Source organism: Paenibacillus sp. FSL M7-0420, from assembly GCF_038002345.1.
Lineage (GTDB): Bacteria > Bacillota > Bacilli > Paenibacillales > Paenibacillaceae > Paenibacillus_AQ.
The window spans coordinates 7,089,913-7,205,255 of record NZ_JBBOCJ010000001.1; the positions used below are offsets into that span (position 1 = coordinate 7,089,913).

Annotated in this window: 114 protein-coding genes and 2 pseudogenes (2 of these 116 only partly in view); 28 read left to right on the top strand and 88 right to left on the bottom strand. The window is 50.8% G+C overall.

Annotated elements, in window-relative coordinates:
* Both MKX51_RS30420 and MKX51_RS30425 read left to right on the top strand, forming a co-directional pair.
* On the top strand, positions 1–313 hold the end of the coding sequence (locus MKX51_RS30420) for a response regulator transcription factor (RefSeq protein ID WP_340994975.1). Its footprint begins 350 nt before the window's first position; the window shows 313 of its 663 coding nt (coding positions 351–663); the start codon falls outside the window, past its left edge; its stop codon occupies positions 311–313.
* A complete protein-coding gene (locus MKX51_RS30425) occupies positions 310–1,674 on the top strand; it encodes a HAMP domain-containing sensor histidine kinase (protein ID WP_340994976.1) in 1,365 nt (454 codons plus the stop codon). Before MKX51_RS30420 ends, MKX51_RS30425 begins: the two co-directional genes overlap by 4 nt.
* An 86-nt stretch (positions 1,675–1,760) precedes the next feature.
* Here the strand turns inward: MKX51_RS30425 and MKX51_RS30430 are convergent, their stop codons facing one another.
* From MKX51_RS30430 to MKX51_RS30445, 4 genes and pseudogenes are all read right to left on the bottom strand, one after another.
* Entirely contained in the window at positions 1,761–2,654 is an 894-nt protein-coding gene (locus MKX51_RS30430; protein WP_340994977.1) for an NUDIX domain-containing protein, read from the bottom strand.
* Positions 2,655–2,680: 26 nt separating this feature from the next.
* Positions 2,681–3,691, bottom strand: coding sequence for an AAA family ATPase (locus tag MKX51_RS30435; RefSeq protein ID WP_340994978.1), 1,011 nt, complete (start codon positions 3,689–3,691; stop codon positions 2,681–2,683).
* Positions 3,688–4,365: a nicotinamide riboside transporter PnuC gene (pnuC, locus tag MKX51_RS30440; RefSeq protein WP_340994979.1), complete on the bottom strand. Its 678-nt coding sequence runs from the start codon at positions 4,363–4,365 to the stop codon at positions 3,688–3,690. The genes MKX51_RS30435 and pnuC overlap by 4 nt, the downstream gene beginning before the upstream one ends.
* A gap of 228 nt (positions 4,366–4,593) precedes the next feature.
* Positions 4,594–4,908 (bottom strand): annotated as a pseudogene (locus MKX51_RS30445) (PD-(D/E)XK nuclease family transposase); the annotation flags it as partial.
* 195 nt (positions 4,909–5,103) lie between these two features.
* On the opposite strand from MKX51_RS30445, the gene MKX51_RS30450 reads away from it, so the two are divergent.
* From MKX51_RS30450 to MKX51_RS30460, 3 genes are all read left to right on the top strand, one after another.
* Positions 5,104–6,633: an ATP-binding protein gene (locus MKX51_RS30450; protein WP_340994981.1), complete on the top strand. Its 1,530-nt coding sequence runs from the start codon at positions 5,104–5,106 to the stop codon at positions 6,631–6,633.
* A gap of 269 nt (positions 6,634–6,902) precedes the next feature.
* Complete coding sequence (locus MKX51_RS30455; RefSeq protein ID WP_340994982.1) at positions 6,903–10,454, top strand: DUF3289 family protein; 3,552 nt, start codon at positions 6,903–6,905, stop codon at positions 10,452–10,454.
* 21 nt (positions 10,455–10,475) lie between these two features.
* The gene (locus MKX51_RS30460) at positions 10,476–10,979 is read left to right on the top strand and encodes a hypothetical protein (RefSeq protein ID WP_340994983.1); all 504 of its coding nucleotides are present in this window, start codon (positions 10,476–10,478) and stop codon (positions 10,977–10,979) included.
* 402 nt (positions 10,980–11,381) lie between these two features.
* Here the strand turns inward: MKX51_RS30460 and MKX51_RS30465 are convergent, their stop codons facing one another.
* Positions 11,382–13,493 (bottom strand): TerD family protein, encoded by a 2,112-nt coding sequence (locus MKX51_RS30465; protein ID WP_340994984.1) that lies wholly within the window; start codon positions 13,491–13,493, stop codon positions 11,382–11,384.
* Positions 13,494–14,012: 519 nt separating this feature from the next.
* Here MKX51_RS30465 and MKX51_RS30470 point away from each other — a divergent pair.
* Complete coding sequence (locus MKX51_RS30470) at positions 14,013–14,414, top strand: RidA family protein (protein ID WP_340994985.1); 402 nt, start codon at positions 14,013–14,015, stop codon at positions 14,412–14,414.
* Positions 14,415–14,684: 270 nt separating this feature from the next.
* On the opposite strand, the gene MKX51_RS30475 is transcribed toward MKX51_RS30470, so the two are convergent.
* The 12 genes from MKX51_RS30475 to MKX51_RS30530 all read right to left on the bottom strand — a co-directional run bounded on the left by MKX51_RS30475 (position 14,685) and on the right by MKX51_RS30530 (position 31,314).
* Positions 14,685–16,376, bottom strand: coding sequence for an ATP-binding protein (locus MKX51_RS30475; RefSeq protein WP_340946122.1), 1,692 nt, complete (start codon positions 16,374–16,376; stop codon positions 14,685–14,687).
* Positions 16,377–16,705: 329 nt separating this feature from the next.
* Positions 16,706–19,216 (bottom strand): hypothetical protein, encoded by a 2,511-nt coding sequence (locus MKX51_RS30480; protein ID WP_340994986.1) that lies wholly within the window; start codon positions 19,214–19,216, stop codon positions 16,706–16,708.
* A 24-nt stretch (positions 19,217–19,240) separates the two neighbouring features.
* Positions 19,241–20,329 (bottom strand): HAMP domain-containing sensor histidine kinase, encoded by a 1,089-nt coding sequence (locus MKX51_RS30485; protein WP_340994987.1) that lies wholly within the window; start codon positions 20,327–20,329, stop codon positions 19,241–19,243.
* Positions 20,322–21,020, bottom strand: a complete 699-nt coding sequence (locus tag MKX51_RS30490) for a response regulator transcription factor (RefSeq protein WP_340994988.1) — start codon at positions 21,018–21,020, stop codon at positions 20,322–20,324. The genes MKX51_RS30485 and MKX51_RS30490 overlap by 8 nt, the downstream gene beginning before the upstream one ends.
* Positions 21,021–21,044: 24 nt before the next feature.
* Positions 21,045–22,370 carry an ABC transporter substrate-binding protein gene (locus tag MKX51_RS30495; protein ID WP_340994989.1) on the bottom strand — a complete coding sequence of 442 codons (1,326 nt, stop codon included), beginning with the start codon at positions 22,368–22,370 and terminating at the stop codon, positions 21,045–21,047.
* A gap of 49 nt (positions 22,371–22,419) precedes the next feature.
* Positions 22,420–23,580 (bottom strand): efflux RND transporter periplasmic adaptor subunit, encoded by a 1,161-nt coding sequence (locus MKX51_RS30500; protein ID WP_340994990.1) that lies wholly within the window; start codon positions 23,578–23,580, stop codon positions 22,420–22,422.
* Positions 23,581–23,626: 46 nt separating this feature from the next.
* On the bottom strand, positions 23,627–24,457 hold the full coding sequence (locus tag MKX51_RS30505) for a carbohydrate ABC transporter permease (protein WP_340995760.1): 831 nt from the start codon (positions 24,455–24,457) through the stop codon (positions 23,627–23,629).
* Between the two features lie 58 nt (positions 24,458–24,515).
* Complete coding sequence (locus MKX51_RS30510; RefSeq protein WP_340994991.1) at positions 24,516–25,382, bottom strand: carbohydrate ABC transporter permease; 867 nt, start codon at positions 25,380–25,382, stop codon at positions 24,516–24,518.
* A gap of 183 nt (positions 25,383–25,565) precedes the next feature.
* Positions 25,566–26,516, bottom strand: coding sequence for a hypothetical protein (locus MKX51_RS30515; RefSeq protein WP_340994992.1), 951 nt, complete (start codon positions 26,514–26,516; stop codon positions 25,566–25,568).
* Complete coding sequence (locus tag MKX51_RS30520) at positions 26,513–27,070, bottom strand: RNA polymerase sigma factor (RefSeq protein ID WP_340994993.1); 558 nt, start codon at positions 27,068–27,070, stop codon at positions 26,513–26,515. The genes MKX51_RS30515 and MKX51_RS30520 overlap by 4 nt, the downstream gene beginning before the upstream one ends.
* Positions 27,071–27,221: 151 nt before the next feature.
* The gene (locus MKX51_RS30525; protein ID WP_340994994.1) at positions 27,222–30,764 is read right to left on the bottom strand and encodes a family 16 glycoside hydrolase; all 3,543 of its coding nucleotides are present in this window, start codon (positions 30,762–30,764) and stop codon (positions 27,222–27,224) included.
* A 175-nt stretch (positions 30,765–30,939) separates the two neighbouring features.
* Positions 30,940–31,314 carry a hypothetical protein gene (locus tag MKX51_RS30530; protein ID WP_340946105.1) on the bottom strand — a complete coding sequence of 125 codons (375 nt, stop codon included), beginning with the start codon at positions 31,312–31,314 and terminating at the stop codon, positions 30,940–30,942.
* A 335-nt stretch (positions 31,315–31,649) separates the two neighbouring features.
* Between MKX51_RS30530 and MKX51_RS30535 the strand changes: the two genes are divergently transcribed.
* A complete protein-coding gene (locus tag MKX51_RS30535; RefSeq protein ID WP_340946102.1) occupies positions 31,650–32,555 on the top strand; it encodes an alpha/beta hydrolase in 906 nt (301 codons plus the stop codon).
* Between the two features lie 91 nt (positions 32,556–32,646).
* Positions 32,647–33,408 carry a class I SAM-dependent methyltransferase gene (locus tag MKX51_RS30540; RefSeq protein ID WP_340994995.1) on the top strand — a complete coding sequence of 254 codons (762 nt, stop codon included), beginning with the start codon at positions 32,647–32,649 and terminating at the stop codon, positions 33,406–33,408.
* A gap of 344 nt (positions 33,409–33,752) precedes the next feature.
* Here the strand turns inward: MKX51_RS30540 and MKX51_RS30545 are convergent, their stop codons facing one another.
* The 11 genes from MKX51_RS30545 to MKX51_RS30595 form a co-directional block, all read right to left on the bottom strand.
* Positions 33,753–34,232 carry an NUDIX hydrolase gene (locus MKX51_RS30545; protein WP_340994996.1) on the bottom strand — a complete coding sequence of 160 codons (480 nt, stop codon included), beginning with the start codon at positions 34,230–34,232 and terminating at the stop codon, positions 33,753–33,755.
* Positions 34,233–34,263: 31 nt separating this feature from the next.
* Complete coding sequence (locus MKX51_RS30550; RefSeq protein WP_340946096.1) at positions 34,264–34,683, bottom strand: VOC family protein; 420 nt, start codon at positions 34,681–34,683, stop codon at positions 34,264–34,266.
* Positions 34,684–34,758: 75 nt separating this feature from the next.
* Positions 34,759–35,739: a sigma-70 family RNA polymerase sigma factor gene (locus MKX51_RS30555; protein WP_340994997.1), complete on the bottom strand. Its 981-nt coding sequence runs from the start codon at positions 35,737–35,739 to the stop codon at positions 34,759–34,761.
* Positions 35,736–36,824: an ankyrin repeat domain-containing protein gene (locus MKX51_RS30560; protein WP_340994998.1), complete on the bottom strand. Its 1,089-nt coding sequence runs from the start codon at positions 36,822–36,824 to the stop codon at positions 35,736–35,738. Before MKX51_RS30560 ends, MKX51_RS30555 begins: the two co-directional genes overlap by 4 nt.
* Before the next feature lie 19 nt (positions 36,825–36,843).
* The gene (locus MKX51_RS30565; protein WP_340994999.1) at positions 36,844–37,587 is read right to left on the bottom strand and encodes a hypothetical protein; all 744 of its coding nucleotides are present in this window, start codon (positions 37,585–37,587) and stop codon (positions 36,844–36,846) included.
* Between the two features lie 44 nt (positions 37,588–37,631).
* Positions 37,632–38,195: a DUF4303 domain-containing protein gene (locus tag MKX51_RS30570; RefSeq protein WP_340995000.1), complete on the bottom strand. Its 564-nt coding sequence runs from the start codon at positions 38,193–38,195 to the stop codon at positions 37,632–37,634.
* 2 nt (positions 38,196–38,197) lie between these two features.
* A complete protein-coding gene (locus tag MKX51_RS30575; RefSeq protein ID WP_340995001.1) occupies positions 38,198–38,656 on the bottom strand; it encodes an SMI1/KNR4 family protein in 459 nt (152 codons plus the stop codon).
* 32 nt (positions 38,657–38,688) lie between these two features.
* Entirely contained in the window at positions 38,689–39,225 is a 537-nt protein-coding gene (locus MKX51_RS30580) for a hypothetical protein (RefSeq protein ID WP_340995002.1), read from the bottom strand.
* Between the two features lie 35 nt (positions 39,226–39,260).
* Entirely contained in the window at positions 39,261–39,533 is a 273-nt protein-coding gene (locus tag MKX51_RS30585) for a hypothetical protein (protein ID WP_339252407.1), read from the bottom strand.
* A gap of 34 nt (positions 39,534–39,567) precedes the next feature.
* The gene (locus MKX51_RS30590) at positions 39,568–40,191 is read right to left on the bottom strand and encodes a hypothetical protein (RefSeq protein ID WP_340995003.1); all 624 of its coding nucleotides are present in this window, start codon (positions 40,189–40,191) and stop codon (positions 39,568–39,570) included.
* A 6-nt stretch (positions 40,192–40,197) separates the two neighbouring features.
* Entirely contained in the window at positions 40,198–40,776 is a 579-nt protein-coding gene (locus tag MKX51_RS30595) for a hypothetical protein (RefSeq protein ID WP_339252411.1), read from the bottom strand.
* A 103-nt stretch (positions 40,777–40,879) separates the two neighbouring features.
* On the opposite strand from MKX51_RS30595, the gene MKX51_RS30600 reads away from it, so the two are divergent.
* Positions 40,880–41,506 (top strand): pentapeptide repeat-containing protein, encoded by a 627-nt coding sequence (locus MKX51_RS30600; RefSeq protein WP_340995004.1) that lies wholly within the window; start codon positions 40,880–40,882, stop codon positions 41,504–41,506.
* 91 nt (positions 41,507–41,597) lie between these two features.
* On the opposite strand, the gene MKX51_RS30605 is transcribed toward MKX51_RS30600, so the two are convergent.
* The 3 genes from MKX51_RS30605 to MKX51_RS30615 all read right to left on the bottom strand — a co-directional run bounded on the left by MKX51_RS30605 (position 41,598) and on the right by MKX51_RS30615 (position 43,519).
* Entirely contained in the window at positions 41,598–42,587 is a 990-nt protein-coding gene (locus MKX51_RS30605; protein ID WP_340995005.1) for a nucleotidyl transferase AbiEii/AbiGii toxin family protein, read from the bottom strand.
* On the bottom strand, positions 42,584–43,246 hold the full coding sequence (locus tag MKX51_RS30610; protein ID WP_076080646.1) for a hypothetical protein: 663 nt from the start codon (positions 43,244–43,246) through the stop codon (positions 42,584–42,586). The genes MKX51_RS30605 and MKX51_RS30610 overlap by 4 nt, the downstream gene beginning before the upstream one ends.
* Positions 43,247–43,378: 132 nt before the next feature.
* A complete protein-coding gene (locus MKX51_RS30615) occupies positions 43,379–43,519 on the bottom strand; it encodes a hypothetical protein (RefSeq protein ID WP_340827700.1) in 141 nt (46 codons plus the stop codon).
* A gap of 69 nt (positions 43,520–43,588) precedes the next feature.
* Between MKX51_RS30615 and MKX51_RS30620 the strand changes: the two genes are divergently transcribed.
* Positions 43,589–44,248, top strand: coding sequence for a glycosyltransferase (locus MKX51_RS30620; RefSeq protein WP_340995006.1), 660 nt, complete (start codon positions 43,589–43,591; stop codon positions 44,246–44,248).
* 94 nt (positions 44,249–44,342) lie between these two features.
* On the opposite strand, the gene MKX51_RS30625 is transcribed toward MKX51_RS30620, so the two are convergent.
* From MKX51_RS30625 to MKX51_RS30645, 5 genes are all read right to left on the bottom strand, one after another.
* A complete protein-coding gene (locus MKX51_RS30625; protein ID WP_340995007.1) occupies positions 44,343–44,708 on the bottom strand; it encodes a GntR family transcriptional regulator in 366 nt (121 codons plus the stop codon).
* Positions 44,705–45,361 carry an ABC-2 transporter permease gene (locus MKX51_RS30630; protein ID WP_339252419.1) on the bottom strand — a complete coding sequence of 219 codons (657 nt, stop codon included), beginning with the start codon at positions 45,359–45,361 and terminating at the stop codon, positions 44,705–44,707. Before MKX51_RS30630 ends, MKX51_RS30625 begins: the two co-directional genes overlap by 4 nt.
* Positions 45,354–46,208, bottom strand: a complete 855-nt coding sequence (locus MKX51_RS30635; RefSeq protein WP_340995008.1) for an ABC transporter ATP-binding protein — start codon at positions 46,206–46,208, stop codon at positions 45,354–45,356. Before MKX51_RS30635 ends, MKX51_RS30630 begins: the two co-directional genes overlap by 8 nt.
* An 83-nt stretch (positions 46,209–46,291) precedes the next feature.
* Complete coding sequence (locus MKX51_RS30640; RefSeq protein ID WP_340995010.1) at positions 46,292–47,548, bottom strand: acyltransferase family protein; 1,257 nt, start codon at positions 47,546–47,548, stop codon at positions 46,292–46,294.
* A 150-nt stretch (positions 47,549–47,698) separates the two neighbouring features.
* Positions 47,699–48,175 (bottom strand): VOC family protein, encoded by a 477-nt coding sequence (locus tag MKX51_RS30645; protein ID WP_340995011.1) that lies wholly within the window; start codon positions 48,173–48,175, stop codon positions 47,699–47,701.
* A 99-nt stretch (positions 48,176–48,274) separates the two neighbouring features.
* Between MKX51_RS30645 and MKX51_RS30650 the strand changes: the two genes are divergently transcribed.
* Complete coding sequence (locus MKX51_RS30650; protein ID WP_340995012.1) at positions 48,275–49,186, top strand: helix-turn-helix transcriptional regulator; 912 nt, start codon at positions 48,275–48,277, stop codon at positions 49,184–49,186.
* A gap of 27 nt (positions 49,187–49,213) precedes the next feature.
* Here the strand turns inward: MKX51_RS30650 and MKX51_RS30655 are convergent, their stop codons facing one another.
* From MKX51_RS30655 to MKX51_RS30670, 4 genes are all read right to left on the bottom strand, one after another.
* On the bottom strand, positions 49,214–50,233 hold the full coding sequence (locus MKX51_RS30655) for an alpha/beta hydrolase family protein (RefSeq protein WP_340995013.1): 1,020 nt from the start codon (positions 50,231–50,233) through the stop codon (positions 49,214–49,216).
* Between the two features lie 4 nt (positions 50,234–50,237).
* On the bottom strand, positions 50,238–50,900 hold the full coding sequence (locus tag MKX51_RS30660) for a GNAT family N-acetyltransferase (protein ID WP_340995015.1): 663 nt from the start codon (positions 50,898–50,900) through the stop codon (positions 50,238–50,240).
* Entirely contained in the window at positions 50,897–51,682 is a 786-nt protein-coding gene (locus MKX51_RS30665; protein ID WP_340995016.1) for a MerR family transcriptional regulator, read from the bottom strand. The genes MKX51_RS30660 and MKX51_RS30665 overlap by 4 nt, the downstream gene beginning before the upstream one ends.
* A 64-nt stretch (positions 51,683–51,746) precedes the next feature.
* On the bottom strand, positions 51,747–52,637 hold the full coding sequence (locus MKX51_RS30670; RefSeq protein WP_340995017.1) for a LysR family transcriptional regulator: 891 nt from the start codon (positions 52,635–52,637) through the stop codon (positions 51,747–51,749).
* A gap of 151 nt (positions 52,638–52,788) precedes the next feature.
* On the opposite strand from MKX51_RS30670, the gene MKX51_RS30675 reads away from it, so the two are divergent.
* Positions 52,789–53,937, top strand: coding sequence for an MFS transporter (locus MKX51_RS30675; protein WP_340995018.1), 1,149 nt, complete (start codon positions 52,789–52,791; stop codon positions 53,935–53,937).
* A gap of 123 nt (positions 53,938–54,060) precedes the next feature.
* Here MKX51_RS30675 and MKX51_RS30680 read toward each other — a convergent pair whose 3' ends face one another.
* From MKX51_RS30680 to MKX51_RS30690, 3 genes are all read right to left on the bottom strand, one after another.
* Positions 54,061–55,584 (bottom strand): malate:quinone oxidoreductase, encoded by a 1,524-nt coding sequence (locus MKX51_RS30680; protein ID WP_340995019.1) that lies wholly within the window; start codon positions 55,582–55,584, stop codon positions 54,061–54,063.
* Between the two features lie 174 nt (positions 55,585–55,758).
* Positions 55,759–56,967, bottom strand: coding sequence for a hypothetical protein (locus MKX51_RS30685; RefSeq protein ID WP_340995020.1), 1,209 nt, complete (start codon positions 56,965–56,967; stop codon positions 55,759–55,761).
* Between the two features lie 588 nt (positions 56,968–57,555).
* Positions 57,556–58,104 carry a pyridoxamine 5'-phosphate oxidase family protein gene (locus tag MKX51_RS30690; protein WP_340995022.1) on the bottom strand — a complete coding sequence of 183 codons (549 nt, stop codon included), beginning with the start codon at positions 58,102–58,104 and terminating at the stop codon, positions 57,556–57,558.
* 149 nt (positions 58,105–58,253) lie between these two features.
* Between MKX51_RS30690 and pdxR the strand changes: the two genes are divergently transcribed.
* On the top strand, positions 58,254–59,687 hold the full coding sequence (gene pdxR / locus MKX51_RS30695) for a MocR-like pyridoxine biosynthesis transcription factor PdxR (RefSeq protein WP_340995024.1): 1,434 nt from the start codon (positions 58,254–58,256) through the stop codon (positions 59,685–59,687).
* Here the strand turns inward: pdxR and MKX51_RS30700 are convergent.
* The 9 genes from MKX51_RS30700 to MKX51_RS30740 all read right to left on the bottom strand — a co-directional run bounded on the left by MKX51_RS30700 (position 59,682) and on the right by MKX51_RS30740 (position 69,260).
* Positions 59,682–61,076: an MFS transporter gene (locus MKX51_RS30700; protein ID WP_340995025.1), complete on the bottom strand. Its 1,395-nt coding sequence runs from the start codon at positions 61,074–61,076 to the stop codon at positions 59,682–59,684. The genes pdxR and MKX51_RS30700 overlap by 6 nt on opposite strands.
* 76 nt (positions 61,077–61,152) lie before the next feature.
* The gene (locus MKX51_RS30705) at positions 61,153–61,743 is read right to left on the bottom strand and encodes a TetR/AcrR family transcriptional regulator (protein WP_340995026.1); all 591 of its coding nucleotides are present in this window, start codon (positions 61,741–61,743) and stop codon (positions 61,153–61,155) included.
* A gap of 137 nt (positions 61,744–61,880) precedes the next feature.
* Positions 61,881–62,150: a hypothetical protein gene (locus MKX51_RS30710; protein ID WP_340946047.1), complete on the bottom strand. Its 270-nt coding sequence runs from the start codon at positions 62,148–62,150 to the stop codon at positions 61,881–61,883.
* 76 nt (positions 62,151–62,226) lie between these two features.
* Positions 62,227–62,664 carry a collagen-like protein gene (locus tag MKX51_RS30715; protein WP_340995028.1) on the bottom strand — a complete coding sequence of 146 codons (438 nt, stop codon included), beginning with the start codon at positions 62,662–62,664 and terminating at the stop codon, positions 62,227–62,229.
* 143 nt (positions 62,665–62,807) lie between these two features.
* Entirely contained in the window at positions 62,808–63,785 is a 978-nt protein-coding gene (locus MKX51_RS30720) for a phosphotransferase (RefSeq protein WP_340995030.1), read from the bottom strand.
* Positions 63,775–64,674 (bottom strand): NAD-dependent epimerase/dehydratase family protein, encoded by a 900-nt coding sequence (locus tag MKX51_RS30725; RefSeq protein ID WP_340995031.1) that lies wholly within the window; start codon positions 64,672–64,674, stop codon positions 63,775–63,777. Before MKX51_RS30725 ends, MKX51_RS30720 begins: the two co-directional genes overlap by 11 nt.
* A gap of 203 nt (positions 64,675–64,877) precedes the next feature.
* Positions 64,878–66,200 carry an SMI1/KNR4 family protein gene (locus MKX51_RS30730; protein WP_340995032.1) on the bottom strand — a complete coding sequence of 441 codons (1,323 nt, stop codon included), beginning with the start codon at positions 66,198–66,200 and terminating at the stop codon, positions 64,878–64,880.
* Between the two features lie 160 nt (positions 66,201–66,360).
* Complete coding sequence (gene dhaK / locus MKX51_RS30735; protein ID WP_340995033.1) at positions 66,361–68,121, bottom strand: dihydroxyacetone kinase subunit DhaK; 1,761 nt, start codon at positions 68,119–68,121, stop codon at positions 66,361–66,363.
* Positions 68,118–69,260 (bottom strand): glycerol dehydrogenase, encoded by a 1,143-nt coding sequence (locus MKX51_RS30740; RefSeq protein ID WP_340995035.1) that lies wholly within the window; start codon positions 69,258–69,260, stop codon positions 68,118–68,120. The genes dhaK and MKX51_RS30740 overlap by 4 nt, the downstream gene beginning before the upstream one ends.
* A gap of 171 nt (positions 69,261–69,431) precedes the next feature.
* Between MKX51_RS30740 and MKX51_RS30745 the strand changes: the two genes are divergently transcribed.
* Positions 69,432–70,436 (top strand): PocR ligand-binding domain-containing protein, encoded by a 1,005-nt coding sequence (locus MKX51_RS30745; protein WP_340946036.1) that lies wholly within the window; start codon positions 69,432–69,434, stop codon positions 70,434–70,436.
* 35 nt (positions 70,437–70,471) lie between these two features.
* Positions 70,472–70,747 carry a hypothetical protein gene (locus tag MKX51_RS30750; RefSeq protein WP_209868982.1) on the top strand — a complete coding sequence of 92 codons (276 nt, stop codon included), beginning with the start codon at positions 70,472–70,474 and terminating at the stop codon, positions 70,745–70,747.
* 24 nt (positions 70,748–70,771) lie between these two features.
* Here MKX51_RS30750 and MKX51_RS30755 read toward each other — a convergent pair whose 3' ends face one another.
* The gene (locus MKX51_RS30755) at positions 70,772–71,938 is read right to left on the bottom strand and encodes a DUF7832 domain-containing protein (protein WP_340995037.1); all 1,167 of its coding nucleotides are present in this window, start codon (positions 71,936–71,938) and stop codon (positions 70,772–70,774) included.
* A 25-nt stretch (positions 71,939–71,963) separates the two neighbouring features.
* The gene (locus tag MKX51_RS30760) at positions 71,964–72,806 is read right to left on the bottom strand and encodes a hypothetical protein (RefSeq protein WP_340995038.1); all 843 of its coding nucleotides are present in this window, start codon (positions 72,804–72,806) and stop codon (positions 71,964–71,966) included.
* Positions 72,807–72,945: 139 nt separating this feature from the next.
* Here MKX51_RS30760 and MKX51_RS30765 point away from each other — a divergent pair, with 139 nt between their 5' ends.
* Positions 72,946–73,800 carry a LysR family transcriptional regulator gene (locus tag MKX51_RS30765; RefSeq protein ID WP_340995039.1) on the top strand — a complete coding sequence of 285 codons (855 nt, stop codon included), beginning with the start codon at positions 72,946–72,948 and terminating at the stop codon, positions 73,798–73,800.
* A 168-nt stretch (positions 73,801–73,968) separates the two neighbouring features.
* Here MKX51_RS30765 and MKX51_RS30770 read toward each other — a convergent pair whose 3' ends face one another.
* From MKX51_RS30770 to MKX51_RS30785, 4 genes are all read right to left on the bottom strand, one after another.
* Positions 73,969–74,217, bottom strand: coding sequence for a hypothetical protein (locus MKX51_RS30770; protein WP_340995041.1), 249 nt, complete (start codon positions 74,215–74,217; stop codon positions 73,969–73,971).
* A gap of 136 nt (positions 74,218–74,353) precedes the next feature.
* On the bottom strand, positions 74,354–74,860 hold the full coding sequence (locus MKX51_RS30775; RefSeq protein ID WP_340995043.1) for an SMI1/KNR4 family protein: 507 nt from the start codon (positions 74,858–74,860) through the stop codon (positions 74,354–74,356).
* A gap of 131 nt (positions 74,861–74,991) precedes the next feature.
* A complete protein-coding gene (locus tag MKX51_RS30780) occupies positions 74,992–75,960 on the bottom strand; it encodes a helix-turn-helix transcriptional regulator (protein WP_340995045.1) in 969 nt (322 codons plus the stop codon).
* A gap of 70 nt (positions 75,961–76,030) precedes the next feature.
* Positions 76,031–76,498, bottom strand: coding sequence for a hypothetical protein (locus MKX51_RS30785; RefSeq protein WP_340946015.1), 468 nt, complete (start codon positions 76,496–76,498; stop codon positions 76,031–76,033).
* A gap of 146 nt (positions 76,499–76,644) precedes the next feature.
* Between MKX51_RS30785 and MKX51_RS30790 the strand changes: the two genes are divergently transcribed.
* Positions 76,645–77,217: a DUF6199 family natural product biosynthesis protein gene (locus tag MKX51_RS30790; RefSeq protein ID WP_340995046.1), complete on the top strand. Its 573-nt coding sequence runs from the start codon at positions 76,645–76,647 to the stop codon at positions 77,215–77,217.
* Between the two features lie 481 nt (positions 77,218–77,698).
* Here MKX51_RS30790 and MKX51_RS30795 read toward each other — a convergent pair whose 3' ends face one another.
* Entirely contained in the window at positions 77,699–78,520 is an 822-nt protein-coding gene (locus tag MKX51_RS30795; protein WP_340995047.1) for a helix-turn-helix transcriptional regulator, read from the bottom strand.
* Positions 78,521–78,634: 114 nt separating this feature from the next.
* On the opposite strand from MKX51_RS30795, the gene MKX51_RS30800 reads away from it, so the two are divergent.
* Complete coding sequence (locus tag MKX51_RS30800; protein ID WP_340995048.1) at positions 78,635–79,477, top strand: NAD-dependent epimerase/dehydratase family protein; 843 nt, start codon at positions 78,635–78,637, stop codon at positions 79,475–79,477.
* Between the two features lie 21 nt (positions 79,478–79,498).
* On the opposite strand, the gene MKX51_RS30805 is transcribed toward MKX51_RS30800, so the two are convergent.
* From MKX51_RS30805 to MKX51_RS30845, 9 genes are all read right to left on the bottom strand, one after another.
* Positions 79,499–79,903, bottom strand: a complete 405-nt coding sequence (locus tag MKX51_RS30805; RefSeq protein ID WP_340995049.1) for a VOC family protein — start codon at positions 79,901–79,903, stop codon at positions 79,499–79,501.
* Positions 79,904–80,069: 166 nt separating this feature from the next.
* On the bottom strand, positions 80,070–81,065 hold the full coding sequence (locus MKX51_RS30810) for a zinc-binding dehydrogenase (protein ID WP_340995050.1): 996 nt from the start codon (positions 81,063–81,065) through the stop codon (positions 80,070–80,072).
* 125 nt (positions 81,066–81,190) lie between these two features.
* On the bottom strand, positions 81,191–81,826 hold the full coding sequence (locus tag MKX51_RS30815) for a hypothetical protein (RefSeq protein ID WP_340995051.1): 636 nt from the start codon (positions 81,824–81,826) through the stop codon (positions 81,191–81,193).
* A 70-nt stretch (positions 81,827–81,896) separates the two neighbouring features.
* Complete coding sequence (locus MKX51_RS30820; RefSeq protein WP_340995053.1) at positions 81,897–82,304, bottom strand: hypothetical protein; 408 nt, start codon at positions 82,302–82,304, stop codon at positions 81,897–81,899.
* Between the two features lie 139 nt (positions 82,305–82,443).
* A complete protein-coding gene (locus MKX51_RS30825) occupies positions 82,444–83,139 on the bottom strand; it encodes an ABC transporter ATP-binding protein (RefSeq protein ID WP_340995762.1) in 696 nt (231 codons plus the stop codon).
* Positions 83,140–83,144: 5 nt separating this feature from the next.
* Positions 83,145–84,266 (bottom strand): ABC transporter permease, encoded by a 1,122-nt coding sequence (locus tag MKX51_RS30830; protein WP_340995055.1) that lies wholly within the window; start codon positions 84,264–84,266, stop codon positions 83,145–83,147.
* 131 nt (positions 84,267–84,397) lie between these two features.
* Complete coding sequence (locus MKX51_RS30835; RefSeq protein WP_340995056.1) at positions 84,398–84,964, bottom strand: TetR/AcrR family transcriptional regulator; 567 nt, start codon at positions 84,962–84,964, stop codon at positions 84,398–84,400.
* Positions 84,965–85,015: 51 nt separating this feature from the next.
* Positions 85,016–85,627, bottom strand: coding sequence for a suppressor of fused domain protein (locus MKX51_RS30840; RefSeq protein WP_340995058.1), 612 nt, complete (start codon positions 85,625–85,627; stop codon positions 85,016–85,018).
* A 29-nt stretch (positions 85,628–85,656) separates the two neighbouring features.
* A complete protein-coding gene (locus MKX51_RS30845; RefSeq protein ID WP_340945991.1) occupies positions 85,657–86,244 on the bottom strand; it encodes a TetR/AcrR family transcriptional regulator in 588 nt (195 codons plus the stop codon).
* Between the two features lie 263 nt (positions 86,245–86,507).
* Between MKX51_RS30845 and MKX51_RS30850 the strand changes: the two genes are divergently transcribed.
* The 3 genes from MKX51_RS30850 (at position 86,508) to MKX51_RS30860 (ending at position 90,879) form a co-directional block, all read left to right on the top strand.
* Positions 86,508–87,662, top strand: coding sequence for an MFS transporter (locus MKX51_RS30850; protein ID WP_340995763.1), 1,155 nt, complete (start codon positions 86,508–86,510; stop codon positions 87,660–87,662).
* A 115-nt stretch (positions 87,663–87,777) separates the two neighbouring features.
* The gene (locus MKX51_RS30855; protein WP_340945986.1) at positions 87,778–89,061 is read left to right on the top strand and encodes an MFS transporter; all 1,284 of its coding nucleotides are present in this window, start codon (positions 87,778–87,780) and stop codon (positions 89,059–89,061) included.
* A gap of 102 nt (positions 89,062–89,163) precedes the next feature.
* Entirely contained in the window at positions 89,164–90,879 is a 1,716-nt protein-coding gene (locus tag MKX51_RS30860; RefSeq protein WP_340995060.1) for an ABC1 kinase family protein, read from the top strand.
* A 211-nt stretch (positions 90,880–91,090) separates the two neighbouring features.
* Here MKX51_RS30860 and MKX51_RS30865 read toward each other — a convergent pair whose 3' ends face one another.
* The 6 genes and pseudogenes from MKX51_RS30865 to MKX51_RS30890 form a co-directional block, all read right to left on the bottom strand.
* Positions 91,091–91,852, bottom strand: coding sequence for a DUF3600 domain-containing protein (locus tag MKX51_RS30865; protein ID WP_340995062.1), 762 nt, complete (start codon positions 91,850–91,852; stop codon positions 91,091–91,093).
* Positions 91,839–92,426 (bottom strand): sigma-70 family RNA polymerase sigma factor, encoded by a 588-nt coding sequence (locus MKX51_RS30870; protein WP_340995064.1) that lies wholly within the window; start codon positions 92,424–92,426, stop codon positions 91,839–91,841. The genes MKX51_RS30865 and MKX51_RS30870 overlap by 14 nt, the downstream gene beginning before the upstream one ends.
* A 152-nt stretch (positions 92,427–92,578) precedes the next feature.
* Positions 92,579–93,241, bottom strand: a complete 663-nt coding sequence (locus MKX51_RS30875; protein ID WP_340995065.1) for an aspartate/glutamate racemase family protein — start codon at positions 93,239–93,241, stop codon at positions 92,579–92,581.
* 189 nt (positions 93,242–93,430) lie between these two features.
* On the bottom strand, positions 93,431–94,930 hold the full coding sequence (locus MKX51_RS30880) for an aldehyde dehydrogenase family protein (RefSeq protein WP_340995766.1): 1,500 nt from the start codon (positions 94,928–94,930) through the stop codon (positions 93,431–93,433).
* Positions 94,910–95,992 (bottom strand): annotated as a pseudogene (locus tag MKX51_RS30885) (5-methyltetrahydropteroyltriglutamate--homocysteine S-methyltransferase); the annotation flags it as partial. The gene MKX51_RS30880 and the pseudogene MKX51_RS30885, both read right to left, overlap by 21 nt.
* A gap of 104 nt (positions 95,993–96,096) precedes the next feature.
* Entirely contained in the window at positions 96,097–97,311 is a 1,215-nt protein-coding gene (locus MKX51_RS30890) for a TerD family protein (protein ID WP_340995066.1), read from the bottom strand.
* 569 nt (positions 97,312–97,880) lie between these two features.
* Here MKX51_RS30890 and MKX51_RS30895 point away from each other — a divergent pair.
* Positions 97,881–98,162: an ArsR/SmtB family transcription factor gene (locus MKX51_RS30895; RefSeq protein WP_340995068.1), complete on the top strand. Its 282-nt coding sequence runs from the start codon at positions 97,881–97,883 to the stop codon at positions 98,160–98,162.
* A gap of 86 nt (positions 98,163–98,248) precedes the next feature.
* Positions 98,249–99,421: an MFS transporter gene (locus MKX51_RS30900; RefSeq protein WP_340995069.1), complete on the top strand. Its 1,173-nt coding sequence runs from the start codon at positions 98,249–98,251 to the stop codon at positions 99,419–99,421.
* 156 nt (positions 99,422–99,577) lie between these two features.
* On the opposite strand, the gene MKX51_RS30905 is transcribed toward MKX51_RS30900, so the two are convergent.
* The gene (locus tag MKX51_RS30905) at positions 99,578–99,829 is read right to left on the bottom strand and encodes an NUDIX hydrolase (RefSeq protein ID WP_340945970.1); all 252 of its coding nucleotides are present in this window, start codon (positions 99,827–99,829) and stop codon (positions 99,578–99,580) included.
* Positions 99,830–99,897: 68 nt separating this feature from the next.
* Complete coding sequence (locus MKX51_RS30910) at positions 99,898–100,257, bottom strand: MerR family DNA-binding transcriptional regulator (RefSeq protein ID WP_340995071.1); 360 nt, start codon at positions 100,255–100,257, stop codon at positions 99,898–99,900.
* Between the two features lie 132 nt (positions 100,258–100,389).
* On the opposite strand from MKX51_RS30910, the gene MKX51_RS30915 reads away from it, so the two are divergent.
* Complete coding sequence (locus tag MKX51_RS30915) at positions 100,390–101,028, top strand: nitroreductase family protein (protein WP_340995072.1); 639 nt, start codon at positions 100,390–100,392, stop codon at positions 101,026–101,028.
* Positions 101,029–101,044: 16 nt separating this feature from the next.
* Here the strand turns inward: MKX51_RS30915 and MKX51_RS30920 are convergent, their stop codons facing one another.
* Complete coding sequence (locus tag MKX51_RS30920) at positions 101,045–101,380, bottom strand: winged helix-turn-helix transcriptional regulator (protein ID WP_076085712.1); 336 nt, start codon at positions 101,378–101,380, stop codon at positions 101,045–101,047.
* A 105-nt stretch (positions 101,381–101,485) separates the two neighbouring features.
* Here MKX51_RS30920 and MKX51_RS30925 point away from each other — a divergent pair, with 105 nt between their 5' ends.
* The gene (locus MKX51_RS30925; RefSeq protein WP_340995073.1) at positions 101,486–101,869 is read left to right on the top strand and encodes a RidA family protein; all 384 of its coding nucleotides are present in this window, start codon (positions 101,486–101,488) and stop codon (positions 101,867–101,869) included.
* A gap of 47 nt (positions 101,870–101,916) precedes the next feature.
* Here the strand turns inward: MKX51_RS30925 and MKX51_RS30930 are convergent, their stop codons facing one another.
* The 3 genes from MKX51_RS30930 to MKX51_RS30940 all read right to left on the bottom strand — a co-directional run bounded on the left by MKX51_RS30930 (position 101,917) and on the right by MKX51_RS30940 (position 103,637).
* Positions 101,917–102,243 carry a hypothetical protein gene (locus MKX51_RS30930; protein ID WP_340995074.1) on the bottom strand — a complete coding sequence of 109 codons (327 nt, stop codon included), beginning with the start codon at positions 102,241–102,243 and terminating at the stop codon, positions 101,917–101,919.
* Between the two features lie 92 nt (positions 102,244–102,335).
* On the bottom strand, positions 102,336–102,776 hold the full coding sequence (locus tag MKX51_RS30935; RefSeq protein WP_340995076.1) for a hypothetical protein: 441 nt from the start codon (positions 102,774–102,776) through the stop codon (positions 102,336–102,338).
* A 63-nt stretch (positions 102,777–102,839) separates the two neighbouring features.
* Positions 102,840–103,637, bottom strand: a complete 798-nt coding sequence (locus MKX51_RS30940; RefSeq protein ID WP_340945929.1) for an APH(3') family aminoglycoside O-phosphotransferase — start codon at positions 103,635–103,637, stop codon at positions 102,840–102,842.
* Between the two features lie 130 nt (positions 103,638–103,767).
* On the opposite strand from MKX51_RS30940, the gene MKX51_RS30945 reads away from it, so the two are divergent.
* On the top strand, positions 103,768–104,616 hold the full coding sequence (locus MKX51_RS30945; RefSeq protein WP_340995078.1) for an AraC family transcriptional regulator: 849 nt from the start codon (positions 103,768–103,770) through the stop codon (positions 104,614–104,616).
* 92 nt (positions 104,617–104,708) lie between these two features.
* Here MKX51_RS30945 and MKX51_RS30950 read toward each other — a convergent pair whose 3' ends face one another.
* The 8 genes from MKX51_RS30950 to MKX51_RS30985 all read right to left on the bottom strand — a co-directional run bounded on the left by MKX51_RS30950 (position 104,709) and on the right by MKX51_RS30985 (position 113,879).
* The gene (locus MKX51_RS30950) at positions 104,709–107,300 is read right to left on the bottom strand and encodes an ABC transporter permease (RefSeq protein WP_340995080.1); all 2,592 of its coding nucleotides are present in this window, start codon (positions 107,298–107,300) and stop codon (positions 104,709–104,711) included.
* On the bottom strand, positions 107,297–107,980 hold the full coding sequence (locus MKX51_RS30955) for an ABC transporter ATP-binding protein (RefSeq protein WP_340945924.1): 684 nt from the start codon (positions 107,978–107,980) through the stop codon (positions 107,297–107,299). The genes MKX51_RS30950 and MKX51_RS30955 overlap by 4 nt, the downstream gene beginning before the upstream one ends.
* 24 nt (positions 107,981–108,004) lie before the next feature.
* Positions 108,005–108,943 carry a VanZ family protein gene (locus tag MKX51_RS30960; protein WP_340995082.1) on the bottom strand — a complete coding sequence of 313 codons (939 nt, stop codon included), beginning with the start codon at positions 108,941–108,943 and terminating at the stop codon, positions 108,005–108,007.
* Positions 108,944–109,044: 101 nt separating this feature from the next.
* Positions 109,045–110,046, bottom strand: a complete 1,002-nt coding sequence (locus MKX51_RS30965) for a sensor histidine kinase (protein WP_340995084.1) — start codon at positions 110,044–110,046, stop codon at positions 109,045–109,047.
* Positions 110,047–110,730, bottom strand: coding sequence for a response regulator transcription factor (locus MKX51_RS30970; protein ID WP_340995086.1), 684 nt, complete (start codon positions 110,728–110,730; stop codon positions 110,047–110,049). It abuts the gene before it with no gap.
* A gap of 14 nt (positions 110,731–110,744) precedes the next feature.
* Positions 110,745–112,988 carry a U32 family peptidase gene (locus MKX51_RS30975; protein WP_340995088.1) on the bottom strand — a complete coding sequence of 748 codons (2,244 nt, stop codon included), beginning with the start codon at positions 112,986–112,988 and terminating at the stop codon, positions 110,745–110,747.
* A 148-nt stretch (positions 112,989–113,136) separates the two neighbouring features.
* On the bottom strand, positions 113,137–113,409 hold the full coding sequence (locus MKX51_RS30980) for a dehydrogenase (protein ID WP_340995090.1): 273 nt from the start codon (positions 113,407–113,409) through the stop codon (positions 113,137–113,139).
* A 149-nt stretch (positions 113,410–113,558) separates the two neighbouring features.
* Positions 113,559–113,879, bottom strand: coding sequence for a winged helix-turn-helix transcriptional regulator (locus MKX51_RS30985; RefSeq protein WP_340945914.1), 321 nt, complete (start codon positions 113,877–113,879; stop codon positions 113,559–113,561).
* 140 nt (positions 113,880–114,019) lie between these two features.
* Between MKX51_RS30985 and MKX51_RS30990 the strand changes: the two genes are divergently transcribed.
* Together MKX51_RS30990 and MKX51_RS30995 are read left to right on the top strand one after the other, a co-directional pair.
* Complete coding sequence (locus MKX51_RS30990) at positions 114,020–114,385, top strand: DoxX family protein (RefSeq protein ID WP_340995092.1); 366 nt, start codon at positions 114,020–114,022, stop codon at positions 114,383–114,385.
* Positions 114,386–114,443: 58 nt separating this feature from the next.
* Positions 114,444–115,343 carry the 5' portion of a serine hydrolase domain-containing protein gene (locus MKX51_RS30995; protein WP_340995094.1) on the top strand. It continues 102 nt past the right edge of the window, so the window shows 900 of its 1,002 coding nt (coding positions 1–900); the start codon lies at positions 114,444–114,446; the stop codon falls past the right edge of the window.

A 115,343-nucleotide genomic window follows, 5' to 3' on the forward strand; every position in this document is an offset into this window, starting at 1 on the left:
GGAGAGCCGGGAGAAGCGCAACATGCTGTATATGGACCCTGTGCGCTTCAACCTCTCCGGTAAAGAGCTCTACGCCCGGGAGGACAAGGTGCCGCTGACCAAAAGTGAATATGAAATCTGCGAGTTTCTGGCCCGCCACCGCGGTCAGGTCTTCTCCAAGGAGAATATCTATGAAGGGGTCTTCGGATATGACGGGGAGAGTGACAGCAGCGCCATTACGGAGCATGTCAAGAACATCCGCGCCAAGCTGGGCCGGTACGGGCTTGAGGCCATCGAAACCATCTGGGGGATCGGATACAAGTGGAAGCTGTGAAACAACGTAAAGCCGTGCGCCTGCGCACTTTTTTCCTGCACTATCTGCTGCTGCTCAGCCTGGGCACCGTTCTGCTGCTGGGAGGATTGCTTGGCGTATTCGCGTTGGCGTTCTCGTGGGGTGCGGTGCTGCCAGCCAACTATGACGAAAAGGAAATTGCCCTGTTCAAGCAGCAGCTGGCTGCAGGTGCAGCGGACACGGCTACGCAGGTCCCGGAACGGCTGGAGTACACCGTATTCACCCTGGACGGGAAGCCGCTGGCCGGCAATCTGAATGCTAAAGAGGCACAGCAGGCCTGGAGAATTACCCGGCAGGGGGACTACAGAGGCTCCTACTTCTACACCACCGCCGAGCACGGACAGAAGCTGTGGATCTTCCGTTATGTCTTGACGCCGCAGTACGCTTCTCCATTGCTGCGCAGCTCGCTGCCGAACCCCCAGCTTCTGGCCCCCGTGCTCTTTGTGCTCGGGTTTCTGCTTCAGGCTGGCCTGCTCGCAGCCCGGTTCGGCCGAAAGCTCTCGGAGCGGATGGCCGGGCTGCAGGAAGCGACCGAGAACATCCGGCGCGAGAATCTGGAGTTCACCGTCCAGCCCAGCGGCATCCAGGAGATTGATGAGGTGCTGGGCTCCCTGGACCGGATGAAGGATGCCCTGCAGACTTCACTGGAGAAGCAGTGGGAGCTGGAGCGCTCCCGCAGGGAGCAGATCTCTGCGCTGGCCCATGACATCAAGACGCCGCTGACCATTATCCGGGGCAATGCCGAGCTGCTGCAGGAGATTGTAGAGACTGAGCCGCAGCGTGAATACAGCGGCTATATCCGCCGCAGCGCCGCAGACATCGAAGCCTTCGTGCAGGAGGTCATAGACTTGTCCAGCCTGCAGGCCGGCTCATCCCGCCAGCAGACTCGGGTCCCGGCTGCCGAGCTTATAGCCGAGCTGGAGCTGCAGATGATGGCCCTCGCAGCAGGCAGGGACCTGCAGACCTCTGTCCGGCAGGAGAAGCTGCCGGAATTCCTGTTCATTCACAAGGAGCTGCTGCTGCGGGGCATCATGAACCTGATCGCCAATGCGGCCGAACACACGCCGACCGGGGGAAGCATTGCCCTGCTCGTCCAGGGCGAAGCCGGGGCGGTTCAGTTCACGGTTACCGATACCGGCAGCGGCTTCTCAGCGGCCGACCTGCGGGAGGCCACTAACCAGTTCTACCGGGGTGATCCGAGCCGCAGCTCCGGGAATCATCACGGGATGGGGTTATATATTGCGAGGTCTGTAGCTGAGCAACACGGAGGCAGTCTGCGCCTTAGCAATGTCTCCCCATCCGGGGGCGGGAAGGTCACGATGCGCATTGCCGCGCCTGAGTAGCGGCACATCCAGTTCGTGGCTGAATTCCATTGTTCTTAATATTGCTCTTCCTGCGTTCATGGATGATTTCCTCCGATTTAATAGATTCAGACTTCTCCCCAGTTCCGCTGATACAAGCGGCGGGAGGGTGTGTGTTCCGTATGCTCTGTGTACAGGTTAGTTGCGGTTACAAGCGCAGCCACCTTGTCCAGGAAGAACGCCTTCAGCAGCTCCTGGCCGAGAATCACCTCGTAGACCTGCTGCAATTCCGCCAGGGTGAAGCGCGCAGGCATTAAGTGCAGTGCGATTCCTGTTCTTTCCGTCTCCTGACGCAGCTGTTCAATGGCATAGGCAATGATCTTAGCGTGATCAAAAGCAAGTCCGTCATTGGACAAGACGGCATACTGCACCGATCTGGCCGCCGGTGCCGCCGTCACCGTCTGTTCTACCACCGCAGTCAGCGCCTGGTTTGCGGCCTCCAGCCGCAGCTCATAGGTACGGGTGCGGATGCAGCCTTGCTCCAGCAGCTCTTTATGCTCCTGCCGGAGCTGGTAGCTTACCTTGAACCAGGCCGCAGCCTCGGCATCATCCCCTGCCTCTAATTGGCTGCGGCGGCTGTCGACCAGCGCCATATAACTGCTGCTGATCACCCAAGTTCGGGGGTCGCGCCCGGGATCGCTGAAGGTGCGAAGCTGCTCCAGATAGACGCCGCTAACCCCAGTCTCCTCATACAACTCCCGCGCAGCCGCCTGCTCCCCGCTCTCATGCGGCTCGATGAAGCCGCCCGGCAGCGCCCACTTGCCCAGGCAAGGATGCCCGCCTCTGCGGATGAGCAGCAAGCGCAGCTCCTTCGCCACAGCCACGGGTATATGGTCTGCCGCTGCATCCGTGGCGGTGAAGATCACCATATCCGTAGCCACTGAAGGCCGCACATAATCCCCAGGCCGGTACTGTTCCAGGAATTCCTGTTCCGTAAGTCCGTTACGATCTCTCAATTCCACACTCTCCGCCTCCTCTGCCCTCTGGTTCAATGCTCCAGCTCACCGAAATAATTCCCGTACGGCTTGAATTTTGCCAGTACACTGTCCACCTTGCTTATACGTTCCGTAAGCGTGCCCCTAAGGGTTATATAGGGAATCCGCCGCTCCTTCAGGTCTGCGATAATCTGCTTGTGGAACACCTGCCGCTTCTGATCCCCGCTGCGGTCCCACGTATCGTCATACGGAATATCATCGTCGCACAGGAAGAACAGGTCATAGCGCTGCGCGTTCTCCAGGGCCAGCCGGGTTAGCAGCTCAGGTGCCTTCCCATGGTAATCCAGCGCATACATATACGTGGTAATCGCATTCGTATCGACGAATAAATACCTATTGGCGTCAAGCAGTGCCTGCTCTTCCCGCTCCAGATGCCCCACCGCGATCTCGTCAAAAGCCTCCAGCCCAATCCGGCGGTCCACCTGATGCTCTGTCCAGTAATCCCGCCCGTATTCACTGGCGAAGGCCGTACCGTATCTCCGGGCAAGTGCTTCGGTGATCGTAGACTTGCCGGTAGACATCGCCCCTACAAATACGACCTTGGTAATTAGATCGCGGTAGACTAGCCCGCTGACATAACCCCGGTATTGGTACGGGTCCGAGCGGACCATCGTGGCCGATACCGGAACCTGCACCCTCGCCTCATCCACCCGACGGTCAATAGCACCCAGCGCCAGACTCATATGTTCTCCGTAGAATTCACTCGAATAAAAATGGGTCACCTGCTCGCCCTTCAGCAGCCCGAGAATATACTGCTCCTCCCGGATCTCATGCTCCCTGTCATCCGAGTATCCATCGGGGCCGTCCCAGGCCTCGATTACCCGGACGGCAGGATAGAGGCTGCGAATCCAGTTCGCCCGGATCTGCAGAGGTACCGGAGAGACCTTGGTCTCATAGATCACCACAATCAGTTCGTCAACCTCCCGCAGCGCCGTCTCGAACATGAACTGGTGCCCTTTATGCAGCGGGGCGAACTTCCCGAGTGTTAATCCAAGTGTCTTCACGATAGCGCCTCCTTAGCACCTTTGTTCCAATTGTAGTAGCCGTAGACCGCATTGATCAGATAGGCGCTCCACATGACAATCATCAGCAGCCCCTCCCCGCTGCCTTCCAGCGTCCGGATCACCCAGAGCAGCACGGTGAACATATTCAGCACAATATAGACCAGCCACTGCTCCTTGAAACGGCGCACCATCAGCATCGTTGCCACTACCGATAACACGGTAGTCAGGGCATCGATGTAAGGTGAATTCTGCGCAGGAATGAACGATAAGCCGAAGCCCAGCAGCAGCGCTCCCGCCACACAGACTGCACCGGTGAGCAGGATGCCCCTCGTTTCCATATGGCGCATGGACAGCCTGCCGCCGTGCATGTTTCTTTTCCACATATAGAAGCCTACAATATTCATCGGCACAAAAAATAGCAGATTCAGCATAACCTCGCCGAATAATCCGTTGATATAGGCCAAATAAGCATATCCGAACGTATTATACATCCCGAATCCATAGCTCGCCAGCTTCCCCTTCGCCGTCAGCACCACGCATAGTACCCCGGTGATGAAGACCGTGAACCCGAAGAGCGAATCCTTGGACATCACCGTAAAAGTAACAGCGATCAGCGTAAATATCACCAGCCAGGCGAGTTCAAACCCGCTCCAGTTGCCGGGTGCCTTCTTCATGCTCATCCCTCCGCCCAATCCGCTTCTCCCGGAAGCTGATTACTTATTAACTAATTGATAATTACATTTTGTTAATATCAAAATAACAGAAATTTGATTGGGATGCAAGCCCGAATCATTGCGGTACATGCCAAAAAAGGGCCATTCCCTAAGGAAGGCCCTAAAACCTGTTATTTTCATTAACACAGCAAATAATATCGCCTGCCGTTTTGACAGCCTATTTCAACTCTACTTTTTTAGAGCGATAATCTCAGCCTCAGGCAACCCGGAAGCCTTCGCTATAATAGCTGTATCTACTCCAAGCTTAAAAAGCTCCAGAACCATCTGATGTGACTTCCTTTTCTCACCGCGAGCTTCGCCCTCAGCAAGTGCTCCTTCAATCATGGAAGCTTCATCATGCAGAAACTTTTGTCTGTCTTCATACAATCGGCGGGCCTCGGCATCATGACTAAGAAATTCCAACGTGTCCATTACTTTTTTCAAGACAGGATCGTTCATCGTCAGCACCTCCCAATTGGATTTATCGACACCCTTCAAAAACACTTAAAGTAACTTGCTCAAGTGGATTTAAAAGCATGCTAATAATATAACGTAGGATCGAATTTCTCTGTGTTACCATATCAATAATTACGGTGAACCCTATAATAATAAACGGAAATTCTAAAAACAAAATTCATCTTGTTTTTCCATAATAATCAAATGTATACTATTGGAATAACATAATTTGTGAGGTGCTATGTGAGCGAGCTCTTTATTCCAATTGCTTATGAAGATGTAATTAACAATTTCCCCAGTAGTGAACTAGATCTTAAATTAATGGAGTTTGTAGAACCGAATGCAGATATGGAAATAGAAATTAATACATTATGCCTTGAAACAAGACACTCAGGTAAAATTGTTTTCATTCTAGGAAAACCAGGAACCGGAAAGTCAACATTTATTCATTCTCTAAAGTGGAGACCAAATATTTCTCTAAGAACTCTTGTTTCCATAGACGCTGCTACATTGAACAATAGTTTATCAGAATTACTTGATGAAGTGAAAAATATCTCAATAGAGGCAACAGAGAAAAAAGATAAAGGACCAACAGCAATAATAATAGATTATTTAGAAGATATGCAAGGATTTGACGATGGAAATATTAAGAGCTTTTTCCGAAACTTAAACGGAGTTTTAAGAAAAAGTCCGTTATTATTAATATGGCCAGTTACCGAAAAACAAGAAGTAGATGCGATGCTAAGTTATGCTGAAAGTGTTTCGGGTACATTATTTTTAAAAGGAAAAGAAGTTTTAGACTTTACGGGTCCTCATAGTGAAAAGTTTGTTGATATTGCTAAAAGAACATTATCTGTATTGAATGCAGGAAAGGAGTTAGATGATTTTAATCTCATTCATGAAGATCTTGTTGATACTTTTGAGGAAGTTTTAAAGCTTCCTCGAATTGATATCAACTTGAGGGAGTACTATAAGTTGTTAAAGGCGCATTGGCAACAGAAATCTGGATACTTAAATAACATAAATGCAAAGATACCAAAACCTACAGAAGTATGGTTCTTGTTTGCTTATAAAAATGCTGAGGATATTGTAGCCCAGTTTTCGAGAAAAACAACAAGAATTGAGGATGCTTGGAGTGTTATTACTGACCGGTTCTCGGAATATATAAGTAACAATAATCAGAGGAAGGTTGCATGGGATGCCCGGCGGCTACAGTTGGCGTTTTATGGTGCATTAAAAACTAGAGTAATGTACATGCCAACCAATACTTTAATATCTATTCTAGCATCATATTCAAGCAGTACTGAATTAAATAAAATGCTCGGAACAATGGATATCCCTGTTTCTTGGAGAAAGAAATCGACGACAAAATCATCGTTAAAAAGATCCCCAATGTTTCGCCAAATTTTAGGTGAAGTCTATCCATCGGGTAAGCGAAAGGGTGGGCCTACAGGAGCGGCTTTAGAAAAGGCAGAACCCATATTCGGGAAAACTGTGAATTGGATTAGCACAGTTGGAAGTGATAAGGCATTAAACCATAGCATAAGTTTAGCCTTAGAGGATGCCGGAATAAGAAATGTTGCTTCTGAGAAACCTCATCCCTGGATTCCAAACATAATTCCTGACATTTTTATCGATCTTCCTGATAAACAAATATGTATTGAGTTCCATTATACTAATAAAAATGAACCCTATGTTCTAGCTGACTATGTTTTAAGAAAGCTTGATATATATGTTGCACAATTGACAAGTTTAATAAGTTTGAAACTCTAAGTGAATGGAATCCATTGCGGATCTTACGAGCTTTTAACTCGATCTCAAACAAATCTGTTCTCACCTCAATAGAACTGTATGTATCCAGAGAGCTTGCCAGTTAACCCTATGAGACCCCCTTATCAAAGGCGGTCTCATTTGTCGTTCTTCTACTATCCTTCCATTTGTTGTTGCCTAAACCTCTTTATGCAAATATGATAGATTTATATACTCCAAGATCTTACATATTCTCCACCCTATTAGCGAACATATAAGGAGGAACGGCAGCAATGTTCAAGAAAAGGATCATGAAACGAAGCTTCATCTTATTTGCCATTCTGGTGTTGGTATTCTCTTCTCTTCAGCTCAGGCCCGCTCTAGCTCAGGAAGACACGGGCGGCAGGCAGGAAATAACGTACACTGGAGAGGGGTACGAGGTAATCTACACGATTTCCTCCAAGTGGGAAGGCGCCTTTAACGCAGATGTCACAATCAGGAATACGGGGTACCGGACGCTGGAGAACTGGAGTATTGGTTTTACATCCCCTTATGAGATTACGAATATCTGGAACGGACAGGTACAGGCCTACGAGAACGGGATGTATACCATCAAGAATGCGGGCAGCAACCAGGACATTCCGGTAGGCGGCAGTGTGAATTTTGGCTTCACGGCTTCATTTGAAGGAGAAGTGCTGCTGCCCGCAGCATTTGCGATACTGGGCGCGCAGCAGATCGTACCGGCCGGGCAATACGAAGCAAGCTTCAAGGTGACAAGTGATTGGAGCAGCGCTTTTAACGGCGAAATTGCCATTAAAAATATATCGCACTCCGCCATTGAGGATTGGACGCTGGAATTCGATTATGACGGGAAGCTGGACCGCTTCTGGACGGCTGACATCACCAGCCATACCGGAAATCATTACGTTATACATAATGCGGGCTACAATGCCAACATTCAGCCGGGTGAGACTCTTATCCTGGGCTTCTCCGGGAGTCCGGGGAATGTGGTAAGCGGGCCTGCAGGCTATCAGTTGACGCAGATCTCTTCAAGGCAGGAAGCTCCTGAACCGGAGGGGGTATCCGTACAGCTCGATACGTACAGCCTCCAGCTTCAGAACAGCCCGGATGGAGACTACTACTTCCTGACCTCGAAGATGGATAAGCTGACCGGAACGCTGAGCGGGACAGCAAGCGTTACGGCCCTCACTTATCAGATTGAAGACCGAAATAAAGCAGTCCTCCAGCAAGGGACGATCCCTGTAAGTGCGGCGTGGTCTGCGGAAGGAATCGGGCTTGGCATCGGATACAATCTGCTGAAGCTGCGCGCACAAGTTCAAGACGGGACTGAAGTGACCAAAGAATATATGATCGTGAACTTCGACGAGGGCAATCTGGATAACCTCGGGATCGACCGGGAGAAGGACAGCGATAAGGACGGCATCAGCGATTACTATGAGGAGCATTATGGGCTCTCCGCTACCAGCAAGGATACCGATGGTGACGGATTAAGCGACCGGGATGAGCTGCTCGTGTTGAAGCTGAATCCGCTTGAACCGGACAGTGATAAGAATGGGACCGCTGACGGTGATGAAGACTACGATAAGGATGGATTAACCAATCTGGAGGAGCTGCTGCTGGGCACCAGCCTCATCAGCGAGGACAGTGACGGCGACGGTCTTACGGACGGCGAAGAGGTTCATACGCACAAGACCGATCCCCTGAAGGCCGACACCGATGGCGACGGGCTCTCTGACGCCTGGGAACTCAAGATCGGTAGCGACCCGCTTGTGCCTGAGGCGAAGTTCGCAAGAACGGTGAAGGCAGAGGATGCCGGGGGCAAGGCCGTTCCAAGTGTGTTCGTTGAAGGGATCACTGCGGAGCAGGTAGACAGTTTGTCTGTCCAGCCGGTCCAAGACGGCATTCTTAATGATACAACCATTCCCGGATACATTGATCAAGGCTATAATTTCTCCATCGAGGGAAGCTTTGAGAAGGCAACGATCTCCTTTGAGTTCGATCAGAGCCTATGGAATCAGGCAGACTTTGCGCCGCGGATCTACTATTACAATGAAGAATCACAGCTGTTCGAGGAGCTGCCGGATCAGCAGGTGGACGGGAATGTGGTCTCGGCCGGGACGGCTCATTTCTCCAGATACATTCTCCTGAATAAGACGGTCTACGACCAGGTCTGGCAGTATAAGTTCCTGTATGATGAGGGGCAGGAGCATTATGCCGGGATGGATATCGCCTTCGTCATCGATTCCTCGGGCAGTATGTCAGATAATGACCGGAACAATGTGAGAATCAGCGTCACCCGGCAGTTTGTTGATCTGCTGACGGACAGTGACCGCGGGGCTGTGGTTGATTTTGACGACTATGCTACGGTATTATCCGGCTTCACTTCAGACAAGGCCGTGCTGAGTCAGGCTGCGGGACGGATTGATGCGTATGGCGGAACGACTCTGAGCAGCGGGATTGCCAGTGCGCTTAGTCTGTTCGCCGCCGGCGGCAGAGCGGATGTCCTGAAGTACATTATCATGCTCACGGACGGGGAAGGCTCTTATGACACCGCTCTGACTAAGCGGGCTGCGGATCAGGGCATCGTCATTTATACAGTGGGCCTGGGGAGCAGTATTTCGACCAGTGTGCTGACCAGCATGGCCCAGGGCACCGGCGGCAGCTATTATCATGCGAGCAATGCCAGCCAGTTGTATGGAATTTTCGATACGATTGCGGAGACTTCTGACCTGTACAAGGACACCGACAAGGATGGCATCAGTGATTATCATGAGAAGGAGATGCAGGCCGGAAGACTGCGTGTTGGTACTGGCGGTGCGGCTATCCGATTGAATTATCTGGATGCTGACAGCGATAACGACGGTCTTAAGGACGGGCAAGAGATCCGCATTGTCAAATCCGGCGACAAGGTCTACGCTTATTTGTACTCCAATCCCAACCTGGCCGATACGGACGGCGACGGCTTGAACGATGCGGTGGACAGCAGAAGACTGATTCCAGATGTGGAGCAGGCCTTAATCCTTCAATCGAATCACAGGGAAGGGATTCTGAAGACCGCTGCGCAGGGAACGTCCCCTGTCTCTGACGACCTGACATTCAATGACTACACGTATAGTGAATTAATCAAGCTGGGCCCGGTATTCTCGGTGGCCAGGATTACGCCCGAGTCCATGATCTGGGGCGAGATGGCCGTTCTGTTCGCTGTCGGTAAGATAGGTGCAACAGATGATATGAAGTTCGTTCTTGGCGATCTGATCTCAACCTTCAAATACAGCAAAACCATAACCGAGGGAACATCGGTAGCCCTTGGCGATACCTTCGATACCAGCAAATACATCAAGTATCATAACAGCCAGCTGGGCAACGCCGTTATTACTGACTCCAGCACCCAGAACTATGTAGAGCTCATCAAGAATTATGTTGTGCAGGAGCTGCGCAGTAATAACGGTGATCTGTCCAGGCTGAAATTTGACCCGAACAGCAGCCGGAATCTTGTGAATAATTATGTGAATCAATTTCCGACGAGCCCGTATCCGGTATTTACGGAGAAGAGCAATCTGGCGTTATCGCTCGCCATTCATGCCTTCCATGGTCAAAATATTACCATTAAGGACTTCAAGAACATCGGGGGGCAATTCAGCGGGAAGCTGGTATTCCATTTCTACGATCATTTCGGCCTGGATGCCGATGATGAGATCAATAATCCGGGATTTGTGGACTGGTTCACCCTGCAGCACTACGAACGGTTCAATGGCAAATATGTGCCGTTCATTACAACAATTGATTGCGAGCTGGAGTTCAGCGGCTCCGTAAAAACATTCTAAATAAGTAGGCAGGTGAAATGATTGAGCCGCAGGACACGAATCTTCATTGGCATGACCCTCATACTGTTGCTTGCAGCAGCAGGCTTCATCATCCGTTATGATCCCTCCGGGGCGAAATACGGACTATTCCATGAGCATAGCGGGCAGTTTGAGGCCGTGAAGTCGGAGACCCTGCTGCTGATGGACAGCCTGGATGAACGAAGTGATATCGGGAATACCTTCATCTACTCCAATAATGGTAATACCACCTCTCCGTTTCATGACAGTGTGAATACAGAAATGCAAGACAAGATCGGACAGATCGCTGCATGGTCCGGAGACAGCCTGGACTTCGTGCGCTACAGCAGGCAGGACGGGAAGCCGCTCCTCCGGTTCGTATTCGACTGGGAACGGGAGCATGGCCCCACCTATCATATCGTGTATTGCGCAAGTCAGAGCATGGTGGAGCAGGCCTATGCCGCAGAGCCGGTTAAGTATAAGCTGACTCCGCTGGCCGACGGCTGGTACGGAATCGAGATAGAATAGGTACCGTCCTAACAGGTGAAGGATGCTGGTGCTTTTCTCGTCGTCCGCTTGTAAGGAGCAGGATTGTTGCACTTTTTGCAGGATTCCTTTCAAAAAGATACTGGCTGGAGTACAATGTTGCATTATTTGCACAAATTTCGAAATTTAGAGCGAGTTAGCGCTGGATTTGTTGCATTTCGTGCAGGATTTCAGGCATATACCGCTTCTATGAGGTAGCATTGTTGCACTTTCTGCAGGATTTCTCTATAACTGTTACTTGCTGTGGAGCATGGGGTCCTTCTCTCAGCGCAGCAGTACCCATCGATATTCGGTTTTCGCATACATTAAAGAAGGGGTGTCCCACACCATGCAAATGGCTGAGACACCCCTTTCTTTTTTGAACAAACCGGTTGCCCGCTCTGCTCACACCACATATTCGGCCATAATCTGCTCAATGTGGAATGGAGTCACTCCCTGATCCACCGAGAATACGGTATCGGCCTGCTGCGGTGACGCGGCCAGTTCGCCGCGGGCCTTGGCGTGAAGCGTGAACAGTTCATACAGATCGGGCTTTCGGAGCGAGGTCATCGCCTTGCCGATGATTACCATCCCCTTCTGGTTCCCCTCCACGTTATTCACATGGAACGGATTTCTGGTCAGGGACAGGTCTGTCCAGATCACGGTCCGCTCCACCAGATCGAGTATCACAGGAATGGCGATTTGGGTATCCGCCGTGACATCAATCTTGTTCGACACTGTGGCTGACTCATAGATTTCACCAGACCCTGGCTTCTTCCGCATCATCCATCCCGTGAAGCACTCCGGCAGATTGCAGTACGGCTGTCCAGTGAAAGAATGGAGGGTAGCCACCACATACCTTCCGCCATACTCAACAATAGAAGGAATATGCAGATCAATGAACTCACTGGCCCCGTAGGGCGCCGTTACAATATCCCCGCTATGGGCTGCATGATATTGTGCCGAGCGCAGATTGGTATAAGAGATATGCTCTACGTACTTCCAGTTCTGATCATACATCACGGCGGACAGGTCAATATCTACGCGGCCTGTGGATGTACCGTCCACCTTCCCTTCCTTCCACCAGCAGAAGAAGCGGATCGTGTTCCCTTCGGCCATCGGAATCCGGCTTCCCCGTACCAGAGTATGCAGCGCTTTACTGGCCGATCTCTGGGAGAACGGCACAAGATAGTTCTTCAGGCGCTCATCCACATATACCTTTCCCAAGGAAGGCCGGACAGCAAACCGTGCCACCAGTGTCTGCTCGCAGAGATCCACAATATCCCGCCAGGCTTCTTCACTGATCTCTGGCAGGGTGTTAGGGATGGCCCAGGCTTTGGCGACATTTCCCTTGGGGAAAAACACCCTCAGCTCCGGCAGCTCTCGCTGGCGCTCAAAGTAGTTCTTCACCTGTAGCAGCACCGGGGTCGATACCTGATCGGCCACTTCGCCAAAGGCCATCACGACATACTCAGGCTCCCGGGTCATCCGCAGCAGCTTCGCCAATCTTCGTGCGAATTCACCCGGACGCTTCGCCAGCAGATCCAGCGCCGTCCACATCTGGTGATACTGAAGGGCCAGCTCCACACTTCCGTTAAAGGTCGTGAAGGCTTTTTTGTTGCGCAGGATATCAAAAGCTTCCTCACAGCGCTTATACCGCTGCTTGTATTCAGATGGATGCAGGATCTCGCCGAGACGAATCCAGCGCTCCCTGTACCTAAGCATATCCTCCGTGATCGGCTGACACCGCTCCAAGAGCCCCAGCAGCAGCCGGCGTTCACTACGCTTGAACTTGCGGAAACGGGTGGGCAAGGCCAGACTAACATCGCCCCCCGACCAGGCCACCGCCAGCCGCAGCACATCGGTTGCCGTCTTGAAGTAAGGGCTTATTCTCGCCACATCCGCCTTACCATGCTTAAGCAGCGACGCCGCCACATAACCGGCATTCTCCTTGAACGGGATCTCCTGCGGCAGGAGTTCATCCAGCTCTTCGTTGGCTGTATTCGCAATCACAGCATCGATATCCTTCTGATCCTCTGCCGAGATCGAGCCTCTGGCCTCCATCAGCTGGCGGATTAGGGTCCGGAACTCCGTGATGCTGCCCAGGTCAATGACCTTCAGCGTGACTTTCTCCTGAAGCGGTTCTCTCTGCACAGGCTCAGCACCCGGCACTTCCCAAGTGTAGTAATGGAACATCGCATTGAAATACAGCTCCGCTTCGTCCTCCTGCATGACCTGCTCCGGGAACCCCGGATACATCGGTGCATAATGCACATGCGCGCCAACCATCCGTCTTATATCTGCAATCAGCGGATAGTACAGCTGCTCGAAGGCCTCGCGGGGCAGCCTCTGGACCGCCCGGAACAAGGCAGGCGACAGGGTATACCCGAGCCCCTGCAGATTGCGGAGAGCTGCGGCCAAGTACCCCTTCGGGAGCTGTTTCGTGTCAGCAGCGTCAGGTGTGTGTTTCAGCATCATTTTGCCTGCTCTACGCAGGTAAATTCGGTTTATTTTCATAGTAAAAGTGTCCAGGATAGCCGTATCCCTACTCGGTTTCAGTCCATGGGTAGAAGGAAGGAATACAATAGCCTGGACGCCTCCTCTCTGGATAAGCATCCTTCAGGAGAGCTGCGGCTCTAATTCATCCAATTGAGTAGAAGGAAGAACCGCAATAGCCTGAATATCTCCCGGCGCACTTGCCGCCGTTTGATGAATCCATCATCGCATACGCTTCTGCAGGCCAACAGGGCGGAAGTATTACGACAGAGGGAAATTTTAACTTATTTTGCCGCCCCGCACCTTATCGCACCCTGTATTTTAGTTTTTGTTGAGGATATGTTATCATTCTTACGTAAGTTAAATTTTAAATGTCTAGGAGGGATACCTGATGAAAAAGAGATCTATTCAATATTTGTCTGCTGGAATCGGGTATTCGACTGCTGTTTTTTTCTAGAATTCATGTGGACGGGATAGGTCTGTCCAATATGAAGTAATACTATGAAAAAACAACCCATTTAAAAAGGAGACTTATAAGCAATGAGCCTAAATAACCATGTCATTCAAAGATATAATCCGGAAAATATAGCAAAACCGGTTGGAAGCTACAGCCATGTCACTAAGATCAGCAGAGACGCTGAAATGTATGTCTTTTCCGGTCAAATCGGGATCGATCAGAACAATAATATCCCTGCCGATTTCAACCAGCAAGTAACCCATACGATGAGCAATATTGTTGACATTCTGTCCTCTCAAGGACTAACTCCCGATCATGTCATCAAAATCAACATCTGGGCCACGGAGGAAATCGATTGGGATCATTTCTATTCCATCTGGAATAAGGTGTTCGGCCCCACGCCGCCCTCCATGACGGTTGCTTATATCCAGGGATTAGGTCTGCCTGAGTTGAAGATTGAATTGGATGTGTGGGCCGCTGGTTAGAGCGTAGAGTAAATTAATACACCCAAAACAAGCCCTAGAAGTATTCTAGAGGCTTGTTTTGGGTTTTATTTTTTACACATGAATTATGATAAGGTTCAGCATATCATTACAAAAGCAAAACTCATTTGTTATAAGAGAACAATTCCATTCATCCACTCCTTATCCAATTGTCCCTATTCAATCCTTACTTGTCCTAATTCTTTCCGTGAAAACCTGTGCATCCTTGGTTATCATATGTATCTATTGTCCTTATTCTGTCCTTATTTGTCCCTATTCCCGATCCAATACATACCTAGCGCCCATTCCATGACCTATAACTTTAACTCCATCTGTCGCAAGGTCTTTTATAACTCGCTGAACCTGTTTACTGGTTAGACCTGTCATCTGTCTAATCTCTCTGTTCGTTAGCTCTCGCTCCCGCAAGATTGATAGTAACCGAATCTTAATAGCTTCTTTATCCAAGCTCTGTTGTCGCTCATACGTCATGTTACCTTTCAGATGCTCATATGCCGTTCTGGTTAGAGTGTAGTAGCGTCCTCTCCCACGACCGACAGATTCAATTAGATTCATGTTGTGTGCAAGTCTACTAAGCAATTCCCTTGCTTGCTCCAGACTTCTTTGTGTGACTAGAGCAGCATTATGCGTATCAATATCTTCATGCCGCATCAAATACTGAATAATCAGAAGATGGTCGACATCAACAAGCTGATTACTTTCCGTCATTTTATTAATCAAGTTCATAAAACCAGTATTTAAAGGGGAAGCTGTGAATGTTAGTTCGATATGGTTTCCCACTTCCCTGTATATCGGTGGCTCCTTACCCTCAACTAATAGAGAGCGGTAAATCCGGGAGACACCCAGATTAGAACGGTTAACGAGTTTTAAGCGATCCAACAAGTCCATCAGATGATTATTTCTAGCTACTGGAGGATGATGGAGAATATTTAGAGGGGTTATTCCACCTATGAACTTGCCAGGATTAGTTATGATTAGCTTATCTCGATAATGTTTAAGCATCACTGCACCTATCATTCTAAAATCGCGATGACCGAACGCATTTAGCAACGCTTCACGTAGTGCAATTCGAGGGTAAGTGCTGAACTCCGGATGCACTAATCCAGATTCGATTGTCACCATTGGATTGTCCACAGCTATAAAACGTTCTAATTCGTGTAATGCAATAGGTATTGCTTGCGTTCCATCGTCACGATGGGAGTAGTCAGTATCACTCATCATCTTGCGGTAGGACCAACGATATTCAGGTACTAGACGAGCAATTGCATCAGGCCTTCCAACAAGGAGAATTGCGCCTTTTGTAAGGTGATTTCCTTTCAATGCTCCGATTGAGCTAAGTAAATCCTCATCATTTAAATCTTTTAGTCCATCAGGCGCTCTCTCAGCAGACATCATTTCTCGTATCCGTTCGACTGCAGATGGAGATATGTTATCCTTCCAGTCTTCGTAAACAATCTCTGCAGTTAAATCCACTTGACCTGTTGTCTCAACCAGTTGTCTTCTTAAAGTACCTGTGAATGGAATACAATCTTTTCCTTGTCTAATTGTTGCAGCGCCGTCTGTTAAGGTGTATGGGGGTATACCGGGATACACATGCATCAGAAGAATTCTCCCTGTACCTTCAAAGATTCGGATCTCTTCAAATACAGGCGTTATATGGGGTTCGCTTCTTTCGTATACACACTTCTGTAAAGTAAGCACATCCACCTCATACGGCACACCAATTAGGGCTTTACTCTTTCCTCTAACGCGATCAGCCACACCGAAGACGACTGTACCTCCACCTCCATTAGCCATACAAACTGCCATTTTCACCATAAGAGAGAGGTTATCATTTAAGCTGCGATTGCCCCATTCCTTAAAATCCAAATCCTGCCCTTCAAGATCGTCAGCGACTACAATGTCCAACTGATCCAGCAAAGATATGATTTCGATCCTAGACTTCATTATCGCGCTCTCCCTTCTTTGTTAAAATGCAAATCTCGTACTGTATAGTTTTGTCATTACTATTTACGTTTAACCCAAGCTCATGCAACTCCGTCTTCTCTATCCACTCACCTTATATTGCTTTATTATCCCATATGTCTTCCATTTCTGTCCTGAATAATTTCACTTTTTACTTAATTGCAGTATGCACTTTTCTATACTGTAGAAAACAAGCCGCTATCCTTCCTCTGGATACGGCCTGTTCCTTATCTGCCTACATAGGCAGCTCTCTTAAAGAGACCTGTCTAGTCTCCTCTTGTCATCCTTACGCTGTTCATTCCAACTTCATATCACTCCCCCTCCGCCTTCTTCGGCGCAGGCCGCTCATAAATCACAGCATAAGTCTCATTGCCCAGCAGAATACGTTTGCCCTGGAACTCGTCATAGATGTTCAACCGCACCGTGCCGCCGTTAAGGGCCTTGTATGCTTTGTTGTTCAGCGGGAAGGACAAGCTGCCCGTGGCTCCCGCACCAGCCGGTCCGTCTCCCAGAGGCAGAAGCTGCTCCGACGGCTGACCGAACGGATCGATCAGCTCGGCTACGAGCTTATGCTCATTCGCCTCAGCAACATACTGCTCACTGCGGGTTAACCGGTAGTTCATCTGTACCTCTATGGACTCCCGGTCTTCAGGCATAGTAGCGGTCACCTGGTTCACGGACAGGGAGTACGGGAACAGGTCCAGCTTCTGAAGGGACGGCTGCGGAGCAGGATTGGCCGGACTCAGCCCCAGGCCCACGGTCTGGATGTAAGCGGCCGGCACTGCGCCGGGTGTGGTCAGCTTGCCTTCGGCGATGCCTTCCCCGAGGAAAAGGGTTAGATCCGACGCATTGATCTCCGGAGGAAGCTTACTCCAGACGGTTACGAGACTCTTCTCTTTGGGGTTCAGGGCTGCGGCGGACTGCGAGATTACCGCCTCGAAATACTGCCGATCCGGGGTCCGGTAGTAGCCCACCAGCTGCGCCGGCTGGGTCTTACGTAGTTCCTCGTTGGTCATCACCAGCTCGGTATAGATCAGCTTGGAATCGGTGCCCGGATAGATCCGGCTCTGCCGCTCCAGAATCTCTGCCTTCTTCCCGGCCAGCTCCAGGCGGAAGGGTTGACCGGCCGCTACGGTTCTTAAGGTATTCTCCACCTGGCTGGTGAACAGCGTAAGGAAATTCGCCTGGGTCTCTTCCGAAGGATACTGGAGGATCACCTTCAGCTTCGTCAGCTGATAAGAATAGGGAAGGTTCCCCGTGATATACAGAACCGCTGTCTCCTGCGGGGCCAATTGGCTCTTGGAGCCTTCGATCACCATCTGCGCACTGCCGCTGATATCGAGATCCCCCGCCTTCAGAAGCGCTGTTAGCGCCGGAAGCTGCACATTCGTGGACCCTGAGTTGCGGAGGCTGATCTTGGTCACGACCTGATCGCGGTCCGACCACGGCAGGCGTTCCACCGATTCCAGCTTCACCACGAAGGTACCCAGACTGTTCTGCACGGGGTACTCAGTCGCCAGCAGATGATTCGGCTGTAAGGAGTAGGGAATCTGATAGTAAGCCGCCGGGAAGGCGATCCGGCCCTCTTCTGCCGGCTCGTTCATCTGTAGCTGGAGCACTCCCTGATTAAGCTTCAGGGGCAGCTCTGCGCTGAGCTCGACCACCCGCTCTTCCAGCGGCTTCAGACTGAGACCGGCCAGTGCCTTATTGCTGACCGGATAGCTGTACCCTTCGGCAGTCGTCAGGCTGAAGGGATAGGCCGGAATCGTCACCGCTTGGTTGCCTGTGTTGCGCACCCGGAATTTCAAGCTCCATTTTGCCAGGTTATCCTCCGAATATACCGCTGCGCTTGCGAGCTGTGTCTCAATTGTATGGTTAGCAACCTTAAGCTTCGCAACGGCATTAGCGGGTACGGTGAAGTTGGGCGACTGTGCAGCAGGCAGCTTATACTCAGCCACCGGCAGGTTCAGCTGCAGCTCGCTGTCTTCCTGGACGAATTGCAGGGACATATTATCCGTCTTCGTATAGGAGGGGATGTCCGCCAGATACTGCACGGTCCGTTGCTCCTTGGGCTGAATCTGGTAATCGGCAGGAGCGGCATTCAGTTCAAATCTGGAGCCTCCCGAGGATATCAGATATCCCTTCAGGCCCGTGTCCTTAAGCACCTTGGTGCCCGAATTGGCGAAGCTGATGCCTACCCTGGCATACACTTTTCCGTTAGCCTTAACGATCTGCAGGCTCTCGGCCTTACTGATCACCGGCATACCCGCCAGGACCAGCTTCTTGCTCTGCCCTCTGGCGGTGGCTACCGAATAGGAACCCGGAATCGTGAACATCCCCAGCTTCTTCTGGTAATTCGTCTGGCTGAAGTCCCAGCCGTACAGGGCGATGCGGACTCCGGTTATTTTGGCAGCCTTCCCCGCATTGACATAATACGTGACCGACTGGCTGCTATTAGCCGGAATAGACTTGATCGCAGCACTGCCCGTCACCGGCTTGCCTTGAATAACTGCGCCGCTTGAGGTAGTAACCTTGGAGAAATAATCAATCAGGCTCACGTTGCTGTTACTCCCGTTGACGTAATTCAGGGTGTACGTAATCATATTCCCGCTCTCCTGGGGCTGAAGGGCAGCGTCCAGCAGCTTCACGCTCACCCCGCTCTTCAATGAGACCGCCCCCAGTCCCTCCAGCGTGGACACGGCGGCTGTAGCCGCCTTTCCCGCTGAAGACCCGGCCGCCGCATAGGCTCCGAAGGCGATGGACTGGCTGAGAACCGCCAGGCTTAGCATGGCGACAGCATATTTTCTAGTGGAATAATTCATAATTCTCTCCTCCCTTAACTTCGCTTAAGCTTGCGGCAGCCGGACCTCGAACCTCGTCCGCAGCTCATTGCTCTCTACAGACAGGCTCCCGTCATGCTGCTCTACAATATTGCGTGCAATGAACAGTCCCAGGCCGGTCCCGCCCTCCTGATGTGTCCGTGCCCGGTCCCCCGAGTAATACATCTCGAAGATATGCGGCTGCTCCTCCGGCGGAATGGGATTTCCGTAATTGATGACCTCAACCGCTACTGAACCTGAATCAGGGCGGCTGTTAATATCCACATAACCGCCTTCCTGCCCGTAACGGGCGGCGTTAGTCAGCAGATTGCCTAATACGCGTACCAGCAGCTCCCCGTCCCCGTAGATTATTAGGCCAGGAGTCACATTCAGCCGGGAGGTCAGGCCATTGCGCTCGAATACCGGGTACATCTCCTCGTTCAATTGCCGCAGCAATTCGGTAATATCCAGATATGTCTTCACCACAGACAGTGTGTCATGGTTCATCCTGGTGATCTCGAACAGCCCGTCAATCAGCTTCTCCAGCCGCTGGGACTTGGTGAAGGCAATCGTCGCATAATGCCGGATCGTCTCCACTGGTAATTGCTCATCCCTCAGAATCAGATCCAAATATCCGAGAACGGACGTCAGCGGTGTACGCAGATCATGCGCCAGATTGACGACTAGCTGGTCCTTGCTGCTCTCGGCGAAATCACCTCTTTGTACCGCCTCCTGCAGCTTGGCCCCGGCCACATTCAGATCCTCTGCGATTGCGCTGAACTCATCCCTTGAGGCAATCCGCACCTGATTCTGGAAATCTCCGCCCGCCAGATGATGAATCCCCTTGGAAATCTCGTTAAGGTAGCGGATGTACGGCTTGGTGAACATGAAGAATAAGACCAGCATGATCGGAATGAACAGCATCAGAGACACATTGAAGTCTCCGATCCTGTAGATGAACCGGCGGATTTCCGCCTCCGGGTCCTCCCACTTCACCCCGGCGTAATAGAGCTGAAGCAGCTTGAAGATCCCGTAGGTGATCCCGGCGGAGAGCAGCATGCTTACGCCCAGTAACTGAACCAGTCTGGTTCTGAAGCCCCGGCGTCTCTTAGGCATTGAACGTGTACCCGACACCCCAGATGGTCTTGATGAACCGGTCCTTGTTCTGATCCTCTCCCAGCTTCCTGCGCAGGGTGCGGATATGTACCATCACTGTATTCCCGCTCTCATAGTACGCCTCGCCCCATACCTGCTGAAATATGCTCTCTGCACTGAACACCTGCTTCGAGTGGCTCGCCAGCAGATAGAGGATGTCGAATTCCTTCGGCGTAAGGTCAATCTCTTCTCCATACAGCGTAACGGTGTGCTGGTCAGGGGAGATGATCAGCCCGCCCAGCTCCAGAACCGAAGTCAGATGGGCACCCGGAGGCTGGCTGAACTGCAGGGAGCGCCGTAACTGGGAATTGACCCGGGCCAGCAGCTCCATCGGATTGAAGGGCTTGATCATATAATCGTCCGCGCCCATGACAAGGCCGGTAATCTTATCGAAGTCAGAAGTCTTGGCACTGAGGAAAATAATCGGCAGATTATGCTTCACCCGCACCTGGCGGGTGACCTCGTATCCGTCCAGCTTCGGCATCATAATATCCAGGATGGCCAGATCAATGGATTGGGACTGAATAGCCTGAACGGCCGCTTGGCCGTCGGATACCTGAAAGCAGTGATACCCTTCCTTCTCCAGGTGCAGGGCAATCAGGCCGGCAATCTCTTTCTCGTCCTCTGCGATCAGAATAGTAACTCGCTTCATACCGGGACCCTCCTAGGCCTGAATCTATTCGTTAAGGTACGTAGTCGCCTTGTTCTGAATCAGCTTGGCCACATCCTCTGCTGTCTTCTGTCCGCTGAAGAACGCGCCTGCTTCCTCGCCGATGATGCTCAGAATCTTCACATCCATCATAGCGAAGTTATCCGCTGTATCCATCATGTCTTGGAACACCTTGAATTGTCCCTCAGGAACACTTGCAAGCTTGCCGTCCGGGAGCTTATACGTCCCGCTCTTCACCTGCTGCTGAAGCTCACTGAACTGCTTGTCATTAAGCGATCGGAGCAGGGAGAAGCCTTCTCTGCTCTGCAGGGACTGAACTTCATCAGAGAGCAGGAACTCCATGAACGTCCAGGCTTGTTCGGCAACCGGCGATTTGGCCTGTATCGCAAACGTATAGCTCGGAATAATTCTCATGGCCCCGGAAGTTCCGCTATGCGGCTTATACAGCAGCTTCGGATTGGCAAAATTGGTATACGGAATGTTGATGAAATCCGCCGGGCCCTGTATAACGGCAGAATAGAACAATTGATTCTCGGTCTCCACCGGCTCGGTGGTCATCAATTTCTCTTGATACATCTCGTTAATCTCCCGCATCATAAATATGAAGGCAGGGGAATCAAACTTGGCCTTGCGTGCAGCTACGTCTACGAACTGGTTATAGCCGTCGACCACCATCTCCTGAAGCAGCATATCCGGCGGATTATTCGGAAGCGCGTAGCGGTGTGCGGCCCCCGCTTGTTGCTCCGACGCGATCAGCGATTTGGATACTTTTTTCCAATCCTGCCAAGTCCAGCTCTTATCAATGATTTCCGCTTGCTTAAGTACATCCCCGTCTCCAAAGAAAGCTCTCAGGCTGAACCCGGATGGAATGATATAGGTGCCCCCGTTCACCTTCAGCGCATCCAGCACATTCATTTGCAGGTCCTCCTGCTTCAGCGTCTTCGACTGCTTGAGGTAATCATTCATATCAAGGAATAGCTTCTTGCTCACGTAATCACTGGCGGGCAGACTGCCCGTTTCATAAATATCGGCTCCTTTGCCTGAGAGCAATGCCGTACCGGCGGTTTTCTGATACTTCTCATAATCCGGCCCCTCCATCTTCTCGCTGATCCCCTTATACGCCTGAATCTGCAAGTCGATATCCGGGTAAGCTTGTTCAAACTTCTGCTCAACCGCACGGTAGAACTCACTATCCTGCTGGACCGATAACGTAACAACCGTCTTCCCCCCGGTGCTTGGAGCCTCTGTATTGCTCCCTGAACTGCATGCTGACATCATCGTTGTAAAAGCAAGGCTCATCCCCAGAAAGCCCATTTTGTTAATCATTTTCATCTTTCGCTACCTCCAATAATTGTTCGTATAGTATGCCGTACTCCTACGGTTATTGCAGACGTACGCGGTTCCCGTCCTGCAAGGGCTCACTGCTCTCCAAAATAATCATCTCGTCCCCATACAGGTTATCCGTCTGAATCATGCTGTCCGGGCCGTTCGTGATACTGGAGCGGATCTGAACCTCGCGGGCGACAAACGTATTGCCTAATGCCCCCCTCTGCTCCTCGATGGTATAGACGAAGCTGCGCCCGCCCGTCTGATGGATGGCCTTAGTCGGTACCACCACACCCTCCTGAAGGGACGGCTTCTTCAGCTTAATCTGAACCTGCTCACCCCCCTGGAGCGAACCCTCATTCATTACAATGAAGACCGTCTTCTGCGCGATGTCCTCCGCCCCGCTGTTATCCTCACCGGCCGGACTTCCCGCACGCGCCTGAGCGCTCTTGATCTCTGCAATCTTTCCCGGCAATATCCGGGCCGATGGCCCCTCAGCAGAATGAACCTCCACCTCAAGCTTCTCCCCCAGGGTAATTCCAAGGCTGGATAATAGCCCAGCGTCCGCTGTGAAATCGAATTGGAACCCCTCGCGGCTGCTCGACAGCACCAGATCCGGCTCGCCCGATGACAGTATCCCCGGCAGGGCATTCAACTGGGTCACAATCCCGTCGAAGGGTGCCTTAAGCTGCTGCTCCGCCGTTAACCGCTCTCTCAATCCGGCAATTTTCCGCGCCTGGGTGACCTGATCGACCTTGCCCGCTTCAATCTCGCGCCGTGCCTTGCGAATCTGAAGCTCATCGCCTTCCGCATACGTCTGAATGAACTGATCCTGCAGCGTCTGCTGCGCGATCTTTTGCTTATCGAGCGCCGCGACTTCATCCTTCAGCTCCGCTTCGGCGACCTGGCTGTCATAGCGGATCAGCGTCTGCCCCTTCGTGACCCGTTCCCCCTCCTTCACAAGAACCTGCCTGACCTTCCAGCCGCTGGCATTCAGGAGCTTCGCTTCTCTCAAGGGCGTAAGCTTCCCGCTGCCCTCCAGCGTGAATTCCAGGCTCTTGGTCTGCGGCTTGACCGTGGTCACCTTGGGCAGGGTCAACGACTGCAGCGTATTGCTGAAGAAGGTGAAGAAGAGTAACACGCCCATGAGCAGAAGGAAGGCTGTTCTGATATTTTTTTTGCGCCTGCGGTCTGCGGGCACTCCTGTAGTCTCCATATTCCGTCTATCTCCTCCTGCCATTAAAATCCCTCACACACGAACATCAGCCCTTGATTCCAGACAATTGAATCCCTTCGATGAAATACGTCTCCGCATACAGAAACAGCAGGACCATCGGTGCCATATAGATCATGGAAGCGGCGAACGCCAGGCCCTTCTCGCTGCTGACATTCGATAAGTAGACAGACAAGGGCTGTCTGAGCGGGTCGTCGAGGAAAATAAGCGGCTGCTCCACCATATTCCAATAATCAACGAATAACAGAATCGTCAGAGCGGCCAGGCCCGGCTGGACCATCGGAACAATAATCGTATAGAAAATCCGCAAATGTCCGGCTCCGTCCATCTTGGCCGCTTCAATATAGGCATACGGGATATCCAGCATGAACTGCCTGAGCATGAACACACCGAAGGCGGCAAAAATACCGGGCAGGATAATGGCACCCGCGCTATTCAGCAGCCCCAGCCGGTCTGCCATGATGTAGTTGGGCACCAATGTGACCTGGAAGGGCATCAGCATCGTCAGGACATAGACCAGAAACAGCGCTTCCCGGCCCCGGAATCTCAGCTTGGAGAACGCATAGGCCGCGAGCGCGGCGATCAGCGTCTGTCCGGCAATAATCGGCACCACCAGGAAGACCGAATTCCAGAACATCGACAGGTACATCGGGCTGTCCAGCAGCACCTTGCCGTATTGCTCCAGGGAGACCTGGTCCGGCAGCCATTTCAGGTTGGCGAACGGATCGCTCCTGCCTGGAGTTACCTGATTCATCTGTCCGATGGGGCCGTAATTGATCCCGATTTCGCGGCTGCTCATGAACGAATTGATGAGGGTCACTCCGATGGGGAACAGCATCAGGAGGGCAATCGCCCCCATCAAGACGGTTAACGTCAGCTTTTGTATGACTTTACCAGCTGCCAAGACTCCTTCACCTCTATTCCATATACCGCCGGTAGCGGCGTTCCATAGCGAACAATCCCAGCACGATGATCAGAATGCCGCCGACCATTAAGGTCGATGCAGCCGTCATCTTCTGGAGGTCAAGCGACAGGAACATATTGTTCATATAGTGCTGCAGCATATAGATACTGTCATGCGGGTAAGCTCCGGCAATCAGATATGTCTCCCGGAAGACCTTGAAGGAATTAATGACCGACATAATGACGACAAAAAACATCGTAGAGGTTAAATAGACCAGCGTAATGCTACGGAACTGCCTTATCCGTCCGGCCCCCTCGATCTGGGCGGTCTCATAATAATCCTTCGGAATCTGCTGCAAGCCGGCCAGGAACAGGATCACGTTATACCCGATGTTTTTCCAGACATACATCAGCATGATGACATTCCGCGCAGCCTCCGTCTTCATCCAGTCCACCCGCGTCCGGCCGAAGCCGCTCAGCCAGGCATTAAGCACCCCGTTCCAGTCGAACAGGATCTGCCAGACCAAGATAATAGAGGCTACAGGCACGACCAGCGGGAGTACGTACGCAGTTCTCAGCCATTTCTGAAAATACAATTTCCTGTGCAGCAGCAGCGCTAGTCCCAGCGACAGCACAATCAGCAGCGGAACACTCACCACACTGAAGTAGAAGGTATTAGAGGCCGCCTTCCGGAAGGATTCGCCCGCAATGACCTCCCGGTAATTATCCAGTCCCACATAGTGGCCCCCTATCGTGCGGTCCATGAAGGAGTAGAACAAGCCCATGCCGAACGGAATCAGATAAAACAGGGCAAACCCCGCCGCACTGGGCGCCAGAAATAACCATGCAATTGTTGAATCTTTACGGGCCAAATTCTTCAAGTTGCTCCCTCCCTGTACTCAAGAATAGGCTCAACTGTTTAAGAACAAGTCGGGTAAAGATTAAAACTTTCTTAAATTCTCTGCGCAGCAGCACATTCGGACCGATCGCCCTCTCGCCGGCAGCAAAAAAGCCGCAAACGGATGCTTCATCCATTCGCAGCTAATTCGTGTAGCGCAAACTCACTACTTCACCGGCTGTACCTCCATGACCTTATCCTTGAAGCGGTACGTCACACTAACATTCTCGATAACCGCTGTGTCGTCGTAGGCCAGGGAGCCCTCGAACGCTAACGTGTCATTATCTTTCCACACAAGTTGACTCGGATAGCTGTAATTCTCATGATCCGTGCGGGACCAGGTGTCCAGCTTGCGCTGCGCGCCGTGTCTGATCCTCGCCGACTCTACCAGCTCCGGGCTGATTGTCCCCTTCTCCACATTCAGGATCTGCACGAATTCACTTTTGTTAGAGCCGGTGACCACTGCCAGGAGCTTCCGGTCCGGTGACGGGAGGATTTCCTTAATGTACATGGAAGGGGCCGCGAAGCTGAAATACGGTTCAAGCACATCATCTTGTATGCGCCACAGTACATTCTGGGTACCGTAATCCGAATAGTTGTTGAATAAGGCGAATACGATGCTCCCGTCGGCCATTTTGTGGAGATACGGACTCTGGTAGCTTTTCGACAGGATATCTGTGGCAAAAGCAGCCGACTCCGCGATCTTCGCGGAATCACTGGTCAAGAAGGGCTGCAGCTTCTGCAGCGCCAGCTCCCGGGCCTGCGGGTCATTGAAGCTCTCCACCAGCCGGTTCACCGCAATGTATACATATTCATCGTTGCCGCTGGCTAACGCCTTCAGGAATTTGTCCGCCTTATATTGAGCAGGAGGGGCCAGCTCCATATCCTCCGCTGTCAGATAACGGATGTAAGGCTCCGCCGCTTTATTCTTTGTGTACTCCGTGGCAAGCAGCGCGGTAGCCGTAGAACTGTAGACGGTCAGGCACGCGACCAGTGCGATCCATCTTTTGGAGAACCGGCCTCTCCTGCCCCTTCCTCTTACTCCGCTGTGTTCAGCCGCCGCAATCAGCTCCTCGTCAATCTGCCCGATCTCCTTATACAAGTCCTCCCGCTTCATAGGTGAACACCCTCCTGGTCTAAATGAATTCTAAGCTTGTTCCGGGTCCTGAACAGGCTGGACTTCACCTTACTGCTGCTCATATCGAACCTGCCAGCGAGGGATTCTATGGAATCCGCATACCAATACCGCCTGATGAATAAATTTCGTGTGCCCTCCTCCAGCCCGTACAGAAATTCGTTGATCAACCGCGCGGTTTCACCGGCAGCAATCTCCGTTTCCACCGTCTCTGCTGCGGGCAGGCAGTCCTCCAACTCCTCCAGAATCACCTCGAACTGGCGGCTCCGCTTCTTGGCTGTATTATAACCATACTTGTCGAGCGCGATATTGCGGGTGATCCGCCCCAGGAATACCGGCAGCCTTCTCGGCTGGTTAGGCGGTATAGCGTTCCATGCAGCGAGGTATGTATCGTTCTCACACTCTTCGGTATCGGAAGGGTTAGCAACAATGTTTCTGGCGATCGCCCGGCAGTACGCGCTGTATTTGTTCCGGGTTTCCGTGATGGCCTGCTGTGAGCGCTGCAAGTATAGCTGAATGATTCCCTGATCTTCCATCTGCTGTTTCTCCTTTGGTATCCTCTTATCTATATAGTAGAGAATTCCGGGTGCCGGTTGCACTTATACGCTAATCTTTTTTTACGCAAAAAATCCCGGAACATAAGCATATCACTGCTTACACACCGGGATAGAGATAGTAATCTATAGGTTAACCGAGGACCGGCGGGTCCTGCTCATCCGTGCTGTCATCCTCCATGTCTGCCGGTTTCAGGGTTACTCTAATGTCCACAATCAGGGTATCCGTCAGCTCCGTATCGGCCCAGGCTGAGCCGTCCCATATCTGCTTGCGGTAGATAACGGTTATCTTGTAATCACCTACAGCAGACGGAACATATGCAGCCTGATACACCTCACCCGTTACGGTGAAGACGCCTGCCATACCTTCCTCTGTGGAGCTCCAGGCCTCCGGATGATAACGTTCATCTCCGGGGTTGGCAGGTACCAGGCTCTGGTTATAGCCTTCGGCCGTCAGGGTAAGTGTTTCACCTGCAAAAGGGCTGCCCAGGCTAACGCTGAGCCGGTTGCCTTCAGGCGTAACCGTTTCATACACATCGAGGGTTACCGTCTTAAGCGCACTGGCCGTCACCTTTTGTATCCCTGTAACACGGGCATTATCGAACACCGTATTCTGGGAGGTTGTTCGGAAGCCAATCTTACCTGCAGTTAATTCCGTTTGCGGGTTCGTCCATTGGAGCTTCAACTGGCCGTCCACAAAGCCTAGAATTCTGTTCCCTTTGATGACCGCCTTCAGCGTATACCACTGGCCCGCAGCCGCATCGGCGAAGAGGGTACTGGACACGGGGGTCAGCGTTCCGTTTACCGCCTTGAACAGCTCCAGCTTCTTGTCGTTGACATTGATCCGGTACATGTAATAGTTGTTGGCGTCCTGCACCCGGAAGAGAATGCCGGCATTGGCATTCGCGATGGGAACCTTCATCTTGGCTTCAAAAGCAATATCCTGCCATGAATCCCCGGCTGTAATGAGCCCCGTTGAATTTCCTTTTGTCTGGATCAGGGCTTTAGTACTGCCATCTGTGGTTACACTCCAGGTCCCGCTGGCAGCCGTCCAGCCCGTCGTATTCCCATCCTCAAAGTTATCCGTGAACCGGACAGAATTCGGATTGGCATCAATCGGAGTCTCGTCCACATCTGTAACCTGAATCATGAAGCTCTTCTCCAGCGACAGGCCATTGGCGTCAATACTCTTCACCCGGATGCTGTAGCTGCTCTTCGCTTCATAATCCGGCGTAGTGCGGAGGATCAGCCTGTCTCCCTGCGGGGCAATGGAGAAGCTGCTGTTATCGGCGTCACCTTGCCCGGGGACCAGCGCATAAGTAAAGGTCTGACCCGCATCCGGGTGGGCTGTAGTGAAGGTGCCCACTACACCGCCTGGAGTAGTCAGCTCTGGCACCTGGGTAGCGCTGAGTGTAATATCAGTGGGCGGATTGTGAATGGCGGTCACCTTGGCATCGTCATACCAGACCCCGGCTGAAGTGGTGCGGAAGCCGATTCCGCCCGAGGTTAATTCATTGACCGGATTGGTCCATGTTGTCTTCAGCACTCCGTCCACATACCCTTTGATAGTGTTGCCCTGGACCGTCGCCTTAAGGGTATACCATTGGTTCTTAACAGGCACGAACGAGGTAGTCGAGACCTGCGTCAACGTTCCGGCTACAGCCTTATAGAGCTGCAGCTGGCTTGTGCTGGCATCGATCCGGTACATATAGAAGTTGTTCTGATCCTGCACCCGGAAGACAATGCCTGCGTTCTCGCTTCCATTAATGAGAGGCAGTCTGGCTCTGGCTTCATACGTGTAATCTGTCCAGGATGTACCGGCCTTGGCGGTAATCAGCGCCGTCGTGGTCTGGCTGGTGGACAGCACCCGGTTCCCTGTTCGATCGGTTACCGCCCAACTGTTGGCACCTGAAGCCACGGTCCAATCCGGGAGCAGCCCGGAGGTGAAGTGATCGCTGAACCAGGCCTGATCCGTATTCGCGAAGACGACTCCGCTTACATTCTCATTCTTGATGCTCACCTTCAGATCACTGAGATTCTTCGCCAGCGTTCCTTTGACCACCACATTTTCAAAAGTAACCCCGTTCACCATCCCGCCTCTGGTGGGATTGCCCTGAATAGGGGAATCTCCTCCCGTCTCGCGGACATTGATGTTCCGGAGAATGACATTGCTTACATCACCGGATGTACTGGTGGAGACCCGCAGCCAGTAATTGCCGAACTGGTTGATGCCCACCCGTTCAATATCGATATTCTCGAAGGTCACATCCTGGGCCCAGCCTTCGACCGGGAGCGGATTCTCTGTATAGGCATGATCCACCAGCAGCGCCCGCGCGCTTTGATAGACATACGAATTGCGGATGGTTACGCCAATCTGCGGCGTGCATATGCCCATCCCCAGCTTGAAGGCGGCGCAGCGTGTCCAGGCGAAGCAGTCCTCGAAGACCACATTCTCCAGATGCTCGATGGCTCCCGGCCAGTCCTTGGACATTCCTTTCTGCGGCCAGGTCTTGGTGGAGAAGGTATCGTCATCCGAGATGGCAAGGGCATGCTTCACCAGCACGTTCTGGCTCTCATTAATGTCGATGGCATCATCCTCAAGCGTAAATAAATCCTGGTATCCCTTATAGTTGGTGATGGTCACGTTATCGGAGCGGACCACCAGGAACGCCCAGAAGCCACCGTCCCGCAGGGTTAACCCGTCGAACTTGAAGTTGCTGGTCGCCATCGGCACCACCAGGTTATTGATGAACCCTTCTCCCTGCTTATGGGTTGCAGGCGGGTTGGTCATCTTGCGTTTGCGCATTTCTATCCCTTTGCCGTCAATCGTTCCGCGCCCCCGCATGGTGATATTCACGGAATTGGTGGCGGTGCGGATGAAATAGGTTCCATCCGAGATCGAATCCTTGCGGAAGTCATTCCGGTAGTCCTCGCCCCGGCCTGTACCGACGATGACTGCACCCCCGGCCAGATAGAACGTAACATTGCTTTTGAGGGTCAGGTTGCTGCTCTTATATACGCCCGCCGGAATATAGACGATACCGCCTCCGGCCTGATTGGCAGCATCAATCGCCTGCTGGATGGCGCCCGAGGTGATCGTTGCACCCGTCTTGTCGGCGTTGTACGGTGCAGCGGTCACATTGTAGATTCCCGGGCCGGAGGACGCGGGGATGTCAGTCTCCAGCGGATCGGCGGCGATCACGAGTCTTTTGCGGCGCTTGTCCGGGTCCTTCTCATTCGGGTCTTCGTTCGCAGGTGCATTAATGTCGACGATCACATAGGTAGAGGCCGACAGGGTGAAGGTCAGCTTGTTGCCGTTGACCGTTCCCGTGATGTTCTTGGCCAGCGGGCTGATCGAATACGAGGTGATTGGCTTGTCTGCCGTCACCTCAAGGCTAATGGTTCCTTCAAAGGAGAACTGGGCATAATCATAGTCGGGTAAATACTTGACGACGGGGACCGCCTCATTGTTCACCTTCAACGAGTAAACAGAAGACGGAGTATAGATAGACGGCATCGGGTAATTCTGGATGGTTGCCGGGCCAGCGGCGGCCACCTGCGGCACCGGTTCCGTTCCCGGTTCCGGTTCAGCCGCACCGGCGGTCTGTGGCGGGATGAACCCCGTGAATGCGACGGCAAGCACCAGCAGCAATCTCAATACTTTGCGAGTAAGCATAAATACCTCCTCCAGATCGATTTGGCTCCAGGCAACCGCTTTCAATTTCCAGCAGGATACATAGAGTCATTCCTTACTATAATCCCGGGCCAAAAAGAAAGGAGGGTGGCAAACCCACTCTCCAGGGACACAATTATACTGTTCTGCACCATCTGTTAACCTTAGATGTTATGCATTAGATGAATGCTTCGAAACGCCCCTCTGCATTCACCGTCGCCGTCCGCGGATCGGTCTGGCCGATCCCCTTCAGGAACCCCTTCCACTCGGTCCTCATCAGCGGACCCTGGACATTCTGGAAGGCTGTGCTTACGTCGGTGGAAGTACTGCTGCCGGCTTTGCGTGCAAGCTGAACCTCCAGCAGCCGGATCTGCCGCTGCAGCTGCTCACGGCGGTAGGGCACGGCCTCGCTGCTCTGTCCCGCGTTCACCCGGTCCAGCTCCAGCATCAGCCGATCCCGCTGCTTCTCCAGTGAGCTGACATCGCTCTGTGTGCCGCCGTAGGCCATGATGACCTGTACCGGACTGATTCCTGATACACTCTGTCCTATCATGATCCATCCCTCCAGTCCTTGGGTCCCGCCGCATTCCGGATGATCGTACCTGTAACGTTTCCGCGCCGGGATTGCTGTGGCTACAGTTAAAGCTTCTATATCTGTCTATTACCCTGCCTCTTCCGGTATGACTACAGCTTAGCCGCCGGATGACTCTAAAATCTATCAAAAAATCCCAAAAAGACAATTTACATAATATGTTATATATGGTATCCTCATGGTGGATGCGCTTACATTTTATGCCGTAAAAGAAGAGCTCTGCTTCATAGAGGGACATAAGAGGACGGATGAATCAGGTTTGGCCTAATCTATTTAAACTAAGGAGGATATGTGAAATGAAGAAGATTATGACTCGTATTGCCGCTTTGGCTCTGACGGCAGCACTGATGCTGCCCGCTATGTCCTATGCCTCGCCGGTAGCCGAAGAGCAGGAGTTGAGCCTCTCTGCGGATGCCGCTGCGGCTATAACCAGTACCATCACTCCCGCTCCGCAAGGCTATGACGGATACCGCAATAATATTCCCCACGGCAACGTACAGCAGATTTCTTATTATTCGACTACCGTAGGTAAGTCAAGAAACGCAATGGTATACACCCCTCCGGGCTATACCCCTTCCAAGACCTACAATGTTCTCTACCTGCTGCACGGCATCGGCGGGGATCAGAACGAATGGCTGAACGGGATGAATCCGCGCAATATCCTGGACAACCTGTACTCCGAGAACAAGCTTGCGCCGATGATCGTGGTGTTCCCGAACGGCCGCGCGATGGCGGATGACCGCCCGATCGGCGATATTTATGCACCGGACAAGGTAGCCGCCTTCGAGCGGTTTGAATTCGACCTGATCAATGATCTCATTCCTTATGTCGATTCCCACTTCCCGGTATACAAAAACAAGCAAAACCGCGCCCTGGCCGGCTTATCCATGGGCGGCGGCCAGACGCTGAACTTCGGGCTCAAGCATCTGGACAAGTTCTCCTGGATCGGCGCGTTCTCCTCTGCTCCGAATACGAAGCCGGCCTCACAGCTGATCACGAATCCGGCGCAGACGGCCAGCCAGCTGAAGCTGCTCTGGCTCTCCTGCGGTGCTTCGGACGGCCTGCTTTACATCAGCCAGAACTTCCATAACAGCCTAACCAGCATGAATGTTCCGCATCTGTGGTATCTGGATGTCGGCGGACATGAAGGCAAGGTCTGGAGCAGCGGACTGTACCAGTTCTCGCAGCGGATCTTCAAGTAATTTAGGTCATAGGCTGCCCTCTCCCGATCCGTTATGGTTGGGGGAGGGCAGTTTTTCTTGATAAGGCCCGGCCAACTTTAAGGAGGGCAATATGGTGAATGCGATAACGGATTACTATGATTCCTATGATGAGGAGGGAAGACTGTCCAGGGATAACGGTCATCAGATCGAATGGATCACAACGATGGCCTACTTCAAGAAGCTGTTTAAGCCGGAAGCCTACATTCTTGACGGCTGCGCAGGGACAGGGAATTACTCTTTTCCACTGGCAGAATTGGGGCATAAGGTCGTAGCCGGAGATCTCGTTCCTCATCATGTAGATATCCTAAGAGAGAAGCAGAGCAAGCATCCGGTATTGGCCGATATGTATGTAGGAAGCATCACGGATCTATCCCGTTTTGACAGTGAAACCTTTGATGTTGTTTTGAACATGGGAGCCTTTTATCATATCGGCAATGAAGACCGGCAGCTGGCCATGACCGAATGCCTGCGCGTGCTGAAGCCGGGAGGGCTGCTGGCAGTCTCCTATATTAACAATGCAGCCGTTTCGTTATTAAGCATAGGCGATAGGTTAGGGAATATGGATGATGTGCTTACCTGGCATGCCAACCAGACGAAAGATGGTCTATTCCTACATATGCCCCCCTTGGAAATGGAACGCATAGCAGCGGCCTATCACACAGAGCTTGTGGCCCATATTGGAACAGACGGCGTCGGTTATCTGTTTGCCAAGCACATCAATGAGGCACAGCAAGAAGATTTTGAACGCTGGCTTCAGCTTCATCTGCGGACCTGTGAGGACAAGAGTCTGCTCGGGTATAGTTTGCATGGACTGGCTATTTTGCGAAAATGATAGAAATAGACCTACCATTCGGCCCACGCGCCCAAGCAACGCCGAATGTGATCGGTTTTTCGATTACATTGGGCCCACGCGCCCACACAACGCCGAATGTGATCGGTTTTTCGATTACATTCGGCCCACGCGCCCACACAACGCCGAATGTGATCGGTTTTTCGATTACATTCGGCCCACGCGCCCACACAATGCCGAATGTGATCGGTTTTTCGATTACATTGGGCCCACGCGCCCACGCAACGCCAAATGTGATCGGTTTTTCGATTACATTTCGCAGACGCACTCTCCAAAGAGCACAAGAAAACTGCACGCTCATCGCGTGCAGCCCTTCTCAAGCCCTCTTATGGTGTGCCAACACGTAACCATGCTGCTGGAGTTTTCCTGATGAAATGCTTCTCTACCGAAGCAAGCACTACATCATTCCCCGGTAAAGCGACCCTGTCTATGGCTTCATTCACCGTCAGCCATTCATAATCACTATGCTCATGATTAAGAATGACATCCTGGTCGTCATTCACATATCCCACGAACACTGGTGCGACGTAGATATAGTTTTCTTTTGCCGAATAGATCTGGTCGAAGGTATTGGAAGTGTAGAGAGCAACCCGGGTAATCCCCGTCTCTTCCCGAACCTCTCTTAGCGCAGCCTCCCACGCTTGCTCTCCTTCTTCAATCCCTCCACCGATGTAGCACCAGGCATCCCTGAGTACCGAACCGGCCCGCTTCAGTAACAGGACATGATGACCAGAGGGTGTATTCTTCAGCAATACTACGGCAACACCTGTACAACGTATGGGTACTTCAATGTTCGTCTTCATCATGTCCGAAATCCTCTCCTACTCGCTCTCCACTCTATCCAAGCTCCGTATAGATCTGGAACGTCACCCCGAACTTGTCCGTCAGATCGCCGAAGCCGGGGCTGAACGGCTCCTCCCGAAACGGCATATTGACTTGACCGCCCTCCTGCAGCGCATCAAAAATTCTCCGTGATTCCTCCACACTGTCCGTAGTAACGCAGACCGTTACCCGCTTCCCGCTCTCAACTGGCGTACCGCCGGGAGTATCCGAGAACATCAGCTCCGTGCCGCCCACCTGTACCTTGGCATGGGCCACCAGACTCCGCACCTCATCCGGGAACGTGTCCGGGAGGTCGGGCATATCACCGTACGTCAGGATGGAGAGGACTTCGGCACCCATAGTCTGTGCATAGAACTGAATGGCCTCCTGCGTGCGCCCCTCCAGGGTAATGTAGGGAGTAAGTTTGATTGTCATTGTGTGTTCCTCCTTGAGTTCGGAATGGTCTCGCTTGTGCGATTCATTAGTATAGACGTTCCGGCCGCGGCAGAATCATCGGTGTTCCGGCAATCCGAAGCAAATAAATAATTCAGCATCTATAAAATGATGAACATGCGCGATCTTCCCCCCGCTCAGCTCAAGCACATGAATCGCCCACGGAACCAGCAATCCATCTTCTCCAGAGGGAACGTACTGGGCAAATGCGGGCCGGTTCCCGTTCACCTGGACGGGCACCATCCGTGATCCCACACAGTGACTGCGTGTGATCTGGTAGAAGGCCGCGAGATCCGCGCCGCCCTGCACCCACATCGTAAATGGCGGCATCGACAGGCTGCCGTTCTCCTGGAATAGGTCTAACAACGCAGCAATATTGTATTGTTCAAAAGCCTCCACGTACCGGGTAATCAGTCCTTCGTCCACTTCATTATCATCAGCCTGCAAGGCCTCGGACCGGAGCTGTGCCTTGGCCATGGCTGCCCGTGCCCGCTGCATCGCGCTGTTCACCGCTGCCACGGTCATCTCCAGTGCCCCGGCGGTCTCGGCTGCCGACCACCGGAATACCTCCTGCAGAATCAGCACGGCACGCTGGCGGGGCGGCAACAGTTGAAGCAGTGCAATGAAGGACAGCCGGAGGGTCTCTCTGCTGACCAGAATATTACCAGGGTCATCCACATAGCCCGGAGCGGGCCAGATCCAGGAATGCTGAGGCAGGCTCTCCCTAGGCTCCGTAACGACAGCGGCCGGTTCCGAGAGATCCATCGGCAGTGCCCGCCGCTTGGCGCTCCTTAGCCGGTCGAGACAGACATTGGTGGCAATCCGGTACATCCAGGCTCGGAGAGAGGCCTGCTGCCTCATCTGCTCCTGGTGCTGCCAGGCCCGGATCATGGTATCCTGGACGGCATCCTCCGCCTCGAAGATGGAGCCCATCATCCGGTAACAGTACCCTGTTAGCTCGGAGCGCATGCCCTCCAGCCCGTCCAGGGTCTCGTAGGTCTCATGGTTATGATTCACTTTAGACAGTCTCTCCTTCATGACCCGCCCAGCTCTCCCTCCATGAACTGTATGAGGTAGTGTTCAGGCTGGGCAACAAATTCCGGGAAGCTGCAAAAATCTGCATACGTCTGATGCTCCAGATCATAGCAGCCGAGCTGCCCCTTCTTCTGCGGATTCCAGACCAGCACCAGACCGGAGTAATTATCGATATCGGCAGACAGCCGCAACAGCTTGCGCCGGCCGGCCTTCATCTGAAGGGTGTCGGTGAAGCTGAAGAAGTCGATGTACCCGATCTTATATTCATTAGGGGCCAGCGTCAGGCGCAGCTCGTCCCCTGTAAGGAAGCGGACCAGTTCATCCGGCAGTTTATATTTGGCCAGTTCGTATTTCTTGTTCTCCACATCATGAACATCCGGCGGTTCCAACGCTTTCAGGTATTCCGCCATAGCGGTATGCTTGCTGCTGACCGCAATCGTATACGGCCGCTCGCCGTCCTTCTCCGTCATCATAAGGTCCGCACCGCGTTCCACCAGGAAGCGGACCATGTTCAGATTGCCCAGCCGGGCAGCTACTGTCAGCGGCGTCGCCCCATAAGGATAGACCATATCCGGCTTGTTGTAGTTGATATCCACTCCCTGATCCAGCAGATAGGTAAGCGTCTTCAGATCATGGTCCGAGGCGGCTTGCCGCAGCACGGCACCGGCATGTTGCCGGATGTCCAGACCCAGCTCATGGATCAGCGGGATATTCTTCTTGTTGCCGTAGTAGGCCTGTGAATAAGCGCCCGATCCCGTCCGGTTAAGCAGGTCCAGCTTCGCGCCCTGTGCAGCAAGGTATCGGACCAGTTCCTCCTTGCCGTAACGGACCGCCCTCAGGAAGGCCGGATTCTGAGGTACATTCAGCTTCGCGCCATGCTCCACCAGCAGCTTCACCACCTCGGTCTGCTGTGTGATAATCGCCAGGTCGAGCGGGCTGACTGTGGTATGCTTGCTAAGCTCTAGCCCCGCTTCAATATCCCAGCCTGCAGCAATAGCCGCCTGCAAGGCCGGAACATCCCCCTGATAGATCTGCATCGCCCGCGCCGGCAGCACCTCGAATTTCCCTATGTCCTTCAGGACAATCATCCGCACTCCTCCTTATTCTTCACTCCCATGAATACTGCTCGCATCCCTTCGACAGAAGCCACTCTTTCATCTTGGCCGATACCTGCCCGGCAGCCTGCTCATAGAAGACGGCTACCTCCTGCCCACCCGCCAGATTCAGGCGGATATAGCCGCCCAGATTCCGGTAGAACAGGTAGCAGACGTAAGGATTCTCAATGAAGAGATCCGGCGGAGACTCCGCCCGGCACAGGCCAGCCAGCTCCGTGAGCGCCAGTTGGCCCTCTCCCGGCGGCATCCGCAGGAAAAGATGCTCGCGGGTTCCCGTCCATGGCTCATAATAGACGCTCTCCTCCTGGCTCCGCCCATACATCCGGCGGTAGATGCCGTCCAAGATCAGGGCATAGCTCTCTCCCTTCTCCTGTTCCCCGGATGGCAGCGGGATTGCTTGAATCTGTTCCGCATGACGGGGCAGCCATAGCAGCCCGTCCACCTTGGGATGAACCGCCAGGAAATCACCGTCCACAGTGGTCCCGATAGCGGTACACTCGCCGATCTGCTGCTCCGTTATAGGGCTATCCTGATCATGCTCCCATAATCCGTATTCGGCAAACGGCCGCAGCACCTCTGTGTCAGGGGTCTGCACATTCATCCAGCCCCGATACGTTCCTTCGCCGTACTGCTGCAAGAACCGGATATAGGCTGGAGGATACAGACCTGCGTTCTCCACTTCAAGCAGGTGCCTGTGATGCTCTGACAGCCCCTTGGGCTCAGATACGATATACATTCATCATTCCCCCGGTTTCCTGCGTGAGTTATTCATCAATAACCTTATTCTGCCGCTTCCGCCAGCCAGGCCCGCATCGCCGGAGCTTCCGCCCGGTTCAGCCGCAGGGCAATCTCCGTATTCCCCTCATCCGGCGGCATCACTTCGGCAAGCACACATACGTCCTCCCTGGGCTGATTGAGCGCGAACAGACCCTCAGCATCCAGCATCCGCATCGCCAGCTCTATGGCCCCCAGCCTCATAGTGAACTCATCGTTCCATGCCTCATCCTCAAGCTCCGCAATAGATGGACGCGCCTGGAATAACCGCTTGACCTCATCGAAATACTCATCTCCGAAGCAGCAATACGGCGAATCGGCATACGACCACTTGATCAGCTCGGCGATCTCTGTAGCCGGTGTGCTGTCTTCCTCTGCCTGTCTGTCCGCCTCCTGCTCCAGGGCCTCCCGTGACCAGGCGGAGAGGCTTGGCGCATGTCCCTCGCCCGTTGTATATAGCGTACAGTAATAATAATGCTCCCCATTCGCAAAAAGCGCGCGGAACGACCTCCGGGCCGCCTCCGCAATCTCCGCCGCCAGCCGCTCCACTTCCTTCTGTGCCGTATTCATGGCTACTTCCTCTCGTCGATCAGCTGTTCCAGGAATCCGGCGAACGTGGGAGCATACTCCTCGATCAGATCATTCATGAGGTCATAACGCATGACCGGGAATTCCCCCTGCACATCGGGGGCAGAGGTGTCAAAGTAATACAGCTCATCGCTGTCCGGCACGAACAGATCCAGCCGGTGCGGAAACCGGCTGACCCACCAATCCTCCGCCAGATTCAGCCTGTGGATATACAGCAGATCCCAGTCGGTATACTCCCTATCCTCGGGAGCAACCAGCGTCAGAATTTGCCCGTCCCCCAGGCTCCCACCCCCATAACGGGCCAGCCACCAGCGGTAAGACGGCGGCAGCCTGAAGCCTAATTCCTCCTCGGCTTCGGCAATCCAGCTCTCCTCGGCCCCATGGCCCGGAAACCACCGGACCGGGGAAGGCTTACTTAATAACTCTGTCAGACGCTCATACATAGTTGTACTCCCCTTTCCCTGCTAAGGGTTGATTATAGATTGTCAGGATGAACAGCAGCTGGCGCATCATTATTCATGCGCAGCAGGATATACTCAATCTCCTCCAGCGGCAGCTTCAAGGTCCGGCTAACCTCATGGAGTCCCATCTCCCGGGAGAGGAGGAGGCGTGCCTGATGGATTTCCCCTTCCAGCCAGTTGTTGGCCAGCATCCAGCTCTTCACCCGTTCCTGCAGCTCTGCTTGGGCAGTTTTACCGGCATGCTTGGTATACTTGGCAATAGATTCTGCCAGATAGCTGTACAGGTGAATGCCCAGAGCCTCGCGCTGCTCATTCTTGGACATGCGCTGGTACTGCTCATAGCTGAGGCTGATATCCAAATAGAGGGTATGATCCCCGCTGTCAAAGCGTCTGAACGTTCTCCGCCCGTAGCTATCAGGTAACACCCGGAACACAACGAAGATATCGTAGGGGAACTCCAATGTATTCGCCAGCTCCTCTAACGGCAGCAATTCATCTCTGAGTACACCCACACATGTTCCATGGGTATCCAGCGTAAAACCCAGTTGCATATTAGCACCCCTCCCCCGCTTAAGACACGCTTGAACTATTTCCCCCTTCTATAGGCATCTGCCAGCTGGACCAGATACCAGACGGCCGCACCGGTCAGGGCTGCGAACAGCAGATTAATACAGCCGAATACAAGAAATAACTTGGCTTTGCCTGGCCCGATCCGTACAGCAGCAACGAGCTGGAGAATCGCAGGGAGCAGGAACATCAGCCAGGAGACGGTGATCAGCTTTTCGGTCTTGAAGCTCCACCATACCGCACAGCACGATAGAGCCAGCACGCCCCAGGTACAGATGAACTTCAGCGCCATCGGCTCCCCTCCCTTTCATGAGTAATCCAATAGATCAGCTAGGCCCTGGTTGCCCATGGATCACGAGTCCATATTGTCTGACCATCCACGAGTCGCTTAAGTCTTGAGCCGCATCACGGCTTATACGTACAGAGGGCTTCTGTTCGTCCATCGCCTCCGTATCTTGCGCCGAGAAGCGGAGAGGCTTGGTTATTTTTTGAATAGAGCCGGTGATTTCCTTATACAGGGCGTAGCTCAGCGGCTTGTGCTCCCGGACATCCTCATAGAGATAATACTCCCCTTGCTCATCCTGAGCATTGACCCGGTGCCCCTTAGGGCAGGAGATCAGGATACAGGGCAGCTCATTCTCTGCCCATTGCCCGTGATAGGGAATAGAAATCCCCTCATTTCTCGCAAAAAAACCGAAGCTCTCTGTATCCGGCAGAACCGATATCGAATAGATGAAGAAAGGGCGCACCCCGCTCTCTTTTTCCGCAGCTGTATAATATTGATAGAAGGCGCGATACGCCTCCACCACCTGATTCTGATCATGCTCTGTATGGGTATAATTGGTTAAATAGTACCGCACTTGCGTAGGCTCCAGAAGCTCTACGACTCTCTTGAACTCCTCGGGTGTGATGAAGAAGCGCTGCTTGTAGAATCCGCTGTTTTTTAGCATCTTCTTCTACCACTCATAGGTAACAAACCGTGCTCTGAGCGTCTCTTCATACGGCAGCCATTCCGCATCGCTCCATAGAGACATTCCAGTAATTTCGGACAGCCGCTCCACCGCTTGCCCGGGGCTGGTAAGGCTGATGAATGCGCCGAAGTTCTCCTCCTCAGCTTGCATCCCGAGCACCCGCTGCATATATTCGTCAGCTATACGCTCTTCCCGCAGGTGTTCGTATTCCTCCCGGGTCCACGGCTCACAGAAGATTCGTTCGGCCTGGATCTCCCCCTGTTCAAAGAAAGACAGCTCGAAGATCTCCTCATTCATGTATCCCGCCGTCATCACCGGCTCCTCCAGCAGCCCGGACAACGTTCTGCCAACCTTTTTCACCGTACCCCATACGAAATAATCGTGAAGCACGCTGATCCAGCCCTCGTTGCTTTGGCTTACATAGATAACTGCCTTACGCTCCGGCGTCTCAGAATCAGGATAACCCAGAACCTTGCCATGCTTGGCGATCAGCTCTTTCAAGGCTTGAAGGGTCTTGTCCAGGTCACCTGACTTGATATGCAGATTTGCAAACGATCTTCCCACGCGTGGATGGCCTCCTTTAATGGCTTGTCTATAGTTACTTGGCATACTAACATATAAACTAGATTCCATTCATTTTACCAAATTAATGTAAGGAGGGGCTACCTTGAATAAGAAATTCCTCTTGGCCAGATGGCAGGACGACCAGCTCTCTGAAGTGAACCGGCGTCTGGCCGCTATTTCAGGCAAACATAATCTCCATCAAAAGGACCGCTCCTTTCCCGTCTCCCCATATGGACAGACGGAGGCAGGACTGGAAGATTACCGGGGGGTTACTCTGATAGAGAGCATACAGTACCTCACTCTACAGGGCATTGATTTCTCTTATTCACGCTTCGAGGATGCGGCAAGCCTCAATACCTCAACGCTTACCCATTGTTGCCTGGACGGGGTCAAGCTGGACAACAGATTCGTGACCCATACCTTCAGCCACTGTTCCTTCCGGGAAGCGAAGCTGAATCGTGCCCGAATCAGCAAGGAGTTCCATGATTGTGATTTCACCGGCTGCAACTTCAGCAAAGCGATCGCTAATGATGTATCCTTCACCCGCTGCCGCTTTGACGGCGCCAACTTTCGCGGTGCCTTATTCCTGTATTGCCGGTTCGAGGAATGCAGCTTTGAGGGGGCGCTGTTTCAAGAGGGCTCCATAGCTGGAAGCCGCTTTGCGGGAGAGGGACACTTGCTGCCTGAGTGGGGGAATACGATACTGGATCATGTCAAATTTGAGGATTGATGCAGGTATACAGCACACCCCTCCACTATTTCCAAGGGAGGGGTGTGCTGATATAAGCCTGACCATAGTTCAAAACAATTTCAAAATAATGTTATCCTTCGAGTATCCGAATAGCAGCTATAACAGCCTCCGCCTGACTCAGTGGAATTTTGTCTTGTTCTCTAAATACATAAATATTTTGCATACGCAAATACTCTTCATGAAAATTCATGTCAGTAAGGAGATCATGTAGATAGCGAAAGTCTTTAATCAAACAATCTGACGGAATACCACCAGAACGTACTTGCTCTTCTTCCCGCTTTAGTCCAATTAGGTACTGAAGGTTAACTTTTTCTGTAAATAAATTTCGGATTTTTTCGTTAGTAAAAAGCACCATTAAATCATACAAATGTTTAGCAACATCAAATGCAAAATCACTTGGATTATCTGTTCTGGAGTTTATATATTGTCTGTATCTTTGATAATAAAACTCGGTAGCAAATACTTTGTCTATAAAGATGCGCTCTAGTTTTATGGTTAATATCTTAAAAGGCCGAACATTAAATTTTGTATCTAGTATATCTTGTGATTCTTTTTGGGCGTACAAGTAAAGAGCTGGGGCTATCAGCATAGGCTCTACAGGTTCGCTTTTAGTAAACGAAGTAGCTTCAATCTTCACTCTTCCAAATCTTTGTAGTGGATCAGTCCCCTCACTACCGTTAAAGATGGGATCATATCCATAAACTGTGGTTATATTGCCCTTGCCTTTGCTCGATTGCTGATCATCTGAAAGCTTTTTTAAGCACGAGTAGCCCTCCGCTGACAATTCTAGCCGTTTTTTCTTTTGGGAGTTTGAGCTTACATCATCCACACACACCGTTAAGTCAATATCCTCTGAGAACCGATTAATGGACAACAACGCTTTATATAGTGCAGTTCCGCCTTTAAAATAAGCCTTCCATTGTTCTTGATTTCGAGCCAGCTCTTCAAGCATCAGCGTAACATAATAATCTTTTTCTAAAACATCAGCCCTTATGCCAGCTTTCATACTAACTTGCAGTATGATTTCCTCAAAATCATCCTTACTTTCATGCAATATCATAACCGGGTACCCTCTGCAACTTTACCTAGGCGCCAAACTATATCCTTAGCGTAGTTCATAGCGGCATATCCTAATAGCTTTCCATAGTCTAACTTGTTAGCTTCAATAAATTTGTTAATTATCCCTTCAGGGTGGGGAGCATCCCAGACCACCTGGTCTTTATTCTCAATGGCATCTAGGATTTGCAAATATAAATAGTTATCAATATTCACTTCCATACGCGGCTTACGTAATACAGTATGCAGTTCTTTCACAACCTTTGGAGCAGCTACGTTAGTTGCAATAAAATTATATTTGGGCATTTGAGTTGTAAGCCCCAATCGGTGTTGGAGCGATGCTCCTGTTTCATAACCGACTCTAATATTTTCTTTAGGTGATACGTACATTTTCTTTACAACCTGATCCGGATTTAAATGGGACTTTCCAAATGCAGTGGTTTTAGGCTTGTAGTAGATTCCCTTCCTAAAGCTCTCCAATACTACACCATTTAAACGGTTTAAATTTGTGTTCACAATTTTCCTTGCCTGAGTTTCTTCAAGCCCAAACTCCTCCATAACCCTCTCAGTAACTTCAGCAGTAAAAATTGGAGTTCCATATGGCGACTGAGCAATATAATTCGTAATGAAATCAACATACTTCCCCTTAATCGCTAATGTCATATATAAGCCACCTCCAATGCACTTGTTATTATTGTATACAAAAAACCAACAAATGATACATATATAATAACACCAGATAAGTGTTGAAGGCCACCCTTCATACCACTTCTCCTTTATATTTCCGTCTCTCCCTTAGGACCAGTCCTCCTCGGTATACGGGCCTACGTGCTGCTTATGTCCCTCCCCAATGGCTCCGAAAGCAGAAGTTAGCACCGCACGTTTGGCCAGCAAGAGACCCTTGAGGAGATCTCCGCGCTCATCCGGCTTTTTCATAAATAATAACGATCCATCCTAGCCATAATAATTCAGATTCTCTTATCCCATCCAAAGGAGCAGTTGATCTTGAAAAAGCTATGGCTAATGGTGTTCACCCTCACGCTCGTATTCAATCTTGCGCAAGCCGGAGGAACGGTGCAGGCCCAGGCAGGCGGCAGCAAAAAGGCGGCGGCCTGCTGGAGCCCGCAGAAGGTGCAGCTGAGAAGTGAGATGCAACAGGTGTGGATTAACCACACCACATGGACGCACAGCTATATTGTGAGCGCCCTCAACAATAACCCGGATCAGAAGGAAGTATTGGCGCGGCTGCTAAGGAACCAGGAAGATATCGGCAATGTCTTCAAGCGTTATTACGGGGAGGCGAACGGCAATAAGCTGGCCGGACTGCTCAAGGAGCATATTCAGATAGCCGGACAGATCGTCGCGGCCGCCCAGAAGGGCAATGCGGGCGAGGTACAGAAGCTCCAGACGGACTGGCACAGGAACGCCGATGAGATTGCCCGATTCCTGAGCGGACTGAATCCGAGCTGGTCCTTCAAAGAAGTGCAGAACATGCTGTACGAGCATCTTCAGCTCGTCACGGACATCGTGCTTGATATCCTCAAGGGAGACTACGCTGCTTCCATTGCTGCCACCGATAAAAACGAGGTCCACATGATTCATTTTGCCGACCTGCTGACGGAAGGCATTGTGAAACAGTTCCCGGAGAAATTCCAGGGGAAATAGGATACGTGATCCGTGACACACACAACAAAACAGGCTTTTCACCTCCCCCAAGGGATCGTGAAAAGCCTGTTCCTGCGTTTAATCTCTGCGCGCTTTAGTAGATCTTCCCCAGCAGCGCAGCCACTTCCTCCAAGGTAAGACCGAAGGACTTATAATACTGAATGTCGCCCTTCATCTGCTTCAACACCATCTCGTTGCGAATCCGCAGCATCTCTTCCGGTGTGAATTCAGCGACAAAGCAGCCTTTGCCGGTTACCGTGTGGATCAGCCCACTCCGCTCCAGCTCCTCCCAGGCCTTCTTGACCGTGATGACACTGACATGCAGCTCCAGGGCAGCCTGCCGGATGGGGGGTAAGCAATAGCCGCTTTCCAGCTCGCCACTAAGAATCTGTGCGCTGATCTGTTCGTGCAGCTGCTGGTAAATCGGCTTGTCGGAGGTGCTGGAGATGGTTACGTTCATAAGATCTCCACTCTGAGGAATCTCTTCACCGCAATCCGGTAGGCAAGCAGGGTGAAGACCGCGAAAATGAGGATGCCTCCGATCAGAATCGAGAACTGAAGCGCCGCATTGCCGGTCCCGGAGCCGTAGAAAATGCCGTGCATCCAGCTATTCTGAATTCCGGCCCATTGGACCAGGCCCGCGAACAGGATCGCCGCAGCCGTCGATGCAGTCGTAGCCGCGCCATACTTATATGCCGTCTTGTAATACATCGAGATAAATATAAGGTTGAACACCGCCAGCATAATGAAGCATAGGCCCCAGAAGCCCATATAAGGCGGAAAGAAAATATAAGTCAAATGCGGGTACAGGCGGAACGTAAAGATACTGAAGATCATGGCAATGAGCAGATGCATAAGCTCAAGAATGACAATCACAGCTATTCTGGACTTCACGATGTCCGGTTTGGTCACAGGCATCATCGTGCTGAATATCAGATCATTCTGGCTCTTGAATCCGCCGAACATGTTCGGTACGGTGATGAAGCAGAAATACAGCGGGACTATAAAGTAGACCCAGCCCGGAATGAGCATCAGACCGCCTAGAATTAAAGGTAATACAAAGAACCAGGGGTTAACGCCTAACTTCAAATCCTTCAGCACCAGATTATACATATACACCCTCCTTTTTGGAAAAGTAGATCATGATGTCGTCAAGAGTCGGGATGGCCGTGTTAAGCGTCCAGGCGGGATCGATATCCCGGGCATGAATCAATCCGGTGAAGCCGAAGGAGTTGATCTTGTAGGAAATCAGCTTCTCCTTCACTTCGTTAAGCTGCGACTCGCTGCCGCTAAGTAACCGGTATGACTCCTTGAACTCGTTCTTCTCGCTACTTGCCACAATCTCTCCTTGCTCAATGAAGGTGATATAATCCGCACAGCGTTCGAGGTCAGAGGTTATATGAGTGGAGAAAAGGATGCTGATCTCGCCGCCCATGATAAGCTCCTGGAAAATATCCAGCAGATCATCACGGGAGACGGGATCGAGTCCGCTGGTCGGCTCATCCAGTATGAGCAGCTTGGCGCCGTGCGACAGGGCAAGGGTCAAGCTGTATTTGACCTTCATGCCGGTGGACAGCTCAGCGATCTTCTTGTTCTCGTCCAGCTTGAACCGGCTCAGATACTTGTAATACGTGTCATCATTCCAATTCTTGTAGAACTTCTTCGTAATACCCGTCAGCGTCTTAAGCCTGCTGCGTGTATAGAAATCGATATCGCCGAAGGCGCAGCCGATGTCCTGCTTCAATTGCATTTCGTGTTCAGCGATGTTCTTGCCCAGAATGCTGATCTCGCCGCTGTCGGCTTGAACCATATTCAGGATTGATTTGATCGTGGTGGTCTTGCCTGCGCCGTTGACCCCGATGAAGCCCATGATATAGCCCTGCTCCAATTGAAAAGAGACGTCTTTGATCTGAAAATTAGGATATTTTTTATTTAAATTCTGGACATCTAAAGCCAGCATAACAAGCCCCCTTAACAAATTGTGTATTCCGTGTATACACAATGTATCATGGAGATTTCACAAAGTCAACGGTTCGGTGAAGGTTAGGCTGCCGCCTCCGCAGGCTTCTCCTTCGGCTTGCGCCGGAAGAGCGGCTTGCCTTTGGACCAGTTAATGAACGGCTGTTCTATGGCGTAATACGAAATAGTGGCCGCTGCATACGAGATGACCACAACAGACATACTGATTCCCAGCCAGCGCCACACATCCCTGACTCCGGCAAAGTGGTAATCCTGAAGCCCGTACTTCTCGATCAGAGTAATGAACAGGTAGTGCCATATGTACAGGCCGAACGAGACCTTCGCCGTAAACCGGAAGAAGCGGTTATCTAGCACACGCCCGGCCACCCGGCTGAACGGTGCTGTGAATAGCACAATGCCAAATAGTATGGCGTAGACCGGGAACAGATACGGCTGCTGCTGGAGACTGAAATTAAATTCGCCCGCGTGGCGCATCCGCCAGATCAGGAGGCCGGCCAGGCCAAGTGCGAGCGCCGCAGCCGCATCGAACACGCCCAGCCTGCTGAGCCTTTCCACTCCGGAGCGGCGCTGCAGCAAGGCATTCGTGATGCCCGCCGCCAGAATGCCGATGGTGAAGTGGCCGAAGAAGCCGACCGGATTGTATCTCGGCATCCAGAATTTCGCGCCTCCGACCTGGCCGTAGTCCCAGCCCCGGCCCTGCTCGCCTGGAGTAAACCACTGGTGAATGAGGGCATTGGCGGCCAGCACCAACCCAAATACGGCGACCCAGAACAGGATCGCCTTACTGAAGGAATGCCGCTTGCCTAGCATGAATAACACTGCCATGAAGAGAGGCATGAGCATGTAGCAGAATACCTCGAAGCTGATCGACCAGAGCGGACCGTTCAAGTCGGAGGGGAAGAACGTGGTATAGTGGAAGCCCGATGTGAAGGTGAAGGCTGTGACAATACGCCGCCCTAAGTACTCCATCGGAATATCCAGCCTCCAGGTCAGGAGCAGGCAGACCAGCAGGGATACATAGAAGCCGGGCATAATTCTTGCGGCACGGCGAAGAGTGTAGGTCCGCAGACTCGGATATGGTCCGTTATCCAGATACGCACTCCAGAAGGGGAATGACAGCAGGAAGCCGCTTAGCAGAAAAAACAAGCTGACCCCGCTGTTCCCCAGGAGCAGCACGGATTGCAGCTCCTGCAGCCAGGGCTTTTGTGCGGGCATGATCAGCTTTTGCGACAAGTGATGCAGGATGACTGACAGGCAGGCGATCGCACGAACGCCATCCGCTCCTGTTAGCCGGGTATTGCCCAGACGAATCGTTGACATCAGCTCAAATTCCTCTTTTCATGAGTGAATTCCTGAATATATGACGAAGACCGGTCTCAGGTACTCTATCTTTCCATAGATTCAGGCCAATTCCTTCAACGATTTAGGGCTTTAGCGGAGAAAATTTTACAAACTGTGATTTACGTCCCATTATTGCAATTTACTTGAATTCCCCTCAATGATCGCATCCAGAAACTGCTCGGCATCACTGTTGAATTTCCACCCTACACCATACTGGTCCACCAGCAAGCCGAAGCACGAAGACCATGGTGTAGCGGATAAAGGCATGATGACATGTCCGCCCGCAGACAGGCCCTTAAAGTACTCTTCCAGCTTCTGCTTGTCCTCCATCACCAGGCTGATCAGCATGGCATTCCCCTTCACCAGCTCTCCCATTACCGCTTGCATCGAGGGCAGAAGGTCGGACATCATAATTTTGCCGCCTGCGAATTCTATAGAGGATTCCATAATCATCGCTGATTCCTTGTCCGACAGGGGATAATTCGGGTCCTGCGGCATATCTCCGAATTTGACCTTTTTCACCTGGGTGGCCTGTAGAGCCTCTGTGTAGAATTCAATCACCTGTTCGGCAACACCATCGAAATTAAGATAAGCAATCGCTGACATTGAGCATAACCTCCTTCGTAAGATAAATGTAGTATAATACACGATAGGTGACGGCTGTATGTCACCGTTTCATACTCAACTCAAGAAAGAGGGAAGCGGATGGACAAGATGGAGCGGCTGATTACCATCATTATGATTCTGCTCAAAAAAGATATTGTGCCCAGCTCAGAGTTCGCACAATTATTCGGCGTGTCCAAACGGACGATTCTCCGCGATATGGAAGCGCTCAGCCTGGCGCACATACCTATATACGCCACACCCGGCGTGCAGGGCGGCTATGGCATTATGGAAGAATACAAGGTGGATAAGCGCCTGTTGAGCAGTTCCGATCTGGAGAATATACTGGCTGCGCTCGGCGGGCTGGAGCAAATTCTGATCAGCGAAGACGTTGCCATGACGCTACGAAAAATAGAAGCGATGGTGAGTCCAATCGCTCCTAAGGGGTCGGTTCAGCTTACCTTCTATGATTGGGAGGGCCGCGCAGAGCTTGCCGGAGCCTTGAAGACCTGCCAGGAGGCCATCGCCGGGAGCTGGCTGCTGTCCTTCGGCTACACCGACAGATCCGGCACTCCGACGACACGGACAGTGGAGCCCTATCAGCTTCATTTCAGTGAATCGAGCTGGTATCTGAAGGGCTTCTGCCTGGAGCGGATGGGGATGCGGATGTTCAAGCTCTCCCGGATGGAGCAGCTTGAGCGTAAGGAACAGACGTTCAGCCCCAGAGCGGACATGCTGAATCAGGCACGGGAGGCTGAAGTTCCGCCGCAGTTAACCGAAGTGAAGGCGCTGATCTCGCCGGGGATTAAGGATCATTTCATTGAACGGTACGGCCGCAAGAGCATCGAAGCCTATAGCGCTGAACAACTGCTGGCTACGTTCTATATTCCGCAGCACCCGATCGGATATCAATTCCTGGCCGGCTTCGGCACCCGTCTGGAGATTATGGAGCCGAAGGACTACCGTGAAGAATTCCGTAAATATCTGCTTGAAATGATGAGCCGGTATACGTAGTAATTACGGTGCTAAGGGAGCAGGCTGTTAGTCCAGCTCCTTAAGGAATTCCCCAATCCGGTCCATATAGCCCGGAACTGTGATATGGCGGGGGGCAAAGAGACTGATCATGAGCGCCTTGAAGCTGGAATCCGCTGTCTTCTTGCTCAGCATCGAATGCTCAGCCTCCGGGAAGACCGCCACGCTCAGCAGCTCCGGCTGGACGAGCTTGCGGTACACCTGCTCTGTCTCCTGCCAGTCTACATGAATATCCTGCTGGCCCAGCAGCAACAGCACCGGGGAATGGAATTGCTTAAGATCCTGCCCGGCATCCGACAGATAATTCTTGCTGACAAAAGTCCACCGCTCCCGCGTCATCAGGTCATCTTCCTTCACCGCAGCAAGATAGTCTTCATAGCCCGCCTTCCGCGCCAGAAGCTGCCTAACCTCGTTGTTAGCCGCCTCTTCGGCTGCGATTTCCGCCTCCGATTTCCCTTCCTGCAGCATCTGCTGCCGGGTATGATGGGCTCCTTGGCGCAGCCAGTTGATGGCCGGTGAGACCAGAATGCTGAAGGCGAGCGGCTCCTTGCCCGCCAGCTTGGGAATCACCCAGCCTGCCTGACTGGCACCCCACACCCCGATCCGGTCCGGATCGATATTCGGCTGCTTCCGGGCCCATGCGATAGCCTCGCGGGCTTCCTCCACCCGGTCATCTATACTCTGATCCAGCCAATTGCCTGCGGAACCACCGATACCTCTTTTATCCAGCGACAAGGAGGCATACCCCAGACTGGCTAACCGCTCCCATAGCGGCTTATACCCGTCATCATGCGAGGCATTAATCGGCCCGTCCCCATGGATGAAAAGCACAAGTCCCAGCTTGCCGGAAGATTGCGAAGCCTCCTTAGGCAGTACCAGCGTACCCGTCAACTTGCCTTCAGGCGACGCAATCTCGATGGCCTGCTCCGTCATCTCAAAGCGGTTCTGCTGCACAATATACAACCCCGCACCTCCAAGGAGCAGTACTACAATTAGCAGAGATATCCATAGTGTCTTCGTTGTCCTCATTTCTTTATCCCCCCCTCTGCTGAACCATGTATTCCCAGCTCAACTCATTGAACAATAAGTACAGGGTATAACGTGTCTCCCAGGCTTCCGTGTGGAAGGACCACTTCCCGTATAGCTGACGGGCATGCGGGTTACCGGCTGATACATGCAGGCTGAGACGATTCAGTCCCGGGTCTGTATCCACAAGCTTCTGCGCCCACTCTACAAGCAGCCTTCCTACCCCTTTGTTCTGATGCTCCGGGTGGACCGCAAGGTCGGTAATATAACACTCGCCTGCTGCCGGGGTATGGTCTAGTACATAGAGGCCGATCAGCATTCTGATCATGCCCCGTTTGCCTAATAGCAGTGAGGTTCCCGGTAAAGGAGGCGTCTGCCTTTTCCCCAAAAGGCGGGCTTCAGGTGTACACTTAATCGCGATGCTGCCAATCACCTCACCCTGCTGCACAGCAACCATCCTGTGTGTATAGGGATCAGCAGGAGCATACTGAAGCAGCAACTCGAAGCACCCTGCCAGCTCTGCCTCCTTCAGCCTGATCCGGTTCTGAAATTTCCCCTGAAAAGCCTCAGCCAGCAACCCACCTACCGCACGACTATACTTCGCTTCCATGGGCTCGATAGTAATTGGCGCTGTACTTATTGACGTTGTACCTGTTGGCATCGTTCTCATACGGAACCTCTTCCTTCCACAGGTGCAGCCGGGCCGATGCAGGCCCTCAGCTCATAATGCAGCTTGCCCGGAACGAACAGGGAGAGATAAGAGCGTTCGATGACCACCAGCGGTCCCGCGAGAGGAATCGATTGTGCAGCAGCATGCTCCAGTAATTGACTGATCCATTGTTCTAGCTCCTCCTCGCGGGCCACACATTGCAGAGTCAGATACTCCCCGTCCGGTAAAATAACTCCGCCCGCCTCCGGCTGCTCCAGACACAAGGTTACCGCACCCGACTCCTCCAGCACATAATAAATATCCGATTCGAACAGATCCGGTATCCCTGCCGCCTGCTCCGCAAGCAGCGCTGCACTCAGCTTCCTGTGTGAATCCAGCTTCATCACCTGCATAAGACTTGTAGCCTTACATTTCTTGATCTGAAAGGTCTCAGGCGAGGTGCTGTAGCTCTGCTGTTCCTCCAGCATTTTACGGATGAACTGCCGAAGCTCCTGAAGACGCACCAGCTCCTGTTCAATCCCTTCGAGAGAGTTCTCCAGCAGCCCGCGATGCTGCTCCGGACTATAGGTCATACATTCGTTAATCGACTGAACAGGCACTTCAAGCTTGCGGAGCAGCAGGATATGCGCGAGCTGATACACTTGTTCCATACTGTACATTCTGTACTGATTCTCACCGGTATAAGCAGGCTGCAGCACACCCTTCTCTTCAAAATACCGGATCTGGTGGACCGACACATTCATCAGCTTGGCCAGTTCACTAATCGTTATTTCATTTCTCATCCTAATCACTCCCCGGACTGCGGCTTGGAATATATCTACGATACACCCTGGGTCTGACCTAAGGTCAAGGGGAGGATTCGAGATCCCGGGCCAGATGGATAAAAGCCTCAATTGCCGGGGAGAGCCACTTCTCCTCATGCCAGAACATTTGGGTGGCAAAAGATACTGCGGTCAAATCCCACGGCAGGGAGATCAGCTCCCCCCGCTTCAATTCTTCGCTTACGGCCATTTCAGGGAGGATGGCGATGCCCATGCCCAGCTTCGCACATTGTTTGATGGCTTCTGCGCTGTGAAACTCCAATTCCGTAATGCCCGCCATCCCCTTCTGCGACAGGCTGCGCTCGAAGAAGCTGCGGTAGGAGCACCCTTGCTCCGTCAATAAGAACGTTTCACCGTGGAAATCCTCGATAGCCAGCGCCAGGCGCGACGCCAGCGGATGATCGGGAGCGGCCAGAAGGCAGAAGCGTTCCTCCCTTATTTTTTCTCCGCAAAATCCGCTCTCGCCCTTCACTTCATCCAGCATAAAGATCACATCGACATCCCCGTCCCGCAGACTCTGTCTGAGGCTTGGACTCACCAGCGGCAGGAAAATCAGCCGGACTCCGGGATGAAGCTGCCGGAACTTCTGCAACACAGCGGGGAGCCGGTAGGTGCATAATGTCTCATCTGCGCTAATCACGATGGTGCCTGTCAGCTCGCCGGGCTGCTTGAGCGCGTGCTGCGCCTCCTCCACCATACACAGGATGTTATCCGCATAACGCAGGAACGTTTTTCCGGTATCGGTTAACGTGACATTTTTGCCGAGCCGGTCCACCAGCTTCACCCCTAATTCTTCCTCCAGGGCCTTCATTTGCATCGTAACCGTTGAGGGAACGTAGTTCTGCGCTTCGGCGGCGCGGGCGAAATTGAGTGTGGAAGCCAGCGTATAAAAGGTTTTAAGTTGGCGTAATTCCATCTGTGTCACTCCTTCATTCAAAAAAAATGAACGTTTCATTCAGAAACGTTTCTTTGACTTAACCTTAGCAGCATCGTAGAGTGATGACAAGAACGGCGGCCGATTCCGTTATGCATGTACAAGGATATGAAACCATGAGGAGCGAATGAACTTGAATAACCGATTGACGATATATATCCTGGCACTTGCCGTTTTTCTGATCGGGACGATTGAATATATTATTACCGGCGTCATTGAGATGATGGCGGCAGATCTTAGCGTATCCACCTCTGAAGTGGGGCTGATGGTGACCGTATTCGCGCTGTCCGCAGCGATTATTGCCCCGGTTCTCATTGCAATCACCCTTAATATGGACCGTAAAAAGCTGCTGCTGACCGCCCTCGGCGTGTTCATTGCCAGCAACGGGCTGATGCTTCTGAACCTGCCTTATGAAGCTATGCTGGGGGTACGGGTTATCCAAGGGGCAAGCGGGGGCATAGCGACCGTAGTCGCTATGGCTGTAGCTACACGGCTCGTGGAGAAGGAGCGCAGAGGCAATGCGATTGGCATTATTCTGATGGGACTGAGCAGCTCGCTGGTTCTGGGCGTTCCGGCCGGCACTTTTTTCAGCGAACACTTTGGGTGGAGGGCTCTGTTCATCATCGTCGGGGGGCTGAGCCTTGTTCCGCTGTTCATCATCTCTGCCAAGGTCCCTGCCATCAAAGAAAAAGAAGCCGTCACCCTCAGGATGCAGCTGTCTGTGCTGAAGGATTCCAGAATTGTTACTGCTCTGGCGATCACCTTACTATATGTAGGGGGTTACGCTACACTCTTCACTTATATTACCCCTTACCTGCAGGCCGCATCCTCACTGTCTGTGACCGAAATCAGCGGGGTGCTCTTCCTGGCGGGAGTCTGCAGCTTCATGGGCTCCAAGTTAGGCGGGCAATTGGCTGATTCCAAAGGATCGAAGTTCACCATAATTACGGGACTTCTGTTACAGGCAGCCACGCTCCTCCTGTTCGCGCTGGCAGGCGTTCATGTGATTGTCCTCCTACTGATCCTGATGATCTTCATGCTGGGGACCTGGAGCATCTCCCCTGCGCAGCAGCTCCTGCTGGTCACCCTGGTTCCCCGGAACCCGGATATGGCCCTGAGCGTAAACACCTCCTTCATCCAGTTCGGATTCGCGCTGGGATCGGGCTTAGGCGGCTATGTGATCAGCCGTACCTCGGTGCTCCACCTGAACTGGGCGGGTCTCGCGGCTGTAGCGGTGGCTCTGATTCTGGCCATCCGGCTGTTCAAGACTCATAAGGCTTGATCTCTTTCGGGGTATAGGTTGGGCAGGTTTAATACAGCAAGACAAAGAGGCTATCCCAAGGGATGGCCTCTTTACACGTATACAAAAGCTGGCAGGCTTGTGGTCAGCACACGCCAATCTTTTCTATAGATGATTGACCGCGACTGGCGGCTCATGCCCATCTGTTCCATTCGTCAGGCCCAGCGTTTGCGCTGCGGAAGCATGAATGTCGTTCAATAGCTTCGGGTTAGCGGACAGGGACATGCCGTAGGCAGGAATCATCTGCTTGATCTTCGGCTCCCAGGCCTTGATCTGCTGCGGGAAGCACCTGGTGATTACCTCCAGCATGACAGAGACGGCCGTTGACGCCCCTGGAGAGGCTCCCAGCAATGCGGCGATCGAGCCGTCAGCACTGCTGATCACTTCCGTTCCGAATTGAAGCATGCCTTTACCGGCTGCTGTATCCTTAATAATCTGCACCCGCTGGCCCGCCACCACCAGCTCCCAATCCTCGCTCTTCGCATCCGGGATGAACTCCCGCAGCGCTTCCATGCGCTGTTCTTTGGACAGCATGACCTGCCCGATCAGATACTTGGTCAATGACAGGTTCTTCGCTCCTGCTGCAAGCATCGTAACCAGATTATCCGGCTTGACCGAGGTAATCAGATCGAACATGGAGCCGTATTTCAGGAACTTGGGCGAGAAGCCGGCAAACGGCCCGAAGAACAGGGATTCCTGCTTATCGATCACCCGGGTATCCAGATGTGGAACAGACATCGGAGGCGCACCCACCGCAGCCTTACCGTACACCTTGGCATGATGCTGGGCTACAATCTCCGGCTTCTTGCAGACCATGAACAGTCCGCTTACCGGGAATCCGCCAATCTTTTTACCTTCCGGGATGCCGGATTTCTGCAGCAGATGCAGGCTTCCTCCCCCGCCGCCGATGAAGACGAACTTGGCGTTATGACGCTCTGTTACGCCGCTGGCGAGATTCTTCACCTTCAGCTCCCAGGAGCCGTCCTGCGCGCGCTTCAGATCATCCACCTGATGATTATACCTAATATCGGTGTTATTGCTCTGCAAGTGGTTGAACAGCATACGGGTCAGGGCGCCGAAGTTCACATCCGTTCCCGAATCGATTTTGGTAGCCGCTATCGGCTGGTCCAGCTTCCGGTTCTTCATCATCAGCGGTATCCATTCCATCAGCTGCCTTGGATTATCGGAGAATTCCATGCCTTGAAACAGCGGGCTATTTGAAAGCGCTTCAAATCGTTTTTGTAAAAATGTTACATCCTTCTGACCTTCCACAAAGCTCATATGTGGCACAGGAACAATGAAATCCTGCGGATTGTGTATTCGTTTCTGGCTCACCAGATAGGACCAGAATTGCTTGGAGAACTGGAATTCCTCGTTCACCTTAATCGCCTTGCTGATGTCGATCGATCCGTCCGGCTGCTCCGTAGTATAGTTAAGCTCGCAGAGTGAAGAATGCCCCGTTCCCGCATTGTTCCATTCCCCTGAGCTTTCCTCCCCGGCACCCGCACGCCGCTCAAACACGGTTATTTGCCAATCCGGTACTAATTCCTTTAACAGTGAACCAAGTGTTGCACTCATGATTCCAGCACCAATTAAAATAACGTCTGTTTTTGTTTGTTGGTTGCTCATATTATACCGTCCTTCTACCCTACGATTTGCAGGAAGGATGCAGACACTCCTGCTTAGGCGCCATAGCAAGCCAGCGCGGACCAGGTCACACACCGTTTGGATCAATCCTGATCCTAGTTTATCACTAATGAAACTAAATTTTAAGATTTATCTTATTTTTTATAAACTTTTTAATTAATAATCACGGGCCGCATCGAACCAGCCCTGCGCCGCTTCCTCTGTTATAGGCTGCCCGATCTGGTGCTCTGACTGGCTGAGCTGCCATACCGCTTCGCCCAGGTCTTCCCTCTCGGTAGTCTCGATGCCCATCAGTGAATTGAAGCGCAGAGTGAAGGCGGTAATGGCTGCTTCTGCCTCTTCAAGACTGCGGGCCTCCGCCAAGGCTGCCTGCGCAGCATCGTAGGCTTCGTTCGCCAGCTTGGCCAGACGCTTCGGCCAGGCGGAGAACGGGCGGCCGTACTCACTCGCCCACCACTCCGGCTTTCTCAGCTGGCTCACAGACGCATACTCATCCCAAGGGCGCACCTTGGCCCGCGCCTTCATCTGCTGCCTTAGACGCTTACCGCCGGCCTCTTCCACATTGAAGGCAATGAACCGGTCCAGCAGCGGCCACGTATCCAGCGAAGGCAGACCGTCAAGCTCCGGCATGAAGCGCAGCTCCAGGCTGGTCAGCCCCGTTAGGCGGGCAAGTGCTTCCAGATCGCAGAAGCTTCCCCACAGGCTGAGCGACTCCAGGTTAGGGAACCGCTCCAGGCCGTCCAGCGAGATCGGCTGGCCCAGCGGCGGGCTGTTCAGCGTCAGGTTGGTCACACCCTGCAGCTCCCCCAGCTCCGGCAACCGGTACGGCGCATCGCTCTTGCGCCGGCTCGTATCCGGTATTAAGGCCAGAGTAGTCGGCAGATGGCCGGAAGCCGAGATGCGGGTCAGATCGCCGGACAGGCTCAGGTTGTAAAGCTTCTCCGGCAGGACAAGGCTCAGCTCTCCATTTACCAGAGGTCCCAGTTTGATACCCAGGGTATAGATATCCGCCCGGCTACCGTCCAAGGATGCAGCCTCCGGCAGCACCGGAGTCCAGCTTATATTCTCGATCGGCCGCTGCTCTGCCCACTCCAGGAAGCCCGTGTCACCGCCGGTATAGCTTATATAACGCGGCCATGGCGAGCCGGCGGGGGTGGCGAAGGGCTCGAAGACGGACCAGTTGATGCGCTCATCCGCAGCGACCAGCACCTCTGCCGGTGGCTTCGATTCCCTGGGGCCAATCGATAAACTGCCAACCCCAGCCTTACGGACCAGTGTGTGGCTGCCAGGGCCAGTGAGGTCAATGACGTAGTTCCCTGGTTCTGTAATCGGAGCCGGGGGAAGAGCTTGGTTATCTGTGGACATTTGCTTCATCCTTTCTGCTTGATCCTACCTGTATTCACGAAACTACTAATATTCTCCAGACTACCTTTGTTTGCTATACTAACTCAACCATACGATATCCTGGGACTCGCAGCAACTTTGCCGGCCCTCTATCCTCGCTTACATTTCCGTCCATGCCCCCCTCGCGACGCATTGTAATCGGTTTTTCGATTACATCTCCGTCCATTCCCCCCTCGCGGCCCATTGTAATCGGTTTTTCGATTACATTTCCGTCCATTCCTCCCTCGCGACGGATTGTAATCGGTTTTCCGCTTACATTTCCGTCCATGCCCCCCTCGCGACGCATTGTAATCGGTTTTTCGATTACATCTCTGTCCATTCCCCCTCGCGACGCATTGTAATCGGTTTTCCGCTTACATCTCCGTCCATCCCCCCCTCGCGACGCATTGTAATCGGTTTTTCGATTACATCCGGCCCAGCACATCCCCTGCCCTGCCCCGCCCATTGTGTTCGGTTTTTCACATATATTCCGCCCGCGCCATAACGCAAACAGGCCCGGGCCGTTACCGGCCCGAGCACTTATTCTATATTCAGTTTGGAGTACAGTCCCTACACGCCATGCCCCACATTCGCACCTGCCTTGTACATGCTCTCCGCTTCAACCGGGTTCTCTTTGGCTGTCAGATGCTGCGGAGTGATCCGGTACACTTGTACGGGCCCGCCGTACACAGCCGACCGGTATTTATCGACATGCTGCTTGGACAACGGCCGGTTATAGTAACCGGGCACATACTTGTTCATCATCTCCTGCAGGACCTGCGTAGCCTCATCCAGATCCGTCACCGGCTCTGCCTGCCCGAAGACCATCACGCTCATATAGGCGGTATCCGTCTTGGCGGGCACGGGGTTCGTGATCGTTCCGTATTCCTCACAGACCGTGAAGCATACCTCTGAATTGTCACTCATTACCTGATTGCGTCTTCCGTCCCCGGCCCCGTGGATATACAGCTTGCCGTCCATCCATACATAGTTAAGCGGCACAACATACGGGAGATTACCATCGACTAATCCCAGAAACCCAATTCTCGCCTGCTTCAAAAACTGTTCAATCCTCGCCTCATCCTTACATTCCCTGACCTTGTAACGAACCGGATTCATATCGAACCCTCTCCTTCCCGCGTCCTCCGCGTATACGTTATTCGGTAGTATATCAGCTATTGGATTGTGCTAAAATATCCAAAGAGGACGGTTCTTGGCAATCCATAATGCAAATACGGAACCAAAGCTACGATTAGGAGGGATTCCTCATGATGTTCGTCAACCGTAACGACAAGGCCCCGATCTGGCAGCAATTGCTGAATCAGGCCATTCATAATATTACACAAGGCATCTGGGCGCCGGGTGAGCTGCTGCTCCCTTCCCGTGAACTCGCCGAGCAGCTGGGAGTCTCCCGCTCCACGGTACAGCTCGTCTATGAGGAACTGCTGAGCAGAGGATATACCGTAACCTCCCGGCGGGGCGGAACACGGGTAAACCATTGGAATCCGGTTCCTGAAGCGGCACAGGAGGAGCCGATGCCGGAAGGACCTGTTCCACCTTCAATCCCCCTACTGAACTCAGCAGTAGATCAGCTGCAGGACTGGTTCGGAGGCCAGCAGCCTCAGGAGGTGGAGATCGATTTCACCCCCCACGAGCCCTATGTGGATAGGACCTTCCAGAATCACTGGCGGCAATCTCTGCTTCACGCCTCTGCCGCAATGGACGTATCCGATTGGTCCTACGGTAATCCCTATGGTCTCCTGCCGCTCAGGGAACAGATTCAGCGTTACCTGCTGCTTGAGCGGGGCATACGGATTGAGCTCAATCAGATTCTGTTGACCTCAGGAGCGCAGCACAGCCTTGACCTGATTGCCCAATCCCTGCTCACGGAAGGAGATACCGTCTCTGTGGAAGATCCCGGCTTCCCTGCGGCCTGGATGTCGATGAATTACCGGCGGATGCACGTAGCCCCTGTCCCGGTAGACGGACATGGTCTTGTGGTTGACCAGATCCACCCGAATTCCAGGCTGGTCTTCGTAACTCCATCGCACCAGTGCGCCATAGGCTCCGTGATGTCAGAGCCGCGCAGGCAGCAGTTGCTGCATCAGGCCGTGCAGGAGCAGCTATGGATTATAGAAGACGGCTATGACAGTGAATTCCGCTACCGTGGCGACCCGCTGCCCACGCTCTATAGCCAAGCTCCGAATAATACCCTGTATCTGATGAGCTTCTCCAAAATGATCGCCCCGGCCATCCGCATCTCGGCGATTGTCGGCCCGGCGCGGGCCATTGCCCAGCTGGCGCGTGTACAGGAGCTGACCTACCGCCACCTCCCCGTGATGGACCAGCTCACCTTGACTCATTTTATTCAAAAGGGGCACTTCATGCGCCATATGCGCAGAGTCCGCAATGTGTACCGCCGCAGACATGAGGCCATCACCAAGGCGATAACCGCAAGCGGTCTAGGCGAGCGGTTCACCCTGAGCGGAGCAGAGACGGGACTGCATGTATTCCTTGAGGCAGAATCAGACTACGATGAGGAAGCCGTGACCCGGTTAGCCCTGGAGCAGGGAATCCGGGTATATCCTCTTGCGCACTACTGTCTGGAGAGCCGCAGGAAGGGTTGGGTGCTGGGTTTTGCCAAGGTGGATGAGACCTTGATTGAGCAGGGGATTCACCGGCTGGCCGGGCTGTTATTATAAGCCCCTGCTTATGGTCCCGGATGATCTGCTCTCCTTGCGCCCGAACTGCACATAATAAACCATGCTCACCGCCATAACCAGAACAGCAAGCACCGTGAAAATATTACTAAACACAAAGGAAGCCTCATTTCCAGGTATAGGATTGAACGCCGCTGCCGGGGCACCGGAGTCGAGCACCTTACCCAAGACGGCCGTCGATGTAGCGGCTGAGATGAAGGTGAGCATGGAGAACAGCCCCATCCCCACTCCTGTCTGCTCTGGGGTCAACGTCCGCGAGACCGTATTGGACATAGCAATCTGCATGAACGACTGGCCCAGCACACAGAAGATGAGCGAGATCGAGACCAGGACCGCTGATCCTCCAGCTACGGAAGACAAGCACAGGAAGCCTATCCCCAGAAGTGAGGCCGCCGTATACACGAGCCGCGGATTCCCGTGCTCATCTGCCAGCTTACCGCCCTTACGGCCCAGAACCGTGGTAACGATAGCTGCGGGCAGCATGACGATTCCAATATAGGCGGGAGACAGGCCGTTTACAAGTGTCAGCAGCTGCGGGATGAGATATGGAGAGCTGAAGCTGATGCCTGTAATGCAGAAGGTAATGATCAGGATGATCGCATACTGCCTGTTGCGGAAAATATCAGGATGGATAAACGGAGCCGCAGCGGAGCGGATACGCAGAATAAACAGAATGAGCATCAGAACCGCTGCCAGCGCAAACCGGAAGCTCCCGTTCGTTAGCGCCAAAAGGATAGCCGTTACCGCCCCAGCCAGCAATATCCCGCCAAACCAGTCGATCGAAGCAGCCTTCCTTGATTCATCCTGCAGATATTTGCGGTAGACTGGCAGTGTCAGCAGCGACAGCAACGGAATGAGGAATAGAACCCGCCAGCTCCAGGCGCTGATGACCATCCCGGCAATAATCGGGCCCAGCGCTGTACCCAAGGCTATCCCGATAGCAGAGGTACCCAGCGCACGGCCTCTTTTCTCGGGAGAAAAGTAACGGATCGGGATGATCATCGCCATAGCAGGAATCACAGAAGCCCCGCCTGCCTGAACTACACGGCCCGCAATGATCATCCAATATTCGGTAGCGGCAACGCCAGCCATAGACCCCAGGACAAAGAGTAATAATCCATACGTCAGCAGGTCCTTCAGCCGGTACTTCTCCGTCAATTTGCCAAAAGTAACCGCACCGACAGCATATACAATCATATAACTGGTAATGACCCAGCTCACCTGGGATGGCGATAATTCAAATTCCTTACTGATCGTAGGCAGCACAATATTGAACATATTCGCATTCATTGACGAAATCACCAGTGTAAAAACGAGTGCGCGCATTAACACATTACCTTTGGTAGTAGGGGTTACAGCATGATTCTCCATAGGTGGTGCTCCTCTCTCCGTATATCAATTCGATAAGGTTAGTCAGTACTTACTGTCATTTCATTCAAAAAAACAACTAGGGCGTTAACGCCCTAGTAAACGTCTGGACACTTGCCGTGATGAATTCCTCCAGCGACACCGAAGTGAAATTCCCCTCATCGTCCAGATTGTTCAGGAATGCGCCATAATTCATCACCATAAATTGCACAGCCTGCACTCTGGGATTCCCGGGAATCAGCTTCCCCCGCTCGGTCATGGTCTTGAAATAATCCGTCAGATTCCGCATCAACTGCTCCGGGGCGGTTCTGCTATACTCCTTAAGACCGGGGAGCTGATCCCCTTCCTTGATAAATATCATGTTCATCTTCCGGTTGCGGTTCATAATCTCATGATACGTCCGGCTGACCAGAAGCAGATCGGTAGGAAGATCCCATATGATGCTTTCATTGAACAGCCTGGCCATATCTTCGGTATAATGAAACCGGTCGAAGGCCCGCTCCAGCAGGTTCAGCTTGGTTCCGAACTGGCGGAACAGCGTCTTCTCGCTTAAGCCTGCCGCCGCCGCAATCTCCTGGGTGGTCACACTCTTGTAGCCCTTCTCTGCGAATAGATCAATGGCAGCGGTCAGGAGTTTATCACTGGTACTTAGCGATTTGCTCTCCATCATCATGTTCCTCATTTCAAAAGTTGACTGTCAGTACTAACTGACATATTAGACTAAGAATACACCCTGCTCCCGAATTTAGCAAGGTGTATCGTTCTGCCCGCTATCACTTAAGCCGTTTCCAGCTCAATATGCTTGTCCTATTCTAATAGCGAGGTAACGCCCAGTGCAGCAAATAGGAGCAAGCCCAGCCCCAACAGAATGCCGCCCATCAGCGAATACCGTACTTCCCGCTGAAACGATGCGGTGCCTGGGCCTCCAGGTGCCGGCGGGCCGGGCTGGGCTACCGCGCCTTCCAGACGGGTACGCTTGCCCGTACGCCGCCGTTGATAGCCAATAATGAGTAGTACAATCCCCAGCAGACTCAAGAAGCTGCCAGGGTAGACGAATGCCATCCATAGGTTCCCCATGGTACACCTCCCTGTCTAGTTGTCTTGCTGTATACTTAACCAGCACAAGTGAGGCCAAACAGGGAGATAGGTCAACCTAGAAGCAGGTGAACGAGCTAACCCGGTTCAAATCAACGCCGTAGTATCCCCAGAAGAAGCCGTTCCATCTGAAGCCTGCGACCGAACTTCTGCCCACGAATACCGGGTAGAACCAGAACTGCTCACCATTATTCAGCCAGATATAGGTGTTGCGGAACAGGCATCCTCTGATGCCTCCGGGATCAACCGCATAAGCCGTGACCGCTGGTGCTTGCGGTACGAATTGCGGCGGTGGCGCCGTCGGTGCGGCTACTCCTCCCGGCGCACCCCCGGGCGCCCCCGGAAACCCTCCAGGCCCTCCGCCGGGAATCCCTGGAATCCCCGGCAAACCTGGTATCCCCGGAGTCCCCGGCCCTCCCGGCAAGCCTGGTCCACCCGGAAATCCCGGTATCCCCGGAAATCCTCCGCCGCCTCCCGGCACTGGTATAAATCCCATATATATCACTCCTCTTTCGCTTCATTAGGCATAATCATCATATGCATTCGCGGAGAAGATGCCTGGGCGGGTGCCCAGCTGCAATGGGCTTTTAACAGCATTCCGCCTAGCGGAGGGTAATCGGCACTATAGCTCATGGATCATCAGACTATATCGTAAGAGCGGAACTCATCAATGAACTCCTCCAGCCAGTCTTCCGTGTAATCCAGCGCCCCGCTGTCACTGATGAACTCGACATCAAGTCCCATCACCCACAACCGGCGGGCAATCATAAACAGATCAATTGCAGATTCATCTTGTTCCGAGAAGTCTCTAACCGAGCGGTAGCCCGACATTAACGCCTGCCACAGCGGTTCCTTCTTCTCCTGCGGCAGACGTTTTCTGTGCCGGACCTGGGCCAAGTCGTAGGCGCGCCAGCCTTGTGCCGCCCATTCAAAATCATAATGCGTAAACGTATCGCCCTCCTGGAAGGCATTATTGTTCCCGTGCAAATCTCCGTGGCAGATGCCCCAGTCCAGGCCCGGGCTGGCAGCGATGATCCGCTCCGTTAATGCACCGGCGAACTCGCGCAGATAGGCAGCTGAGCGGTGTCCCTCGCCGAGATAATCCACAATACGGTTCAGCGGCTGGAGGATCAGAGCGCGGGTATCCAGATCCGGTCTAGGCAGATCCAAGGAAACCCTGTCCATGGCAGCGTGCAATTCAGCAGCAGATTTCCCGAAGGAAGCACATGATTCCTCGTCATGCAGTACATTCTCAGTGCCTGTCAGATAGCTGTAAATCACGGCAACTCTCGGGCCCTCCGGCGCATCGATGACCGTGTATAAGCTGCTGTTCTTTTGAGGGATAGGAACGGAAACCTTTGTATTTACTGCGCTCAGTTGGTGTTCCAGCTGTGCCAGCAGAGACAATTCATAGACAACATCACTTTCAGCTATCGATTGGCGGTAGATCCGAAGAATATAAGTACCTGTGCCAGTACGGATTCTGTAAGTATCGTTCAAGCCGCGTAACCAGAACAGGCAATCTCGCCAATCCCCAATGTCATACAGAGGACTAAGGCAATATTCCAAATACTTTGGATCTAGAACGGAACGCATGGCCTTCGGTTTATGATACATTTAGCTCTCCCCTAGCTTGCTGCTCCAGCCGGACAACGGTCTCCTCGAACGTTTTGACCGGACTGTAGCCGAGCTCGTTTTTTATTTTGTCGCAACTATACGCCGTCCTTATAGGGTCCCCGCCCGGTATAATGAACTTCTTATTCAGGGCAAGCCCGATACGCATCGTAAAATCTTTTTCCGGATAATTTCCGTCAATTGCGTTATAGCACTGGTTCCCAGCCGCAGGCTGCGTCGCTGCCAGTACACACATCTCAGCCAGGTTGTCCGCATGCACCCAAGGCGTTAAGTCCTCCGGATGAATCCAGTCCACTTCCGCAGAATCAGCAAGCTTAGCGATCAGCCGGTCGCCCCAGTGCGAGTTGGATTCAGAGCAGATCACTCCAGGACGCAGAATAACACTTGTCAAACCGTTAGCCATTGCAGCCTGTACGATCCGTTCCGATTCGCATTTGGTTGAAATGTATACCTCCCCGTGGCCGAAGGCAAGGCTGCTTGACTCATCCAGCTCCACCTCTCCATCAAAATGACCATAGACCGATACCGTAGAAATATGCACGAAGCGTTCCACTCCCGCAGATACAGCACCGTCAACCAGACTCTGAACCCCCTGAATATTGGATGCCTCGGCAATCGCCCGGTCCTCCCCCAGATACGCCGCAGCGTGAATAATAATATCCACATTCCGAAGCGCTTCCACAATAAAAGCTCTATCTGTCAAGTCTCCGATGACGGGTGTAATACCGAGCTCTTCACATCGCACGATCTGGTCCCTATATCGGATAAGCCCTTTGACCTCCGCACCCTCGCTGAGGCATCTTTTTGCAATTTTATCTCCTGCCGTGCCCGTAACGCCTGTTACGAGAACGACTTTATCTCGAAGTCTCATGGGAACACTCCTATTAGAACATTGTTTTATTTGCATAGTCTAACTTTTCTTATGAATCTCACAATAGTAGTGAGGACATAAAAGGCAGCTTAACGACATCTTCAACCGGTATTCATTTGATAATCATTCCGGGCCGGGGAAGATTGGGCCTATCTGACGTCGGTGAGGGCTACATCTAATCCTGAATAGGCCGGGCCAACTCCTCAGCCGAAATAATCATCCGGCAAGTGCAGCTCCCGCAGGCAAGCGGTGAATTTCTCCCTGAAATTAGGATTTCCTTTGTATTCGGGCCATATCGCCTTATAGTAAGGCAGCAGCTTCTCATGTGGAATAACGTCCCAATGTGAAATGGAGCTGCGCAGTACCTCTGTACCTCCAGTACGGAACATCTGCTCAATGATCTGCCAGCTCTCCTGCTTATTCCCGCAGTCTCTCACGGCATAGATCGCAGTCGTCTGCATAACCAGGCTGGTATGGCACAGGAAGGGTGCGAAATCGTGGAAGTTCACAGCATCGCAGTCGTTGAGGATATAACCTGCATACCGCAGTGTTTCCGCGTCATTAATTCGCTCAAGCCTCTGCTGGATCACCGGAATGAATTCGGTCCGGTCCTCATTCTTGCCGTAAGTATGCAGAATGCTTAAGGCGCGGAGCGATCCCTCAGCGTCATCCGACTGCAGCAGCTTCAGCAGATAGGGTCTGCCCGCCGCAAAGGACGTTTTGCAGAGCAGCGAGATGGCTGTGCCCGCATCCCGGGAACTTTGCCCGGCCACATTGCTTAGGAATTCCAGGGTGGACGGGGCGATTCGCTTGAACTTGAACATGGCCTCCAGCGCCTTGGCCTGCAGCTTCCCGTCAGGAGTGTTCCGATACAGCTGAATAAGCGTATTCTCGTCACCCGGCAGCCGGCTGCCAAACCATGCGTTGTCATAATCCAGAATAATCTCATCCAGCCAGCGCTCATACCAGTCCAGGAAGTTATCTTCATAGACGAAGAAGAACGGGCGGTCAGGGAAAAATTCCGAGGTATACACAATCCTCCCCCGGTGCTCCCCTTCCAGCACGAGATACATCTCATATTCGCAGCCCTGGGTGCCGATACACAGCATTCCGCCAAGCGCCTTGTTTCTCGCTTCCTCGTACTCTTCATCCGAGATGTCCCGTTCCCCCGTCAGAGGCTCCGTCAATAGATTCCATTCCTCTGCAGTCATCCCGGGGCGAAGCACTGCCCGGCCCTGGAGTGCCGGAAGCTCGGTATAGGAGGTGGCCTGTGCAAGCGGATAAATCCCGTAATACGGTCCAGCCCCGCCGTTCCCGATCTCTGTAAGGAACCGGGCGAACGGTTCAGGAAGCCTGATCCCATATTGTGCCTCCCAGTCTGCCAGCTCGCCTGCTGTAAGCTTTTCTTTCAGCTTGTATCGATGCGAAGAGGCACCGAATTCCGTGAACTCCGCATCCTTACACAGGGCTTGCCCCAGCTTCGTCCTGATCTGCTCAAGCTGATCAGCCTGCTTCTCTAATTCCATGATGATCCCTCCTGCATATTCAAAGAATGTCACATAATGGCCTGGCCGATTGTCTTCCATCATATCACACCCTGCATATGTTCCAGGCTCCTCGTTTACCAGACAAGAATAAGCCCGCCGTCACGGTGAAATGACAGGCGGGCTTATAACGATAGAATACTTATTGGACAGCGTTAGACAGCTCTGTGAAAATAACCCCCAGGGCAAATGCGCCCGCATCCGGGTGGCCGATGCTGCGCTCACCTACCGTCCCGGCCCGGCCCATCCGCGCCACAATGGATTCGGTGCGCCGGGCTCCCTCAACAGCCGCTTCGGCCGCCTTGGCGAAGGCTTCCTTCAAGGACAGCTTCTGCTGGGCACTGCTCTTCCAGGCTTCAGCACAAGGGACCAGCGCATCAATCAGCGTCTTATCGCCCACGACTGCCCCGCGACCGAAGGAACGTTCACCAGTAGCCTGGATGCCCTGAACCGCTGCTTCCAGCATTTCGGCCATCTCCAGCGTTTTCAGCGAGGTCCGGCCAGTGGCATATTTGCCTGCTGAGCGGAAGGCTGAGCCCCAGATTGGACCGGAAGCTCCGCCGCAATGCTCCATAATGATCAGGGAGCAGGCCTGAAGGAAGCTGCCGATATCCGTGGAATGATGCTGCACAAGCTCCTTCCATTCCCGCTTCAATTGCTTGAAACCCTTGGCGACACTCATCCCGAAGTCTCCATCACCCGCATGAGCATCCAGCTCACAGAAGGGAGCCTCATTCGCGATAATAATCTCACTCATCTTATCCACCAGATAGATGATATTCTCCAGCCGCAGCCGTTCGTCACGGAGGACAGCGAAGCCCGGATCGGTCTCGGCCGTCAGGCTCACCTCAGCCTGAGTCTCCTGCTGCGGAAGAGGGCTGACGTATTGCACCGGCGCAAGCTCGCCCGTTAACCGGAGCGCCGGAGTATCGCAAGGCTCAGCAAGCCATCTGCGCAGCTCATCATCCAGCTTCATCAGGCTGATGGAAGCGCCGGCCATATCTATGCTGGTCATATAGTTGCCCACAAGAGATTGGCGGATGATGATCCCCCGTTCTCCCAGACTACGGATCACGGAGTGATTGAGCAGGTACAGCTCCTGCAGAGGCGTTGCGCCGAAGCCGTTGACCAGCACCACCACCTCTCCGCCGTCCGGCTGATCCAGGTGCAGACTGGCCAGCAGGGCAGAGATCATACGTTCCGCCAGCTCATCGGCGGTCAGCAGCTTTTCTCTGCGGATGCCCGGCTCCCCATGAATGCCGACCCCATACTCCATCTCATCCTCCTGAAGCTGGAAGGTAGGCGTACCCTTGGCCGGAACGGTACAGGAGGTAAAAGCAAAACCAAGACTGCGCACATGAGCAGCCGCATGCTGCGCGGCCTGCTTCACCTCTGCCAGCGGCAGTCCGGCCTCGGCAGCCGCCCCGGCAACCTTATGCACCAGAATCGTGCCTGCAACCCCTCGGCGTCCCACCGTATACAGGCTGTCTTCTACTGCAATATCATCATCAACCTTCACATAGTCCACAGCCAGGCCGTCCTCAGCCGCCAGATAAGCCGCATTCTGGAAGTTCATCATATCGCCGCTGTAATTCTTGATGATCAGCAGCGCGCCCTTATGGCCGGTATGGTTGCGGATCGCCTGATAGACCTGAATCTGTGACGGGGAGGCGAAGACATCCCCGCAGACGGCTGCATCCAGCATTCCCAGACCGACCAGCCCGGCATGCGCCGGCTCATGGCCGCTGCCCCCGCCGCTGATCAGCGTTACCTTGTCAGGATTCGGCGCAGACCTGGAGACAATTTTGTATTTGCTGTCGAATGTCAGCTGCGGATGAGCCATCACCAGTCCGCTGCACATCTCACGGACGAGATTGGCCGGATCGTTGATTATCTTTTTCATACGCGTTGCTCCTTGCTCTTCTTGAAGGCTTCGCCCAGCTTGTCAGCAACAGCAATGGCAGCGGCAACCGCTTCAGCGGTAACCGGGAACGGCATCGAATGAATCGACTCCTCCGGGATACACGCCTTGCGGGCCACTTCCATCAGCTCCTCATGGGAGATGGAAGCGACACCAATATCGGCCAGGCATACAGGAAGGCTCACCGAGTGGCAGAAGGACAACACCTGATCGATCTCTGCCTGCTGCGCATTCTCCAGAACGAGCTGTGCGATCGTGCTGAAGGCCACCTTCTCGCCATGGTAATAGTGATGGGTGCCTTCGAGCGCCGTCAGACCGTTATGGATGGCATGTGCGGCAGCCAGACCGCTGCTCTCGAACCCGAGCCCCGACAGCAGGATGTTCGTTTCGATAATATTCTCCAGCGCCGGTGTCACCACGTTCTGATCACAAGCCAGCTTGGCCTTGGCCCCATCCTCCAGCAGGGTATCGTAGCATAAGCGGGCAAGGGCCAGCGCGGCTTTGGTGCCTTTGGCCTCCGTAATTACACCTGCATGCACTCCGCAAGGAAGCCCCGCATTGACATTGGAATAGGATGCCGCAGTAGCTCTGGCCTCGAAGTAGGTGGAGAGGGCATCGCCCATCCCGGATACCAGGAAGCGGGTAGGAGCCTGCGCGATAACAGTCGTATCAATCAGCACGACCGAAGGGCTGGCTTTGAAGTAAGCATAATCCTCGAAAGCGCCTTCAGAAGTGTAAATCACAGCGGAATGGCTGGTGGGTGCATCGGTGGCTGCAATGGTAGGAACGATAATCAGCGCCTCGCCTTCTGCCACACATTTAGCCGTGTCGATGGCCTTGCCGCCGCCAAGACCGATAGTACAAGCACACTTATGCTCACGGGCCAGCTCCTGTAGTCTGGAAATCTCCTGCCGGGAGCATTCGCCCTGGAAATCCCCCTTCACGAGAGTAATGCCGAATTGACTGCTGGTGGCATCGAGCTTGGCCTGCACACGCTTCACATCATCCGGGTGCGCAATCAGCAGAGCCGATGTGCCGAAAGTACTGACGAAGTATCCCAATTGAAGCAGCTCATCCTCACCTTGTGTGTATTTTGCCGGGCTGATAAAGGTTCTTCTCATTCTTTCATTCCTCCTCGAGTCGTATGTCCCCATTATAGACAAGTGGATAGAGGGGCGCATGGGACAAAGCAAACGAATTAATATGCTGCAAAATAGTATTATTATGTTCTAGACATCTGAATTATAATTATTTTGTACTCATTGTGACTGTAGATGGAAAGGGTGAGCCGGATGCAATCCAAATTCGACTTGAAGTATATCATTGATATGGACGAATGGGGCAAGCTTCAGGAATCGTTGTCCCTGGTGACGCGCATGGCCATCATTATGGTCGATTATAAAGGCGTGCCGGTTACGGCACATAGCCGCTGTCAGGCCTTCTGCCAGACCGTGCGCAGCGACAAGGAATTCTCGCCCTATTGTCAAAAATGTGACGCGCGCGGAGGTCTGGAGGCTGTACGGCTGAGCCGGCCCTATATCTACCGCTGCCACTTCGATATTCTCGACATTGCTATCCCTATCATTGTCGATAATCAGTACATCGGGGCGCTGATGGCCGGACAGATCCGGCTGGCGGAGGGAAGCGGCCCGAATCTGGAGCAGATTGTGTCCCGTCCGCAGCAGGACGCCATGACGGAGGATCGGGCCCGGAAGTACGAGTTGCTGCCTGTCATGACGTATGAGGAGGTTGTGGCCACCGCCGATATGCTCTATCATTTGTGCAACTATGTGGTCAAGGAATCGATCCTGAAGCATGAGCTGCTGGAGCGGAACCGGCAGCATGAGGCCTTGAACCCGCAGCAGGAGTCCAAGCCGAAGCCCGAGCTGTCTGCGCTGCCCGTAGAGCCGCCCTCGGCTCCCAAGACTCCGGCCTCTTCGGGAAGCGCATACAAGACGGAATGCATAAGTCCTACGCTGCAGCCTGCTTTTGACTATATGCTAAGCCACCGGGAGGAGAATTTCTCGCTGAAAATGCTTGCTCAGCTATGCCATATCAGTCCGAGCTACTTCAGCCGCCTGTTCACCAGGGAGATGGGCGAGCCTTTCTCCCTATATGTCGCCCGCATGAAGGTCGGGTGGGCGAAGGAGCTGCTGGCAACAACGGATTGGTCAGTCAACGAGATCAGCAATCACTTGAATTTTTGCGATGCCGGCTATTTCATTAAGATCTTCAAGAAATACGAGTCGGCAACTCCCCGGTCCTACCGTGCTTCTCTCATAACAAATCGAATATAATAGATGTAACACTATTTGAGCAGGGGGGTAGCCACATGAAGCTGAACGAACAAGGTGTGCTCATCATTGAAGAGGATGATATCCACGACATGTACTTTTTTCTGGTCCATGACGGGTTGACATTCAAGGATTCTTTCGAGATTGGGCTGGAAAGGCATAAGATTGAGCTGTACCCCGGCAGCGTATCTGCTATTGTTCCCCCGCAGGCCATGCCCGAGGACTATGGCTACCCGGAAGAAGATCTTCCCCGTATAGTGGAGGGGATTTATTCAGCCGTCCGTGAGTATGATCCGGGCTTCGGAGTGTGGTAACATCCCTGCTGCCTGTCTACAGCATCAAGGGATAACCAGGCCGTTCTTGAACGCCAGCTTCACATCATTCTCACGGACATAGGCGGAATAGTCCCAGGATTCTCCCTCCTGCAGCCGCTTGTAGGTCTGATGAATATTCCGGCGCCAAGGCGACGGCCGGCTGTTGAAGTAATGCGTGAAGAAGCGCTGCGCCTGCTCTTGTGTGCCGAAACACAGCAAATAGGCCAGCGGACTGGATTCAGTATCGCAGATGCCGGGGAATCCTGCGCCGCAGGCGGCAAGCTGCTCCAGTGCGCGGGGACGGTCTGCGAACAGCTCGAACAGCGGCAGGACACGTTCCCCGATCTGCTGACCAATACTCTCCAGGGAGGAATCCAGCTGTGAGCCGGCGACCTGCCAGACGATGGCGCTAGAGAATTTCTGCGGCCTGCGCAGCGAGCCGAACAGTACGGTATCGTCCCCTCTGCCGGTTTGTCCGGCAAGCCATTTTTTGAGGGGCTTGCTGGCAATCCACAGGTTCACCGTCATCCGCACATCGGTGCGGGTGTTGTAAGACTGCGGTTGGAAAGAGAGCTCGAATACGGTATCTTTGTCGGCCGCTGTTTTTTTCCATACCGTACCCGTCTTATTTGATCTGAAGCCCTCGGCCTGGAGGAACTGCTGTCCGATCTGCTGACAGGCCTGAAGGAATTGAGCTTTGGGATCGAGCTTACGGTTGGACAGACCTTCTGACCAGACCTCCCACTGGGCATAACGTTCGTCCAGCAAGGGCTGCAGGCGGTCATAATTCTCACAGGTGTTCTCCACATGATAGATGCTGGGGTATTCGCGGCCTTGTTCAGCCGCCTGGCGGTTGAAGACTTCACAATAATCATTAAGATAGCTTCCATACTGTGCGGCGAAGGCCGATTGACCGTCGTAATAATCAGTGGCGAAGGCATTGCCGCGCTCATCCAGATCTTCATCCCAGAATTTCCCGTCGCAATACTCCAGCAGGTAATCCAGCCCCGTGAGCTCACGGCGTTTCAGCCGCTTCAGCGCCTCCGCCGACTCCTCAAGGTGAATTTCCCCCGCCATACCGCGGCCTAAGGCCCAGGCTAGAAACATGCCGATATGAATCCCGCCATTCTCTTCCGGCAGATCCGAGGGATAATCTCCCCCGGAATGCCAATCGATCCGGTCATATGCCATATAGGTCTCCTTTCGGCCAGGAGCTCTAGCTCCCGGCTTCCCTTCTTAATACAAATTGATACACTTCATCACCCGCTAAATCCCACTCTACTTTGCTTTCAGGAATCTGAGCAAGCGGGGTGGTCAGCAGTGGATGGTCTACTGAAACGTTATTAAGCCCCTTGGCCTGTCTCATTTTTTGGATGAGCCGAACTTCATAAGGGATGTAATTCAAGCATAGAATTTCTGCGAATTTATTAGTCAGATCCAGCGAGCTGTAGATATGGTAATCGCAGATTTCACCCATCAGGCTGCGCAGCAGCGCTTCATCCGTGGTAGACCAATGATCGAGAAGCCTCCGGTACACATGCTGCTCCGGCAACACCGGATACAGCTCCTGATTGATCTGCTCCGTGATGAATAAGTCATGTAACAACGCCATGAACAAATGATGCGTCTCCTTGAGGGCATAGCGCTGTGCATCTTTTTCAAATATCATCTGAAAATAGTCCCTGGCTAATTGCGCCAGCTCCTTCATATCCCATAGCAAGGCTAATCCTATGATACAGCCTATCGTTCTTGAAGAGACCTCTTTATAATCAAACAGCCTCCGCAGGATATGTTCCTCCCAATAAAGAAACCGGGTAACATACTTCCACCCTTCCTGTTCCCCGTTCAGAATCAGATGTTTCGGATAATCTCCGCCATGTACACCGATTCCAAGGGTCAGGTTTCTGGCGATGGTCTCTTTGTATCCGTCTTTGATGTCGTCCTGGATACTTTCTTTAATTAACGTATACCATTCTTTGAGTTCTTCTTCGGATACGGTTTTCTTTTGGAGGGTACGGATCTCTTTGTTGAATGCTTTTATTAATTTGCGGTGTTCCATCTGCTCACTCCCTGTAAGAGATCGTTAATCCAGGTGGCCCTAGCGGGTGCCGGATTTGTCATTAAGGATGGAATTCAGTACAATGATCAGCATCGGAAGGTACTACCACAGATTATGATATACAGAAGGTGACACCGCAATGGAAAGTGGAGATTTGAGGATTTTTCAGGCTGTGGCCCGTGAGGGTACGATTACGAAGGCTGCGCAAGCCTTGAACTATGTTCAGTCCAATGTGACCAGCCGGATTCAGTTCCTGGAGGCCGAGCTGAAGGTCCCGCTGTTCCACCGGTCCAACCGGGGAATGAAGTTAACGCCTGCGGGTGAGAACCTGCTGGAATACGCGAATGCCATACTGATGCTAATGGATGAGGCTGTCCAATCAACACAATACTCCGAGCACCCGGCAGGCCCTCTGCGAATCGGCTCTATTGAGACAACAGCGGTCATTCATCTCACATCCATGATCGCTGACTACCATTCCCGCTACCCCGATGTCCATCTGTCGCTCATCACGGGTGAAACGCATGACCTTCTGCGCAAGGTGCTTGATCATAAACTGGATGGTGCCTTCGTCTATGGACCTATAGACCAGCCGGATATCGGGCATGTTGCGGCTTACGAGGAGGAACTGGTGCTAATTGCTGAACCGGGGACAACTGAGTTGCATGAGTTGCTGCACAAGCCCATGCTGTTTTTCGACGTTGGCTGCACGCACCGCGTCAAAGCGGAGCGCTTCCTGCGCCAGAGCGGGATGCACTCGGTTCAGATCCGGGAATTCGGCACGCTGGAAATGATACTACACGGAGTATCCGCCGGACTCGGCGTATCCCTGCTGCCTGAGTCCTCGATCCGCAAGGCGGAAGAGGCCGGACGAATCATCTCCCACCGCCTCCCCGAAGAATACCGAAAGCTAGAGGTATGGTTGATATACCGCTGCAACGCCGTGCTTTCCAGTGCAATGTCCAGGTTTTTGGAGATGGTGGGGCAGAGATAGTAATGATAAAAGGAATATTTTCCTTGAACGATACACCCCACACCCTTAAACAAATTATCGGAGGCTTAAAGATTACTCCCTCCTACTTTAAATTGGTTGAACTTGAGTATGACAGAGACTGGGAGCAGGATTGAAGCAACTCTCTAGCTCAATCCAAGCATAAAATGCCTACGGCATCCCCGTTGTGATCGGTTTTTCGACCTTATCGGGCCCACTCGCCTCTGCCGCACCGAATGTGATCGGTTTTTCGACCTTATCCGGCCCACTCGCCTCCGCCGCACCGAATGTGGTTGGTTTTTCGACCATATCTGGCCCACACACCTCCGCCGCACCGAATGTGGTCGGTTTTTCGACCTTATCCGGCTGTTCGGTGAAATCAGCGAAGTCATTCCTATTACTGAACCAGAATATAGTCATCCTGCCGATGCTCCAAGACACTTACCCCCAACTTTATACACAACTTATCCACATTGGACGAAAATCATAATCTCCTAATCAATAAAAAAGATCAGAACCTATTCCCTCAGGCTCTGATCTTCTCGCATCTTAGAATCTATCTATTCGAATTCGACATCAGCCAGGCCAGGAATTCCCCGAACGAATCGGCTACCTTCTCAACCTCTTCGAATTCAGGCTCACATCCATGAACAATAGCCCCGCTATCCGTTGTTAAATCGATGGCATAGAAGGAATATCCATCCTCCACAGACATTACGATCGGCAAGTGATGATCCCACCAGGCCGTGATCTCGGACTGCCAAGCTGGATCACCCGCTGCTGCCTCCACGCTAAGCATTTCAAATTCATTCCACCGGAATTCGGTTTCCGCGCTATGATTGAACTCAGCCTCACCAATAAACCAGGTTTGTTCATCCGGTGCAACGCAGGTCTCAACTGCCTTTAGAAATTCTAAATACTCATTGGGGAGTCCTTTATATCTGGAAGTAATGCCGCTATTCAAATGCAGCTGAGCACCGGACTTTCTCCTTACCTCCCAGCCGTTTACCTCCGCCCAAATGATAAATTCCCCAATCTGCGTTTGTCCTTTTCCACTATTCATGTCCAAATGCTACACCTGCCCATCCGCTTAAGAAATGGAAACTACCATACTAATATACCATTTCCGCAGGTCTGCTTACTATCGAAAAGGAAAAGCACCCGCCCTATGAAGCAACAGGCGCTTGGCAGCAATTATGACTTCCGTACAGGCTGGACATACTTGAAGTACCGCTCTGGGTTGAAATAGAAGTAGATGATCCGGCCGGGGGTAGGGTCGAAGCAGTAGCCAGTACCTGTATAATCAAAAGTGGCCATCGCCTGCTCCATCCGTTCCTCGACACTGCGATTCTCCTGCTCATAATCGAATGGCCCGTGCTCGAATACGATATACTCGGCCTCGGGGACATCCGCCATCAGCATCTGCGCAGGGACTTCGCCTTCATAATCATAGGGGAGACGTACCCCATAGCACTCTGTACGCGGAAATCCCCAATCGCAGAGCCTGCCGTCCGGGTCATTCATATAGGCCATAATCTGGCCGTTGCCGCTGTTCGTGTCGCTTCCGCCGTCATCATCCAGCTTGCCCTTGATACTATCCAGCAAGCCGGTGATGGTCTCGCAGTCCTGCCCTGGAATCAGGCTCTGCTTCTGCCAGAAATCCCAGTACCCGTTGCTCTCGTAGTTCTTAATGTGCAGGAATTTGTGCGCCGGAATGGTTACGAAATAAATCTTAACCTCTTCTGTAGATTTGATCATGCCAACCTCTCCTAGTCCGAAAAAGTAGCGGTCAAACGGGTTGATTTTGGTACGAAGGACGACAGGATACGGGTGTCTCCGGTACTCGCTTGGGGCCACACCATAGGTCACCTTGAACGCGCGCGTAAAGGCTTCATGGGAGGAGAATCCATAGTCGAGCGCAATATCCAGAATGCTTTTTCCGCTGTCCCGCACCTCCTTCAGTGCAAAAGCCAGCTTCCGGTGGCGAAGGTAATCCCTAAGCTGCATCCCGGATATCTCTTTGAATTTCCTCGTCGTATGAAACTCCGAATACCCCAGCTTGTCAGCAAGAGATTGCAGCGTTATGGCCTCACTGTTATGCTGCTTAATGCTTTGGTCCATATCATCGACAATGGTCTGGATCTGCCTGTGCCACTCGTACACCGTCCGCTCACCCCCTCGTTCCAACCGCTCTATGTTCATTCTAGAATACTGGAAAAGGCATTTCTTGATTCTACTTGCGGCATGGGATCAGCCTCATCTCTGTAAGATGATCCAGATTGATCTCGATCCTCAGCTCATCATGCTCATTCACCGCGATTAATGTCCGGGCTTCGATACTTAATTGCTTAATAGGATTGGTGACATCCGAGAAAAAAGCCCAAACCAAATCACCGCCCGTATCGGTGCAGGCAATGAAGCCCTCGTTCCCCATCTGCCCGTCCCCGCCGTAGATTGTACCGCCCTCATAATCCAGGCTCGTCCATTCATCCACGATGATCCAAGGATCATCATTGTACTTCACAATGCTCTCAATCGTTGTGTCACACAAGGGGGAACAGCTCATTGTGCGCTGACGGGTATTTGGGTCGTAACAGGTCTCAATATTTAGAATCGTAATGCTGCCATCTGCCCAAGCAATACAATTGATCCCCGGCAGCTCACGCTCCTCCGTCCAATGCTTCTGGATGAAGTTACTCATGGCTCTATCCTTTCATTGGGTTGATTTTCTTGTCTAATATACTATTTCTGTAAGCTGCCGCGTTTTCCCTTCAAAAGTTAAAGCCCCCCTGGGCAGGATGGCATTTCTATAAAAGAAACCTGAAAGAAGAGTCTCCCGTAGTACATATGAATAAACAGACATGGGATGTGATTGATGTGACAGGATTTCTTGGTGTTATCCTCATTGCCGTAGGATTGGTTATCGCTATTTGGCCGAAGGTAGCCTGGTACTTACGGCTGGGCTGGAGGTTCAAAAATGCGGAGCCCAGCGGGCTGGCCTTAGGGGCGGAACGGGTAACCGGTGTGGTCCTGGTAATCGCCGGTTTCATCCTGGTGGTATCCAGCTGCGCCTCAGGAAACGCAGAGCGCCGCTGGTCGGAGCAGTTCAAGGAGAAGCTGGAATCGGGGCAGGTCCAGGAAATCAGCATCGGCATGATTAACCCCACCGTATTAAGCGAAGAAGAAACAAATAGAATGATCCAAATGATCCAGGATGCTGAGCTTAGACCTTTTGATGCAGGGAATTCGTTCGGGGCAAGCAACACCGGGACCATTACCTTTAAGGACCAGACCCGTGTAGATATGGTTATCCTAGGCCCGTCCGGGGGAATTGAGCTGCATCCAGGTGATGCACAGAGCGAATATGAGATTATGAGCGGATCACTGAAATCGTGGCTGAAGAGTTACGGGACTAATTAAGATTGAACTTGAAAATTAACAGAGCTATCCGCAGGAAAGTCCGCATCGAAAATAACCACTACTGCAACGCTACAACTGCATCTATAGAGCCCGGCCCGCGTATTCCGCAGGCTGGGCTTGTTGAATCTCTCTCACCGACCGCTTGCATAGAGCATTGTTGCACATTTTGCAGGATTTCTCTATCAAGGTTACTGAATGCGGTACAATGTTGCATTATTTGCACAAATTCCTATGCTGATAGCAAGTTAGCGCTGAATTTGTTGCATTTCGTGCAGGATTTCGGCATATACCGCTCCTATTGGGCTGCATTGTTGCACTTCTTGCAGGATTTCTCCAAAAATGTTATTCGCTTGGGAGCATGGGGCCCATCCCTCATCGCAGCACATCTTATCCCAAAAGAAGAAAATCATAATTTGCTATACAAGAACCAAAAAGCTGGAGGCCTCATTAAAAGTCCTGGAAATGTTGACCAAAGCTAATATTACATAGTGTCCAGCACACGCTGCAGCCGCTCACTTGTCTCGGTTGAAGCTGTGTAGATCATCACCTTCAGGTCCGGGTTACCCGGAGGCTGCAGGGTCACATGCTCGAACTCCATCTCGCCGATCCGGGGATCATATCTCTGTTTGTAGTGGTCTGCTACAGCCTGAACCTCATGAAGCGGCCAGATCTCGCGAAAGAGCTGGCTGTTCTGCATGAACTCTTCGATGAGCTGCTTAAACCTCGCATCATCAGGGAAGCGTGCGTAATCCGCACGGAACTGGGCAATCAGGACTTTGGCCCCGGTTCCCCAACCCTCTATGCTTGACCCCAGCCCTGTCAAAAGATATCTGATCCAATTGATTCTCTCCGGCACCGCATCCGCACACGAAGGTAACCGGAACACAAGCTCAGCCGACTGGTTCCACAGCAGCACATCCCAATATCTCCCCAGCACAAAAGCCGGATGCGGACCAAGCGCCTGTATCATCCGTTCAATGCCCGCAGGAATGTGCTGATCCGCTTCCCGGTCCTGCTGTACCGGTCTGGCAAGCAGATGAAGATGCTGGCGTTCATCTTCTGTCAGCCGCAGGGCTCTGGCTATGTTATTAAGGACTTCCTCCGATGGATTAACGCTCCGGCCTTGCTCCATGGAGGTATACCACGAGGTTCCGATATGGGCAAGCTGGGCCACTTCTTCCCTCCGCAGCCCCGGAATCCGCCGCCGCCCATAGGAGGCCAGCCCCACATCTTCCGGCGTAAGGCGTTCCCGGCGCGTACGCAGAAATTCACCCAATGACGTTCTGGATAATCCGTTCTCCATGGAACCTTCCTCCTTATCCTGACACTCCCAATCATACGATAAAGGCAGGAAGGATGCTATTCGTGTGTCCCGTTATACTCCTCTTATGGCTTAACAACTTAGGAGGATCTGAAGATGAAGATTTTTGTAACCGGAGCAACAGGTAAGGTAGGAAGCCGACTGGTTCCGCGCCTGCTGCAGCGCGGCCATCAGGTCACGCTGCTGGTCAGGGATGCTGCCAGGGTGGAGGAGCTTCACCGGCAAGGGGCTGAATGTGTCGATGGTGACCTTCTGCAGCCGGAAAATTACCTTAATGCGCTGCGGGGCAATGACGCTGTAGTGCACTTGGCTGCCCAGTTTCGGGGTGTAGATGAGCAGACCACCCGAACAGCCAATATTGACGGCGCCGTGTCCTTGGCCCGGGCTGCGCTGGATGCGGATGTGCCAAGGTTCGTATTCGCGAGCACCAACCACGTCTATGGACCGGGAGGCCATTCGCGGCCCAGCCGGGAGGAGGATGAACTCCGGCCTGCTTTTGCTTATCCCCAGAGTAAGGCTGAGGCTGAAGCGGCGCTGCTGGCTCTCCACCGTGAACAGGGCTTAGGGCTGCGCATTGTACGGTTTCCCTTCGTCTACGGTGAGCGCGACCCCCATATCGCGGAGGTTCTGCCCTATTTCAGCCAATGGAATCCGGCCAGACGCATTCATATGGCCCATCATGCGGATATCAGCCAGGCCCTGATGCTCGCTGCCTTCACGCCGGGCATCGATGGACGCATCTATAATGTGGCTGATGATGCGCCGATCTCCGTGGCCGAGATGCTTCAGCTTCATCAGGCCGAGTCTACGCCGGAAGCCTTGCAGCAGCCCTATGATCCTTGGGATATGATCGTTGATACTTCGCGGATTAGAGATGAGCTGCATTACCGGCCGATCTATCCGTCGTTCTATACGGCAAGAGATGCAGGGGCGCTATAAGGGCGCTCCCATAAGCTTCCGTCAAGGCCTGCCCTCAAACCGTTTCACCGCATCCTCCGTCACCGGCTGAAAGAGATTCACCAGATTGCCGTCGGGATCACGGAACAGCATCGAACGGTTCCCCCAGGGCATCGTTGTAGGTTGCTGTACCCAATCCTGGACAACCTGCTGGAGGCGCACATATTCAGCATCGACATCATGGACGCGGAACTCCAGAATGACCGTGCGGTTACTGGCCGCCACTACAGCATCTGTACCGAATAGCTGTGCTGTCTTGGAGTGGCCGATGGCCACGGTACATGTGGGCATGACGAATTCGGCAAATACAGGAGCAGGCCGCTCTGCCGTCATCCCTGTCACTTGCTCATAGAATTCAACCAAACGATCAATGTCGTCAGTAATGATACGTATCGAAGCGAAATTCATAAGTGTTCATCCTTTCTTGAATGTTTACATGTCCAATGATAAAAAAACGCTACTGACAACGTTATGTCAGTAGCGTTATTAACATAATCGAAAAACCGATCACATCGAGCTGGCGCAAGGCTATCGGGCCGAATCAGTAGCGTCTCTATGTCCTGTCTCTCTACCCTTAGCCTATACTCAGGGCAATGTTCCCAAGCTGCTCCGCGCGCTCCATCCGCTGAAGGGCAAGCGGAGTCTCCGCTAAGGAATACACGCTATCCATGATAGGGTGTATCTGATGCTGCTCCATGAACTGAAGCATCGCGGTGAATTCTTCATGGCTGCCCATGGACGTTCCAAGCACCTGAAGCTGCGGGAAGAATACCGCTCTGGCCGGAATGGTGAGATCATCGCCTGAGCTTGCGCCGAACATAACAATTCTCCCGCCCGGTTTGATGACCTCGAAGTATTGCCCGAATGTGGCTGGACCTACGCTATCCAGGATCAGGTCCACTGGGTTGTTCTGAAGCTCTTCCCGCCAAGGACTGTTGCTGTCTATAACCTGAGTAACAGGTAATTGCAGGGCCTCTGCACGCTTGGCTTCACTTCTGGACGTAACTGTGACCCGCGCCCCAACGGCTGCCGCCATTAGTGCTGCGAAGGTAGCCACTCCGCCGCCAATGCCCGGAATCAGCACATGCTCGCCCCGCCTCAGGTTCCCTCTGGTAAATAACGCCCGGTAAGCAGTGAGTGCCGCTAAGGGTAACACACCCGCCTCTTCCCAGGACAGATACGCTGGCTTAGGCACAACATTCTGCTCAGGCACAATGACATATTCCGCAAAAGTCCCGTCTGCAGGATACCCTAATATGTCAGGAACCACAGGCACCTCATCCGCCCGATCCCAGCCCAGACATGGATTAATGATAACTTCCATCCCTTGAGACAGGCCAGTTACCCCTTCACCCGTCTCTGCAATAACGCCAGCCCCGTCTGAACCCAGCACGCAAGGATGAACCGGACCAGACGCACCTTCTGTAGCAGAAGCAGCAGCGATGATGAATAAATCCCGGTGATTCAATCCGGCTGTCTTTAACCTTACCCTAACCTGCCCCTGTTCAGGATGCTTGTCCGGATGATCCGTATATTGCAGACCCTGCGGTCCAAGTGTAATTGCCTTCATCTTCATATCCTCCTGTTACGCTGTAGTGGCTTCATACAAAGTGTAGGCTGTTACAGCGGTCAGGTAAAATGATTAGAAGAGAAGGTGAGTATCATAAATAATGATATCAGTAAGCCGAACCGCCCCTAAGAGAATTGCCAGAACCCTGCTACCGGATGCCCTATTCCTTTCGTTCCGATATGGGCGTATACATACAGCGCTCCAAACCCAAGAAGATAACTCCCGTCCCCTTGAAGCAAGGTGTCGGGGTAGCCGTCTTCATCGACTTGGAAGAAGAAAGAGAAGGCCTCCTCCTCCAGCTTTGCGGAATAATACGTTTCATTCTGAAGAAGTCTCGGCGTCCCGCCCACTTTGATCAAGAAGGACCGTTCTACCGATTTATCATCAGTACACGGTTCTCCGGTTGTAATGTGGTGTTTCCGCAGACCCGCGTTTGTATACGTCTCTATATGGCTTTCCGCAGATAGAGGATGTTCTATTACCTTGATCGGGCAGTCAGGGTACATGTTATGTTCCAAGTACTCCTCATACTCTTCAGGAATGAAGATCGAAATCATGCGCCCGGGTTGAAACGGATGAACGAAGCTCAGATAGAACAGGTAGGTTCGGCCCCCCAGGTCAAGGAGATGGGCTGGATTGTCAAAAAACTCGGGCGCATTCCCGCCGATCCAGCCTGCCCGGGGAATGTCCGCTATAGCCGGCTCCACATAATGCAGCATACAGTCTGTTCTTTGGGCCAGCAGATTGATTGGTTTGTCCATCCCTCAGCAGCTCCTCTTCTTTTGATGACAAGTGTAATAATTCCATCCATCAGGATCAAGCGACTTGCGGTTAATGAAACCTCATCCCCCGTGAATGGTACCACCACAGGATGCGGATGACCTCAGCCCCGATCTGAATCTCCTCCAGCTCCTCACTTTCCTCCATCAGCTTCCCCCGCAGGGGGGCATGGTGTGGCCAGTAGGCCAGTGTGTACTGGCTCTCATCCATCAGCCTGGGCATCGGGGAATCAGGGACAGCCTCCAGATGATGGGCGATTAGCTCGCATAAATAGGTAAAAATCCGCTCCAGCGTCTCTCCGCCTAAGTCGCCGGGCACGGCCATCACCCATTCTGTCCCCAGCGCTCGTCCACCGGATAGGTGATTAGCGGATAACCCGACTGTCGCAAATCTCGCTACCTCCTTCTCTTCTGCCGCCGGAAAATAATAGATCTCTACATGGACTGTTTTGGGCTTCATTAAAGTGATCCAGTATTCCGGTATCTGCCACACCCTGATATAAGCATCTAAGATGACCGACCGGCAGATATCGAAGGAAAGCTCATGTTCTTCGCTGGATTCAACGGATATGGCAACCACTCTCCCTGTTTTCCGAGTGCTATACGCTGGGCTCCAGTTCTGCCACAGATAACCTGCCGTCCTCCATCCGATACACCTTGTCGCAGTATTCAAGCATACGCTCATCATGTGTGACCATAATCGCCGCTTTGCGGCGTGTTCTCACCTCATGGGCAATCAGGGAGACCACTTCATGGGCACGCTTGGTGTCCAGACTTGCGGTAGGTTCATCCGCCAGGATGATCCCGGGATTATTAATGAGCGCACGGGCAATCGCTGTCCGCTGCTTCTCCCCGCCGGACAGTTCTTCCGGGAAGCTGTTCAGCTTCGAGCCCAGGCCCAGCTCTTCCAGCAGTTTAACGGCGAACGCTTTATCTTCTTTGCTCACCCTCCCTGACATCTTTTTGACGATGAGCAATTGGTCCAGCACACTTAGATAAGGAACCAGATTCGAGGATTGCATAATAAACCCGATTTCTTTCAGCCTTAGATCCGCCAGTTCCTGTGCTGTGAGCTTGGATATAGGATGTCCATTCAGCTTGGCCTCTCCTTCTGAAGCCTTCAGCAGTGCTCCGGCAATAGACAGGAATGTGCTTTTCCCAGAACCCGACGGTCCAACGACAGCAACGAACTCACCCGGCTCCACGGAGATAGACACATGATCGAGTGCTGCGATCCGGTTGCTTCCTTCGGCATAATACTTGGTGACTTCACTCATTTGTAATCCCTTAGTCATTGTCATTACTCAGCCCTCCCGAGCGCCTTCAGCGGATCAATCCTGGTAATCTTTCGAACCGATACCAGCGAACTTAACATAGCGATAACCAGCAGGATCACAGAATACGTGACAACAAGAGTAGTCTCCAGCTTAAACGGCATACCCTTCGGCATAATGGCTGCTGTTCCATAAGTCAGTAAGACTCCGACTACAATGCTGGTCAGCGATAGCACAAGCACTTGCGATACAATGGCTTTGCTTAAGAATCTGTTACTGGCACCTATAGCTTTCATAATGCCGAACTGATTGGTTTTCTGCATCGTCATTACGTAAAAGAATACGCCAAGCACAAACGCGGCGATGGCGAGCAGAAATGCCAGCATCATCAGAATAGTCCCGTTCTCTTCTTTGTACCCTGGCATTCCTTGTACTGCTGCCGACCGGGTAAGCGTGTCCGTCCCAGTTAGCCCGCTATTCATAGCGTCTGGGTTGATATCCTTGCCCTGTAGCATAATCGCATTAACGGGCCCGGCAATGCCTTTATCCGAACCCGGAGCCGCAAAGGCAATCTTCCGCCATTCGGCCATTGGAGTGAACACGGAGGCCACGTGGTTGTAGGTCTGATTCTCCACGAATCCTATAATCGTTAGTGACTCCGTTGTGCCGTCTAATTGAAAAGTGTCACCTACGCCATAACCTTCGTCCTTCATGGTCGAATTCACAATGACACCCGTAAGGTTCTCAGCAGATAAGCTCTCCCCTTCAATGACAGCCGGCTCCAGGAAGCTTCCCGGGTTAATCCCTATAATCGCGATATCCAGCTTGTCTTCACTGCTTGTACTGTTTGCCTTCATCGCTGTTGCCATGGTAGTTCCCATCGGGGCAGCGTCATCTACATTAGGCAGCAGCTCCGCTTCTGCTAGTAATTGATCTGACAACAGCGACTTGCTCATTGAGGACTGCGACCCTTCTTCAAAAATGACATAGTCTGCCTTCATCGTCTTAAAGGTTGACGCAGCCAGCGTAGATAGGCCATTCCCTAAGCCTGATAAGATAAATACCAGCCAAGCTAAGAGCACGAAAATAATGATGATCATTAAAAATCTCACTTTACTGTGCATCAATTCTTTTACAGCTAAAAACATTCCCTTGCCAACTCCTTATTTATTTTTCGACACATGTGTCAATTTAAACCTGCTGTTACCATCACCGGCATCCGACACTTAAATTAAACACCATATTTGACACTTGTGTCAAATTATATTCAAGGCGCATGTTAGCTCTTGGCCCCTCCGATCCACATTTGAAACAGCAGCTTACCCCAAGCAGGAGTAGGGATATTCAGCATATTCGGCGTATCAATCAGGTTAAAGAACACACCAATAAGTACAGGAAGTGGGATATCCTGCCGCAGGTCTTGATTCTGCTGGGCGCGTTCAAATAAGCGGGACAATTGAATTTTAAGCGTCTGATGTCCTGCTTCAATAACTTCAAGATCTCTCGCCGCTGCTGAGGAATTTGCCGTATTGATCTTATTAGCATTACCCAGAAGCTGATGTAACGCAGACTCCTCCACGTAAATGAGCAGCAGCTGTTCAAGGGCATCCATGGGATCAGCCTCATCAATGGCTAAAGCCTTGTCTAGTACCGCTGACATTACGCGCTTCATACAAGCCGCCACAATCTCTTCCTTATTCGCATAATATTGATAGATAGTGCTTCTGGCCCCTGACAGATGCTGTGAAAGCAGCTTAAGATGAAACCCGTCATATCCATGCTCAAGCACCAATTGTTTGGTTGTATCCAGCAGCTCTGTCTCTGTAAAAGACTGTTTTCTTCCCATTACATCTCTTCCGTCCTGTCCTTGGTGATATATATCATTAGTTTAGCATTGTTAGTGAACATTTCCCAATGGCCGCCGCGGATCAATAATGGAATGCTCGATATCCTCGACGTAGGAATCGAACGCTTCCACGCCTTCACTTAAGATCAATGCGGCCTCCTGCGCCGTGACTGGCAGCGCCCATAGGATCTGGGCCCTCTCGCTCCCGACCTGAATCTCCTCCAGCTCTTCACTTTCTCCCCTCAGCTCATCCAGCAGAAAAGCAGTGGTTGTCCAGTTAGCCGGGGCAAGCGGGCTCTCTTCCATAACCCTAGGTATCCGCGAATCACCGGCAGCCTCTATATGATGGGCGATAAGATCACTGAGATAGGTAAATATCCGGTCCATAGACTCTCCGCCTAAGTCAGAGGTCAGAGCCATCACCCACTCTGTACCCACAGCTTGCCCATTTGGGCGGTGTGTCGCGGATAACCCTACTGTTGCAAACCTCGCAATCTCTTCCCCCTCCACTGCAGGAAAATAATAGATCTCAACATAGGCTCCTGTTTCGGGCTTCTTCAGAATGACCCGATATTCCGGCATCTGCCACTCCCGCATATAGGCACCCAAGATAAAGGTTCTGCGGATATCGAAGGAGAGCTCCCTCTCTTTAGTTGATTCCATGAAGATGGTCATCACCTTTCCTCTTTTGATTAGGATATGGTTAATAAGTTAAGTATCTCTTTTACAAAAGTATCAACAACTGCTCTGTCAGGACGGGACTTCAGGAACACCGTAAGTCCTATTAAAGAAATGACAAGTGTCTGCGCCAGATTCTTGGCATTAATCCCGGCAGCTAGCTCCCCTGACCGCAAGCCCCGTTCAATCGTTTCCTGGAAGATGACCGAGAGGTACATCTGATGTTCTCTGGTCAGGATCTCAAACTTCTCATCATGGGGAGCAAGCTCCACCATTGAATTGATGCAGAAGCATCCCGTGCTCGGGCTTTTCTCATATTCTTTGGACACCACATCTTCAAAAAAAGTACGGAACGCCTCTTTCACTGAAGAATGCTTGTGCAGACTGCCCCGGACATAGGCAGCGTGGGAACTCGTATATTTCCGCAGCGCAGCTTCAAATAAGCCCTTCTTGTCTCCAAAGGTAGAGTATAGGCTTGGACGCTGAATGCCCATTCTTGCGGTTAAGTCGCTTAAGGAGGCAGCCTCGAACCCTTTTTCCCAGAATACATGCAGCGCTGCATCCAGCGCTTTGTCCTCATCAAATTCACGCGGCCGGGCCATAGAACTCCCTCTTTTCATATCGAATGGTATATTTCGATTGTATTTGACGAAGTAGCCCCTGTCAATTAGAGCAATTTATATCCGACTCTTCCCGCTTTCCCCTTGACAATTAATTTTGGTTAGCGGTATATTAATCAGGAATTATTTCATACCAATCAGTATGTTATTATATCCCTATGTCGAAGGAAGTGTTATCTCTGGTCAGCTTTATAAAAGAACCGCAAGCCATTACCGCACCATCCGGGCCAACGCCTGCATCTTCAATGTCCCGTAAGGTTGCACTCCTGTTTGCCATCACCTGCGGACTGGCCGTCGCTAACATCTATTACGCCCAGCCCTTACTAGATGCGATCTCCAGCGAATTCGGGATTTCGCATTCATCGGTCGGCATCGTGATTACCATTACTCAGATTTGTTACGCTCTTGGACTGCTATTGCTGGTGCCGCTCGGCGATCTGCTGGGTCGGCGCTGGCTGATTGCCGGACAGATGCTGGTATCCGTGCTGGCTTTGGTTGTTGTGGGCACTGCCCCCACCAGCATGGTGTTATTCATAGGCATAGCTACGGTCGGACTGCTTGCGGTAGTGACACAGACGCTTGTTGCATTCGCAGCAACCCTGGCTGCCCCGGCTGAACGCGGACGTACGGTGGGTGTGGTGACCAGCGGAATTGTCGTTGGTATTCTACTGGCACGGACGTTCGCCGGTGTGTTAACCGATCTGGCCGGTTGGCGTTCAGTCTACCTTGTCTCGGCGGGACTCACGTTAATCATGGCAGGTGTATTGTTCAGGGTGCTGCCGCAATCTGAGCCCCGCAGAGAGTCCTTATCCTATCCGCAGCTTCTCCGTTCACTGTTCACGCTATTTGCACAAGAACGGCTGCTGCGAGTCCGTGCTGTGTTATGCCTGCTGATTTTTACCGCCTTCAGTATATTGTGGACTTCCCTGGTGCTGCCGCTCAGCGCTCCGCCACTGTCCCTGTCCCATACTGCGATTGGAGCGTTTGGTCTGGCCGGAGTCACCGGGGCGTTAGCAGCAGCACGGGCAGGCCGTCTGGCCGACCGGGGGTTAGGGCAAAAAACCACCGGCGTGGCGCTATCTCTGCTGCTTCTCTCATGGCTGCCAATCAGTTATACTCCACATTCGCTCCTCGCGTTAATCGCCGGGATTATCCTTCTTGACCTGGCCGTACAAGCCGTACACGTCACCAACCAGAGCATGATCCTTAATCTGCGCCCGGAAGCGCGCAGCAGGATTACTGCCGGTTACATGGTCTTCTATTCGATTGGCAGCGCTACCGGATCGATTGCATCTACCAGTATGTATGCATACTCGGGCTGGAACGGGGTGTGTCTGCTCGGTGCAATGGTCAGTGCTGCGGCGCTTATATTCTGGGCATTAACCCGTCACATTAAATGAACCGTGTAACGACTTCACATTTCCTCTGAGGTTTGTCAAACTCTGATATTTCCATTATTGTTATCCTTATCTTACATTTGACGTTATGGATGCAGAAATGGAGGCCCGGATTTCCTTGAGACCACGGTTATTAACACGTTCCTTCTATTATCTCTGGACAACTCAGACGGCGGCGAATGCCGCCGATGTCTTGTATATTATGGCGCTGACGGTGCTGGTGCTGGACCGTACAGATTCCCTTGTCTCGGCAGCACTGATGCCGCTGATGCGCAGCTCGGCCCAGATGGTGAGCGGCTTCATTGCGCCGCTGCTCATCAACCGGATCAAGCTGCCCTCGCTGCTGCTAATCTCACAGACAGGCCAGTTCCTGCTGTTTGTGCTGCTGGCTCTGTACCTGCAGCTTAACAGTGCGGCGGCTTCACTCACGCTGGTCTTTGCCCTGGTCTTCGTCATGTCCTTCCTGGACGGCTGGAGCGTTCCGGCCCGCAATGCGCTGGTGCCGCGGCTCGTCACGCGGGAGGAGGGGCTGCTTCAAGCCAACGGTCTGATCAGCGTCAGTGATCAGGTCGTGCAGTTTGCGGGCTGGGGACTGAGCGGCCTTTTGGTCGCATTCCTTGGGCCCAGCCCGGCGCTGCTGCTGACAGCGGCCATCTATGGGCTGGCGGCCGCTTTTACACTTGGCGTCAGAGAGCCGGCAGAGGCAAGTGTCCAGATACAGGGGCAGCCGGCGGACTCTGAACCGGCACCGTCATCTGCTTCGAAATGGAAGACCTTGACTGAAGGCTGGCAAGTCATCTGGCGTATGCCCCGCCTGCGGATGCTGACCTTCATGGACATCATCGACATGCTGGGGGGCTCGGTCTGGGTCGGCGCGTTCACACTGGCCTTCGTCCAGGTGGCGCTGAAGCAAGGCGAAGAATGGTGGGGCTTCATTAACGCAGCCTATTTCGCAGGAACGGTCGGAGGCGGGCTGCTGGTCCTGTCCGCAGTGCGTCTCATCGGAGACCGTTACCTGGGGGCGATGCTCACCGGTATGGCGGGCTATGGTCTGCTCACCATGGTGTATGCTCTGACTACCCAGCCGTATATAGCACTGGTCCTTGTCCTGCTGATGGGACCGTTTGCGGAGATGTCGGTGATTAACCGGCGTACCCTCATCCAGCGCAGCACCAGCAGGCAGATGCTGCCCAAGGTGCTGTCGGCACAAGCTTCGCTGCTGCATCTGGTGTTCTGCATCTCGCTGCTGGTCATGGCTGGACTGGCCGAACGGTTCGGGATCGTCAACCTGTATCTGCTGGCGGCGGTTCTGACATCGCTGGCTTTCTGCGTCGGCTTGCTCGGCCGCCGGGCGTTCCGGGACGAACCGGAGTCATCAGCAGCCAGCCGCCCAAGCCTGTAATTGTATATGTGTCTGATATGAAATATCATACAATTAGGCACATGGATTTTAGAAGGAGAGATCTGGGATGCAGCATACTGACTCTGTGGCAGATGAACAAGAATGAGCGAATTCCTGAAATTGATGAAGGATGTACGTTTCAGAAGAACCATGCGGATGATTTTCAAGTTCGCCTGGGATTTCTGGTGGCTGGGCAAGCTGAAGTACTTGATGTCACGGCGGCGCTTTGCAGCGAGAACCAAAGCCTTATACCGCAAGCAGGCAGTGTATTTCACGACAACCGCCATGGATATGGGCGGGCTAATTATCAAGCTTGGGCAGCATGTGAGTGCGCAGGTGGATATGCTGCCGAAGGAAGTTATTGAAGAATTGTCCAAGCTGCAGGATTCTGTAGAATTCGTAGATTTCTCCGAGATCCAGCAGAAGGTAGAGCGTGAACTCGGGGTATCCATCAGCAAGATGTATGCTGAGTTCAACGAGACTCCTATTGCAGCAGCATCCTTCGGACAGGTCCACCGGGCCACCTTACGGACAGGTGAGCAAGTCGCCGTGAAGGTGATGCGGCCCGGGGTCGAGGACATTATCGCGATTGATTGGAAATCCATTCAGGTCGCTATTTCGTTATTGAAGCGCCAGAAGATGATTACAGACTTCATGGATCTTGATGCCGTATATGATGAGTTTCATGACACCATTATGGAGGAGCTCGACTATCAGCAAGAAGGGCATAATGCCGAAGAATTCAAGCAGCAGTTAGCCCACCGGAAGGATGTCGTGATTCCACACATTCATTGGTCCTGTACTACCTCGCAGGTGCTGACCATGGAGTTTATGGAGGGTGTCAAAATCAATGATTTCGCCAAGCTGGAGGCTTGGGGTGTGGACCGGACCCAACTGGCAACGTCACTGATTGAAATGTTCGTAGAACAGATTCTATTGAATGGCTTTTTTCACGCAGACCCTCACCCGGGCAATGTGCTCGTGCAGCCTGACGGCACCATCGCCTTAATTGATTTTGGAATGGTCGGGCGAATTCCTAAGGATATGAAGACCCAGATGGTAGCCCTTCTGCTAGCCGTATATCTGAAAGACGCCCACGGCGCCATCGATGCCCTGAACCGGTTGAGATTTTTAAGACGAAATGTAGATCTGGAGGTCTTCTCCAGGAACCTTACGTTATTATTCGAACAAATTAACGGCGATACATTTGACCTGAGTTTTGTGACGTCAGGCGACAATGTGGAGGAATTACGCAATTTTCTCTACTCTCAGCCGTTTCAATTACCTGCCAATACCACATTCCTGGGCAAAGCCATAGGCACCGTGTACGGCCTCTGTACCGGACTGGACCCTGAGCTTGATCTGGTCGGGACGGTTAAGCCTTATGTGGAACAGGTGGTGCGGAGGGATCTGCGGGGAAGTGTCATCTCCAAAGTTGTAGCGGATGGCAAGGATATGCTCAAAGACATCCTTCCAACGACCAAAAAGTTCATGTCGGCAATCGATAAAATGGATAGCGGAGGCTTAAGAGTCAAGCTGTCGAGCTCCCTGGAGCAAAAATTAATCGAGACGCAGAATAAAAACACACAGCGGTTGATTGCCACCATCATTGGCGCAGTATTACTTCTGGCCGGGGTCAACCTGTGGAATGAAGTGAATCCCATCATCTCTTATGTATTCGGCGCCCTTGGCCTGCTCGTTATGCTGAGCCAACTCCGAACGAGACAAGGCCGCCGGGACGAAAGACATGCGAGGCAAATTAATGCTATGCGTGAACGTAGCCGGTTGGAGAAGCCGAAGTCTAAATCGCGCGGATAACATTAACGCTGCGTACGAAACTAAACTGTACAAGTGGAAACGGTACCGTCCTTTTAAAGGACGGTACCGTTTCCACTTCATCCTTCCGTCCGATCACATCATTGTTATTCATTACTGCTGAGCGGAACGTGAAAAGTTTGCTGATAAATAAAGCTCCTGCGAGTTTTGGATCATAATGACTGATTTTTAAACCATACTGAGGGAGTAGGGTTTAAAAGCCTTTTTTAACCATTAAGTCCAGCTTATTAACATAAGGGGTGAGCGCCTCCAATAACTTCTGTTGATCCTGTATTTCTTCTGTCGACAGGCGATCCATATGAACACTTCCGTCTGGATCAGTTACTTTGGCATCATAGCTTTTCAACTCATTTATTATGGGTTCAAGCTCCCTATACTCCTGTTCAGTAAGCCTCTGTTCAGCCTTCTCAAGCAAGCTATCCCAGAAAGCGCCACGATCTGTACCAGATGCCTTTGCCTTGGATTTATCCGTTTCGTTCATTTTCTTGAAATACGGTTCAAGCTCCACCAGTAATTTCTTGTAAGCCTTCTGTTCTTCTGCATCAAGCTGTTCTATGTGAAAAACCCCCTTAGAATCTGCCGCCAGCAGATTGTAATCGCCTAATTCCTTCAATAAGGACATAACCGTGGCAGCTTCTTCCTCGCTAAAATTATGCTTCAACCTCTGAAGCTTGGTCTCAAACTCCTCATATTTCTGCTGGCTTAGGCCAATCGTAGCCGCTGCTTCTTTCGAACCATACATACTATCCGCCAGATAATGATATCCGGCAAACGCTCCAGTAGGAATTAATAAAGTAGCTGCCAAAACGCCTGCTACGATCCACTTCTTTTTCATTCGTCTTCCCCCTTGTCCGGTTACGGTCTGATTTAGTATTCTCTCCTTCAGTTCCGGTGGGGCATTTAAATTTCTGGCCTCTTCCTGCAGAACTGTTCGCAGCTTTTCATTGAAATTCATGCAGATCCTCCACCTTTCCCTTAAAAAGAGTCTGATTCTCTGGCTTCTGACGAAGCTTGCGCAGTGCAGCATGAATACGGGATTTCACGGTACCCAGAGGGATCTCAAGGATTGCGGCACTTTCTTCCTGCGATAATTCATTTAAATAATGCAGAATAATCACCTGCTTCAGCTTATACGGAAGACTATCTACGCTAGCAAGCAAGGAGTGGTTAGAGATTTTGTCGACAATCTTACTTGTGAATTCAGGCTCCACCACCAAATTGACCTGCTCTGCCTTCTTAAGAATTCGGAGATGCGTCCATCTCTTTCTCCGGTAGGCATGAATTTGTCGCACTGCTATTCCCATAAGCCAGGGTCTAAAGGGACGACTGATGTCAAAATGTTCAAGAGATCTGCGCATTTGAATATAAATCTCCTGAACGATATCATCCACCTCAGATGTTTCGCGAACGAGGAAATGAACGGTTTGATATACATCCCTAATCGTAGCTTCATATAGCTCACTAAATGCTTCACGACTGCCGGCTAGCGTAAGCGTAATGAGCTGAGAATATTCTTTTGGATGCTCCATTCATCACCCCTCCCTTCGGTCTTACACTATATATTGGGGAATAAAGAATATTTCGTTCGATTTTTCTTCGGAAAAATACGGAATAAACCGATCAAAGTCCACTAAGGATTTTGGTCGGTTTATTGTTGTCTGCCTAATGTTCACATTGCCCGTTAGTTGAGCAACATGCTCTCGAAATGTATTATCAGTGAATCCAACGGATTCCCGATTCTCACATTAAACTCTTGCTCAACTTTAACGGCTGATTCCACCATAGATAATTGAGCAACAGAAATTTTCTTGTTTTTTTCTGATGCAAGTATCCTCTTTATGTACTTTGATAATTCTTCAACGTATTGCTCATTTTTACCTTGCATGATTAGCTCAAATGTATTCTCTATGACACGTGCCTCAATATGAATTGGCTTATCCTGGATAGAAGCAAATTCATTAAGCCTTCTCATTGTCCCTTCGACGGTTGCTGGATTAGTGAATAATAGAACCTGTGGTTCTGTAATACTGCAGACAGAACTAAAGAAAGGCTCATCGATTTTTATTATAGGAATAGATGTATTAAGCCGGTTTTCTTCAAGAAGAGCAATATAATTAGTACATGTGATAAGAATAGCCTCAACATTTGCTTGTGATATCCATTCTATTTGTTCGATGACTTTATTTTTGGCTTGTCCTTCATCGAAATTTTTATCTGATGTAATTCTACTCATCAAACCAGGATCCACAAAATGAACCAATTCCAACTCATCAGAGGTAAGAGCGTTTTGAATATACTGGATATTTGAATAGTGGGCGTGTAAACAGGCAATCTTTTTCTTCATGAATTTATCTCCTTGAACCCGTACTTTGAGCAGTCCCGCTCCTTAATGATATCATGTTTCTCCAAAAAGTTCGTAATGCTGCTCTACCGGGTAACTCACTCTAGTTGCCAACGCAAAAAACACCTCCAAGGATCTCTCTATCTTACGACAGAGTTCATTCTCTTGAAGGTGTTTACATTTTTTTCTTTTCTACTCCGGGATATAAGGAAGATCCAGTGTCTTCGGAACGTTGATCACATGCTGCTCTGTATACGTGCGGATGCCCTCTGCGCCGTATTCACGGCCGATACCGGACTGCTTGAAGCCACCAAAAGGGAACCGGACATCGAGCCCCTGCACAGCAGCCGTGTTGATCATGGTCGTTCCCGCTTCGAGCTGACGTGCGACCAAGATGGCCTCATCTTCTTGCCCCCACACCGAGCTCGTCAATCCATAGATGCTCTCATTGTGCAGATGAATCACCTGCTCCACATCATCAAAGGGCAGAATCGGAACGGTAGGACCAAACTGCTCCTCCACCACAATCGGATCATGGTAATCGCAGTCCAGAACAAGCGTAGGCTGCAGGTAATAACCTTGTTCAAACCGCTCCTGATCCAGAATTTGGCCGAGAGGAATGATCTTAGCCCCGCGCCTCTGCGCATCTTCAATCAGACCCTGCACATAATTCTTCTGCTTCAGGTTATTCACCGGACCTACTGTCGTATTGGCGTCAAAGGGATCACCAATGCGAATCCAGCGGTTGGCCGCCTCGATATATTTCTCAACAAAAGCATCATAGATAGAACGGTGTACATAGACACGCTTGGCAATCATACAAATCTGGCCTGTCGTCAGGAAGTTAGAGATAACAATCCGGCGCATGGCCCGCTCATCTTGAACATCAAAGCTATCCAGGAAGATCGCCGCATCATTACCGCCCAGCTCCAGCGTCATATCCTTGATCGTATCTGCAGCTGCTTTGATAATATGCTTGGCCGTTGCAGTCCCGCCTGTGAAGGCGATTTTGGCGACAAGCGGATTGCTGGTCAGTTCAACGCCTACATCCGCATCCCCATGAACGACATTGATGACACCCGCCGGGAACTCACCCGCGATCAGCTCTGCCACCTTCGCCGCCGCCAGCGGTGCAAATGGACTCGGTTTGAGCACAATCGTATTACCCGCAAGTAAGGCAGGCGCAATTTTAATCGTAGATAACGCAATCGGATAGTTCCATGGACTGATCGCTGCCACCACACCCATTGGATCATAGGACAGGATGGTTGTACCATGGTCATGCTCCTGGACCTCTTCCTGTAGAACGGATGCAGCTTCATTACAAGCGAACTCCATCCACATTAACGAGACATAAATCTCACCATGGGCATCATAGAGGGGCTTGCCATGCTCTCTGGACAGCAGATGGACAATTTCATTCTCCGCTGCTCTAATCTTCTCTATTGCCTTACGCATCCGGGTAATACGTTCATCAATCGAGGTCTTCTTCCATATTTTAAAAGCTTCTGCTGCCGCTTCAATCGCCTCAACCGCTTGTTCCTTCGTAGTGACAGGGAAATAACCTACGATTTCAGCCGGATTGGCCGGATTCTCTTTGGCTGACTGCGAACGGGAGGGTACATGGTGACCATTAATGAAGGCCTCCACAATAACGGTCTCTTGGTCTGCCTTCCATACTTCTTCGGCAATTTCCTTCACATAACGAAGCTTACGCCACTGTTGTTCTTCCGTTAGAATATTGCCTTCCTCTGTAGAGGAGAATCCGCATTGCGGGCTCAAGCACAGCTGCTCAAGGGGCACATAGGTTGCTGCTTCGGCAATCCGGGCTTTAATCTGTTCCTTATCTTCCAACTCGCCAGTTTTGGATGTGAGCAGACCCAGCACGATTTTCAAATCCGGCCGGTTCACATATTTCAGTGGCTCGAAGCTGCCTGAACGCTCATCGTCAAATTCCAGGAATAAGCCATCTACATTCAAGCCTCCAAATATGACCTCAGAAGCGTAATCATAACCGCCGCTTGAGAAGTAGTTGGATTTATAGTTCCCCCGGCAAATGTGCATCGTCACAACTAAGTCTGCCGGTTTATGAGCCAAGGTTTCGTTAATCATGCGCTGCATGATCTTGAGCTCTTCCGCCGGTTCCAGACCCTTTGCCCGCAGCTTATCGTGACCCGCTGCTGAGAAAAGGTCTGCCCATGCTGTATCATCCAGTTGCAGGTACCGGCATCCGGCATCATAGAACGCTTGAATGGCTTTTTGGTACGCCACAATCGTATCTTGAAGGAATTGCTCCCGGTCGTTATAACTATTGGCCCCAGGCTCCAGCCGATAGATCAGCATGTTGGGGCTTGGAATGGTTTGCTTCGCTACGGCGTCACCTGCATGCTTCAGCAAAAACTCAAAATGCTCCACAAAGGGATGGCTCGAGAAATCCACCTTACCCACCACACGAATGCCACCCTTACGGGTCTGCATATTATGGAACTTGGGCCCGTCGATCTCCTCATACAGCTCTACGCCGTCTAGGCCGCCCAGAAAGTCAAAATGCCACCAGCTTCTGCGGAATTCCCCATCCGTCACTGCGAATACGCCATTCTCCTTCTGCTGCTCAATAATCCGGATAATCTCTTGATCTTCCACCGCTTTTAAGGCTTCATATGTGATGTTGCCTGCTTTATATTGTTCACGCGCCTGGCTTAAGTTCGCCGGACGCAGGAAGCTGCCTACATGATCATTGCGAAAGGGTATCATCGCTACATCTCCTTACAACTTTTTAGTGTACTGAGTATAGCATGAGGGCAAAGAATGCAGGTTATATGTAAAAAGCATGATTGGTCATAGCTTTTCTCGATAACCTATTTATAATCATTTAAAGGTCCTTGATCCATTATCACTTCTACCATATTGGAGTCCCCTACCTTAAGAATCGGCCTATACTCTGAATTTGGTCTACTGTAAAGCTCTAGCGGACTAATAATTACGCCATTTGGCGTATTATGAAGTATCCCGGGTACACAGGTATAGATCGTATCATTATTATTTGCATTCTTGGCGGAAATCGTAACTGAGGTTCCATTATGATTATCTATACTCATGGACACCTTATATCTGTAAAATGAACCGGTTCCATTGGATTGCGCTGAATAAACTACAGGAACAACCGCAAGAACATCATCTCTTAGTCTTAACTTTATGACCTCTGTCTTCTTTGATTTTTTACCTCTCCCCACATCGCCCATATGCTCAACTGTCCCTTTACCATAATTTTTGAGGGGAGGTGTTCCCGTTGCACCAAACATAGCTACATCAATCTGCTTTCCATCCTTTGTATAGACTAAAGCATAAATGTCATAATCCGTTCCAGTCTCCCAAGATACCGTAGCCGTAATTTCTGGTGTTTTCTCAATGATAACCGGCTTCTGCCCTTTATCGAGATTGATCTTACCCTTTACCTTCTCAAGGTTGATGGACATAGCCGGCTCAGGTTCCTTTGATACAGGCTCTTGAATAATCTTAGGTTCAGAATGCTCAATGGGCTCATCAGCCTCAGCTTCAACCTCAACACCATAGTTTTTGCATAACCCTTCAAGCCCGGAATCAAATCCGCGCCAGATTGATTTTACCTTGGTCTGACCGTTCCTTAGATATAATTCAAGCACTACAATTCCATTCTCGTTCGTGAAGCTGGATGGTGATAATTGAATAACCGTATTCTGTATACATATCTCTGCTGCCAGATTCTTCACATTCGCAAATCCCGTGCTGTTATCCTCTGTCAGAGTTACAGCTATTTTGGTTATACCTTCAGGGGCCTTATCCATGTCGAAATTAAGCTTATGAACTTTGGTATTACCCACTTGCTCGGATGGTTGAAGCGTGGCTACACCCGTGGAACTTGTGGGCTGATTATAGAAGATGATTCCGCTATCTCCTTGTACCTTATCCGAATCCGTTAAGAGGAAGGCTGTTAAAGAAACGTCTACCAGAGTAGAGATTTCGTGGCTAATCGTAATGCTACCTTTTGCGGCACTTAAAGTTGTATTTGCTCCCATTTGCAGAAATTGATTCACTCTAACCACTCCAATCCATTTAATGGCTCGTGCTGTCTCAATTATATTAACACAGGGAGGAAATACTTGGGATATAAAACTATAAAGGGCTCCGTTATGTTAACCGGCACGTTATAGTACTCCTCTAATCGCGCTCTACAATAGTAATGGTGAGGAGATCGATATATATGGCGGACATCAATTTGTCAGGGTACAGGCGCTTGGCAAATTTGATGATGAAGACCGCGATAATTTTTACTCCTTGTTGGAAAGTGATGGTGTGGGATGAATCTCCACCACAATGGTGTGGATATGGTTCATATCCGTAAGTTTCTGCAGTTTCCGTATGCAGGGAAGCTCCCGTTTGTAGAAAAAACCAGGTTCGTATGCCTGAGGGTTCTCTGTATAGGATACGATGACGGCGACCGATTAGTTATTTTGTATTATCCCAATAAGAACATTTGTTATTTTGTGGAGGATTTAAGATAAATGCACCCGGCTACATTTTCACTTTACATCGCAGCATTTAGGTGGTAATATCATTTCTATAATTCCACAAATATAGAAATGGTGGTGGAAAGGAGATTTTAATGGCTGATGTCGATCATGATCTGGTGCAAGCTGTCAAAGTATACAAGGCTCTAGGTGAGCCTACACGGCTAAAAATAGCCTTAATGCTAATTAAGCAAGAGAATCAATGCGTTACCGCGATCAGTGAACAGCTTGGACATGTAGCCGGTTCAACGTTATCCCATCATCTCAAGCAACTGACGGAATCGGGTTTAATCCAGGCGCAAAAGAACGGTTCATTTATTCACTACAGCGTTGATCAAGAAGTGGCAAAGAAGTTTGCGCCATATTTACTGGCGTAAATTTTTTTAAATAACATTTCTATATTTTTAGAATTATAGAATAATAGCAAGGAACTAGCTCAAGAATCTGAAAGGGGAACAATCAAATGATTAAATCTTGGAAAGTTTATATTTTAGCGATTATCAGTTTTTTAGTGGGAACCTCGGAATTTGTAATCGCCGGGATATTGGATCTGGTGTCTAAAGATGTAGGCGTAACTATTGCTGCGGCCGGCCAACTCATTTCGGTTTACTCCATATCTTACGCAGTGGGTACTCCGATTCTCATTGCGGCTACCTCCAAACTAAGCCGGAGAACACTTATGCTGGCTGCTTTGGCGCTGTTTTTTACAGGGAATCTAATTACGGTGGTCTCGACGGGCTATCCGATGCTTGTTGGTGCGAGAGTGATCTTAGCGCTTAGTACAGGTGTCTTTACCGTGGTTGCCCTAACGGTTTCTGCTCAAATTGCCGGGCCTGGAAAACAAGGCACTGCCATAGCAACCATCATGATGGGTTTTAATCTATCGCTTATTTTAGGTGTTCCTCTGGGAAGAGTCATCGCCAGCACCTACGACTGGAAAATCATTTTTTATGGAATCGGCGCTCTTAGTTTTATCGCCATGCTGGTCATTTTAATGGCATTGCCCAAGTCGCAGGGAGAAGCAAAGGTACCTCTCAAAGAACAACTCGCCCTGTTGAAAAGACCGCAGCTATTACTAACCTTGTCGATTAGCTTCTTTTGGATGGTCGGTTATACGATCGTTTACACGTTTATTACACCATTTCTGTTGGACATTACGGGCATGAGCAATGGGATGGTGAGCATCGCGCTATTTTCATTCGGCATAGCAAGCTTGCTGGGCGCCCAGGCTGGAGGATTTGGTGCAGATAAATTAGGTATTCCGCGTACGCTGAATGGAAGCTTGATTATCCACGCGGGTATTCTGATCCTTATGACCCTCTTTGCCCATACGTCTATCGCTGTCTTTCCCCTGCTGCTGTTATGGTCGTTTTTCGCTTGGTCTACGGGTCCCATTCAACAAGTCTATATGATTAGCCTGGCACCAAGCGCAGCGGGCATTCTTCTGAGCTTGAATACCTCCTTCATCCAGTTGGGGATTGCTGCCGGAGCTGCCATTGGCGGTCTTGTGGTGGAGAGTCTTTCCTTACAGTCCATCGGCGTGGCTGGCGCAATGGGTGTTGCCATCGCACTCCTCCCGGCTATATTATCGTTCTCGATGCGAAGTCAGTCTTCGGACGGCCTACCGACGGAATAATCTACGGCTGAAATGGAAAAATATCTGTATAGATTTCATTCCGATCTCCGGTCAAAATTCACTCTTAAGCGCCTCAAACCTTTCTTTGTAGCTTGACGCTACATTCGGACGTTGTTGTGGTGGCGTACTCTATGAAATTTACAGAGCCGTTAAAGTTCAAATAAGCTTCATACCGTAAGCGGATGGGGGGCAGGGTAATGAAATCCAGAACGTTCTCCTTGGCCACCCATCGTCTATTCCGCTTTCCTCTTTGATTTCACGTATCACGCCATCGATAAGGTTCTCTCCAATTTCAGTTATCCCGCCAGGATACACCCAGCCATCATCATGGGCTTTTACTAATAGGATATTTCCCTTCCCATCTTCTACAATTCCGCCTGCCGACACAATATGCGTTGGAAAAGCCATTTTACAACCTCCATTATGAAGTGATCGGATAACTACCTCTGTAGATCCTAACATGGGTAACGAAACTATTATTGAGATTCACATCCGGTCTGAAAATGCGCTCTGCCCTCTAGCAAATCACCTAAAAACTTTTGGGATGCATTCAACTTGGCTTCTAACTCCTGGATTTCTTTGATTTTCTCTTTTACCAATGCTTCCTTCTTAATATACGAGCTCTCATTGATAAGTAAAACTAAGTCCTGGATGGTTAAACCCAAAGTGAGCAGCATTCTACAATCCTGCAAATAGGTGACCACTCCTTCATCGTATACGCGGTAATTATTCTCATCCCTTGATATGAACTGCTCAGGGATCAACTGTTTGCGTTCATAGAATCGCAAGGTGGATATGGGTAAATTCGTCAGCCTGGAGACTTCATTTGCTTTCATACTCTGCTCCTTCTAAATAAATCATTAATTTATATTTGCTATAAACCAAGGTTCATAGTTCAAAATAAAAATATGATAACCCGGGACAGCGATACTGTCAAAATAATGGGTTACATCAGAAGGAGTGCATTTATGCTGGAATCTATTCAAAATAATGATTTTGTCAACATTCTGACCGGCCGCCGTTCCATACGACAGTACGATGAGAGCATCAAAATTTCGGAGGAAGAAATGCACGCTATGATTCAAGAAGCAAGCTTGGCTCCCTCTTCCGCGAATATGCAACCCTGGCGCATAATCGTGGTTCATTCCCCTGAAGGGAAAGACAAGCTTCGGCCTCTAGTCCAGTTCAATACACGGCAAAATGATACCTCTGCGGCGATGCTCATCATTCTGGGAGATACGCAGAGCGATTTATATGTAGAGAAAATCTATGATACGGCTGTGGAGCAAGGAAAGATGCCCAAAGACATACGCGACAAGCAGGTCACGCAAATTCTGGGCATGTATCCGCAAATCCCTAGAGAATTAAAGATCGAAATTGCCAAAATCGATGCAAGTTTATTCGCGATGCAAATGATGCTGGTCGCCCGTGCCCATGGGTATGACACTAATCCGATGGCAGGCTTTGAACGCGATCAGATCGTTAGCGTCTTTGATCTGGACGATCACAGATATGTTCCGGTCATGATCCTATCCATCGGCAAGGCCAAAGATGAGGGTCATGAATCCGTCCGCCTGGGTAGCGAGGAAATTACCTTTTGGCGCTAATGTGAATGTATGAACATCACCGATTCTGTGCTCCCCACTCGCATAGCTGCTCCAACACAGGCAGCAGAGTCTGCCCTTTCGGTGTCAGCGAATACTCCACTTTGGGCGGAATCTGCGGATACTCCACGCGCTTCACCAGCCCGTCAGCCTCCAATTCCTTAAGCTGCGCGCTGAGAACCTTGTATGTCACCGCTCCGAGCTGTCTCTGCATCTCATTGAATCGAATCGACGGTTTGGCGGACAGCAGATACAGAATCGCCATCTTCCATTTCCCGCCGATCACCGACATCGTATAACCGAAAGGCGTGTCTTGGATCACCGTCTCCTTGCCCTTCAGATCAGAAATGCCCATGTTCACGCTATCCTTTCGGATAGTAGCCCACTTCTTTGTGCGTACTATCCCTTTATTTTTGCTCAGTCTATAATAGCTTTACTTTGAAGTAAAGGGGCTAAAGCAATGACAACCATTCGAACGTACAACCATACCCTCTGGGATCACGGGATTTCGCAGGGGTACCTTGCCGACAACACCCTGTATATCTCGGGACAGTTCTCCCATGATGCGGAGGGCAACTTCGTTGGAGCAGGCGATATTCAGGCACAGATGACACAGACGCTGAAGAATTTGGATACCGTGTTACAAGAGTTCGGAGCGACCAAGGATAATCTGGCTTACGTGGAGCTGTATCTGACGAATGCGCAGGAGCACGGGGAAACCGCGATCGGACTGTTCAAAAAGTATGTCGGAGAGCACCGACCGGCGGGGAGCATGATCGGGGTGACTTACCTGGCATTCCCGGAACAGTGGGTAGAGGTGCGGGCTGTGGCGCATGTAGGTTAAGAAAAAGAGAGAGGGTTCAATTAAACAACGCTACTGGCAGAGTAATGTCAGTAGCGTTTTAGAATTTGCGGAATCTCTCCATCAGAGTAGTAGCGGATTGCCTTACCCGTTTTTCCAGCATACTCAATCTCATTTCTTGTGCTGTTGCCAATGTAGCCATTTACATCAATCACGAAGATTTCGTCAGAAATATCAATCTTTCTAAAATGCAGATCTCCCAGTAACTCCGCTTGTTCTTCCGTGATTTCAAAACCTTCAGTTTGTTCAAAGAAGGCTACACTAATCACTATGTTTCCTTGTAGTGTAAGAAATGCATTAGCCTGTTCAAATTGCTCCTTGAATTTTGTAGAACCGCATAATGTAATTATTTTCATAAGCATATCCTTCCTGAGCCGTTTTAGATGTTTTTCAGGTAACCCGTACACTGTTCGAATTCTTGCTGAAGCTTGGTTAACCACTTGCCCAGTTACGGAAAATCCAACTCCTCATTGAGGATACGGAATATCTCCCTAACCCGCGCCGGATACCGGGCATCCAGCTCCTCCCACTGCCGCTTCGGTAAAATCAAAAATTCGTGCGTATCCGAAAAATATGAGTCCTCAAACAGCCGGATTTCGTATTTGTCCCGGATCAGCTCCTGAAAGCCGCGAATCGTGATGTAGCGGTCTTGTCCGCTAAAGGTAAGCGCAATCGAATGCAGTTGTCCATTGTAGGTAACGTCCAGTCCCTTGTCCGTTGATGTCACCTCAACCGTTTCATCTGGAAGCCGTTTACCGAACAACCTGACGATCTCCTCGTCCTCTTCTCGCCAATCTACAATGACGCTGTACGCAAAAGTAAATTGCTCAAGCTGTTGCCCATCTCCTTCGAATAGCAATGTCAGTTCGCTGTCGCTTGGCATTCTCATCCCGGTATCCTCCCTGTGCCCACTCAATTAAAATACTATATAGACAGATAATAACCTTGTTGATCAGGCCCAAACCAGATGCTCTACAACTTGGTAGAATCTTATTTTTGCATAATCAATCTCTGAAACTCCATAGGATGTAAAGAATAACTTGACCCATTGCTCGCCGAAGTTTCTGATAATGCTCTTCTCCGCTACTGCCAAATCATAATAACGGTCCGCAATCCCGCAGTTCCCCAGATCAATAAATCCACTTATAGAATCATCAGCAATGATGATGTTTGGCAGGCTGTAGTCACCATGTGTGAATACTAAATCTTCTTTGAGTCCCCGAGAATGATTGTTGACTTCAAGCAGCAACTTTTCAACACTCTCCTCACCAAATCTTCTGTGCAGCTCCGTCGAATCATACTTAATCCCTCCACTCAACTTGTACTGAATAGTGCTCATCAGCTGTTCAAATGAATGATCAAAAGGACAATCTTCAATTGAAACTTCATGAATTCTCCGAAGACCTTGTGCCAATAAAGAGATTATCTCTTCTGTATTTGAAGAATACTGCTTATCGGAAGCTTGAACGCCTGGCAATTCAAGTGTTAATAAATACTCATAATTCCCGATCATACCGAAATCAATAACCTCCGGAACAGGTAACTTATTGTATAACCACAATAACCTATGGGCTTGTCTTTCTAAGGATTCAGCATGTCCTGCTTCCTGGATTTTCAAATATTTATTTACTCCACTTTTACCCTGAATATAATAGGTCTTCGCTGTATTCACCCAAATCAATGAAGCCTCGTCATCTCCAACCAACTCAAGGAATTCAAAGGGTACTGCATCTTTTTCTCCAAAACTCATAATTTCCACCTCTATGGCTTAATCAATATCGTTTCCAAATACATAGCATATTCCTGCAAACTTAGGCAAGCATTGCAGGGTATTTCAATGATAGCTGCTGTATAGTAATTAGTGAAAGGCAGGTGAGTATATGGATTGGTTAAACAGATTTAACAAAGCAATTGATTATATAGAAAGTAACCTTGATAACGAAATTGACTATTCTTATATTGCAAAAATTGCTTGCTGCTCCGAGTTCCATTTTTCACGAATGTTCTCATCTTTAGCCAATGTTACTCTCGCTGAATATGTTCGGCGTAGAAGGCTTACTAAGGCGGCTTTTGAAGTACAGAAACATAGTGCAAAGATTACTGATATTTCTATGAAATACGGATATAGTTCCCCTGATGCATTTACGAGAGCCTTTCGCCAACTGCATGGCGTTACACCTGCTTCCGTTCGTGAAAGCAATGTTCAGTTGAAAGCATATCCTCGCATGTCCTTTCAGATTACCATAAAAGGAGTCTCTGAGATGGAGTATCGAATTGAAAATATTGATTGTAGCCTCCGTTTTGCAGTTAAAAGGGAAACGGTAAAAACTGATGATGCTTTTAATACTGTTCCACAATTGTGGGCCACAGCACAAACAAATGGGTTTCTTCAAAAGCTGATAGACATGTCTTGGGAAAATCCAAAATGCCAACTTGAAGGGTTGCTTGGTATCTTTGGTAAAGATGCAGCAATTAAAGAGGATACCTTTGATTTACTTATGGGGTGTAGATATGACGGAAATATACCGAACGATATGGAAGAACTAACTCTTCCTCCCTCTGTATATGTAGTTTTCCCTAACGATAACGTCAATGCTTGGCAGCGCTTATATACTGAATGGCTTCCTACATCTGGATACGAGCTTGCAAATCTTCCTTGTATAGAGAATTATTTAACTCCAGGAGCTAAAATAGAGCAGGAATTATGGGTTCCCATCATTACCAGGTAGCGAATATTTAATATCACTTTGACCACAGGTTTTATATATCAATATAAATAAAAGCCCATTTCCTTCAAAGAAGTGGGCTTTTGAACAGAACTTCATATATTCTCTTGCTTTAATGCATCAATAATATTCTCCTTTTTTATTTTTGCTCCGGAATAAACAACCGCAGAGCTGACAATGACAAATACACACACAATGACAGACAGAATGCTCATCCAGGGCAGGGTGAACCCATAGCTGAATTTGTTCGCAAATGCTTTATAGATCAGAACCATCACGGCGAAACTGACAGGAAGCCCATACAAGAGCGACTTGACCCCATAAAAAACACTCTCATAGTTCAGCATTTTTGCAAACCCCTTTGGCGTCGCGCCTACGGATTTCAGCATCGCAAATTCCCGTTTCCGAAGAGCCAGCCCTGTAGAGATCGTATTAAAGATGTTCGCAACGGAAATCGCAGAGATTAATACGATAAAACCGTAAGAAAAGACGTTCATCAGCAGAATCTGTTGTTCTTCTCTTATTCTGGATTGATTTACATTGTAGACATTCAGATTGGTCTCATTCATCGCTTCAATTTCCTGCTGCGTTTTCAACGGTTCCGTGCTTTTCAAATGGAGGTACATCGAAGCGTTAGCCAGCTCCTCGCTGTCTGCCAGCCGATTCATGACGCGTTCTGACACGATCATATTTAACCCGCCTACGCCTAACGGGCTCATCCCCATCGGTGCCTTATCTGTCAATGCGGCAACTATCACTTTATTTGTCTTCGTTTCTTCCCCGCCCGCTTTAAAAAAACTCGTTAGCTCGATAGGTTGTCCGACATTCGCATATATGGACTTCGTCTGAATATATTTCCCCGTATCTATATCTTTGTAATGAATCGTATCCATCACGATTGCGGCGGGATGATCCAGATCCGTAAGCTGTTCGTAATCTGCGTGAGCCGCTCTGGCATAGGCTTGCAGGCTAGAATCATTCAGTGCATAGAGCTTAATTTCGTAAGGGTATTTCCCGTCTTGGAGCATACTCTTATCCTGCTTAACCTTCTCCTGCAATTCGTCGGCGATGCTTGCTGTATAGACCCAAGCGTTCCTGACTAACTCATGACTCACGCTGTATTCCGTGACGCCATCCAGAGATACAAGCGATTGCATCAACTGGTCATCTAGTCTTTCGCCATTACTGGACGACACTTCAATATCGTAATTAATGCCTTCCAGCGACAATGCCAGAGATTGTGTCAGGCCAGTCGTGAAAAACGATATCGTCAAAAACAAAACGATGCTGATGACAAGCGAAAAAAGAATAACATGATATCTTCGTTTGTTCCTTTTTAAGTTTTTCAGCCCGATTTCTGCTTCGATTCCGAAGAGCTTACGAATGATCTCGGGCGTCTTCACTGCATTGGCCGTAAGCTTTACGTCAGTGGTTTGGCGAATCGCGTCCATAGGAGATACCCTGGAGGCTTTAACCGCCGGGAGATACACCGAAACGAAAATCGTCAGCATCGAAACAAGACAAGTCATCAAGAGCAATAACGGCGTGACGATAAGCCTCAGCTTTTCACTAGTCCATAATGCCCCTTCAATCATTGTGTTCATGAACGAAAAGGTGATTCCGATTCCGGCAAGACCGCATAAGATGCCAATGGGAATGCTGATCAAACCAATGACGATACCTTCAAAAAATACGGAATTTCGCTTCTGCCTTTTCGTCGCCCCCACGCTTGCGAGCATCCCTAGATGGCGGGAACGTTCCGAGACGGATATCGCAAAAGCGTTATAGATGAGTCCAACCGAGCCAATGATAATGATCCCTAGAATGATTGCCGATAAGGAGAACATCATGCTGGACGAGGCCCCGCTGCTGGACAAGCCATAATAACGAAGCAAATCGTTATTATATTGGATAGTGTCAATTTGGTTTTTCTCAGCCAGCTTCTCCGCATGTGCGAACAAGAACGGATTGACCTGCTGCAAGACAACCGACGCATCTACCCGATCGTCCCCCCCGATGATATGATCATCGACATAGCTAATAATCGTATAAGCCGGGGCCCAAGCCTTTTCCGACACCGGGCGTTTAATGAAGCCTACCACCGTATAATCCCTAATTATGCTATGCTGTAATGTCTCGGTCAATGTGCCTTCTTTCCTGCGCAGCGGTTCCGTCTGATCCAGGGGATGATCGCCCCCTTGTTCGAACCGGTCGCCTACGCGAAGCGTTAGACGGTCGCCGATTTCGTACTTCACTTTGCCATTTGTTGCAACAGACTCGGAGATCACAACCTCCTTGTCCGTGTGCGGAAGACGTCCCTTGCTTATTTCTATCTGAAATTGTGTGAACCCTTGCACATCATATTCCTTAATGAACAAGTACGGCTTATTGGAATTTTGTCCCCCTTCTAATGGGGCATACCCAAGGTCTCTTGTGATTGCAACCGTTTTGGTTGCATCATCGCCCTGTATCGCCGCAAGCTGCTTCTTGGTTATATCTTGATACTGAATATGCCACTCCCCTGTATCTGTGATAGTTTGTCTAATCATTAAATCCGCAAAGGAAAAAATAAGCGTAATGACAGCGGTCATCATGGATACCGAAATAATTACGCCAAAAATAGTCACAAGTGTTCGTCTCTTGTTCTGCTTCAGATGCCGGATGGTTAATGTATTGACAATATTCATCGCCTGATCACCTCGTTTTTGGCAATCCTCCCATCTTCAATCGAAATGATTCTGTCGGCTTGCAGGGCGATCCGTTCGTCATGCGTGATTACGATCAGTGTCTGATGATAGGTCTTATTCAGCATTTTCAATAAAACGACGATCTCGTTGCTATTCCTGCTGTCCAGATTCCCGGTGGGTTCGTCGGCCAGCATGATCGCAGGATTGCCGATGATCGCCCTGCCAATCGAGACACGCTGCTGCTGTCCACCGGATAGCTGATTCGGCAGATGGTTTAATCGATGCTGCAAATTCAACGTATTCACAAGATCAGCCAATTGCTTTTGATCTACCTTTTGTTGATCCAGCAAGAGCGGCAGCGTAATATTCTCTTCCACCGTCAGGACGGGAATCAGATTGAAAAACTGGTAGATCAGCCCAATTTGCCTCCGTCTGAAGATGGCCAACTGCGTTTCGTCCAAGGTATACATATCCGTATCCTGAACATACACTTTCCCGCCAGTCGGTCGATCCACACCGCCCAGCATATGAAGGAGTGTCGATTTCCCCGATCCGGAAGGTCCGATAATGGCGACGAATTCACCTTTTTGGACCGAAAAGGAAACATCATCAAGCGCCTTCACCGCCGATTCGCCTGTGCCGTATATTTTGGACAAATTTTCAATGGTTAAAATCTCCATTGCCACCCCTCCTTCCCTAGATGCTCAATTCCAGGTATACACCATCTCTCTATATCCAACATCCCAAAGGGTTTCATTCCCCTCAATGGTTATCTTGAGCTCATTAGCCCGGGTGAGATGAAGGATCCTATTATCCGGCTCATGGAGCTGATCTTCTGCAGATACAGACAGGAGCTCATTCCCGTCAACGGTAACCTTAAGGCTGCCCTGAACATCCTTATGATCAGGAATTCCATAATTCAAGCTAAGATACAGTTCTCCCTTATTGTCTAGCGAATAGGTATATGTTTCCTTCTTTTTACCTTCGATGCCATACACATTATATTGGGGTGTCACGTCTTGACCGCCAATCTTAAGACGGTCCTGTTTGGTTCCCGTTAATCGATTTCCGGTACTATCTTCCCATTCGTTTATCGCTACAAAAGGGGCCAACTCTTTGGTGAACACTTGATCCACTACTCCTAAGACCCCCCACACGCCGAGCATTAAGACAGCACCGGCAAATCCCGTAGCAGTGATATTTCTCCAGTAGGTTTTTGTACGGAAGCCAATCTTGTACGCCCCGAATCCAATAGCAGCGCCCAATGAGTTCTTTATGACGTCGTTCATGTCAAAGCTGCCGAGGAATGTTAGGGCCTGGATGGTCTCCACCACAAGAATGGACAGGATAAACCCTGTCATGAAGCGAACAAAACTGGTGCGGTATAACAGCGGGAACAGTATGCCAAAAGGTATGAAGGCTGCAAGGTTTCCAATACCCACCAAGTCCATCAGTGTCGGATGCAGGAGATCGGAAAGACCCGGCACCCTAAAAAAATCGTCCGGCAAAAAAATAAAGGTGTACTGACTGGTTTGATCTACAGTATCCGCTCTGCCGAAAGCAAAAAACATAAAATAAAGAATAATCAGGGTGTAGCCTATCGTGATAAAAAAAGTAATCTTGCGCTGCTGCTTCATTTGCATGGTTGTACCTCCATCGTTCATCTGATGATTATCATTTTATCTGTCTAAAATGACTTTACAGTGACGTTGGAGGTGACAGTTCAGTCACTTACGGAGTGCTGTTAAATGACATGCTTATAAAATTTGATCCGAAACTCTGTACCAGTCCCGCTGTCGCTCGTTACATCAATCACGCCGTTCTGGCTTGCAATGATGCTGTGAGCCATCGCAAGCCCTATACCGATGCTTCCTTCATTAGCATTCTTTCCTTTATAAAAACGTTTGAATATATAAGGCAAATCCTCTTTCGGAATGCCCTCTCCGTTGTCAGCAATAACGATTTCCGTAAATAGCACGTTGTCGGAAAATGTGATGGTAATCGCACCGCCCTCAGGTGTATGCTCCACTCCATTCTTCAAAATATTGATAACCGCTTCAGCAGTCCAATGCAAATCGCCGTCAAAAGAGACGTTGTCATCCCCTGTGATGGAAACGGTCTGTCCCTTAATATCCATCGGAATCATAACCGGCTCCAGTGCCTTTTGGATTAGGGTTTTCATGTGTATTCGATCTTTTTTGAACGGGATCGTTCCCGCATCCATTTTCGCTAGCTTTAATAAGGATGAAACAAGCCAATCGATCCGTTCAAGCTGAATGCGAATATGATGGGTGAACTCCGTTCTTTTGTGTGGAGGCAGATCAGGGGCGCTTAACAGATCTGCCATGACTGTCATAGAGGTGATCGGTGTTTTGAGTTGATGTGAAATATCGGAGATGGCATCGGTCAGTTGAAGCTTATCCTGCTGCAATAGCGAACGATGCTCGGAGAGCATGCGTGTCACCTTGTAAATATCATTCTTTAAGATGCTAAGCTCACCTTCTTGATTATCGCGGGGGTCAAGGGAAGCCTGGCCGCTGCTAATCTCCCGCAAATAGACGGACAGCTTCTCTAGCTCGTAATATCTCCGTTTTGTGAATAATACAGCTGTGCCGGTAAGCAGCACGGATACAATAATAACCAGGGCTGCGGCGGCAGACGAAATGAAAGCAGCAATGACGGTCGCCGATAAGCTGATCGAGCCCATGACGAGCAATAATACTAGATTTTCCCGATTGCGCAGCATCTAATCACCAACCTTATAGCCTAAACCGCGTACCGTTTTGATCAGAGCCGGCTGCTCCGGATGATCCTCCAGCTTTTCCCTTAGCCTTTTGATATAGACCGTTAACGTGTTGTCATTCACGAAGTCGCCGGCCACGTCCCAGATTTGCTCCAAGAGCTGATTCCTGCTGAGGACCTGTCCAACGTGGTTGCCAAAGATCAGCAATAAGCGGTATTCCAAGGCGGTTAGCGAAACTTCGGCACCGTTCTTATATACTTTGCCTTCCAGCGTATGGATGCGCACATTGTCAATGTCGATGACCGCTCCGGCGTGGGACAGCTTCTGGTATCTCCGCAAGACGGATTTGATCCTGGAGAGAAGCTCGCGTACCCGAAAAGGTTTGGTAATGTAATCATCGGCTCCCATATCGAGCCCCATTACGACATTGACCTCATCATCAATCACCGTTAAGAAAATGACCGGAATATCCCGCCGTTCCTTCACCATCTTGCATAATTCATAGCCCGTTCCGTCTGGAAGCTGTAAATCGAACAGGCACAAAGTGAACTGATCGATGTCTTCGGCAAGCACCTTTCGGGCTGAAGCGGCATTATGGCAGAGAACAGTCCAATAACCCTCTTGCTGCAGCGAATATTCCAGTCCCGAAGCGATCGTCTTATCATCTTCAACTAATAATATTTTCATCGGAAGGTCATCCTTTACACAATCTCTTTATTATAATGCCCTCTTGTGTCGGTTTCCGGATTAAAGACAGCATGATTCATTGAGCCATTTAATTTGCCTGAGGCCATATGAATGACTTCTACAACCTGCTCTTTAGATTCAACTGTGAAGTTTAACCGGAGCGCCTCGATTCCTTTGATATTCGGCAGCTCATCCAACAGATTAAGCGTCTTCCCGTTAAGAATAGTCGCTGTACAATCCTCATGGGAAAGGATCGGGAACGTTCCTTGCTCATCTTTTAACTCATAGCTTTTCGTTCTGCAAATTCTGCATTGATTCATTTTTCTCATTGGACAATATTTGGTGAACATCAACGGAGCCTTGCCATACACAATCATTTCCAGCGCAGGATAGCCGTCATTTTCTTCAACATAGGCATTCAATACATCTTCAATTTGACTCTTATTCATTTCATAAGATAAAGTGACTCGCTTGGCACCTAATTTATAGAGTTCATAGCAGCTAGTAGCATTAATAACGTTTAGAGAATAGTCCGTAACAAACGGATTGGTGTCTCTATAGTGATAAATGCCGCCATATCCGCCGATCAGCAGCTGCCCTTCTTGTTCCTTATAATCATTCTGATTTCTTCTAACCACATTGTCAAAATAGATCTCCTTAATTCCACAGCTCACGCAGGCATCATACTGTTCCTGATTCGTTACAGAGGCCGTAAGGTATGGCATTACAGGGGCAAAGCTGATTTTTTCTTTTGTAGACACAGCCTTGGTTCTTTTCTGCTGGCTGTTAAGCTTCAAATCATATAAGCCCAGTACAATATCTCTTCTTGCTGCATTTAACAGTTTGGCTGGAATAAACGCATTGCCTTCCTCATAATCGACATGATTAAGTTCAAATATTGTATCATTTAATCTGGAGAATTGCTTGATGACCTGGTCTTTGGTGGTTGGATTATTAATGGCTTCGCCCAGTATTTCCTCACTTTCATAGGAATAATTAAAGCCTAAGCCCTCCGCCTCTATGACAAGCTTTGAACCTGGATATGCATATACTCTAAGATCCAGGTCGAACCGCTTAAATTCTTTTTCCAGTGACGCTTCTAATTCCTTGTGGTAGAAATAATCCTTCGTTTTATAGACTACATCTCCCGTGGACATCTTTTCTTTGACTTTGATATAGCAGACATCATCTGCTGTGTTGATTAAGTCGCCGTCTTTGTTGTATAGCTTGGCAACCGTTAAATTAACATCTTCATTATTATGGCTTATTCGAATGGTATCGTTCTGATTCAAAGTACGTGTAAGTGTGATTTCATACCTGTCCTTCTCAATCCTGCTAATGGTTCCAATCTCATAACCAAAGTGATTAGGTCTTGAGATGTTTGTAATATTCCTCCGGTCCTCGTGGAACAAATAGCCTTTGGTAAAGGTCCGATTGAATGTCTTCTTCAGATTTTCTTTATCTGCTTCGGTGATTTTATGATCTAAAGCCCTGCGATATTTGGATACCACATTCGCCACATACGTCGGCACTTTCATTCGGCCTTCTATTTTTAAAGAATCGATTTCTTTTAAATCGTCGATATAATCGATGGTGTTCAAGTCCTTAGTGGATAAAATATAGCTTTTGCCTAAAGATGTACCTGTTGTCTGATCAATCAGATCATATTCCTTACGGCAGGAACCCACACATCTTCCGCGATTGGCGCACCGAAAGCCGCTTAGTCCTGACATTAGACAGTTTCCCGAATAAGATACACATAACGCACCGTGAACGAAAATCTCTAAAGGGATGTCAGCTACTCTTTTGATCTCTTTGACTGTTTCAATCTTAACCTCACGGGACAGAACAACCCTTTTAGCACCAAGTTCTTTGAATAATAAAGTTCCGTCTACATCGTCTATTCCCATCTGGGTGGAACAATGTGCTTCCATATCATGAAAGTTTTTAACGATATAATCGAAAGCCGTCAGGTCCTGGACGATAATGCCATCCACACCGATTTCATTTAATTCGCGGATCTGCGCTTTCATCTCTTCCACTTCGTTTTCGAACACGATGGTATTCATGGCAACATAGATTTTAACGTCCCTCAGATGCGCATACGTAACAGCCTCTTTTAACGTTTCCAAGTCAAAATTAGATGAGTAGGCGCGTGCACCAAATTTTTGCATGCCTAAGTATACTGCATCACAACCATTAGATATTGCAGCTTTCAAAGCTTCCATATTTCCTGCTGGCGCTAATAATTCAGTCATAAATGATCCTTACCTCCTACTTCAAATAACCGCTCAAAATCAGCACCATTAATCATAGAATATGAACTACACTTAAGCTACGGCAAATAGCACAAGCGAGTGGCTTGTGCTTTTGTTTCTTGCGGGGCTTATTTATTGAGCTGCTTGGTTAATTTATAAATTCTTCTACTCTGTCTCTTTTGGTGTACATGTCGTACCAAATATCAGCGATTTTGTCTTGAACTCCTGAATTCGGCTGCATCCAGATTCCGATCGAAAGGTGACCCGCATACACACCTTTGTCCGCTAATTCGCTGTTCAAATTAAAGATATTATTACGAAGTCCTGAGATTGCAATTCCGACATTCCCCGTCCTTGGAACTGGGTGGACTGATGCACCTCCAGTTGTAAATAACAGGGCACCGCTTTGCTTATCCAGCATTTCCGGCAGCACTTGCCGGACACTGGATAAGTGTTGGCGCTACTGTGTTGATGCAATAAATCCGTACTTCTCTTTAATAGCGGCGAAGGCCCTGATGACCCTTGACGTTCACTTATTTCTTTATACATTTGATGATCATCGTTGGACGACTATTTCTTATTCATATGTTCAATATGGGAAATTGCCCAATCGTTTAACACCTGTAGCACCGTACTCAGACCTTTGCCGTACTCCGAGATCGAATATTCTACCTTCGGAGGAATTTGGTTGTAGACCTCGCGATGAACGATATCGTTATATTCAAGTTCTCTTAGTTGTTGGGTAAGCATCCTCTTGTTTATGTCCGGTATTGCCTTTTGAAGCTCACCGAATCTCATTGTGCCGTTTGAAATAAGCTGAAGCAGGATGACCGCTTTCCATTTCCCCGCTAGAATATCCAGCGCCGATTCAAACTTACAATATGATTTCATTGTCCGCACCACCCTTTGCTTCAATACGGTTACTTTTTGTTTACTATGTTTAGTTAAAGTGCCTACTTCCGTGAGCTGCCTCTTAGGGACTATTATACCTGTAGCGGGCAACGAATAAATACTCAGGAGGAGTCATAGTCATGAATATCGCGTTATGGGTCGTGCAGGTTATTACGGCAATCGGTTTTGTATACTCAGGTGGGTTAAAGGCATTCCAGTATGAGAAAGCCAAAGCGTCCTGGGGATGGGTAAAAGACGTTCCACAGGTGCTTGTGGTTCTTATCGGGCTAGCCGAATTATTGGGGGCACTTGGAATCATATTGCCTTACGCCACCAAAATCGCACCTGTGCTAACGCCAATTGCCGCAACGGGACTGGCCGTGATCGTTCTTTGCGGGGCACTTTTCCATGTTAGCCGTAAGGAATACCGGGAACTCGGAGTGAACATCGTCTTCATCGCGTTAGCTGTAATAATTGCGGTTACCCGCTACAGCACCGCCACTTAGCTTAATAAGAACTCTTTTGTACCTTATCAACGTTAACACCTAGAGGTGAAGTGAGATTATGTTTTTACAAAAAGAAATAGTACATACCAAAAACGATAAATATTTGGCGCTTACTAACCATGTAATTAGAGCTAAGAACCAAATTTCCTGCTCCGCAGCCGCTACAATTATCATCCATAATGACACCATTGTTAATGAAAGCTACTTTGGCTCATATGAGTATAATTCAAAGATACAATCAGTGATGCCCTCAACCCGATTTAATGTTGCTTCAGTAAGAAAGTCATACATTGGCTTTGCGATCAGCTTGGCCTTATACCAAAATAAACTTTCAAGCATTGATGATTATATTTCAGAATACTTAGAAGATCTAAACCTAGCTGCTGTAGAAGGGGTTAGAATAAGACATTTATTAACACATACTCATGGACTCAAAAATAATCAAGAGAAACTCTTCCCGCCGGGATCGAATTGGAATTATAACAATATAGGAATCAATATGCTCATTAGATTAATACGGAAATTATTTGAAGCGCCCCTGTCAGGGGTCATGCAACAATATGTTTTCAAACCCTGCAATTTCATTGAGACAGGTTGGTGTAAGAATAGAGATGACAATTTAGTATGGTTAAATGAAGAATATGCTGATGAACAAGGGGGAGAAGCCAATCTTTTTGTAAGTGCCCGTGAATTGGCATTGTGGGGTTATCTTCACCTGAACCGTGGACTCGTCAATGGACAACAGCTTGTTCCGAAAGAGGTTATAGAACAAGCTACAACCAATCAGAGCCCAGCAAATCTTGATGATACTTTGCCTAGAAATGGCTTCGCTTGGTGGGTTCAGGATAAGCCTAGAGCTATTTCTGAAATAGGAAATACACTCCCACCAGGGTCCTATCAAATGCTGGGACTAACTGGCTGTGCCTGTTTGGTTATTCCTGAACATCGGCTAGTCGCG

Bases quoted from the DNA above. Each gene is read 5' to 3' on its own strand.
- pnuC (WP_340994979.1), bottom strand. From the start codon at position 4,365: ATGAAGAAGGCACCCGGCAACTGGAGCGGGTTTGAACTCGCCTGGCTG.
- MKX51_RS30455 (WP_340994982.1), top strand. From the start codon at position 6,903: ATGTTCAAGAAAAGGATCATGAAACGAAGCTTCATCTTATTTGCCATT.
- MKX51_RS30465 (WP_340994984.1), bottom strand. From the start codon at position 13,493: ATGAAAATAAACCGAATTTACCTGCGTAGAGCAGGCAAAATGATGCTG.
- MKX51_RS30470 (WP_340994985.1), top strand. From the start codon at position 14,013: ATGAGCCTAAATAACCATGTCATTCAAAGATATAATCCGGAAAATATA.
- MKX51_RS30475 (WP_340946122.1), bottom strand. From the start codon at position 16,376: ATGAAGTCTAGGATCGAAATCATATCTTTGCTGGATCAGTTGGACATT.
- MKX51_RS30480 (WP_340994986.1), bottom strand. From the start codon at position 19,216: ATGAATTATTCCACTAGAAAATATGCTGTCGCCATGCTAAGCCTGGCG.
- MKX51_RS30485 (WP_340994987.1), bottom strand. From the start codon at position 20,329: ATGCCTAAGAGACGCCGGGGCTTCAGAACCAGACTGGTTCAGTTACTG.
- MKX51_RS30490 (WP_340994988.1), bottom strand. From the start codon at position 21,020: ATGAAGCGAGTTACTATTCTGATCGCAGAGGACGAGAAAGAGATTGCC.
- MKX51_RS30495 (WP_340994989.1), bottom strand. From the start codon at position 22,370: ATGAAAATGATTAACAAAATGGGCTTTCTGGGGATGAGCCTTGCTTTT.
- MKX51_RS30500 (WP_340994990.1), bottom strand. From the start codon at position 23,580: ATGGAGACTACAGGAGTGCCCGCAGACCGCAGGCGCAAAAAAAATATC.
- MKX51_RS30505 (WP_340995760.1), bottom strand. From the start codon at position 24,457: ATGGGGGCGATTGCCCTCCTGATGCTGTTCCCCATCGGAGTGACCCTC.
- MKX51_RS30515 (WP_340994992.1), bottom strand. From the start codon at position 26,516: ATGAAGCGGGAGGACTTGTATAAGGAGATCGGGCAGATTGACGAGGAG.
- MKX51_RS30520 (WP_340994993.1), bottom strand. From the start codon at position 27,070: ATGGAAGATCAGGGAATCATTCAGCTATACTTGCAGCGCTCACAGCAG.
- MKX51_RS30525 (WP_340994994.1), bottom strand. From the start codon at position 30,764: ATGCTTACTCGCAAAGTATTGAGATTGCTGCTGGTGCTTGCCGTCGCA.
- MKX51_RS30530 (WP_340946105.1), bottom strand. From the start codon at position 31,314: ATGATAGGACAGAGTGTATCAGGAATCAGTCCGGTACAGGTCATCATG.
- MKX51_RS30535 (WP_340946102.1), top strand. From the start codon at position 31,650: ATGAAGAAGATTATGACTCGTATTGCCGCTTTGGCTCTGACGGCAGCA.
- MKX51_RS30540 (WP_340994995.1), top strand. From the start codon at position 32,647: ATGGTGAATGCGATAACGGATTACTATGATTCCTATGATGAGGAGGGA.
- MKX51_RS30545 (WP_340994996.1), bottom strand. From the start codon at position 34,232: ATGATGAAGACGAACATTGAAGTACCCATACGTTGTACAGGTGTTGCC.
- MKX51_RS30550 (WP_340946096.1), bottom strand. From the start codon at position 34,683: ATGACAATCAAACTTACTCCCTACATTACCCTGGAGGGGCGCACGCAG.
- MKX51_RS30555 (WP_340994997.1), bottom strand. From the start codon at position 35,739: ATGAAGGAGAGACTGTCTAAAGTGAATCATAACCATGAGACCTACGAG.
- MKX51_RS30560 (WP_340994998.1), bottom strand. From the start codon at position 36,824: ATGATTGTCCTGAAGGACATAGGGAAATTCGAGGTGCTGCCGGCGCGG.
- MKX51_RS30565 (WP_340994999.1), bottom strand. From the start codon at position 37,587: ATGTATATCGTATCTGAGCCCAAGGGGCTGTCAGAGCATCACAGGCAC.
- MKX51_RS30570 (WP_340995000.1), bottom strand. From the start codon at position 38,195: ATGAATACGGCACAGAAGGAAGTGGAGCGGCTGGCGGCGGAGATTGCG.
- MKX51_RS30575 (WP_340995001.1), bottom strand. From the start codon at position 38,656: ATGTATGAGCGTCTGACAGAGTTATTAAGTAAGCCTTCCCCGGTCCGG.
- MKX51_RS30580 (WP_340995002.1), bottom strand. From the start codon at position 39,225: ATGCAACTGGGTTTTACGCTGGATACCCATGGAACATGTGTGGGTGTA.
- MKX51_RS30585 (WP_339252407.1), bottom strand. From the start codon at position 39,533: ATGGCGCTGAAGTTCATCTGTACCTGGGGCGTGCTGGCTCTATCGTGC.
- MKX51_RS30590 (WP_340995003.1), bottom strand. From the start codon at position 40,191: ATGCTAAAAAACAGCGGATTCTACAAGCAGCGCTTCTTCATCACACCC.
- MKX51_RS30605 (WP_340995005.1), bottom strand. From the start codon at position 42,587: ATGATATTGCATGAAAGTAAGGATGATTTTGAGGAAATCATACTGCAA.
- MKX51_RS30610 (WP_076080646.1), bottom strand. From the start codon at position 43,246: ATGACATTAGCGATTAAGGGGAAGTATGTTGATTTCATTACGAATTAT.
- MKX51_RS30615 (WP_340827700.1), bottom strand. From the start codon at position 43,519: ATGAAAAAGCCGGATGAGCGCGGAGATCTCCTCAAGGGTCTCTTGCTG.
- MKX51_RS30625 (WP_340995007.1), bottom strand. From the start codon at position 44,708: ATGAACGTAACCATCTCCAGCACCTCCGACAAGCCGATTTACCAGCAG.
- MKX51_RS30630 (WP_339252419.1), bottom strand. From the start codon at position 45,361: ATGTATAATCTGGTGCTGAAGGATTTGAAGTTAGGCGTTAACCCCTGG.
- MKX51_RS30635 (WP_340995008.1), bottom strand. From the start codon at position 46,208: ATGCTGGCTTTAGATGTCCAGAATTTAAATAAAAAATATCCTAATTTT.
- MKX51_RS30640 (WP_340995010.1), bottom strand. From the start codon at position 47,548: ATGTCAACGATTCGTCTGGGCAATACCCGGCTAACAGGAGCGGATGGC.
- MKX51_RS30645 (WP_340995011.1), bottom strand. From the start codon at position 48,175: ATGTCAGCGATTGCTTATCTTAATTTCGATGGTGTTGCCGAACAGGTG.
- MKX51_RS30650 (WP_340995012.1), top strand. From the start codon at position 48,275: ATGGACAAGATGGAGCGGCTGATTACCATCATTATGATTCTGCTCAAA.
- MKX51_RS30655 (WP_340995013.1), bottom strand. From the start codon at position 50,233: ATGAGGACAACGAAGACACTATGGATATCTCTGCTAATTGTAGTACTG.
- MKX51_RS30660 (WP_340995015.1), bottom strand. From the start codon at position 50,900: ATGAGAACGATGCCAACAGGTACAACGTCAATAAGTACAGCGCCAATT.
- MKX51_RS30665 (WP_340995016.1), bottom strand. From the start codon at position 51,682: ATGAGAAATGAAATAACGATTAGTGAACTGGCCAAGCTGATGAATGTG.
- MKX51_RS30670 (WP_340995017.1), bottom strand. From the start codon at position 52,637: ATGGAATTACGCCAACTTAAAACCTTTTATACGCTGGCTTCCACACTC.
- MKX51_RS30680 (WP_340995019.1), bottom strand. From the start codon at position 55,584: ATGAGCAACCAACAAACAAAAACAGACGTTATTTTAATTGGTGCTGGA.
- MKX51_RS30685 (WP_340995020.1), bottom strand. From the start codon at position 56,967: ATGTCCACAGATAACCAAGCTCTTCCCCCGGCTCCGATTACAGAACCA.
- MKX51_RS30690 (WP_340995022.1), bottom strand. From the start codon at position 58,104: ATGAATCCGGTTCGTTACAAGGTCAGGGAATGTAAGGATGAGGCGAGG.
- pdxR (WP_340995024.1), top strand. From the start codon at position 58,254: ATGATGTTCGTCAACCGTAACGACAAGGCCCCGATCTGGCAGCAATTG.
- MKX51_RS30700 (WP_340995025.1), bottom strand. From the start codon at position 61,076: ATGGAGAATCATGCTGTAACCCCTACTACCAAAGGTAATGTGTTAATG.
- MKX51_RS30705 (WP_340995026.1), bottom strand. From the start codon at position 61,743: ATGATGGAGAGCAAATCGCTAAGTACCAGTGATAAACTCCTGACCGCT.
- MKX51_RS30710 (WP_340946047.1), bottom strand. From the start codon at position 62,150: ATGGGGAACCTATGGATGGCATTCGTCTACCCTGGCAGCTTCTTGAGT.
- MKX51_RS30715 (WP_340995028.1), bottom strand. From the start codon at position 62,664: ATGGGATTTATACCAGTGCCGGGAGGCGGCGGAGGATTTCCGGGGATA.
- MKX51_RS30720 (WP_340995030.1), bottom strand. From the start codon at position 63,785: ATGTATCATAAACCGAAGGCCATGCGTTCCGTTCTAGATCCAAAGTAT.
- MKX51_RS30725 (WP_340995031.1), bottom strand. From the start codon at position 64,674: ATGAGACTTCGAGATAAAGTCGTTCTCGTAACAGGCGTTACGGGCACG.
- MKX51_RS30730 (WP_340995032.1), bottom strand. From the start codon at position 66,200: ATGGAATTAGAGAAGCAGGCTGATCAGCTTGAGCAGATCAGGACGAAG.
- dhaK (WP_340995033.1), bottom strand. From the start codon at position 68,121: ATGAAAAAGATAATCAACGATCCGGCCAATCTCGTCCGTGAGATGTGC.
- MKX51_RS30740 (WP_340995035.1), bottom strand. From the start codon at position 69,260: ATGAGAAGAACCTTTATCAGCCCGGCAAAATACACACAAGGTGAGGAT.
- MKX51_RS30745 (WP_340946036.1), top strand. From the start codon at position 69,432: ATGCAATCCAAATTCGACTTGAAGTATATCATTGATATGGACGAATGG.
- MKX51_RS30750 (WP_209868982.1), top strand. From the start codon at position 70,472: ATGAAGCTGAACGAACAAGGTGTGCTCATCATTGAAGAGGATGATATC.
- MKX51_RS30755 (WP_340995037.1), bottom strand. From the start codon at position 71,938: ATGGCATATGACCGGATCGATTGGCATTCCGGGGGAGATTATCCCTCG.
- MKX51_RS30760 (WP_340995038.1), bottom strand. From the start codon at position 72,806: ATGGAACACCGCAAATTAATAAAAGCATTCAACAAAGAGATCCGTACC.
- MKX51_RS30765 (WP_340995039.1), top strand. From the start codon at position 72,946: ATGGAAAGTGGAGATTTGAGGATTTTTCAGGCTGTGGCCCGTGAGGGT.
- MKX51_RS30770 (WP_340995041.1), bottom strand. From the start codon at position 74,217: ATGACTATATTCTGGTTCAGTAATAGGAATGACTTCGCTGATTTCACC.
- MKX51_RS30775 (WP_340995043.1), bottom strand. From the start codon at position 74,860: ATGAATAGTGGAAAAGGACAAACGCAGATTGGGGAATTTATCATTTGG.
- MKX51_RS30785 (WP_340946015.1), bottom strand. From the start codon at position 76,498: ATGAGTAACTTCATCCAGAAGCATTGGACGGAGGAGCGTGAGCTGCCG.
- MKX51_RS30790 (WP_340995046.1), top strand. From the start codon at position 76,645: ATGAATAAACAGACATGGGATGTGATTGATGTGACAGGATTTCTTGGT.
- MKX51_RS30795 (WP_340995047.1), bottom strand. From the start codon at position 78,520: ATGGAGAACGGATTATCCAGAACGTCATTGGGTGAATTTCTGCGTACG.
- MKX51_RS30800 (WP_340995048.1), top strand. From the start codon at position 78,635: ATGAAGATTTTTGTAACCGGAGCAACAGGTAAGGTAGGAAGCCGACTG.
- MKX51_RS30805 (WP_340995049.1), bottom strand. From the start codon at position 79,903: ATGAATTTCGCTTCGATACGTATCATTACTGACGACATTGATCGTTTG.
- MKX51_RS30810 (WP_340995050.1), bottom strand. From the start codon at position 81,065: ATGAAGGCAATTACACTTGGACCGCAGGGTCTGCAATATACGGATCAT.
- MKX51_RS30815 (WP_340995051.1), bottom strand. From the start codon at position 81,826: ATGGACAAACCAATCAATCTGCTGGCCCAAAGAACAGACTGTATGCTG.
- MKX51_RS30820 (WP_340995053.1), bottom strand. From the start codon at position 82,304: ATGAAGCCCAAAACAGTCCATGTAGAGATCTATTATTTTCCGGCGGCA.
- MKX51_RS30825 (WP_340995762.1), bottom strand. From the start codon at position 83,139: ATGACTAAGGGATTACAAATGAGTGAAGTCACCAAGTATTATGCCGAA.
- MKX51_RS30830 (WP_340995055.1), bottom strand. From the start codon at position 84,266: ATGTTTTTAGCTGTAAAAGAATTGATGCACAGTAAAGTGAGATTTTTA.
- MKX51_RS30835 (WP_340995056.1), bottom strand. From the start codon at position 84,964: ATGGGAAGAAAACAGTCTTTTACAGAGACAGAGCTGCTGGATACAACC.
- MKX51_RS30840 (WP_340995058.1), bottom strand. From the start codon at position 85,627: ATGGAATCAACTAAAGAGAGGGAGCTCTCCTTCGATATCCGCAGAACC.
- MKX51_RS30845 (WP_340945991.1), bottom strand. From the start codon at position 86,244: ATGGCCCGGCCGCGTGAATTTGATGAGGACAAAGCGCTGGATGCAGCG.
- MKX51_RS30850 (WP_340995763.1), top strand. From the start codon at position 86,508: ATGTCCCGTAAGGTTGCACTCCTGTTTGCCATCACCTGCGGACTGGCC.
- MKX51_RS30860 (WP_340995060.1), top strand. From the start codon at position 89,164: ATGAGCGAATTCCTGAAATTGATGAAGGATGTACGTTTCAGAAGAACC.
- MKX51_RS30865 (WP_340995062.1), bottom strand. From the start codon at position 91,852: ATGAATTTCAATGAAAAGCTGCGAACAGTTCTGCAGGAAGAGGCCAGA.
- MKX51_RS30870 (WP_340995064.1), bottom strand. From the start codon at position 92,426: ATGGAGCATCCAAAAGAATATTCTCAGCTCATTACGCTTACGCTAGCC.
- MKX51_RS30875 (WP_340995065.1), bottom strand. From the start codon at position 93,241: ATGAAGAAAAAGATTGCCTGTTTACACGCCCACTATTCAAATATCCAG.
- MKX51_RS30895 (WP_340995068.1), top strand. From the start codon at position 97,881: ATGGCTGATGTCGATCATGATCTGGTGCAAGCTGTCAAAGTATACAAG.
- MKX51_RS30900 (WP_340995069.1), top strand. From the start codon at position 98,249: ATGATTAAATCTTGGAAAGTTTATATTTTAGCGATTATCAGTTTTTTA.
- MKX51_RS30905 (WP_340945970.1), bottom strand. From the start codon at position 99,829: ATGGCTTTTCCAACGCATATTGTGTCGGCAGGCGGAATTGTAGAAGAT.
- MKX51_RS30910 (WP_340995071.1), bottom strand. From the start codon at position 100,257: ATGAAAGCAAATGAAGTCTCCAGGCTGACGAATTTACCCATATCCACC.
- MKX51_RS30915 (WP_340995072.1), top strand. From the start codon at position 100,390: ATGCTGGAATCTATTCAAAATAATGATTTTGTCAACATTCTGACCGGC.
- MKX51_RS30920 (WP_076085712.1), bottom strand. From the start codon at position 101,380: ATGGGCATTTCTGATCTGAAGGGCAAGGAGACGGTGATCCAAGACACG.
- MKX51_RS30925 (WP_340995073.1), top strand. From the start codon at position 101,486: ATGACAACCATTCGAACGTACAACCATACCCTCTGGGATCACGGGATT.
- MKX51_RS30930 (WP_340995074.1), bottom strand. From the start codon at position 102,243: ATGAAAATAATTACATTATGCGGTTCTACAAAATTCAAGGAGCAATTT.
- MKX51_RS30935 (WP_340995076.1), bottom strand. From the start codon at position 102,776: ATGAGAATGCCAAGCGACAGCGAACTGACATTGCTATTCGAAGGAGAT.
- MKX51_RS30940 (WP_340945929.1), bottom strand. From the start codon at position 103,637: ATGAGTTTTGGAGAAAAAGATGCAGTACCCTTTGAATTCCTTGAGTTG.
- MKX51_RS30945 (WP_340995078.1), top strand. From the start codon at position 103,768: ATGGATTGGTTAAACAGATTTAACAAAGCAATTGATTATATAGAAAGT.
- MKX51_RS30950 (WP_340995080.1), bottom strand. From the start codon at position 107,300: ATGAATATTGTCAATACATTAACCATCCGGCATCTGAAGCAGAACAAG.
- MKX51_RS30955 (WP_340945924.1), bottom strand. From the start codon at position 107,980: ATGGAGATTTTAACCATTGAAAATTTGTCCAAAATATACGGCACAGGC.
- MKX51_RS30960 (WP_340995082.1), bottom strand. From the start codon at position 108,943: ATGCAAATGAAGCAGCAGCGCAAGATTACTTTTTTTATCACGATAGGC.
- MKX51_RS30965 (WP_340995084.1), bottom strand. From the start codon at position 110,046: ATGCTGCGCAATCGGGAAAATCTAGTATTATTGCTCGTCATGGGCTCG.
- MKX51_RS30970 (WP_340995086.1), bottom strand. From the start codon at position 110,730: ATGAAAATATTATTAGTTGAAGATGATAAGACGATCGCTTCGGGACTG.
- MKX51_RS30975 (WP_340995088.1), bottom strand. From the start codon at position 112,988: ATGACTGAATTATTAGCGCCAGCAGGAAATATGGAAGCTTTGAAAGCT.
- MKX51_RS30980 (WP_340995090.1), bottom strand. From the start codon at position 113,409: ATGCTGGATAAGCAAAGCGGTGCCCTGTTATTTACAACTGGAGGTGCA.
- MKX51_RS30985 (WP_340945914.1), bottom strand. From the start codon at position 113,879: ATGAAATCATATTGTAAGTTTGAATCGGCGCTGGATATTCTAGCGGGG.
- MKX51_RS30990 (WP_340995092.1), top strand. From the start codon at position 114,020: ATGAATATCGCGTTATGGGTCGTGCAGGTTATTACGGCAATCGGTTTT.